The 115,343-nt window shown below is 69.8% G+C and carries 99 protein-coding genes, 2 tRNA genes and 2 pseudogenes (2 of these 103 only partly in view); 20 read left to right on the top strand and 83 right to left on the bottom strand.

The features are described 5' to 3' along the window. The 7 genes from HUS56_RS17395 to rpsB form a co-directional block, all read right to left on the bottom strand. Window positions 1–136, bottom strand: the 5' end (the start) of a protein-coding gene (locus HUS56_RS17395; RefSeq protein WP_254431483.1) for a lytic transglycosylase domain-containing protein. The gene continues 407 nt to the left of window position 1, outside the view; only the first 136 of its 543 coding nucleotides appear in the window; its start codon is at window positions 134–136; its stop codon lies beyond the left edge, outside the window. A gap of 166 nt (window positions 137–302) precedes the next feature. Next, entirely contained in the window at window positions 303–857 is a 555-nt protein-coding gene (locus HUS56_RS15315; RefSeq protein WP_173924267.1) for a DivIVA domain-containing protein, read from the bottom strand. 20 nt (window positions 858–877) lie between these two features. Next, window positions 878–1,861, bottom strand: coding sequence for a phosphatidate cytidylyltransferase (locus tag HUS56_RS15320; RefSeq protein WP_173924268.1), 984 nt, complete (start codon window positions 1,859–1,861; stop codon window positions 878–880). Window positions 1,862–1,870: 9 nt separating this feature from the next. After that, window positions 1,871–2,425: a ribosome recycling factor gene (gene frr / locus HUS56_RS15325; protein WP_173924269.1), complete on the bottom strand. Its 555-nt coding sequence runs from the start codon at window positions 2,423–2,425 to the stop codon at window positions 1,871–1,873. Window positions 2,426–2,479: 54 nt separating this feature from the next. Beyond that, window positions 2,480–3,214, bottom strand: a complete 735-nt coding sequence (pyrH, locus tag HUS56_RS15330; protein WP_173924270.1) for a UMP kinase — start codon at window positions 3,212–3,214, stop codon at window positions 2,480–2,482. 167 nt (window positions 3,215–3,381) lie between these two features. Further along, the gene (gene tsf / locus HUS56_RS15335; protein WP_173924271.1) at window positions 3,382–4,212 is read right to left on the bottom strand and encodes a translation elongation factor Ts; all 831 of its coding nucleotides are present in this window, start codon (window positions 4,210–4,212) and stop codon (window positions 3,382–3,384) included. A gap of 41 nt (window positions 4,213–4,253) precedes the next feature. Beyond that, window positions 4,254–5,219 (bottom strand): 30S ribosomal protein S2, encoded by a 966-nt coding sequence (rpsB, locus tag HUS56_RS15340; protein ID WP_173924272.1) that lies wholly within the window; start codon window positions 5,217–5,219, stop codon window positions 4,254–4,256. 293 nt (window positions 5,220–5,512) lie between these two features. On the opposite strand from rpsB, the gene HUS56_RS15345 reads away from it, so the two are divergent. Next, entirely contained in the window at window positions 5,513–6,103 is a 591-nt protein-coding gene (locus HUS56_RS15345; RefSeq protein WP_173924273.1) for a murein hydrolase activator EnvC, read from the top strand. 2 nt (window positions 6,104–6,105) lie between these two features. Here HUS56_RS15345 and HUS56_RS15350 read toward each other — a convergent pair whose 3' ends face one another. The 10 genes from HUS56_RS15350 to HUS56_RS15395 form a co-directional block, all read right to left on the bottom strand. Continuing rightward, window positions 6,106–7,023, bottom strand: a complete 918-nt coding sequence (locus HUS56_RS15350; RefSeq protein WP_173924274.1) for a tyrosine recombinase XerC — start codon at window positions 7,021–7,023, stop codon at window positions 6,106–6,108. Window positions 7,024–7,088: 65 nt separating this feature from the next. Next, complete coding sequence (locus HUS56_RS15355) at window positions 7,089–8,003, bottom strand: phosphodiesterase (RefSeq protein ID WP_173924275.1); 915 nt, start codon at window positions 8,001–8,003, stop codon at window positions 7,089–7,091. 41 nt (window positions 8,004–8,044) lie between these two features. After that, complete coding sequence (gene dprA, locus HUS56_RS15360) at window positions 8,045–9,268, bottom strand: DNA-processing protein DprA (RefSeq protein WP_173924276.1); 1,224 nt, start codon at window positions 9,266–9,268, stop codon at window positions 8,045–8,047. Beyond that, the gene (locus HUS56_RS15365) at window positions 9,265–10,809 is read right to left on the bottom strand and encodes a YifB family Mg chelatase-like AAA ATPase (RefSeq protein WP_173924277.1); all 1,545 of its coding nucleotides are present in this window, start codon (window positions 10,807–10,809) and stop codon (window positions 9,265–9,267) included. Before HUS56_RS15365 ends, dprA begins: the two co-directional genes overlap by 4 nt. Next, a complete protein-coding gene (locus HUS56_RS15370) occupies window positions 10,809–11,165 on the bottom strand; it encodes a YraN family protein (RefSeq protein ID WP_173924278.1) in 357 nt (118 codons plus the stop codon). Before HUS56_RS15370 ends, HUS56_RS15365 begins: the two co-directional genes overlap by 1 nt. Before the next feature lie 133 nt (window positions 11,166–11,298). Continuing rightward, entirely contained in the window at window positions 11,299–11,622 is a 324-nt protein-coding gene (locus HUS56_RS15375) for a DUF2469 family protein (RefSeq protein ID WP_130352672.1), read from the bottom strand. A gap of 6 nt (window positions 11,623–11,628) precedes the next feature. Next, window positions 11,629–12,312 carry a ribonuclease HII gene (locus tag HUS56_RS15380; RefSeq protein ID WP_173924626.1) on the bottom strand — a complete coding sequence of 228 codons (684 nt, stop codon included), beginning with the start codon at window positions 12,310–12,312 and terminating at the stop codon, window positions 11,629–11,631. A gap of 2 nt (window positions 12,313–12,314) precedes the next feature. Next, a complete protein-coding gene (gene lepB, locus HUS56_RS15385; protein WP_173924279.1) occupies window positions 12,315–13,049 on the bottom strand; it encodes a signal peptidase I in 735 nt (244 codons plus the stop codon). A 100-nt stretch (window positions 13,050–13,149) separates the two neighbouring features. Beyond that, window positions 13,150–13,497 (bottom strand): 50S ribosomal protein L19, encoded by a 348-nt coding sequence (rplS, locus tag HUS56_RS15390; RefSeq protein WP_173924280.1) that lies wholly within the window; start codon window positions 13,495–13,497, stop codon window positions 13,150–13,152. Window positions 13,498–13,685: 188 nt separating this feature from the next. Continuing rightward, entirely contained in the window at window positions 13,686–14,210 is a 525-nt protein-coding gene (locus tag HUS56_RS15395; protein WP_173924281.1) for a hypothetical protein, read from the bottom strand. A gap of 86 nt (window positions 14,211–14,296) precedes the next feature. Here HUS56_RS15395 and map point away from each other — a divergent pair, with 86 nt between their 5' ends. Beyond that, window positions 14,297–15,064 (top strand): type I methionyl aminopeptidase, encoded by a 768-nt coding sequence (gene map / locus HUS56_RS15400; protein ID WP_173924282.1) that lies wholly within the window; start codon window positions 14,297–14,299, stop codon window positions 15,062–15,064. Window positions 15,065–15,118: 54 nt separating this feature from the next. On the opposite strand, the gene trmD is transcribed toward map, so the two are convergent. Genes trmD through rpsP form a run of 4 tightly spaced genes read right to left on the bottom strand, consistent with a single transcriptional unit; the run spans window position 15,119 to window position 17,114 of the window. Next, complete coding sequence (trmD, locus tag HUS56_RS15405) at window positions 15,119–15,808, bottom strand: tRNA (guanosine(37)-N1)-methyltransferase TrmD (RefSeq protein ID WP_173924283.1); 690 nt, start codon at window positions 15,806–15,808, stop codon at window positions 15,119–15,121. Window positions 15,809–15,816: 8 nt separating this feature from the next. Continuing rightward, complete coding sequence (rimM, locus tag HUS56_RS15410) at window positions 15,817–16,470, bottom strand: ribosome maturation factor RimM (protein WP_173924284.1); 654 nt, start codon at window positions 16,468–16,470, stop codon at window positions 15,817–15,819. Further along, window positions 16,427–16,663: an RNA-binding protein gene (locus tag HUS56_RS15415; protein WP_173924285.1), complete on the bottom strand. Its 237-nt coding sequence runs from the start codon at window positions 16,661–16,663 to the stop codon at window positions 16,427–16,429. The genes rimM and HUS56_RS15415 overlap by 44 nt, the downstream gene beginning before the upstream one ends. Window positions 16,664–16,667: 4 nt before the next feature. Beyond that, window positions 16,668–17,114, bottom strand: a complete 447-nt coding sequence (gene rpsP, locus HUS56_RS15420) for a 30S ribosomal protein S16 (RefSeq protein WP_173924286.1) — start codon at window positions 17,112–17,114, stop codon at window positions 16,668–16,670. A 295-nt stretch (window positions 17,115–17,409) separates the two neighbouring features. On the opposite strand from rpsP, the gene HUS56_RS15425 reads away from it, so the two are divergent. Continuing rightward, window positions 17,410–18,579 (top strand): glutamate--cysteine ligase, encoded by a 1,170-nt coding sequence (locus tag HUS56_RS15425; protein WP_173924287.1) that lies wholly within the window; start codon window positions 17,410–17,412, stop codon window positions 18,577–18,579. 63 nt (window positions 18,580–18,642) lie between these two features. On the opposite strand, the gene HUS56_RS15430 is transcribed toward HUS56_RS15425, so the two are convergent. Both HUS56_RS15430 and HUS56_RS15435 read right to left on the bottom strand, forming a co-directional pair. After that, window positions 18,643–20,076 carry a GH1 family beta-glucosidase gene (locus HUS56_RS15430; RefSeq protein ID WP_173924288.1) on the bottom strand — a complete coding sequence of 478 codons (1,434 nt, stop codon included), beginning with the start codon at window positions 20,074–20,076 and terminating at the stop codon, window positions 18,643–18,645. A gap of 72 nt (window positions 20,077–20,148) precedes the next feature. After that, window positions 20,149–21,171: a peptidoglycan bridge formation glycyltransferase FemA/FemB family protein gene (locus HUS56_RS15435; protein WP_173924289.1), complete on the bottom strand. Its 1,023-nt coding sequence runs from the start codon at window positions 21,169–21,171 to the stop codon at window positions 20,149–20,151. Window positions 21,172–21,345: 174 nt separating this feature from the next. On the opposite strand from HUS56_RS15435, the gene HUS56_RS15440 reads away from it, so the two are divergent. From HUS56_RS15440 to HUS56_RS15450, 3 genes are read left to right on the top strand one after another with little or no spacing between them, the layout of a single operon-like run. After that, complete coding sequence (locus HUS56_RS15440; protein WP_173924290.1) at window positions 21,346–22,158, top strand: spermidine synthase; 813 nt, start codon at window positions 21,346–21,348, stop codon at window positions 22,156–22,158. A 2-nt stretch (window positions 22,159–22,160) separates the two neighbouring features. Beyond that, the gene (locus HUS56_RS15445; RefSeq protein WP_173924291.1) at window positions 22,161–24,065 is read left to right on the top strand and encodes an LVIVD repeat-containing protein; all 1,905 of its coding nucleotides are present in this window, start codon (window positions 22,161–22,163) and stop codon (window positions 24,063–24,065) included. Window positions 24,066–24,069: 4 nt separating this feature from the next. Then, window positions 24,070–24,744 (top strand): DUF305 domain-containing protein, encoded by a 675-nt coding sequence (locus HUS56_RS15450; RefSeq protein WP_173924292.1) that lies wholly within the window; start codon window positions 24,070–24,072, stop codon window positions 24,742–24,744. A 332-nt stretch (window positions 24,745–25,076) separates the two neighbouring features. Here the strand turns inward: HUS56_RS15450 and ffh are convergent, their stop codons facing one another. The 4 genes from ffh to ftsY all read right to left on the bottom strand — a co-directional run bounded on the left by ffh (window position 25,077) and on the right by ftsY (window position 28,758). Beyond that, window positions 25,077–26,660, bottom strand: a complete 1,584-nt coding sequence (gene ffh, locus HUS56_RS15455) for a signal recognition particle protein (protein WP_173924293.1) — start codon at window positions 26,658–26,660, stop codon at window positions 25,077–25,079. Window positions 26,661–26,776: 116 nt separating this feature from the next. After that, complete coding sequence (locus HUS56_RS15460) at window positions 26,777–27,364, bottom strand: VOC family protein (protein ID WP_173924294.1); 588 nt, start codon at window positions 27,362–27,364, stop codon at window positions 26,777–26,779. Between the two features lie 15 nt (window positions 27,365–27,379). Further along, complete coding sequence (locus HUS56_RS15465; protein WP_173924295.1) at window positions 27,380–27,868, bottom strand: DUF2004 domain-containing protein; 489 nt, start codon at window positions 27,866–27,868, stop codon at window positions 27,380–27,382. A gap of 14 nt (window positions 27,869–27,882) precedes the next feature. Then, the gene (gene ftsY, locus HUS56_RS15470) at window positions 27,883–28,758 is read right to left on the bottom strand and encodes a signal recognition particle-docking protein FtsY (RefSeq protein ID WP_173924296.1); all 876 of its coding nucleotides are present in this window, start codon (window positions 28,756–28,758) and stop codon (window positions 27,883–27,885) included. Between the two features lie 123 nt (window positions 28,759–28,881). Here ftsY and HUS56_RS15475 point away from each other — a divergent pair, with 123 nt between their 5' ends. Together HUS56_RS15475 and HUS56_RS15480 are read left to right on the top strand one after the other, a co-directional pair. Next, on the top strand, window positions 28,882–29,850 hold the full coding sequence (locus tag HUS56_RS15475) for a TIGR03885 family FMN-dependent LLM class oxidoreductase (protein WP_173924297.1): 969 nt from the start codon (window positions 28,882–28,884) through the stop codon (window positions 29,848–29,850). Then, on the top strand, window positions 29,847–31,511 hold the full coding sequence (locus tag HUS56_RS15480) for an alpha-amylase family protein (RefSeq protein ID WP_173924298.1): 1,665 nt from the start codon (window positions 29,847–29,849) through the stop codon (window positions 31,509–31,511). The genes HUS56_RS15475 and HUS56_RS15480 overlap by 4 nt, the downstream gene beginning before the upstream one ends. Before the next feature lie 37 nt (window positions 31,512–31,548). On the opposite strand, the gene smc is transcribed toward HUS56_RS15480, so the two are convergent. Then, complete coding sequence (smc, locus tag HUS56_RS15485; protein WP_173924299.1) at window positions 31,549–35,067, bottom strand: chromosome segregation protein SMC; 3,519 nt, start codon at window positions 35,065–35,067, stop codon at window positions 31,549–31,551. Between the two features lie 165 nt (window positions 35,068–35,232). On the opposite strand from smc, the gene HUS56_RS15490 reads away from it, so the two are divergent. Beyond that, complete coding sequence (locus HUS56_RS15490) at window positions 35,233–36,369, top strand: GNAT family N-acetyltransferase (protein WP_173924300.1); 1,137 nt, start codon at window positions 35,233–35,235, stop codon at window positions 36,367–36,369. On the opposite strand, the gene mutM is transcribed toward HUS56_RS15490, so the two are convergent. From mutM to HUS56_RS15540, 10 genes are all read right to left on the bottom strand, one after another. After that, window positions 36,251–37,228, bottom strand: a complete 978-nt coding sequence (gene mutM / locus HUS56_RS15495; protein WP_173924301.1) for a bifunctional DNA-formamidopyrimidine glycosylase/DNA-(apurinic or apyrimidinic site) lyase — start codon at window positions 37,226–37,228, stop codon at window positions 36,251–36,253. The two genes, HUS56_RS15490 and mutM, sit on opposite strands and share 119 nt — an antisense overlap. Before the next feature lies 1 nt (window position 37,229). Continuing rightward, window positions 37,230–37,901: a ribonuclease III gene (rnc, locus tag HUS56_RS15500; RefSeq protein ID WP_173924627.1), complete on the bottom strand. Its 672-nt coding sequence runs from the start codon at window positions 37,899–37,901 to the stop codon at window positions 37,230–37,232. Window positions 37,902–37,983: 82 nt separating this feature from the next. After that, entirely contained in the window at window positions 37,984–38,187 is a 204-nt protein-coding gene (gene rpmF / locus HUS56_RS15505; protein WP_055857210.1) for a 50S ribosomal protein L32, read from the bottom strand. A 9-nt stretch (window positions 38,188–38,196) separates the two neighbouring features. Further along, window positions 38,197–38,763 (bottom strand): DUF177 domain-containing protein, encoded by a 567-nt coding sequence (locus HUS56_RS15510; RefSeq protein ID WP_254431484.1) that lies wholly within the window; start codon window positions 38,761–38,763, stop codon window positions 38,197–38,199. Between the two features lie 11 nt (window positions 38,764–38,774). Beyond that, complete coding sequence (locus HUS56_RS15515; protein ID WP_173924302.1) at window positions 38,775–41,108, bottom strand: DUF3488 and transglutaminase-like domain-containing protein; 2,334 nt, start codon at window positions 41,106–41,108, stop codon at window positions 38,775–38,777. Continuing rightward, on the bottom strand, window positions 41,098–42,477 hold the full coding sequence (locus HUS56_RS15520; protein ID WP_173924303.1) for a DUF58 domain-containing protein: 1,380 nt from the start codon (window positions 42,475–42,477) through the stop codon (window positions 41,098–41,100). The genes HUS56_RS15515 and HUS56_RS15520 overlap by 11 nt, the downstream gene beginning before the upstream one ends. Before the next feature lies 1 nt (window position 42,478). Further along, window positions 42,479–43,513, bottom strand: a complete 1,035-nt coding sequence (locus tag HUS56_RS15525; RefSeq protein ID WP_371808317.1) for an AAA family ATPase — start codon at window positions 43,511–43,513, stop codon at window positions 42,479–42,481. After that, window positions 43,510–44,001 carry a pantetheine-phosphate adenylyltransferase gene (coaD, locus tag HUS56_RS15530; protein ID WP_173924304.1) on the bottom strand — a complete coding sequence of 164 codons (492 nt, stop codon included), beginning with the start codon at window positions 43,999–44,001 and terminating at the stop codon, window positions 43,510–43,512. Before coaD ends, HUS56_RS15525 begins: the two co-directional genes overlap by 4 nt. 52 nt (window positions 44,002–44,053) lie before the next feature. Then, on the bottom strand, window positions 44,054–46,255 hold the full coding sequence (locus HUS56_RS15535; protein WP_173924305.1) for an ATP-dependent DNA helicase RecG: 2,202 nt from the start codon (window positions 46,253–46,255) through the stop codon (window positions 44,054–44,056). After that, the gene (locus tag HUS56_RS15540; protein ID WP_173924306.1) at window positions 46,252–46,998 is read right to left on the bottom strand and encodes a tetratricopeptide repeat protein; all 747 of its coding nucleotides are present in this window, start codon (window positions 46,996–46,998) and stop codon (window positions 46,252–46,254) included. Before HUS56_RS15540 ends, HUS56_RS15535 begins: the two co-directional genes overlap by 4 nt. 129 nt (window positions 46,999–47,127) lie before the next feature. Between HUS56_RS15540 and rsmD the strand changes: the two genes are divergently transcribed. After that, a complete protein-coding gene (gene rsmD / locus HUS56_RS15545) occupies window positions 47,128–47,724 on the top strand; it encodes a 16S rRNA (guanine(966)-N(2))-methyltransferase RsmD (RefSeq protein WP_173924307.1) in 597 nt (198 codons plus the stop codon). On the opposite strand, the gene thiL is transcribed toward rsmD, so the two are convergent. Beyond that, window positions 47,694–48,692, bottom strand: coding sequence for a thiamine-phosphate kinase (gene thiL / locus HUS56_RS15550; RefSeq protein WP_173924308.1), 999 nt, complete (start codon window positions 48,690–48,692; stop codon window positions 47,694–47,696). The two genes, rsmD and thiL, sit on opposite strands and share 31 nt — an antisense overlap. A 24-nt stretch (window positions 48,693–48,716) precedes the next feature. Here thiL and HUS56_RS15555 point away from each other — a divergent pair, with 24 nt between their 5' ends. After that, the gene (locus HUS56_RS15555) at window positions 48,717–49,226 is read left to right on the top strand and encodes a DUF3515 family protein (protein WP_173924309.1); all 510 of its coding nucleotides are present in this window, start codon (window positions 48,717–48,719) and stop codon (window positions 49,224–49,226) included. 15 nt (window positions 49,227–49,241) lie between these two features. Here the strand turns inward: HUS56_RS15555 and HUS56_RS15560 are convergent, their stop codons facing one another. The 17 genes from HUS56_RS15560 to HUS56_RS15640 all read right to left on the bottom strand — a co-directional run bounded on the left by HUS56_RS15560 (window position 49,242) and on the right by HUS56_RS15640 (window position 72,439). Then, a complete protein-coding gene (locus HUS56_RS15560) occupies window positions 49,242–50,357 on the bottom strand; it encodes a D-alanine--D-alanine ligase family protein (protein WP_173924310.1) in 1,116 nt (371 codons plus the stop codon). Continuing rightward, window positions 50,257–51,348: an NAD(P)H-dependent glycerol-3-phosphate dehydrogenase gene (locus HUS56_RS15565; protein WP_254431485.1), complete on the bottom strand. Its 1,092-nt coding sequence runs from the start codon at window positions 51,346–51,348 to the stop codon at window positions 50,257–50,259. Before HUS56_RS15565 ends, HUS56_RS15560 begins: the two co-directional genes overlap by 101 nt. 25 nt (window positions 51,349–51,373) lie before the next feature. Continuing rightward, window positions 51,374–52,150 (bottom strand): 1-acyl-sn-glycerol-3-phosphate acyltransferase, encoded by a 777-nt coding sequence (locus HUS56_RS15570; protein WP_254431486.1) that lies wholly within the window; start codon window positions 52,148–52,150, stop codon window positions 51,374–51,376. Between the two features lie 7 nt (window positions 52,151–52,157). Further along, the gene (murA, locus tag HUS56_RS15575) at window positions 52,158–53,528 is read right to left on the bottom strand and encodes a UDP-N-acetylglucosamine 1-carboxyvinyltransferase (RefSeq protein ID WP_173924312.1); all 1,371 of its coding nucleotides are present in this window, start codon (window positions 53,526–53,528) and stop codon (window positions 52,158–52,160) included. After that, a complete protein-coding gene (gene leuD / locus HUS56_RS15580; protein ID WP_173924313.1) occupies window positions 53,525–54,148 on the bottom strand; it encodes a 3-isopropylmalate dehydratase small subunit in 624 nt (207 codons plus the stop codon). The genes murA and leuD overlap by 4 nt, the downstream gene beginning before the upstream one ends. 1 nt (window position 54,149) lies before the next feature. Next, window positions 54,150–55,658 (bottom strand): 3-isopropylmalate dehydratase large subunit, encoded by a 1,509-nt coding sequence (gene leuC, locus HUS56_RS15585; RefSeq protein ID WP_173924314.1) that lies wholly within the window; start codon window positions 55,656–55,658, stop codon window positions 54,150–54,152. Window positions 55,659–55,779: 121 nt separating this feature from the next. Further along, window positions 55,780–56,355, bottom strand: coding sequence for an FHA domain-containing protein (locus HUS56_RS15590; protein WP_173924315.1), 576 nt, complete (start codon window positions 56,353–56,355; stop codon window positions 55,780–55,782). Window positions 56,356–56,364: 9 nt separating this feature from the next. After that, on the bottom strand, window positions 56,365–58,701 hold the full coding sequence (locus HUS56_RS15595) for a transglutaminase domain-containing protein (protein WP_173924316.1): 2,337 nt from the start codon (window positions 58,699–58,701) through the stop codon (window positions 56,365–56,367). Beyond that, window positions 58,698–60,011 (bottom strand): DUF58 domain-containing protein, encoded by a 1,314-nt coding sequence (locus tag HUS56_RS15600; RefSeq protein ID WP_173924317.1) that lies wholly within the window; start codon window positions 60,009–60,011, stop codon window positions 58,698–58,700. The genes HUS56_RS15595 and HUS56_RS15600 overlap by 4 nt, the downstream gene beginning before the upstream one ends. Further along, window positions 60,008–60,976, bottom strand: coding sequence for a MoxR family ATPase (locus tag HUS56_RS15605; protein ID WP_173924318.1), 969 nt, complete (start codon window positions 60,974–60,976; stop codon window positions 60,008–60,010). Before HUS56_RS15605 ends, HUS56_RS15600 begins: the two co-directional genes overlap by 4 nt. A gap of 70 nt (window positions 60,977–61,046) precedes the next feature. Continuing rightward, window positions 61,047–66,377 (bottom strand): Ig-like domain-containing protein, encoded by a 5,331-nt coding sequence (locus tag HUS56_RS15610; protein WP_173924319.1) that lies wholly within the window; start codon window positions 66,375–66,377, stop codon window positions 61,047–61,049. 157 nt (window positions 66,378–66,534) lie between these two features. Then, the gene (locus tag HUS56_RS15615; protein ID WP_173924631.1) at window positions 66,535–67,236 is read right to left on the bottom strand and encodes a hypothetical protein; all 702 of its coding nucleotides are present in this window, start codon (window positions 67,234–67,236) and stop codon (window positions 66,535–66,537) included. Next, a complete protein-coding gene (locus HUS56_RS15620; RefSeq protein WP_173924320.1) occupies window positions 67,233–68,900 on the bottom strand; it encodes a serine/threonine-protein kinase in 1,668 nt (555 codons plus the stop codon). Before HUS56_RS15620 ends, HUS56_RS15615 begins: the two co-directional genes overlap by 4 nt. Next, window positions 68,900–70,045 (bottom strand): FHA domain-containing protein, encoded by a 1,146-nt coding sequence (locus tag HUS56_RS15625; RefSeq protein ID WP_173924321.1) that lies wholly within the window; start codon window positions 70,043–70,045, stop codon window positions 68,900–68,902. The genes HUS56_RS15620 and HUS56_RS15625 overlap by 1 nt, the downstream gene beginning before the upstream one ends. Continuing rightward, the gene (locus HUS56_RS15630) at window positions 70,026–70,919 is read right to left on the bottom strand and encodes a PP2C family serine/threonine-protein phosphatase (protein ID WP_254431487.1); all 894 of its coding nucleotides are present in this window, start codon (window positions 70,917–70,919) and stop codon (window positions 70,026–70,028) included. The genes HUS56_RS15625 and HUS56_RS15630 overlap by 20 nt, the downstream gene beginning before the upstream one ends. A 125-nt stretch (window positions 70,920–71,044) precedes the next feature. After that, entirely contained in the window at window positions 71,045–72,085 is a 1,041-nt protein-coding gene (locus HUS56_RS15635) for a TerC/Alx family metal homeostasis membrane protein (protein ID WP_173924322.1), read from the bottom strand. 281 nt (window positions 72,086–72,366) lie between these two features. Continuing rightward, a tRNA-Glu gene (locus tag HUS56_RS15640) sits at window positions 72,367–72,439 on the bottom strand. A gap of 157 nt (window positions 72,440–72,596) precedes the next feature. Here HUS56_RS15640 and HUS56_RS15645 point away from each other — a divergent pair. Next, window positions 72,597–72,923 carry a hypothetical protein gene (locus HUS56_RS15645; RefSeq protein ID WP_173924323.1) on the top strand — a complete coding sequence of 109 codons (327 nt, stop codon included), beginning with the start codon at window positions 72,597–72,599 and terminating at the stop codon, window positions 72,921–72,923. A 20-nt stretch (window positions 72,924–72,943) separates the two neighbouring features. On the opposite strand, the gene HUS56_RS15650 is transcribed toward HUS56_RS15645, so the two are convergent. After that, complete coding sequence (locus HUS56_RS15650) at window positions 72,944–73,846, bottom strand: diacylglycerol kinase family protein (RefSeq protein ID WP_173924324.1); 903 nt, start codon at window positions 73,844–73,846, stop codon at window positions 72,944–72,946. Between the two features lie 62 nt (window positions 73,847–73,908). Here HUS56_RS15650 and HUS56_RS15655 point away from each other — a divergent pair, with 62 nt between their 5' ends. After that, on the top strand, window positions 73,909–74,547 hold the full coding sequence (locus tag HUS56_RS15655) for an MBL fold metallo-hydrolase (protein WP_173924325.1): 639 nt from the start codon (window positions 73,909–73,911) through the stop codon (window positions 74,545–74,547). Between the two features lie 57 nt (window positions 74,548–74,604). On the opposite strand, the gene HUS56_RS15660 is transcribed toward HUS56_RS15655, so the two are convergent. From HUS56_RS15660 to HUS56_RS15675, 4 genes are all read right to left on the bottom strand, one after another. Further along, on the bottom strand, window positions 74,605–77,097 hold the full coding sequence (locus HUS56_RS15660) for a transglycosylase domain-containing protein (RefSeq protein WP_173924326.1): 2,493 nt from the start codon (window positions 77,095–77,097) through the stop codon (window positions 74,605–74,607). Window positions 77,098–77,225: 128 nt separating this feature from the next. Further along, window positions 77,226–78,068 carry a class II glutamine amidotransferase gene (locus HUS56_RS15665; RefSeq protein WP_173924327.1) on the bottom strand — a complete coding sequence of 281 codons (843 nt, stop codon included), beginning with the start codon at window positions 78,066–78,068 and terminating at the stop codon, window positions 77,226–77,228. Between the two features lie 326 nt (window positions 78,069–78,394). Next, a complete protein-coding gene (locus HUS56_RS15670) occupies window positions 78,395–80,611 on the bottom strand; it encodes a hypothetical protein (RefSeq protein ID WP_173924328.1) in 2,217 nt (738 codons plus the stop codon). 131 nt (window positions 80,612–80,742) lie between these two features. Next, on the bottom strand, window positions 80,743–81,522 hold the full coding sequence (locus HUS56_RS15675) for an IclR family transcriptional regulator (RefSeq protein WP_254431488.1): 780 nt from the start codon (window positions 81,520–81,522) through the stop codon (window positions 80,743–80,745). Window positions 81,523–81,728: 206 nt separating this feature from the next. Between HUS56_RS15675 and HUS56_RS15680 the strand changes: the two genes are divergently transcribed. Further along, on the top strand, window positions 81,729–82,043 hold the full coding sequence (locus tag HUS56_RS15680; RefSeq protein WP_217424033.1) for a hypothetical protein: 315 nt from the start codon (window positions 81,729–81,731) through the stop codon (window positions 82,041–82,043). Window positions 82,044–82,052: 9 nt separating this feature from the next. On the opposite strand, the gene HUS56_RS15685 is transcribed toward HUS56_RS15680, so the two are convergent. Then, complete coding sequence (locus HUS56_RS15685; RefSeq protein WP_173924330.1) at window positions 82,053–82,553, bottom strand: hypothetical protein; 501 nt, start codon at window positions 82,551–82,553, stop codon at window positions 82,053–82,055. Window positions 82,554–82,917: 364 nt separating this feature from the next. On the opposite strand from HUS56_RS15685, the gene HUS56_RS15690 reads away from it, so the two are divergent. Then, a complete protein-coding gene (locus HUS56_RS15690) occupies window positions 82,918–84,222 on the top strand; it encodes a Fic family protein (protein ID WP_173924331.1) in 1,305 nt (434 codons plus the stop codon). A 100-nt stretch (window positions 84,223–84,322) separates the two neighbouring features. Here HUS56_RS15690 and HUS56_RS17505 read toward each other — a convergent pair. The 4 genes and pseudogenes from HUS56_RS17505 to HUS56_RS15705 form a co-directional block, all read right to left on the bottom strand. Next, window positions 84,323–84,448: pseudogene (locus HUS56_RS17505) on the bottom strand (helix-turn-helix domain-containing protein); the annotation flags it as partial. 237 nt (window positions 84,449–84,685) lie between these two features. Further along, window positions 84,686–84,760, bottom strand: a tRNA-Gln gene (locus HUS56_RS15695). A gap of 216 nt (window positions 84,761–84,976) precedes the next feature. Continuing rightward, a complete protein-coding gene (gene gltX / locus HUS56_RS15700) occupies window positions 84,977–86,503 on the bottom strand; it encodes a glutamate--tRNA ligase (protein ID WP_173924332.1) in 1,527 nt (508 codons plus the stop codon). 100 nt (window positions 86,504–86,603) lie between these two features. Beyond that, entirely contained in the window at window positions 86,604–87,581 is a 978-nt protein-coding gene (locus HUS56_RS15705) for a LysR family transcriptional regulator (RefSeq protein WP_173924333.1), read from the bottom strand. A gap of 81 nt (window positions 87,582–87,662) precedes the next feature. Here HUS56_RS15705 and HUS56_RS15710 point away from each other — a divergent pair, with 81 nt between their 5' ends. Then, window positions 87,663–88,694, top strand: a complete 1,032-nt coding sequence (locus HUS56_RS15710; RefSeq protein WP_173924334.1) for an aminotransferase class V-fold PLP-dependent enzyme — start codon at window positions 87,663–87,665, stop codon at window positions 88,692–88,694. A 2-nt stretch (window positions 88,695–88,696) separates the two neighbouring features. Here the strand turns inward: HUS56_RS15710 and HUS56_RS15715 are convergent, their stop codons facing one another. Beyond that, window positions 88,697–89,470 (bottom strand): fumarylacetoacetate hydrolase family protein, encoded by a 774-nt coding sequence (locus HUS56_RS15715; RefSeq protein WP_173924335.1) that lies wholly within the window; start codon window positions 89,468–89,470, stop codon window positions 88,697–88,699. 127 nt (window positions 89,471–89,597) lie between these two features. On the opposite strand from HUS56_RS15715, the gene HUS56_RS15720 reads away from it, so the two are divergent. Then, the gene (locus HUS56_RS15720; RefSeq protein WP_217424034.1) at window positions 89,598–90,647 is read left to right on the top strand and encodes an alpha/beta fold hydrolase; all 1,050 of its coding nucleotides are present in this window, start codon (window positions 89,598–89,600) and stop codon (window positions 90,645–90,647) included. A 66-nt stretch (window positions 90,648–90,713) separates the two neighbouring features. On the opposite strand, the gene HUS56_RS15725 is transcribed toward HUS56_RS15720, so the two are convergent. After that, a complete protein-coding gene (locus HUS56_RS15725) occupies window positions 90,714–91,832 on the bottom strand; it encodes a branched-chain amino acid aminotransferase (RefSeq protein ID WP_173924336.1) in 1,119 nt (372 codons plus the stop codon). A 20-nt stretch (window positions 91,833–91,852) separates the two neighbouring features. Further along, window positions 91,853–92,926 (bottom strand): 3-isopropylmalate dehydrogenase, encoded by a 1,074-nt coding sequence (locus tag HUS56_RS15730; protein WP_173924337.1) that lies wholly within the window; start codon window positions 92,924–92,926, stop codon window positions 91,853–91,855. A gap of 121 nt (window positions 92,927–93,047) precedes the next feature. Between HUS56_RS15730 and HUS56_RS15735 the strand changes: the two genes are divergently transcribed. Beyond that, on the top strand, window positions 93,048–93,311 hold the full coding sequence (locus HUS56_RS15735) for a DUF6458 family protein (protein WP_173924338.1): 264 nt from the start codon (window positions 93,048–93,050) through the stop codon (window positions 93,309–93,311). 79 nt (window positions 93,312–93,390) lie between these two features. Here the strand turns inward: HUS56_RS15735 and serA are convergent, their stop codons facing one another. From serA to HUS56_RS15755, 4 genes are all read right to left on the bottom strand, one after another. Then, window positions 93,391–94,983, bottom strand: coding sequence for a phosphoglycerate dehydrogenase (serA, locus tag HUS56_RS15740; protein ID WP_173924339.1), 1,593 nt, complete (start codon window positions 94,981–94,983; stop codon window positions 93,391–93,393). A 157-nt stretch (window positions 94,984–95,140) separates the two neighbouring features. Then, the gene (locus HUS56_RS15745; RefSeq protein WP_173924340.1) at window positions 95,141–95,566 is read right to left on the bottom strand and encodes a hypothetical protein; all 426 of its coding nucleotides are present in this window, start codon (window positions 95,564–95,566) and stop codon (window positions 95,141–95,143) included. Between the two features lies 1 nt (window position 95,567). After that, the gene (locus tag HUS56_RS15750) at window positions 95,568–96,041 is read right to left on the bottom strand and encodes a DNA polymerase III subunit gamma/tau (RefSeq protein ID WP_173924341.1); all 474 of its coding nucleotides are present in this window, start codon (window positions 96,039–96,041) and stop codon (window positions 95,568–95,570) included. Between the two features lie 9 nt (window positions 96,042–96,050). After that, the gene (locus HUS56_RS15755) at window positions 96,051–96,812 is read right to left on the bottom strand and encodes a copper homeostasis protein CutC (RefSeq protein WP_173924342.1); all 762 of its coding nucleotides are present in this window, start codon (window positions 96,810–96,812) and stop codon (window positions 96,051–96,053) included. A gap of 72 nt (window positions 96,813–96,884) precedes the next feature. On the opposite strand from HUS56_RS15755, the gene merB reads away from it, so the two are divergent. Continuing rightward, window positions 96,885–97,559 (top strand): organomercurial lyase, encoded by a 675-nt coding sequence (gene merB, locus HUS56_RS15760; protein ID WP_173924343.1) that lies wholly within the window; start codon window positions 96,885–96,887, stop codon window positions 97,557–97,559. Between the two features lie 7 nt (window positions 97,560–97,566). Here the strand turns inward: merB and HUS56_RS15765 are convergent, their stop codons facing one another. Further along, complete coding sequence (locus tag HUS56_RS15765) at window positions 97,567–97,710, bottom strand: hypothetical protein (RefSeq protein ID WP_173924344.1); 144 nt, start codon at window positions 97,708–97,710, stop codon at window positions 97,567–97,569. A gap of 93 nt (window positions 97,711–97,803) precedes the next feature. Here HUS56_RS15765 and HUS56_RS15770 point away from each other — a divergent pair, with 93 nt between their 5' ends. Continuing rightward, entirely contained in the window at window positions 97,804–102,033 is a 4,230-nt protein-coding gene (locus tag HUS56_RS15770; protein ID WP_173924345.1) for a BTAD domain-containing putative transcriptional regulator, read from the top strand. 84 nt (window positions 102,034–102,117) lie between these two features. Here HUS56_RS15770 and HUS56_RS15775 read toward each other — a convergent pair whose 3' ends face one another. The 9 genes and pseudogenes from HUS56_RS15775 to HUS56_RS15815 form a co-directional block, all read right to left on the bottom strand. Then, on the bottom strand, window positions 102,118–102,408 hold the full coding sequence (locus HUS56_RS15775; RefSeq protein ID WP_173924346.1) for a hypothetical protein: 291 nt from the start codon (window positions 102,406–102,408) through the stop codon (window positions 102,118–102,120). Window positions 102,409–102,620: 212 nt separating this feature from the next. Beyond that, a pseudogene (gene ilvC / locus HUS56_RS15780) lies at window positions 102,621–103,640 on the bottom strand (ketol-acid reductoisomerase); the annotation flags it as partial. Between the two features lie 86 nt (window positions 103,641–103,726). After that, window positions 103,727–104,236, bottom strand: a complete 510-nt coding sequence (gene ilvN / locus HUS56_RS15785) for an acetolactate synthase small subunit (protein WP_173924347.1) — start codon at window positions 104,234–104,236, stop codon at window positions 103,727–103,729. 1 nt (window position 104,237) lies between these two features. Then, window positions 104,238–106,043, bottom strand: coding sequence for an acetolactate synthase large subunit (locus HUS56_RS15790; protein ID WP_173924348.1), 1,806 nt, complete (start codon window positions 106,041–106,043; stop codon window positions 104,238–104,240). 47 nt (window positions 106,044–106,090) lie between these two features. Beyond that, window positions 106,091–107,785 (bottom strand): dihydroxy-acid dehydratase, encoded by a 1,695-nt coding sequence (ilvD, locus tag HUS56_RS15795; protein WP_173924349.1) that lies wholly within the window; start codon window positions 107,783–107,785, stop codon window positions 106,091–106,093. 9 nt (window positions 107,786–107,794) lie between these two features. Beyond that, a complete protein-coding gene (locus HUS56_RS15800) occupies window positions 107,795–110,044 on the bottom strand; it encodes a bifunctional alpha,alpha-trehalose-phosphate synthase (UDP-forming)/trehalose-phosphatase (protein WP_173924350.1) in 2,250 nt (749 codons plus the stop codon). Between the two features lie 107 nt (window positions 110,045–110,151). Then, window positions 110,152–112,107, bottom strand: coding sequence for a YhgE/Pip family protein (locus HUS56_RS15805; protein ID WP_173924351.1), 1,956 nt, complete (start codon window positions 112,105–112,107; stop codon window positions 110,152–110,154). Continuing rightward, window positions 112,104–114,992 carry an MMPL family transporter gene (locus HUS56_RS15810; RefSeq protein ID WP_173924352.1) on the bottom strand — a complete coding sequence of 963 codons (2,889 nt, stop codon included), beginning with the start codon at window positions 114,990–114,992 and terminating at the stop codon, window positions 112,104–112,106. Before HUS56_RS15810 ends, HUS56_RS15805 begins: the two co-directional genes overlap by 4 nt. 7 nt (window positions 114,993–114,999) lie before the next feature. Next, a protein-coding gene (locus HUS56_RS15815; RefSeq protein ID WP_254431489.1) for a TetR/AcrR family transcriptional regulator crosses the window boundary here: on the bottom strand, window positions 115,000–115,343 show its 3' portion. Its footprint extends 262 nt past the window's final position; the window shows 344 of its 606 coding nt (coding positions 263–606); its start codon lies off the right edge, out of view; its stop codon occupies window positions 115,000–115,002.

The following is a 115,343-nucleotide window of genomic DNA, read 5'->3' on the forward strand; positions in this document are numbered from 1 at the left end:
CGTCGATCGTGTAGTCGCCGTCGACGTCGAGGGCCTGCACCTCGGCACCGCCGAATCGATCACGATCGAGCGCGAAGTCGGACGACGCGGTCGCACCAGAGAACGGGTCGACGACATTCACGAGCAGGAAGCTCACCGATGCAGAGAAGGCGAAGACGACGGTCGCGGCCTGCTTGACTCGACCCGGCCGGCGCTGAGTGGATGAACGTGGCCTCACGGACCCGATGGCCTCTTCGACGTCCGCATGCCTGCCCACAATTCGTCGAGTGTATCGGAGCCCGGAGCTCGGGTGGAACCGCGGCTCACCGTACGGCGAGCATGACGTCGACGACGGCGTCGAGCACGAGATCGACCTGGGATTCGCGATACCCACCACGCTGCGTCGTGAACACGACGGTACGCACGTCGTCGATGGAGATCGGCCATCCGTCGCGGAAATAGCGCGTGAGCTTGTCGGCGAAGCGATCGACCTCGCGCACGCGGTATCCGATGGCCAACGGGCTGACCCGGTCGAATCGCTCACCCTCGGGCCGTGCCAGGCGATTGGAGACCACCTGCGCGGTCGTGCGCGCCTCGGCCAACCAGGCCTCAGTGCCGTGCAGGCGGGCGGCGACCTGGCGCTCCTCGGCCGCGAACGCGTCTTCGAGCCGCTCGAGCGCGGCATCGACATGGGCGGTGGAGTATCCACCCTTCTGCATGGCGAACGCCGTGCGGCGAATCTGCTCCGACGTCAGCTTCCCGTCTCCGGGAAGCGCCGTGCCGTCGTACGCGCGCCGGGCGAGTTGAAGGAACTCCTCCACCTGGGCGACGTTGTATCCGAGCTGGGGCTTACGGGCGCGAGGGAAGGTCGAGTCCACGGCTCCATTATCTCGGACGGTCACCCGAACAGTCGGAAGGCCACGAACGCGACCGCGGCCGAGGGCAGGATGGAGTCGAGCCGATCGAGGAAGCCGCCATGGCCCGGCAGCCACGAGCTCATGTCCTTGATGCCCAGATCGCGCTTGATGAGGGACTCCGTCAGGTCGCCGAGGGTGGCCGTGAGGAAGATCGCGGCACCGAAGAGCAGCCCGAACCACCACGTGTTGCCCAGCATGAGGATCGACAGCAGCACGCCGGCGACGAGGCTCGCCGCCGCTCCTCCGGCGAACCCCTCCCACGTCTTCTTGGGGCTGATCACGGGTGCCATGGGGTGCTTGCCGAACATGAGGCCGAACGCGTAGGCCCCCACATCTGCAGCCACCGCGATGATGATGAACGCGAGCGTCCACCACTGGCCTCCGTCGGCCGCCGTCAGCACGACGGCGAACGTCGCGAGGAAGGTGACGTACCCCTGGACGAACGCGCCCGCGGCCAGATCGCGCACCAGACCCGACCCCGTACGTCGTCGCGCCCGCACGGCCTGCTCGACGAGCCGCCAGCCGCTCACCACGAGGATGCCGCAGAGCACCGCGAGCAGCTGCGCGCCGGCTCCGCCGTAGTACGCGAGCGGCACGGCGAGCACCGCGACCGCCACGGTCGGAATCGGGGGAACGAGGAAGTCGCCCTTGCGCAGCGCCTGCGTGAGCTCGTAGCTGGCGAAGCCGGCCAGCACGATGACGAAGAGCATGAAGAGCTCTTTGATGACGAGAAGGCTCAGCAGCAGCACGCCGCCGAACGCCAGGCCGATGAGGATGGCCAGGATCAGGTTGCGACCCGTGCGCGCCTTGATCTTCTCCTGGGCCTGATCGAACTGCGCCTTCGACGCCTCGAACTGGCGCTCGAGCTCGGCCTTGCGGGCGTTCACCTGTGCGCGGAACTCGTCGCGCGATGACCGATTGTGCGCGCCGGCGTCCGACTGATCCTGTTTGGGGACGCCCGACATGTTGTGCCCCTAGACCTCGAGGAGTTCGGCTTCCTTGCGCTTCAGCGCCTCGTCGATGGAATCGACGTTGGATTTCGTGATGTGCTCGAGCTCCTTCTCGGCCCGCGCCACCTCGTCGTCGCCCACCTCGCCCTTGAGGCCATCGAGGTCGTCTTTCGCCCTGCGGCGGATGTTCCGCACGGAGACTCTCGCATCTTCGGCCTTCGATCGCACGATCTTCACGTACTCCTTGCGACGCTCTTCGGTGAGCTCGGGAAGGGTGACGCGGATGATGTTGCCGTCGTTGGTCGGGTTGGCCCCGAGGTTCGGGGTGTCGCGGATCGCCTGCTCGATGTCCTTCAGCGCGCTCTTGTCATACGGCGTGACGACGAGCGTGCGGGCCTCGGGATTCTGCAGTGAGGCGAGCTGCGCGAGCGGCGTCGGCGTGCCGTAGTAGCTGACCATGATCTTCTGGAAGAGCTGTGGATTGGCGCGACCGGTGCGCACGGTGGCGAAGTCGTCTTTGGCGACCTCGACCGCCTTGTGCATGCGTGCGGTGGCATCGGACAGTACATCCGCGATCACGGGGACTCCTTCTGGTTCGCTGCTCGGGACAGTCTATCGAGTGGATGCCGGGACCTATCGAGTGGACGCCGGGACGCCGTTGCTCACGATCGTGCCCAGCTCGGCGCCGAGGATCGCCGCGGTGACGTTGCCCTCGGGTTCCATGCCGAACACCTGCATGGGCATTCCGTTGTCCATGCAGAGGCTGAACGCGGTCGAGTCGACCACCTTGAGGCCGCGCTGCAGCGCCTCCTGGTAGCTGATGCGGTCGATCTTCAGGGCATCGGGATTCGTTCGGGGGTCGTCGGAGTACACGCCGTCGACCCCGTTCTTCGCGACGAGCACGACGTCGGCGTCGATCTCGAGCGCGCGCTGCGCGGCGACCGTGTCGGTGGAGAAGTACGGGAGGCCGGCCCCCGCGCCGAAGATGACCACGCGACCCTTTTCGAGGTGACGCTCAGCACGTCGCGGGATGTACGGCTCGGCCACCTGCGTCATCGAGATGGCCGATTGCACTCGCGTCTCGGCGCCGGCCTGCTCGAGGAAGTCCTGCAGCGCCAGCGAGTTCATCACCGTGCCGAGCATGCCCATGTAGTCGGCTCGCCCGCGATCCATGCCCCGCTGCGACAGCTCGGCTCCCCGGAAGAAGTTGCCGCCGCCGACGACGATCGCCACTTCGACATCGCGGGCGGCATCCGCGATCTCCCGAGCGAGCGTGCTGACGACGTCGGGGTTGACCCCCAGGGCTCCACCGCCGAACGCCTCGCCCGACAGCTTGAGCATGACCCGTCTCCGCCTGTGCTGCGTCATCCGCGTCCGTCCCTTCGTCCCCGTGTCAAAACTAGTGGTTCACCGGCTCCGGCGCAGTGCCGGTCGGGATGTCGCGCGGTGACGCCGGTGCCGGGCCCGCCCTTGCGGCATCCGCGCATGGAAAAGGGAGTCCGGACCGCCACCGCGATCCGGACTCCCTGCGACACTCAGGCGCCGACCTTGAAGCGAGCGAAGTCGCTCACGGTGACACCGGCGTCGGCCAGAACCTTGCCGACCGAGACCTTGTCGTCCTTCGCGTACGGCTGCTCGAGCAGCGCGACCTGCTTGAAGTACGCGCCGAGGCGCCCCTCGATGATCTTGGGAAGAGCGGCCTCGGGCTTGCCTTCCTCGCGGGTGATCTGCTCGACGATCGCGCGCTCCTTCTCGACCGCTTCGGCCGGCACGTCCTCGCGAGCGAGGTACTCGGGGTTCGCGAACGAGATGTGCTGCGCCACCGAGCGAGCGGTGTCTGCGTCGCCACCGGAGTAGCCGAGCACGACGCCGACCTGGGGAGGCAGGTCCTTCGAGGTCTTGTGCAGGTAGATCGAGAACTGCTCGCCCTTGACGAGGCGGATGCGTCGGAGCTCGACCTTCTCGCCGAGGATCGCGGCCTCCTCGTTGATCACGTCGGCGACGTTCTTGCCGTCGGCCGGCGCTGCGAGCGCGGCTTCGACCGAGTCGGCGCGCGCCGCGGCGGTGGCTGCGAGCACTCGGTCGGCGAGCGCGACGAACTTGTCACCCTTGGCGACGAAGTCGGTCTCGCAGGCGAGCTCGATCAGGGTGGCGGTGCCGTCGCCGTTGTCGACGGCGGCGACGAGGCCCTCGGCGGTGGAGCGGTCGGCACGCTTGGCGTTGCCCTTCGCACCCTTCAGGCGGAGGAGCTCGACCGCCTTCTCCATGTCGCCGTCGGCCTCGACGAGGGCGTTCTTCGTGTCGACCATGCCGGTGCCGAGGCGCTCGCGCAGGGTCTTGACGTCTTCGAGAGTGAAGTTGGCCATTGTGGGAAGTCTCCTGGACTCGTGGTCGTGCGTGGAGGGTCTTACTTGGACTCGGCAGCAGCCTCGGCGTCGCTTGCGGCAGGGGTCTCCGCCGCAACAGCAGCCTCGGCGTCGGCCTCCGATTCGGTCGCAGCCTCTGCCGTCGTGTCGGCTGAGACGGCCTCGATGACCTCGGCGACCTCTTCGGTCTCGGCGGTGGCCGTGTCGACCTTGGCGGTCTCGGGCGACGACTGCTCGGGCGTCTGCGCCTGGAGGAGCTCCTGCTCCCACTCGGCGAGCGGCTCGACGGCCGACACGTTGCCCTCGGCTTCGGGCTTCTGGTGGCGCTCGATGAGACCCTCGGCGGCGGCGTCGGCGATGATGCGGGTGAGCAGGCTGACGGAACGGATCGCGTCGTCGTTGCCCGGAATGGGGTACTGCACCTCGTCGGGGTCGCAGTTCGTGTCGAGGATGCCGATGACGGGGATACCGAGCTTCTTCGCCTCGTCGATGGCGAGGTGCTCCTTCTTGGTGTCGACCACCCACAGGGCCGACGGCGTCTTCGACAGGTTGCGGATGCCGCCGAGCGACTTGTGCAGCTTGTCGAGCTCGCGCTTCTTGATGAGCAGCTCCTTCTTGGTGAAGCCGCTGGTGGTGCCCTCGAAGTCGAGCTCCTCGAGCTCCTTCATGCGAGCGAGTCGCTTGGAGACCGTGGCGAAGTTGGTGAGGAGGCCTCCGAGCCAACGCTGGTTGACGTAGGGCTGGCCGACGCGCGTCGCCTGCTCGGCGATCGACTCCTGGGCCTGCTTCTTCGTGCCGACGAAGAGGATGGTGCCGCCGTGCGCGACGGTCTCCTTCACGAAGTCGTACGCCTTGTCGATGTAGGCGAGCGACTGCTGCAGGTCGATGATGTAGATGCCGGAACGCTCGGTGAAGATGAAGCGCTTCATCTTGGGGTTCCAGCGGCGGGTCTGGTGCCCGAAGTGCACGCCGCTGTCGAGCAGCTGGCGAATGGTGACGACGGCCATGAGCCGTACTCCTTCTGTTCTCAGTTGTCGCTCGCGCCGGCGGCGCGGAGCCCTGGTGCCCGGCGCGGCTCCGCCCGCTTGCGAGAGCGGGACTGAACGGAGTCGTCGGCCGAATGGGCACGCGTAGTCGCCCCGGGCAGGCCGAGGCGCTCTCGACACTCTACCATCACCCGCCATGCCGCTCGTCGCGCGCTGGGCGCACTCGTCCTCCCCTGCGGGTACGGCGGCGGCCGCACAGCACCGTTTCGTCGATACGAACGAGCGGATGCCGCGTGGGAGCGAGCATCGGCATCATGACGACGTCTCCCACCACCACCGTCGCGCGTGCGCGCTCGGGCCGCCGGCGGCACCTCGCAGCGGCATCCCGAGTGCTCGCTGCTGTCGTCGTGGCGCTGGTCACGATCGGCTCCGAGGCGACCGGTGCCGTCGCGGTATCGGCGCGGCCATGGAATGAACCGTCGCACGGCGACCACGACCCGCAGTGGAGCTGGCCGGTGCCGGCGCCCATCAGAGTGGTCGATCCATTTCGCGCGCCGCCCACGCCGTATGCGGCCGGTCATCGGGGCATCGACCTCCGCATCGAGCCCGGGGCCGTGGTGGTCGCCGCGGCACCGGGCACGGTCTCGTACGCCGGGCAGGTGGCCGGTCGCGGCGTCGTCGCGATCGATCACGGCGGAGGCGTGGTCAGCGCCATCGAACCCGTCGAGGCATCGGTCGCGCAGGGAGCGCCGGTCGCGGCCGGCGATGCGATCGCCGTGGTCGGGTCGGGAGGACATTGCGACGCACGGTGCGTGCACTTCGGAGTACGCGTCGACGGCGAGTACGTGTCCCCGTTCCTGTTCCTCGGTGGACTGCCGCGCGCCGTGCTCCTGCCGATGAGGTGACGTCAGGCTCGTGGGTGGGCGGTCCGGTAGCTCTCCTTGAGCCGTTCGGCCGAGACGTGCGTGTAGATCTGCGTCGTGCCGAGGCTGGCGTGGCCGAGGAACTCCTGCACGGTCCGCAGGTCGGCTCCCCCGTCGAGCAGGTGGGTCGCCGCGCTGTGCCGCAGTGCATGCGGTCCGCCCGGCCCCGTGCCCGGAATCGTCGAGAGCATGCCGGCGACCTGCCGGTGCACGCTGCGGACCCCCAAGCGGGTCCCCCGGACGCCCAGGAAGACAGCCGGGGTCGGGGCAGGAGCTTCGAGCGCCTCCAGGATCGCCGGGCGCGCCACGTCCAAGTACCGGTCGAGGGCACGGGCGGCTGGGGCACCGTACGGAACGACACGCTCCTTGGCCCCCTTGCCGGTCACCCGCACCGTACGGCGGCGCCGATCCACATCGGGAAGGTCGAGGCCCACGAGCTCCGAGACCCGCAGCGCCGACGCGTAGAGCAGTTCGGCGATGGCGGCGTCCCTGATCGCGACGGGATCGTCCGTCGCGGCTCGTGCGTGCATGGCTGTCAGTGCCTCGGCAAGCGCTGCCGCTCCGACGACGCGGGGCAGCGTTCGCTGGGCTCGCGGCGCCTTCAATCGTGCGCCGGGGTCGACCGAGGTGAGGCCACGCCGCCGCATCCAGGCGGTCCACCCCCGGGCGGATGCCGCACGGCGGGCGATGCTCGTGCGCGCGAGCCCGCGCTCGGTGGCGGCCCACAACCAGTCGCGAAGCAACGAGAGGTCGATGCCTCCCGGTTCCTCCACGCCCCGGTCGGCGGCGAAGCGCACGAGGTCGACGAGGTCGGCCCGGTACGCGGCCACCGTGTGCTCCGAGTAGCCGCGCTCCGCGCGCACGTGCACGAGGTAGTCGTCGAGCAACCGGTCGAGATCCACCTCTCAAGCCTGCCCCTCTGGGTGGCGATCGCTTCGATGGCGGGCCCGCGAGCCGCGCGCTCGGCTCAGGTGAGCGGCGGCCGCTTGCGCGAGAACCGGTCGAGCCGCTCGTCGGGGGTCAGCGCCTCGACCTCGGCCAGGAACTGCTCGCCGAAGCTCGTCACGACCGGAAATGGTCCGAGCGGCACGACCGAGGTGACGATGTCGTCGTCGTAGAGGTGCACGAGCGTGAAGGAGCGCCCTCCGTCGATACCGACGAGCTCGCGCGGGGAAGCCGAGAGGTCCATGGTGTAGGCGAGCGCCCCGGCGACCGACACGGGGATGCCCGCGAACCTGCCGTTCGTGGCATAGTGCAGGTGGCCGCCGAGGATCAGCCGCACCCCGCGGCCTCGGACGACCTCGGCGAACGCCTCCTGCCCGCGGAGCTCGAGGACGTCCATGAGCGCGAGCGGGGTGGCGATCGGTGCGTGATGCATCGCGATGACGGTGCCGTCGGGCGCCGGCTCCGCCAGAACGGCGTCGAGCCAAGCGAGCGAGGACGCATCGAGTTCGCCGTGGTGGTAGCCGGGCACGCTCGTGTCGAGGACGACGATCCGGAGACCCCCCACGTCGACCGCCCGATGCACCGGTCCGTCACCCGGAACGGTTTCATCGAGGAGCCCGGCGCGAAACGTCTCCCGCTCGTCATGGTTGCCCATGACCCAGACCAACTCGGCCCCTGTCGCAACGACCAGCGGCTCGAAGGCCTCCCGCACCAGCCGGTATGCATCGAGCTCTCCGAGATCAGTGATGTCTCCGGTCACCACGATCGCATCGAGGCGCTGACCGAGCCGTTCGAGCTGCGCGACTGCGCGGTGGAGCGCTGAGACGGTGTCTGCGACACCCCCGAGTGGTGCGCCACCCGCGAGCAGATGGGTGTCGCTCACGTGTGCCATCACCTGCTTGGCCGCCGGATACCTGCCGAGCTGCAATCCCTCCATCGGACCTCCTCGGGAGTCAGCCTATGGGGCCCCCGGGATCGTCAGCCTCCCTGGGGTGCTTGTCGCGATGATCGCCGCCGCGTCCATCCGTCGGGATGTCGCACCGCCGCACCGCTCAGCTCGAGCATGCCGAGCGCCGCCATCACCTCGTGCACCGACATGCCCGTGCGTCGCACCAGGTCCTCGATTCCGCGGGGGCTCCGGGTGCTCAGCGCGTCGGTGATGCGCAGCACATCGGGCGCGGGCTCGCTCGTACCGGTATCGGCGGCGACGCGACTCCCACCGGCAAGCTCGGCCATCTGGTCGGCGTCGACAACGCAGACGGCGTTGAACTCGCGCAGCAGCCGGTGGCACCCGGCCGATGCGGGACTGGTGACCGGACCCGGTACCGCGCCGAGCGGCCTGCCGAGCTGTGCCGCGTGTCCCGCAGTGTTGAGCGAGCCCGAGCGCATGCCTGCTTCGAGCACGACGGTCGCGTCGGCGGATGCGGCGATCAAGCGATTCCGCTGGAGGAAACGCCACTTCGTCGGCGCCGTTCCGCACGGCACCTCGGACATCACGGCGCCGGTGTCGACGATGCGGGAGAGCAGCGACTCGTGTCCGAGCGGATAGAACCGATCGACGCCGCCCGCGAGGAACGCGACCGTCGTGCCGTTGCTCGCCAGCGCGGCGCGGTGCGCCATGCCGTCGATCCCGTACGCGCCGCCCGAGACGATCGTGAACCCACGATCGACGAGTCCGGCGGATGCCTCCATGGCGACGTGCTCCCCGTACCCCGTGGCGGCTCGCGCGCCGACGAGGGCGATCGAAGGCTCGTCACCGGCCAACGCGTCGGGACGGCCCCGGACCCAGAGCCCGATGGGCGCGTGAACACCGAGTTCGTCGAACTGGGCCGGCCACGCCGCATCGCCCGGCACCACGAGAGCGGCACTCACCCGCGCCCCCTGCGCGATCGATCGAAGGAACGCCGAGTGATCGAGGCGCGGCAGCCATCGCTCGAGGCCGCTGCGAGCCTCCCGCTCGTCGAGCGCTCCCCCGGCCTCGGCGACCGCGTCGGAGAGAGCTCGACCACTGACGCGCTCGAGCAGCATCTCGGCGGCGCCGGCGGCACCGAGGGCGTCGATGAGGCGTCCGAGCACTCCGTCTCCGGGCTCGGCCAGGTGACCCAGCACGGCCCGTGCGAAGGCGTCGAGATCGAGCGGGCCACGGTGCACGGCCTCGAACTCGACGGCGGAGTGCCGCGCCGACCGTTCCAGGACGTTCATTGCGTGATCCCCTTCCGGAACAGCAGGGCCCGCCCGACGTGTCCGGCACCGGGCGCGGTCGCGCCATCGAGGTCGGCGATCGTCCAGGCGGTCTTCAACACGCGGTCGTAGCCGCGCATGGTGATCCCGCCGCGCTCGAGGGCGCGGTCGAGCGCGGCCGTTGCGCGGCCGCCAGGATGCAGGCGACCGGCTCCACGCAGCCACGGGCCGGGCATCTCGGCGTTCGTACGCCACGGCGTGCCGCGCAGCCGTTCCAACGCCACTGCCCGTGCCTCGACGACACGCGTTCGTGCTTCGGCGCTCGACAGGCCGGGGCGCTCGTCGGCGACGCGGAGCGCAGCAGCGGTGATGCGGGGCACGGGAACCTGCAGGTCGATGCGATCCAGCAGCGGACCCGAGATCCGGGCGAGGTAGCGTCGACGCATCACCGGCGTGCACGTGCAGCTCGAGTCCTTGACACCGGCGTTGCCGCACGGACATGGATTCGCGGCGATCACGAGCTGGAATCGCGCCGGGAACGAGGCGACGGCGTTCGCGCGATGGATGGCGATGGTCCCGGATTCGAGCGGCTGGCGAAGCACGTCGAGCACCGAGGACGGGAACTCGGGAGCCTCGTCGAGGAAGAGCACCCCGTGCGTCGCCCGCACCGCAGCGCCGGGACGGATGACCCGGCTACCACCACCCACCATCGCCGCAGCGGAGGCGGTGTGGTGCGGCGCTTCGAATGGCGGCCGCTGCGACAGGTCGCCGCCGACCGGGAGACCGGACAGCGACCGGATCGAAGCGACCTCGAGCGCGGCATCGGCATCGAGATCGGGCAGGATGCCGGGCAGCCGCGACGCGAGCATCGTCTTTCCGGCGCCGGGTGGCCCGAGCATGAAGAGATGGTGTCCGCCGGCGGCCGCGGTGAGCAGCGCCTCGACCGCCTCGTGGTTTCCCGCGACATCCGCGAGGTCGCCCACGGCGGCCGGAAGAGTGCCGTCGGACTGCACGAGCGCCGGCACGGGCTCGACCGGACACTCGTCGAAGCGCCCTCCGTGCCGGATGGCGGCCTCGAGGAGCGATGCGACCCCGATCACCTCGATGCCGGGCACGAGCGCGGCCTCGACGGCGTTCGCCTCGGGCACCATCACGGTGTCGTGGCCGGCGCGAGCGGCGGCGAGAACCGCTGGCAGGATGCCGTGGATGGGACGCAGGCGGCCATCGAGCCCGAGTTCGCCGAGGTGCACCACCCTGTCGACCGAGTCGACCGAGACGTCACCGGATGCCGCGAGGCACGCGAGCGCGATGGCGAGGTCGAACCCGGAACCGTGCTTCGGCAGCGCCGCAGGCGACAGGTTGACGGTGAGCTTGCGGTTGGGCAGCGGACAGCCCGCGTTCATCGCCGCGGACCGCACCCGCTCACGCGCCTCGCCGAGTGCCGCGTCGGGGAGGCCGATGATCACGAATCCCGGCAGCTGCGACGACAGGTCGGCCTCGACCTCGACGATCGAGCCGGCGAGGCCGAGCAGCGCGACGGATCGGGTGCGTGCGACCGACATCAGCTGATCCCCTCGAGGTGCTCGATGAGCGCCGGCGCCTCGGTCGGAGCGAGCACAGCGATCGCGTCGATGCGGATGCGCGCCACCGCGGCATCCGTCGCCTCGCACCAGGCGACCGCGAGACGTCGCAAGCGGGCGAGCTTGATGGGGGTGATCGCCTCGAACGGATGACCGAAGTCATGCGACGTGCGCGTCTTCACCTCGACGAAGACCGTGTCGCGTCCGTCGGTCGCGACGATGTCGATCTCGCCGAGCCGGCACCGCCAGTTGCGGTCGAGCACCGTCATGCCGCGATCGACCAGGTGGTCGACCGCGAGCTGTTCGCCGCGTCGACCGAGTTCCGCATTGTGGGCCACCAGCACCACCTCCACGACCAGCGTGGCGGCGCGTCAACCCGGGGAACCGGCGGACCCGGTCGAGGTCACACGGACGACACCAGCACTTCGATGTGGAGGACGAGTGCGACGCCCTTCGGAGGACGCCAAGCGCCTACTCGTCGAGCGCCAGCTCCTTCGGCAGCTCGAACTCCCGGGTCGCGAGCTCCTCGACGTTCACGTCCTTGAAGGTGAGCACGCGCACGGACTTCACGAAACGGTCGGCACGGTAGACGTCCCACACCCAGACGTCCTTCATGTTCAGCTCGAAGTAGAAGTCGTGCTCGGTGTCGCGTCGAACGAGCTCGACCTCGTTCGCGAGATAGAAGCGCCGCTCCGTTTCGACCACGTACTGGAACTGCGACACGATGTCGCGATACTCCCGGTACAGGGCCAGCTCGACCTCGCGGTCGTAGTCTTCGAACTCGTCCTCATCCATCGGCATTCATCCTACGCCGAGGTCGAAGAGGGCCGGCGCCTCGGGCGGGCGCTCGTGCAGCCACGTCGTGCGGTGCAAGGCGCTCGGCCCGTGCTCGTCGATCGCGGCGAAGTGGGCGGGGGTGGAGTAGCCCTTGTTCTCGTCCCATGCGTAGAGCGGCGTCTCGTCGTGGGCGCGACGCATCCCGCTGTCGCGGTGCACCTTGGCGATGACGGATGCCGCCGCGACCGACGCGCAGTCGCGGTCGGCCTTGATACGGGTCGTGACCCTGGCACGACGCTCGATCGACGGGCTCAGCCAGTCGTAGTTGCCGTCGAGGAGCAGGGGTGCGTCATCGACCGCCACCCCGGCGGCGACCAGGGCGGCGAACGCGCGTGCCCCCGCGAGTCCGAGGCAGGCCATGATGCCGAGCTCGTCGATCTCGGCGGCCGACGCCTCACCCACCGCCCAGGCGCGCACCCACGACGCGGCGCGCGGTGCCACCGCCTCGCGTCTGGGTTCGGGCAGGAGCTTCGAGTCGCGCAGGCCGGCCGGCATCCGCTTCACCGTCGGATCGATGACCACCATCCCGACGCTCACCGGCCCGGCGAGCGCGCCGCGACCGACCTCGTCGCAGGCCAGCACGATGGGGGCGCCCGCGGCGAACAGCTCGCGTTCGGCCCGCAGCGTCGGCACCGGCACCGGCGTCATCATCAGCCGGAACCCTGCTCGACGCCCTCGAAGACCTCGGGGTAGTTGCCGAGCCATGACCAGTGGCTGACCGGCCAGCTGACGACGAACGCCCGCCCGACGACGTTCTCGATCGGCACGAACCCCTTGAGCGGGGTCTGGCCGTTGTACCGCGAGTCCTTCGAGTTGTAGCGGTTGTCGCCCATGACCCAGAGCGAGTCCTCGGGAACCGTCTGGTCGAAGTCGTCTTGGGAGACCTTCGACTCGCCGGGCGGCAGGGCGACGTACGGCTCATCGAGCGGCACACCGTTGACGCTCATCTGGCCGAGCGCGTTGCAGCAGACGACGTGGTCGCCGGGCAGCCCGATCACCCGCTTCACGAGGTGGTCGTTGGAGTCGGGGGCGGAGAGGCCGACGAAGGCGAAGAACCAGTCGGCGGCAGCGGCGATGGGTGGCAGAGGAGTCTCTTCACGGGCGGGAAGCCATCCGCCCGGGTCCTTGAACACCACCACGTCGCCGCGCTCGATCGGGGCGACCTCGGGCACCAGCTGGTTGACGATGATGCGATCGTCGAGCAGGAGGGTCTGTTCCATCGACGATGACGGGATGAAGAACGACCGGATCAGGAAGGTCTTGATGAGGAACGAGACCAGCACCGCGACCGCGAAGATGACCAGCAGGTCGCGCAGGAAGAGGAGCACACCTCGTTTCCTGCGTACTGATGCCGAGCTCTCGCGGTCGGCCCGCGTGAACTTCATTTCTTCTGTCATTTAACCGCCCGAGCTCCCCACCCAGTGTACGGGTGAGGAGCTCGGTGAAATGACGCTCGGCGCGCGACACGGAGGTCGCTGCGAGGGATCAGCTCTCGCGCTTCTCCTTGATCTTCGCCTTCTTGCCGCGGAGCTTGCGCAGGTAGTACAGCTTCGCGCGACGGACGTCGCCGCGCGTGACGACCTCGATGTGGTCGATGATCGGGGAGTGCACCGGGAACTTGCGCTCGACTCCCACCTGGAAGCTCACCTTGCGAACGGTGAAGGTCTCGCGAACCCCTTCTCCGGAGCGGCCGATGACGACGCCCTGGAAGACCTGGATACGCGAACGGTTGCCTTCGACGATGTTGACGTGCACCTTCACGGTGTCGCCCGGGCGGAAGTCGGGGATGTCCGACCTCAGGCTCGCGGCGTCGACGTGGTCGAGGATGTGCATGATGGTTCGCTCTCTGCGCCCGCCACCGGTCGAACGCGGATCATGGATGGGAAGTGTCTGGTGCCGCCTGCGCGATCACTCGCGCTGCGCGCGCTCCCCGGAGGCAGAGCCAAGCGGCGGCACAATCGTCCATTGTGCCACGTCGGGCACCCCTCCGCCAAAGCGGACGACGGATGCGGCGCCCCCGGCTACTTCGTCTCGTCGCGCTGCTCGCGCACGATGATGACGTCGTCGCCGCCGAACGGCGAACCGCGCCCGGGCGTACCGCCGGCGGCATCGGGCGGGATCGATGCACCGGCCTGCTGGGCCGCAAGGCGCTCGAACTCCGTCATGGTCGCCTGCATGCGCCGGGCGCCGTCGGAGATCAGCTGCCAGATGCCGATCCAGAACGAGGCGATCGCGAGGAGGATCGCCAGCACGCCGAACAGGGTCGCGCTCGCCCCGTAGAAGCCCGTGGCGATGATCGCGAGATGCCAGGCCCCGATGACCCCGACGTCGGTCCACGAGGCTGCGCGCTGCGAGCGGACGGTCGGCCTGATCCAGACGATGAGTGCGACGACCGCGAGCGCGATGAAGGCGACCGGCACGGCGACGACGAGACCGAGCGTGCCCCATCCGCCGCCGCCGAAGATCGCCCAGCCGATGCCGAGCCAGATGGGCAGCACCACGGCGGCCGCGGTCAGCCATGTGAGGAACCCCCGCCGGATGAGCATGTCGACAGCGTAACGCCGCCGCCTGCGGGCCTGCCGAGTGTTCACTCAGGGCGGACCCGACACAATGGAGGGCGGAGAGGATGAGCGTGATCGAACTGAGGACCACTGCGGAGATCGAGCAGATGCGGCCGGCCGGCCGATTCGTGGCGAGCGTGCTGGAGGCGACGTCGAAGGCGGCCGCGGTGGGCGTGAACCTCCTGGAGCTCGACGCCCTGGCGCACGAGATGATCCGCGAAGCCGGCGCTGAGAGCTGCTACATCGACTACCACCCCTCCTTCGGAGCGAGCCCGTTCGGCAAGGTCATCTGCACGTCGGTGAACGACGCGGTGCTGCACGGCCTCCCCCACGACTACCGCCTCCGCGACGGCGACCTGCTGAGCCTCGACTTCGCGGCCGCCGTCGACGGCTGGGTGGCCGACTCGGCGATCTCCGTCGTGGTGGGCACGCCGCGCGACGAGGACCTGCGGCTCATCGACACCACGCGCCGCGCCCTCGACGCCGGCATCGCCGCGGCGACGCCCGGCAACCGCATCGGCGACATCTCGCGTGCGATCGCCGAGGTCGCCAAGGCCGAGGGCTACTCGATCAACACCGATTTCGGCGGCCACGGGGTCGGCCGCACCATGCACGGCGATCCGCATGTGCCCAACAACGGGCGGCCGGGCCGGGGACTCCCGCTCAAGCCGGGACTCGTCGTCGCGATCGAGCCGTGGTTCCTGCAGACGACCGACCGCATCTTCACGGATCCCGACGGATGGACGCTTCGCAGCATCGACGGATCCCGCGGAGCGCACTCCGAGCACACGATCGCGATCACCGAAGGCGACCCGATCGTGCTCACCCAGCGCGGCTGATCCGCACGTCGGGCGCGTGAAGACGCCGTCGACGATGGATGCCGCAGCAGGTCCTCAGTCGCCGAGCAGCTCGGGCCGCACTCGCCGCGTCCGCTCCACCTGCTGCTCGTGCCGCCAGGCGGCGACGGCGCCGTGGTTCCCCGAGAGCAGCACGGGCGGCACCTCGAGCCCCCGCCAGGACGCCGGCTTCGTGTAGCTCGGGTACTCGAGGAGCCCGTCTTCGTGCGACTCCTCGACGAGGCTCTCAGGATTGCCGACCACCCCGGGCACCAATCGCCCGGCGGCCTCGATCATGGCCATGACGGCGACCTCGCCGCCGTTCAGCACGTAGTCGCCGAGGCTGATGAGCCGCACGCGCATCCGCTGCGCATAGTGGTCGACGACCCGCTGGTCGATGCCCTCGTAGCGCCCGCAGGCGAAGACGAGGTGATCCTCGCCCGCGAGCTCGCGGGCGATCGCCTGGGTGAACGGCTCTCCGGCGGGCGACGGCACGACGAGCAGGGCATCGGATGCCTCGTCGCCCACGATCGCGTCGAGCGCTTCGCCCCAGGGCTCGGGCTTCATGACCATGCCGGCACCGCCACCGTACGGGGTGTCGTCGACCGTGCGGTGGCGGTCGTGGGTGTGCTCGCGAAGGTCGTGGGTCCGAACGTCGATGAGCCCCGACTGGCGCGCCTTGCCGAGCAACGACAGGTCGAGCACGTCGAAGAACGACGGGAAGATCGTGACGATGTCGATCCGCATGGAACGCCCTACTCGGCCGCCGTGCCGCCGGTGCCGGTTGGCCCGGGCTCATCGTCGGGGTCGGCCGACGCGGGCTCCTCGGGGAGCTCCTCGAAGAGGCCGGCGGGTGGCGTCACCGTGATGGTGCCGGCCTCGATGTCGACCTCGGGCACGATCTTCGACACGAACGGCACCATGATGTCGCGACCACCCGACCTGACGACGAGCAGGTCTTGGGCGGGGAGGTGATCGACATGGGCCACCTCCCCGATCCGCTCACCGTCGCGCACGACGGCGAGGCCTACGAGCTGGTGGTCGTACCACGCGTCGGGCTCGGGCGCCTCTTGCTCGACGTGCTCGACCCAGAGGATCGCCTTCACGAGGCTCTCGGCGGCGGTGCGGTCGTCGACGCCCTCGAAGAATCCGACGGGATGCCCGTTGTACCACCTGAGCTCACGCAACGTCACGTGCTTGCCGTGCCACGGGGAGGACTCGGGTACCTGAAGTGAGAACTCGGCGCCGGGAACGAATCGCCGCTCGGGATCGTCGGTGTACAGCTCGAGCTTGATGGCGCCCTTCAGGCCATGGGCCTTGGTGAGGCGACCGACCCTCAGTTGCGTTCGAGGTGCGTCGGCCACGTCAGTCGTCGGTGTCGACCACGTCGACGCGAACGCGACGCCCATCGGCGAGGGCCGAGACGAGCGTGCGCAGCGCCTTCGCCGTGCGACCGGCACGACCGATGACGCGACCGAGGTCCTCGGGGTTCACGTGAACCTCGAGGACCTCGCCGCGTGCGCTCGCCGCGGCGACGACCTTCACGTCGTCAGGGTGATCGACGATCCCCTTGACGAGGTGCTCGAGGGCGGACTGGAGCAATGCCCTACGCCTCGTCGGTCGAGGACTCGGCCGGCGTCTCATCGGCCGGCGCCTCGGCGGGTGCCTCGTCGGCGGGGGTTTCGTCGGCCTTCGCGGGCTTCTCGGCCTTGGGCTTCAGCACCGGCTTCTTCTTGTCGTCGGCCTGGAAGGCGGCCTTCGGCTCGGCGACCTGCACGGTTGAGACCGCGTTCTTGTCGCCCTTGAACCTGCCCCAGTCGCCGGTGAGCTTGAGGATGGCCGTGACCTGCTCGGTCGGCTGCGCACCGACGGAGAGCCAGTACTGGGCGCGGTCGGAGTCGACCTCGATGACCGACGGGTTCTCGGTGGGGTGGTACTTGCCGATCTCCTCGATCACGCGACCATCGCGCTTGGTGCGCGAGTCGGCGACGACGATGCGGTAGTAGGGCGCACGGATCTTGCCGAGGCGCTTGAGACGGATCTTGACAGCCACAATTCTCCTGAAAAATGTTGTGAGGTAAGCGAACTGACAGCCGTGAGCGTGGGGTGCACACTCGGCGGAAGCTCAAAGGGGCTCTGCGCGCCGGATAGAGGGTCGGGCGGTACAGAACTCGACGAACTATTCTTGCAGACTTCCCGTTCCCCCGCGAATCCGCCGGAGCAGCCGGCGTCCCGCCGGCGTCCCGCTCCCGTGGCGGGGGAATGGCGATTCGCCGCACGATCCGCCCGTTCGTCGTGCCAAGATGAGCGGCAGGCGCGGCATCCGACTGTGGCGAGGGGGTTCGGGCATGCAGATCGAATTCGCCCGTTCGGCGCGATCCACCGTCGGCCTCGAATGGGAGGTCGCCATCGTCGACCGCGAAACGGGCGAGCTCGCGCCGATCGCCGACCGCGTGCTCGAGATCCTCGATGCGCGCAGCGAGGGCGGGCGGCATCCGTGGATCACGTCGGAGCTGCTCACCAACACCGTCGAACTCGTGAGCGGTGTGCATGAGCGCGTGTCGGGGGCGGTGGCCGACCTCGAGGGCCAGCTCGCCGAGGTCCGAGCCGTGATCGACGAGCTCGGCGAGTACGAGCTCGTGTGCAGCGGGTCGCATCCGTACAGCCAGTGGTACGACCAGCACCTCACCGACAAGCCGCGGTACCACAAGCTCATCGACCGCACGCGGTGGTGGGGACGCAACATGATGATCTGGGGCATCCACGTGCACGTGGGCATCGAGGATCGCGACAAGGCGCTTCCGATCCTCGACGGCCTCATGGCGTTCGTTCCGCACCTGCAGGCACTGAGCGCGTCGAGCCCGTTCTGGGCGGGCGTCGAGACGGGCTACGCATCGAACCGGGCGCTCATGTTCCAGCAGCTGCCGACCGCGGGGCTGCCGTTCCCCCTCCCCGACTGGTCGGCCTACGAGCGCTACGTCGACGACCTCGTGCGCACGGGCGTCATCGAGGACCACACCGAGGTTCGGTGGGACATCCGCCCATCACCCCGATGGGGCACCGTCGAGGTCCGCGTGTGCGACGGCGTGTCCACCGCGAACGAGATCGCCGCGATCGGCGCACTCGTGCAGTGCCTCGTCGACTGGATGAGCGAGCGCCTCGACGCGGGCGAGAAGCTCACGGTGCTGCAGCCGTGGTACGTCCGTGAGAACAAGTGGCGCGCCGCCCGGTACGGTCTCGACGCCGAGATCATCACGGATGTCGCAGGTACCGAACGCCTCGTCTCCGACGACCTCCGCGACCTGCTCACGACGCTCGTGCCGGTCGCCGAGCGCCTCGGGTGCCAGGCGGAGCTGCAACTGGTTCGCGACACGCTCGACCACGGCGCCAGCTACCAGCGGCAGCTGCGGGCTGCGGCAGCCGCGGGGGGCGATCTCACGGCCGTCGTCGCCCATCTGGCACGCGAGCTTCGCGACGGTGTCGCCCCGTCGACGGATGCCGCGGTGGAGGGCTCGTAGCGCCCGGCCGCGTCGGGCGGGCATCGCCGGCGGAGCACGCATCGGGGCGGGAAGTGCCGGACCTCAGCCGGGGATCGCGCGGGTGCGGATCAGCTCGGCGTACCACTTCGCGCTGTCCTTGGGGAGGCGCTCGAAGGTGTCGTAGTCGACGCGCACGATGCCGAAGCGCTTCGAGTAGCCGTATCCCCACTCGAAGTTGTCCATGAGCGACCACACCTGGTAGCCGCGCAGGTCGACGCCGCGCGCCATGGCGCGATGCGCGGCGGTGAAGTGACGGCGCAGGTAGTCGATGCGATCGTCGTCGTGCACCGCGGGGCCGTCGGCACCGTCGGTGACGACATCGTCGAAGGCCGCACCGTTCTCGGTGACCATGAGGGGCAGGTCGGGATACGCATCGTGCAGGGCGAAGAGCAGGTCCTCGAGACCCGAGGGGTCGATGTGCCAGCCCATCGCGGTGTACGGCCCGGGTTGCTGGAGGAACTCGACGTGCTCCGAACCGGGCCACGGCGTGCCGCCCATGTCCTTGTGCCCGTCGGCCCTGACCCGCGGCGACACGCCGTCCCACATCTCGACGGTGACGGGCGTGTAGTAGTTCACCCCGAGCAGGTCGATCGGCTGGCGGATGAGCTCGGTGTCGCCCGGCTTCACGAAGGACCAGTCCGTGACTGTCCGCGTGTCGGCGATCACGTCGGCCGGGTACTCGCCCTCGAGCAGCGGACCGAGGAACACGCGGTTCGCGAGCCCGTCGATGCGGCGGGCGGCCTCGGCGCCGGTCGGCCCCGACGGCCGGATGACGTGCAGGTTCAACGTGATCGAGTAGCCCGGGTCGTTCGTCACGACCTCACGGAGCGCCGCGATCGCCAGGCCGTGCGCCAGGTTCAGGTGGTGCACGGCGGCGAGCGCCTTCGCGCCATCCATGAGTCCGGGAGCGTGGGCGCCCGAACCGTAGCCGAGGTACGCGCTGCACCACGGCTCGTTCAGCGTCGTCCACACCGTGACGCGATCGCCGAGCCGCTCGCCCACGATCCGGGCGTAGTCGGCGAACGCCTCGGCGGTCGCCCGATTCGTCCATCCGCCCTCGTCCTCCAGCGCCTGCGGGAGGTCCCAGTGGTAGAGCGTGGCGATCGGCCGGATGCCGCGGGCGATGAGCCCGTCGACGAGCCGCTCGTAGAACGCGAGCCCCGCCTCGTTCGCCGGGCCGCGGCCCGTCGCCTGGATGCGCGGCCACGCGATCGAGAACCGGTAGGCCTCCAGCCCGAGCTCGGCCATGAGGTCGAGGTCCTCCTCGAGCCGGTGGTAGTGGTCGCAGGCGCGGTCGCCGTTGTCGTCGTTCCAGATCTTGCCGGGTGTGTGGCTGAACGTGTCCCAGATCGACGGGCCTCGCCCGTCCTCGTGCACGGCCCCCTCGATCTGGTACGCCGCCGTCGCCGATCCGAGCAGGAAGTCGTCGGGGAAGGTCAGCCCCGAATCGCGGTAGTCGGCGGAGCCGGTCGTCATCGTGGTGCTCCAGTCGTCGCGGAGGAACGGCTCGCTGCCGCTCGCATCACTGTAACCGGGACCGCGGCCCGTTCAGTACCAGTAGTCGCCGGTGCGCCGCCGGTAGTCCTCGATGAAGGCGCTCTCGCCGCGGCGCCAGTCCTCGCCGATCGGCTCGTGCGAGAGGTGGAACGCCGGCATGTACTCGAGCACGTCGCGCGCGAAGGCGCTCTTGAAGGTGAGGATGCCCTGGCCCGGGGCATCCGGTTCCGATGGCGGGGGCACGTGGCCCAGCTCGTACCGGTCGATGCCGGATGCCGCCAGGTCTCGCATGACCTGCCACTGCAGGTAGCGCGACGCCATGAGGTGCGGCCGGTCCCGGCGCGAACCGCCGTCCTTGTACCAGGCGTTGCGGCCGTAGCGCACGACGAACGCCCCGGCGATCACCAGGTCCTCGTGCCACGCGAGGTACAGCCGGCCACGGCCGTCGTCGTCGAACGTCTTCCACAGGGAGTCGAGGTAGTCGGGCTCCCGGAAGAAGGCGCCCGATCTGTCGGCAGTCTCGCGCACGAGCTCGAGCATCCGCTGCTCGTTCTCGGCATCGAGCTCGGCACGGTCCACGAAGACGCCGTTCCGCTCGGCGACGCGGATCTCGTTCCGTGCCCGCTTCTTCATGGCGGCGAAGACGGCCTCCTCACCGGCTGACGTGTCGACGACCACGGTGTACCGGTACTGCGACGATCGGGTCGGCAGCCATCCGGCTGCGGTGAACGCGGCGACGAGGGCCTCATCACGAGGTTGGTGCACCTCGATCTTGGTCGCGAACGCCGTTCCACGGTCTGCCCGGAGCCGTTCGGTGAGCGGCCCGATGTCCTCGGGTGCGAGTCCGCTGACCCGCGGCAGGTGCGTCAGCGTGCCGAACCCTTCGGCGCGGCGTTCGAAGGCGAGCACCGGGTAGTCGCGTCCGGTCCCGAGGTCGCGGCGCGAGACATCCCACGCGCCACCGGTGCGCACCGTCTGCCAGGTGCTGGACTGCATGAAGTGGGGACACGTGTGCGCGGCGAGGACACGATCGTCCCACGCGACCGAAACATGGTCGGACTGAACCGCGTGCACCCTGCCTCCATCTCCCCGGAGCACTCCGCGGGGTTCACGCCCCGCCACCGGATTCCGCGGCCCCTTGGCGCACATCATAGACAGGTCGGCCGGGCCGGACGCGATCCGCGCAGGACGGATCGATGTGATCGCGCCTGTCGTCACGTACCGCGGCGGCCACTTAGGGTTGGACGCATGGGCGAACCACGACTCGAACTCGAGGGCGAGCGAGTGCAGGCACGACTCCTTCCCGAGCGCGGCACGCACGGCGGATACTCACTGGTCATCAACGGCACGACCCAGTCGCACGTGAATCCCGTCGATCCGCTCGACCTGCAGCTCGAGTACGCACGCCTCGTCGCCGCCGTGATCGACGGATGCCGCGACACGGGCGTGCCGGTTCGCGTGCTCCACCTCGGGGCCGGCGCCCTCACCATCCCGCGGTACGTGGGTGCGACGCGGCCGGGTTCGGTGCAGCATGTCGTGGAACTGCACCGCGAGCTGCTCGACTTCGTGCTCGAGGTGCTTCCGCTCGACGACGACGTCGAGCTCACGGTCGAGTTCGACGACGGCCGCGCAGCGGTGCAACGAGCCGCGCGCACGGCGGGCGGCTACGACCTCGCGATCGTCGACGTCTTCTCGGGAAGCATCTCGCCCCGCCACATGTCCACGGTGGAGTTCTTCACCGAGCTCCGGCAGCTGCTGACGCCCGATGGCCTGATCGTGGTGAACACCCTCGCCACCGCCGACCTCGACATGAGTCGCGAGGTCATCGCCACGCTGCGTTCCCTGCACCCCGAGGTGCTCGCACTGGCCTCGCCGGCGGTGCTGGCCGGCACCAGCCTCGGCAACGTCGTGATCGCCGCCGCGCCGAAGCCGATCGCGAGCGATCGCATCCATAGCCGCGCCGACACCGGCCCCCGGACCATCGACCTGCTCGAGCGCGAGGAGCTCAGCCGGTTCGTCGCCGGTGCACCCGTTCGCCACGACGGCGACGACGTGGGGTGAGGATGGGTGCCGGTCGCCTCCGCCGCCGAGCACGCTCGGCCGCGATCGGCGCACTGGTCCTGGCGGCGGCCGTCGCTCTGCTCACGACGCCCGCCGATGAACGGGCGGTTGCGGCATCCGACGATCGCCAGCCCTCGATCGGACCGGGTCTCGAGTGGGTGGCGCATCGCGACAACCCGTTCCGGCAGGGCGACGACCCCGACTTCATCAATTCCGACCTGGCATTCACCGGGGACTACCTGGTGCAGGGCAACTTCGCCGGGTTCTCGATCTGGGACATCGCCGATCCCGCAGCTCCCGAGCTCGTGAACGCGGTGTCGTGCCCGGGCGGCCAGGGCGACGTCAGCGCCGTCGGCGGCCTCGTGTTCTTCTCGGTCGACGAGACGATGTCCGACGACTCGTGCGAGGCGGCACGTGTTCCCGAGACCGAACCCAACTGGGAGGGCCTGCGCATCTTCGACATCAGCGACCCGACGGCTCCCCGCTACGCGGCCGCGGTGCGCACGCGATGCGGGTCGCACACGCACACGGTCGTGCCCGACCCGGCGAGCTCCGAGCGGGTGTTCGTATACATGAACGCGTACAGCCGCGGGGCATCCCTCAACTGCACCGGGCGCAACCCGCTGCAGATCATCGAGGTGCCGCTGGCAGCACCCGAGGACGCGTACGTCGCGGGGGAACTCGACCTCTTCGACGACGAGACCGCGTTCGGGGCAGAAGACCGGGTTCCCGGTGGGGCCGAGACGAAGACGACGACCGGATGCCACGACATCACCGCGTACCCGGCGAAGCAGCTCGCCGTTGCGGCGTGCCGCGGCGACGGACTGCTGCTCTCGATCGCCGACCCGCTCGCCCCGGCCGTGCTGGCGCACGTCCGCGACCCGGCGGTCGCGTTCTGGCACTCGGGCATCTTCGACAACGAGGCGACGCGCGTCGTCTTCCAGGACGAACTCGGCGACGGCTTCATCAACACGTGCTCGCCGGCGTTCGGCGCCGATCGGGGCAGCGACGGCGCGTGGCTGATCGGCGACGGCGGACTCACCAAGGTCGGCACGTTCAAGCTGCCGCGCACGCAGTCCGACCTGGAGAAGTGCGTCGCCCATTCGGGTGGGCTCATCCCGGTGCCGGATCGGTTCATCATCTCGCAGGGCTGGCTCGAGGGCGGCGTCTCGATCATCGACTTCACCGATCCCGCCGCACCCATCGAACTGACCTGGTTCGACCGGCCCGACTACGGGTACTCCATGGACTTCACCGCCGGCATCTGGTCGGTGTATCCGTACCGCGGCTACCTCTATGCGAGCGACATGTACGAGGGGCTCGAGGTGCTGCGCCTCACCGATCCGCTCTTCGCGGACGCCGCACGATACGACGACGCGGGACTCAACCCGCAGACGCAACCCGAGTACTCCTGGGTGTGGCGTGAGGCGCCGGTGGTCCCGAGCGCCGCCGCTGAACGAGCACCGCTCGAGACGCTCGCCGTCGAGCCCGCCACGGTCGAGCCATCTCCGAGCGCGGTGGTCACGGTCTCGCTGCCGGCCGGGTCGCTCACGCCAGGCGAGACCACCGACGTGTGGTGGATGCCGACGCAGACCGTCTTGGCGACGCTGACGGCGAGCGCCGACGGCTCGCTCCCGCCGACGGAGGTCACGCTGCCCGGCGCGCTCGAGCCCGGGACCTACGACCTCGTGGTGCGCGGCGACGCCTCGGCGCCCAGCATCGCCCTGGCCGCGGTCGAGGTGTCCCAGCCGTCGCCGTCGCCGCAGGCCGCCGAGAACGGTGGTGGCGTGGACTGGCCCTGGTGGCTCATCGTGATCGTCCTCGTGCTGGTCGGCGGGGCGACCGCGGTCGTGATCGCCCGACGTCGTGTGGTGCTCGCCCGTCGCCGTCGCCGGGCGGGGACCTGAGGACATGAGCGAGCGTCGGATGCCGCGTGGGGCCCGCTCGATCGCGGGCGTCGCACTCGTTGCCGTCCTCGCCGCGTGCACCCTCTCGGGGTGCACGACGGGCGAGGTGGACCAGCCGACGGCGTCGTTCGTGACTCCGTCGCCGCCGGGCGACAGCACGGCGGCCGCCTCGGACGGTGCCGCGGCATCCGATTCCGCGGGTGCCGAGCCGGGTGCCACCGCCGCCGACGTGGAGTTCATCGCCGCGATGATCGAGCATCACCTGCAGGCGGTCGAACTCGCCGAGCTCGCACCCGGCAGGGTTTCCGACCCCGAACTGGCCGAGTTCGCCGACCGGATCGCCGTCGTTCAGGCGGCCGAGGCCGACGCCATGCGCGCCTGGCTCGACAAGCGCCGATCGCGCGACCGTGCGAACGGAGCGCACGACCACGGGGTGATGGCGGGCGAGATCAGCCGTTCGACGTTCGACCGTGCGGCGACGCTCTCGGGACCCGCGTTCGACGAACTGTTCATCGCCGCGATGGTGCCCCACCACCGCGGCGCCCTCGAGATGGCCGAGGAGCGGCTGGCCGAGCATGGCGACTCGACCGTCGCCCGCTGGGCGCGGGCGATCGCCACCTCGCAGTCGCTCGAGATCGACCGGCTCCTCGAAATCGAGGCGCGGCTGCGCGGAGGCTGAGCCCGCCCGGTCGTCGCAGCCGGACGCGTCTCGAGACGAGGCACCCGATCTCGATACGGGACGCGCCTCGCGCGGCCCTACTCGATCACCGTTCATACGGGACGCGCTCCGCCCGACCGGTCGTCGAGGAGCGCCCGGCGCAGCCGGACGTGTATCGAGACGGGGCACCCGATCTCGATACGGGACGCGCTGCGCGCGGCCCTACTCGATCACCGTTCATACGGGACGCGCTGCGCGCGGCCCTACTCGATCACCGTTCATACGGGACGCGCTGCGCGCGGCCCTACTCGATCACCGTTCATACGGGACGCGCTCCGCGCGGCCCTCCTCGATCAGCGGCCCAGGAACTTCTGCAGGGCCGCGAGCTCCTCCTCGCTCGGCGCGCCCTTGCCGCCCCCGCCACCGAGGCCGAAGCCCGATCCCGCGGGCGCCGCGCTCTGGCCGGCGGGCGTGACACCGGCCGCGATCGCCGCGTTCTCGGCGGCGCGCTTCGCCGGGTTGCCGGAGCGCGACCCCGACGGCTTCTTCTTGCCCTTCGCACCCTGGCGCTTGCCGCCGCCGTAGCCCCCGCCACCAGGGACGGGCCCCATGCCGGGAATCTGGGGAACCCCGCCGCGGGCCACGGTCTTCATCATCTTGGCGGCCTGCTCGAACCGGCTCACGAGCTGGTTCACGTCGGTCACGGTCATGCCCGAGCCCTTCGCGATGCGAAGGCGCCGGGAGCCGTTGAGGAGCTTGGGGTTGCGTCGCTCGGCGGGGGTCATCGACTGGATGATCGCCTCGGTGCGCACGATCTCGCGCTCGTCGAAGTTCTCGAGCTGCTGCTTCATGCCGCCTGCACCGGGCAGCATGCCGAGCATCTTCTTGATCGAGCCGGCACCGCGGAGCTGCTGCATCTGCGCGAGGAAGTCCTCGAGCGTGAACTGCTCGCTCGCGAGCTTCTCGGCGACCTTCAGCGCCTCCTCTTCGTCGAACGCCTGCTGGGCCTGCTCGATGAGGGTGAGGATGTCGCCGAGGTCGAGGATGCGGCTCGCCATGCGGTCGGGGTGGAACGGCTCGAAGTCGTCGAGCCCCTCGCCGGTCGACGCGAAGATGATCGGGCGGCCGGTGACGGATGCGACGCTGAGGGCGGCACCGCCGCGGGCGTCGCCGTCGAGCTTCGAGAGCACGACGCCGGTGAAGTCGACGCCCTCCTGGAAGGCCTTCGCGGTCGTGACGGCGTCCTGGCCGATCATCGCATCGATGACGAAGAGCACCTCGTCGGGGTTCGTCGCCTTCCGGATGTTCGCCGCCTGCTTCATGAGCTCGGCGTCCACGCCGAGCCGGCCGGCGGTGTCGATGATGACGACGTCGTGCTGCTGACGTTGCGCAGTCGCGACCGCGTCCTTCGCGACGCGCACGGGATCGCCCACGCCGTTGCCGGGCTCGGGCGCGAACACCGGCACGCCGGCCTGGCCGCCGACCACCTGGAGCTGGTTCACCGCATTGGGACGCTGGAGGTCGGCGGCCACGAGCATCGGCGTGTGGCCGTCTTTCACGAGCCACTTCGCGAGCTTGCCGGCGAGCGTCGTCTTTCCGGCACCCTGGAGACCGGCGAGCATGATGACGGTCGGCGGGTTCTTCGCGAACTGCAGCCGGCGCTGCTCACCGCCGAGGATGCCGATGAGCTCGTCGTTGACGATCTGCACGACCTGCTGCGCCGGGTTCAGCGCCTTGTTGACCTCGTCGCCGAGCGCACGCTCGCGCACGTGCGACGTGAACTGCTTGACGACATCGAGCGAGACATCGGCGTCGAGCAGGGCACGACGGATCTCGCGAACTGTGCCGTCGACGTCGGCCGCCGACAGCTTGCCCTTGGTGCGGAGGTTCTTGAAGGTCTCGGCGAGGCGGTCAGACAGGTTTCCGAAGGTAGCCATGATGCCCCGAGTTTACCTGCCCGCCGGGCCCCGCCCGGCGGGCGTCGCACCGCCGATCGCCGCCACGCCGCCGATCCGCTGATGCCGGGTCGCAGCGCGGCGGCTCGTCGGTCGGGTCAGCGAGGGAGCGGGTTCGGGCCCGTAGCCGTGACCAGCCGCTGCGGAACCCAACCCTGCACATGCTGGATGCCGTCGAACGTGCCGCCCTGCAGTTCGATCACTTCGCGCAGCGGGCGGCGGTGGAACTTCACGTGGGTGAAGTCCTCGAACAGGATGTAGTACGGCTCATTCCACTGGTTCTGGAACTGCTGGCCGGTCAGCGCCTCGCGGTGCCGGCGCGAGAACGCGTCGACCTCCTCGCCGACGACCACGCCGAAGTGCTCCATCCCCATCTTGTAGACGCGCTGGTGGACGGGCGGGATGAGCTCGATGAGCGGGATGCTCTGGCCGTCGAGGACGCGGAGCGGCTCGGCGAGCAGGATCATGGACATCGGCCGCCCGTTCCACACGCCCTCCGTGTTGGCGACGGCATGGCGTTCGAGCAGGGTCCGCACGTGGACGTACTGGTCCCACTCCGGCACCCGGAACGCGAGGTGGCCCAGCTCGTACGGCGAGATGTCGATTCCCCGCGCGAGCAGGCGATCGCGCTGCTGCGCGGTGAAGCCCCGGTAGTCTCCGATGATGTCGGCGACCGGATCGGCCATGGCGATCCTCCTCTGCTACCCCTCGAAACGCACGTCGACGATCTCGCGACCCGTGTCGATCTCGGCGACGAGCCGTTCGTCGGTGTCCTCGGGCGCCAGCGCGTACTCGAATTCGGCGAAGGGCTCGCCGTCGCCGTCGGCCTCGGGGCGAAGGTCGACGCGGACGAGCGACAGGGAACGCAGCGCATCCACCTGGCGGTCGCCCGAGTCGCGTCCGATGGCCGCCTCGACCTCATCAGCCTGTTCGAGATCGGGGTCGAGCAGCACGTCCAGGAATCGCACGACGGGCGTGCCCCGCGTGTCGAGCTGACTGACGAACGCCGCCCGCAGTTCGTCGTCGACGAGCTCCAGCTCGCCGACCAGCACCGCTGCGGCGTCGAGCGCGGCGTTCGACGCCACCTCGCCCTCGGCCTCGAGGACGACTTCGACCCGCTGGTCGCCGTACTCGATCATCTCCGACCAGTAGTCGCCGACGATCCCGAAGTAGTCGTGCTCCGTTGCCATGGTGCCTCCCGCGATCAGCCGACGAGCTTCTGCGCGAACACGTGCGGAGTGAAGCCGGTGAGGTCGCCGATCTTCTCGCCTTGGCCGATCAGCTTGATGGGCAGCCCCGTCTTCTCCTGCACGGCGAGCACGAACCCACCCTTCGCGCTGCCGTCGAGCTTCGTGAGCACGAGGCCGGTCACGCCCCCGTGCTGGATGAACGCCTCGGCCTGCGCGAGGCCGTTCTGGCCGGTGGTCGCGTCGAGCACGAGCAGCACCTCGCTGATCGGAGCCTGCTTCTCGACGACGCGCTTGATCTTGCCGAGTTCGTCCATGAGGCCGCCCTTGGTGTGCAGCCGGCCCGCCGTGTCGATGATCACGATCTCGGTGCCGTCCTGCTTGGCCTTCTGGACGGTCTGGAATGCGACGGATGCCGGGTCCTGGCCTTCGCGGTCGGGACGGACGATCCCCACGCCGGCACGTTCGGCCCAGGTCGCGAGCTGGTCGACTGCGGCGGCGCGGAACGTGTCGGCGGCGCCGACCAGGACGCTGCGGTTGAACGTACGAAGGAATCTGGCGAACTTGCCGATCGTGGTGGTCTTGCCGACGCCGTTGACGCCGACGACGAGCACGACCGCCGGCCGCTCGGTGAGCTTCAGCGTGGAGTCGTACTTCGCGAGCCGCTCTTCGACGATCTCACGGAGCATCCGCTGCACGTCTCGGGGATCCGTCGTGCGGTAGCGCTCGACCTGCGCCTTGATGGTGTCGACGATCTCTTCCGTCACCGCGGGACCGAAGTCGGCGCGGATCAGCGCGGACTCGAGGTCGTCCCACGTGTCGTCGTCGATCGTCTTCGCCCCGAAGACGCCCCGGAGGGCCGCCCCGAGCGACCAGGATGCGCGTTCTGCCATAGGACCAGCCTATGGTCCCCGTCATGGCATCGGGGGCGAGTACACCGGATGGCGAGCGGCCTGCAAGGGGTTGCCCGCCACCACACCGCCACGGAAGCCTCGTCGATGACGGAAGGAGTGCGAATGACGATCGTGGGATTCCACGCCTCGCACGAACAACTCCCCCCGAGCCGCCTCCTCGACGCGGTGAAGCGCGCCGAGCAGGCGGGGTTCGACGCCGCGATGTGCAGCGACCACTACGAACCATGGAGCGTGCGCCAGGGCCACTCGGGCTATGCCTGGAGTTGGCTCGCCGCCGCGCTCGAAGCCACTGGGTTCTCGCTCGGCGTCGTCACGGCACCCGGCCAGCGCTACCATCCCGCGGTGGCGGCGCAGAAGCTCGCACCGCTCGCCGAGATGTACCCCGGTCGGTTCTGGGCCGCCATCGGGAGCGGCGAGGCCATCAACGAGCACATCGCCGGAGAGCCCTGGCCCGACAAGGACGAGCGCGACGCCCGGCTCGCGGCGACCGTCGACGTCATCCGCCGGCTGCTGGCCGGTGAGGAGGTCTCGACCGACGGGCCGATCCGCGTCGACCGCGCACGCGTCTGGAGTCTCCCCAAGACCCCGCCGCCCCTGTTCGCCGCCGCCGTGAGCACGGAGACGGCTCGCGAGGTCGCGCCGTGGGCCGACGGCGTCATCACGATCGACCAGCCGACCGACGCGCTGCGCGAGTTCATGGACGCCTATCGCGACGCAGGCGGGCGCGGACCGATCTGCGTGCAGGTGCACCTCAGCTGGGCGCCGACCGACGAGGAGGCGGTCGCGATCGCCCACGACCAGTGGCGCCAGAGCCTCGTGCCCGCGAACCTCTCGTGGGAGCTCGATCGTCCACAGGACTTCGACGAGCGCACGGCCGACGTCACGCCCGAACAGGTCGCCGAGACGCTGCTGTGCTCCTCCGACACCGGGGCGCACCTGGACCATCTCGCCGGCATCGCCGCCGTCGGCGTCGATCGCATCTACCTGCACCACGTCGGCACCGAGCAGGACGCGTTCATCGACACGTTCGGCGAACGAGTGCTGCCCGAGCTCAGAGAGGCGGGCCGATGAAGATCACGGATCGCAGCGACCTCTGGTGGAAGACCGCCGTGGTCTACTGCCTCGACGTCGAGACCTACATGGACTGGAACGACGACGGTTCGGGCGACTTCGAAGGACTCGCGCACCGGCTCGACCACCTCTCGGAGCTCGGGGTCACCGTCATCTGGCTCATGCCCTTCCAGCCGACGCCCGACCGCGACGACGGCTACGACATCATCGACTTCACGAACGTCGACCCGCGCCTGGGTGAGCTCGGCGACGTCGTGGAGTTCATCCGCACCGCGCGTGACCGCGGCATGCGGGTGATCATCGACTTCGTCATGAACCACACCTCCGACCGGCATCCCTGGTTCAAGTCCGCCAGGCGGAGCCGCACGGCGCCCTACCGCGACTACTACGTGTGGAGCGATGTCGAGCCGCCGAACTCGAAGAACCAGGTGTTCCCGGGCGAGGAGGAGAGCGTCTGGGAGTTCGACGAGCGAACGGGCCAGTACTTCCTGCACAGCTTCTATCACCACCAGCCCGACCTCAACATCGCGAATCCCGAGGTCCGCGATCAGATCGCGAAGACGATCGGCTTCTGGTTGCAGCTCGGCGTATCGGGGTTCCGCGTCGACGCAGTGCCGTTCCTCATCGAGCCGCCCGAGGGTGTCGAGATCGGCGACCCGCACGAGTTCCTCCGCGACATCCGCCGCTTCCTGCAGCGCAGGTCGAGCGAAGCCGTGCTCCTCGGCGAGGTGAACCTGCCGTACGAGCAGCAGCTCGACTACTTCGGTCGCGAGGGCGACCCGGCGGAACTGACCATGCAGTTCGACTTCGAGGCGATGCAGCGCATGTACCTGTCGCTTGCGCGCGAGGACGCGCGACCGCTCGCCGAGACGCTTGCGCGGCGGCCCGCGATCGCGCCCGAGTCTCAGTGGGTGAACTTCGTGCGCAACCACGACGAGCTCACCCTCGACAAGCTCTCAGAGGCCGAGCGGCAGGAGGTCTTCGACGCGTTCGCGCCCGAGGAATGGATGCGGGTGTACGGTCGTGGCATCGTGCGGCGGCTGCCCCCGATGCTCGAGGGCGACCCCCGACGCATCCGCATGGTCTACAGCCTGTTGTTCTCGCTGCCCGGAACTCCGGTGCTCTTCTACGGGGAGGAGATCGGCATGGGCGAGAACAAGGAGCAAACCGGGCGGCAGACGGTCCGCACGCCCATGCAGTGGACCGGAGGGCCGAACGGCGGGTTCTCGCGCGCACCCGCACGCAAGCTCGTCGCGACGCCGCCGGCCGACGGCTACGCACCCGAGCACGTGAACGTCGAGGCGCAGCGGCACGACCCCGACTCGCTCCTCGGCGTCGTCCGGGACTTCGCCGCCGTGTATCGCAGCTCGCCCGAGATCGGATGGGGACGTTTCGAGCTGCTCGAGCACGATCAGGCCGCCGTGCTCGCGCATCGCATCACCGCCGACGTGGGCAGCTTCGTCGCCGCGCACAACTTCGCTCCGCGACCCACGATCGTGCCCCTCGATCTCGGCCCGGTCGCGCCCGGCACGCTGCTGTCCGACCTCTTCACGGTCGAGGAGTTCGAGGTCGAGGAGAGCGGGAGGATCGACGTGCATCTCGACGCGTACGGCTACCGCTGGTTCCGCGTCGTGGACCCGGGCGACCGGCGTATCACCTGAGTCGCACCCGGTCCGCGGGATCGAAGCGGCACCCGACTCAGCTGGCTTTCGCCTCGCGCTCCTCGCGCACGCGCTGGCCCACGACGGCCGAGACGCCGTCGTGCCGCATGGACACGCCGTAGAGCGCGTCGGCGATCTCCATCGTGCGCTTCTGGTGGGTGATCACGATGAGCTGGCTCGAGTCGCGGAGGTCCTCGAAGGTCGTCAGCAACCGCCCGAGGTTCGCGTCGTCGAGGGCCGCCTCCACCTCGTCGAGGATGTAGAACGGGCTCGGGCGCGCCTTGAAGATCGCGAGGAGCAGGGCGACCGCGGCCAACGACCGCTCGCCGCCCGACAGGAGCGACAGCCGCTCGATCCGCTTGCCCGCCGGCTTGACCGACACCTCGATGCCGGTGGTGAGCAGGTCGTCGGGGTCGGTCAGCGCGATGCTGCCGCTGCCACCAGGGAAGAGCACCGGGAAGACCTCGGCGAACGCGGCACGCGTATCCTCGAAGGCCGCCCGGAAGATCGACTCCATCTTCCCGTCGATCTCCTCGATGATCGTGAGGAGGTCGCGGCGCGTGTTCGACAGGTCGGTGAGCTGTTCTGTGAGGAACTGGTGCCGCTGCTCCAGGGCGGCGAACTCCTCGAGTGCCAGCGGGTTGACCCGCCCGAGCTGGGCGAGCTTGCGCTCGGCGGCGGCGAGCCGACGCTGCTGCTCCTCACGCTGGAAGGGACGAGGCTCAGCGTCGTCGGTGTCGGCCGGGACCTCGACGTCGGGGCCGTACTCGGCGATGAGCACCGACTCCGTGAGCCCGAGCTCGGATTCGGCCCGTTCGACGAGGCCGGCGACGTGGAGCTTCTTCTCGTAGATGCGCAGCTCGAGCCCGTGCACGTCCTCGGTGCCCGACTGCAGCCGTTCGCGCACGCCTGCTTCCTCGCGGCGAATCCGGTGGAGCTCCTCGTTGCGGCTGGCGCGTTGCTCTTCGGCGCCAGCGAGCGCGACTCGGGCCTCCGCCACGGATGCGTCGACCGACGCGAGCGCGGCGGGCAGCGCCTCGGCGACCCGGGTGGCTGCCTCGAGCTGGGCCCGACGCACGACCGCCCGGCGGGCGGCATCCGCAGCGGCCTGCTGTTCGGCCTCGAACTGCCGTTCCATGGCCCGAACGCGGGCATCCTCGGCGCGCACCCGCTCCTTCGCCGTCTCGAGCCGGAGTCGCGCCTCGACCTCGGCCTCACGGGATGCCTCGAGCCGGGCGACGGCGACGTCGCGGGCCGCCGTCTCGAGCGCCGGGCGGGGAACGGCCCGCGCGGCCTCGAGCGCTGCTCTCGCCTCGTCGGCCGCTCGTTCCGCCTCGACGGCGCGCTCCTTCGCGCTGGCGACCGCCTGCGCGAGTCGCTCCGATTCCGCGTCGGCCGCCTCGGCCTGCACCCTCGCCCGGTTCAACCGCTCGGTGCGCTGGGCGAGCTGCGCGTCGAACTCGCGCAACGCGGTGAGCGCCTGCTTGGCCTGCGTCTTCGACCGCTCGAGGGTGGCGCGCTGCTCACCGAGGTCATGGCGCCGGCGTTCGATCTCGGCGCGCACCTCCTGGAGTCGTGATGCCGCGGCATCCCGCTCGGCGATGAGCTCGATGCGGCTCTGCTTGCGTCCGGACCCGCCGCGGAGCACGTACCGGCCCACCAGGGTGCCGTCCTTGGTGATGACGGTCACGGGTGCGGCCATCGTCTCGAGCGCCGTAGCGGCGGCCTTGGCGGCCGAGAGGTCGTCGGCGATGAGCACGTCGTCGAGGAGACCGAGCACTCCGGGGGGTGCGGTGACCACATCGGATGCCGCGGTCAGCCCCTCGATGGCGGTTGCCCGAGCGCCGTTCGGAGCCGCGTCGGCGATCGCGAGGGCGACTCGGCCGAGCTCGCCCCGGTCGGCGTGATCGAGCGCCCGATACCCGGCGGCCCGGTCGTCGACGAGCACGGCATCGGCGAGTGATCCCAGCGCAGCCGAGATCGCAGGCTCGTATCCGGGTTCGACCTGGAGGGACTCGGCCAGCAGCCCTCGAACGCCATCGACATGCGCTGCGACGAGGGCGGCCGAGCCGTCCTTCTGGTCGAGGGCGAGCGAGAGGGCCTGCGTGCGAGCCGTCAGTGCGCCGTGCTCACGTTCGCTGGCGTGCAGCTCGTCGCGGATCCGCTCGATCTCGGCCTCCGCTTCGAACACCGCCGCCTGCGCCAGCTCGTACGCCTCGTCGAGGTCGGTCTCGTCGGCGTCACCACGCTCGGCGTCGGACTCCGCCTCGGCCAGCGCAGCGGCGGCCGCGGCACGCCGTTCTGCGGCGGCGTCGAGCGCATTGCCGTGGCGCAGCACCTCGCCGCGCACGGCGGCGAGCTTGGACGCGGCCGTATCCACGTGCCCCGCCAACCTCGACACCTCCAGGTCGTACGCCGTCACCCGGGCGCTCTGAGCCGTGATGCCCTCGTCGACCCGATCGAGCTCGGCGCGTGCGGCCGTCGTCGCGGCCATGGCGTCGTCGAGCGCGGATGCCGCCTCGTCAACGCGGGCAGCGAGGTCGACGAGGGCAGCGGCCGCCTCGTCGATCATCGACCGCGTGACACTGGGGGCCGCCTGCGCGGGCTGCGCCTCGGCGCTGAGCAGCGCGATGCGCTGTCGGACGAGCGCGTCGAGCGATCGCAGTCGATCCTGCGCCGACCCCAGCGCGTGCGTCACCCCCCTGGCCGCATCGACGTCGTCGCCGAGGGAACTCGCCTCGAGGCGCTCGACGCGTGCCTGGTGCTGCTCGAGTTCCAGCTGGAGCACCTGACGCTCGGTGTGCCGCTCCTGCTCGCTGCGGCCGTGCTCGTCGAGGGCTCGGCGTAGTCCGACGACCTCATCGGCCAGCAGGCGGGCGCGTGCGTCGCGGACCACCGCGGCGATGGTCGCGGCCTCTCGGGCGACCTCGGCCTGACGACCGAGCGGCTTCAGCTGGCGCCGGATCTCACCGGCGAGATCGGAGAGCCTCGTGAGGTTGGCCTGCATCGCGTCGAGCTTGCGGAACGTCTTCTCCTTGCGCCGACGATGCTTCAGGATGCCGGCCGCCTCCTCGATGAATCCGCGGCGGTCTTCGGGACTCGCGTGCAGCACCGCGTCGAGCTGTCCCTGCCCGACGATCACGTGCATCTCGCGGCCGAGTCCGGTGTCGCTGAGGAGCTCCTGCACGTCGAGGAGGCGGCACGTCTCGCCGTTGATCGCGTACTCGCTCGTCCCGTTGCGGAAGAGCGTGCGCGAGATCGTCACCTCGCTGTACTCGATCGGCAGAGCGCCGTCGGAGTTGTCGATCGTGAGGCTCACCTCGGCTCGGCCGAGCGGTCCGCGCGTCGCCGTGCCGGCGAAGATGACGTCCTCCATCTTGCCGCCGCGAAGCGTCTTGGCTCCCTGCTCCCCCATGACCCAGGCCAGTGCGTCGACGACGTTCGACTTGCCGGAGCCGTTCGGACCGACGATGCAGGTGACACCCGGCTCGAAGGCGAACGTCGTCGGCTGCGCGAAGGACTTGAAGCCCTTCAGCGTCAGGCTCTTGAGGTACATGATCCCCCGGGTTCGGCTCGATGGTGCGGATGCCTCGGAGAAGCGTACCCGAGTCGTCGTGCCGCGCCCGGCCGCGCGCGCCGTCCACCGCCGATCCGTCCTTGCCGCCGATATCGCGGTCGCGTTAGTCTGGGCGGCTGCGTCGACGTCGCGACGGGAGGGTTCATGAGCGTCGACATCCGTCCGATCCACCTCCCCGAGCACGTCGGCGCGACCGATGACGGTGAGCTGGCCGCCTACGCGGCGCTCATCCGGCGGCTCGACGCCGAGGCACTCGGCACCGGAGACCTGACCCGCCGGCCCCGAGAGATCCTCCAGGACCTGCGCCGGAACGCGTTCACCAGGTACACCGCGATCGGCGCGTTCGACGGGGGTCGGCTGGTCGGCGTCGTCGAGGTGCAATGGGAGCTCGACGCCGACGCCGCCACGGCGTACATCGACGTGCTGGGAGTCGAGCGCGACCGACGGCGCGAGGGCATCGGCTCGCGGTTGCTCGCCGCCGCCGAGGAGGCGGCACGAGCGGCCGGGCACCCCACCACCGTGCTCTCGGCCGACCACGCCATCGATGCCGACGATGCGGGCGGGCCGCGGCTCCGCGCCCCACAGGGCGACGCCGGCATCGCGGCCGACGCGCCGGCCGCACGATTCGCGCTCGCGCACGGCTATGCGCTCGGCCAGGTGTACCGGGTGAGCGCCATGGACGTCGCCGGGCGCGGCGACGAGTTCCGACGGCGGCTCGACGCCGCGCTCGAGCAGGCTTCCGACGACTACCGCCTGGTCGCCTGGCGAGACGCCGCTCCCGACGAGCTCCTCGACTCGCTGGCCGTCGCCCACGAGCGCATGTCGACCGACCCGCCGGCCGGGGCGATCGCGTGGGGGCGCGAGCGGTGGGATGCGTCGCGCATCCGCGACGGCGAGCGCCGCGCCCGCGATGTGGGACGGACGCACCTCAACGTCGCGGCGGTGGCGCCCGACGGCGAGGTCGCCGGCTTCACCGAACTGTCGCTCCTGCCCGACTCGCCCGCCGTCGAGCAGTGGGACACCATCGTCCTCGCGCCCCACCGGGGCCGCCGCCTCGGCATGCGCTTGAAGCTCGCCAACCTCGTCGCACTCGCCGAGGCGGATGCGTCCCGGAATCGCATCTACACGTGGAACGCCGACGAGAACGAGCACATGCTCGCGATCAACGTGGCGCTTGGGTTCCGTGCGTTCGCCCTGGAGTCGACGTGGCAGCGACCCCGACCAGTCGCGGCATCCGGAGCCGCTGGCAGCGCGGGCACCGGTGCGACGACCGATTCATGAACGCCTCGCGCACGATCGGCGTGCCGCAGCGCGCGCACGGCCGGCCGGCGCGCCCGTAGGCGTTGAGCGAGTGCGCGAAGTAGCCCGACGCGCCGTTGACGTTGACGTACTGCTCATCGAAGCTCGTGCCGCCCTCGGCCAGCGCCCGGTCGAGCACCTCCCTGACCGCTGCGAGCAGCTCTCGGGCCCGGCGGCGCGAAAGGGAGGACGCCGGTTGCTCCGCGTGCAGCCGCACGGCCCAGAGCGCTTCGTCGGCGTAGATGTTGCCGATGCCGCTGACGAGGTTCTGATCGAGGAGGACGCGCTTCACCCCCGACCTGCGCATGGCGATGGCGTCAAGGAAGCGTCGATCGGAGAATGCGGGATCCAACGGGTCGCGCCCGATGTGGGCGACCTGCACGGGGATCGACCGCGCCCACGCACCGGTGACGCCGCCCGAGAACCCCGCGATCTCACCGTCGACGGTGGGGATGAGCCGATCGACGGCGAGCGACCCGAACGTGCGCTGGTCGACGAAGTCGACGCGAAGTTCGCCGTGCGAGGGATGCTCGAGGTGCAGGCGCACCCGGGCGTGCCGGTCGTCGCCGGGGTGGTCGGGCGAGCGCAGCAGCATCTGACCGCTCATGCCGAGGTGGCCGACGATGGCACGTTCGGCGCCGATCGGCAGCCACAGGAACTTGCCACGACGCACCGCGGCTTCGATGCGGGCGCCCGTGACGAGGACCTCGAAATCGCCGGATGCCGCCTCGTGCCGGGTCAGGGCGCGGTCGTCGAGCACGTCGACGGCCGTCACCCGCGCGCCACTCACCGCGGGCGCGAGCCCGGCTCGGACGACCTCGACCTCGGGAAGCTCGGGCATGTCAGCGGGAGTTCAGCGTGGTCCACGCCTCGAGCGCGGCGGCCATCTCGGCCTGCTTCTTGCTCGAACCGTCACCCGACGCCTGCACGAGGTCGCCGACCGAGACCGTGGCGACGAAGTGCTTGTTGTGGTCGGGGCCGCTCTCGGTGACGGTGTAGATCGGCGCGGGCGCGCTGCGGCGGGCCGCGATCTCCTGGAGGCTCGTCTTCGGGTCCATGGCGGCCCCGAACCGCTCGGGGTCGCGCATGAGCGGCGTGATGAGCCGGAGCACGAACTCGGTGGCCGCCTCACCGCCCGCGTCGAGGTACACCGCGCCGATGATGGCTTCGACCGTGTCGGCGAGGATCGACGGCTTGTCGGCGCCGCCCGTCATCGTCTCGCCACGCCCGAGGCGGATGTGCGGACCGAGCCCGATCGATCGGCCGATCTCGGCGAGTGCGGCACTCGAGACGAGGCTGGCCCGTCGCTTCGCGAGCTCACCCTCGTCGAGTTCGGGGTGGTCGCGGAACAGCTTGACGGTGACGGCCTGACCGAGGATCGAGTCGCCGAGGAACTCGAGGCGCTCGTTGGTGGGGATGCCGCCGTTCTCGTACGCGAACGACCGGTGCGTGAGCGCGAGCTGCAGCAGCGAGGGGTCCACCTCGACCTGCAGGGTGCGTTGCAGGTCGAGCAGCGCGTGGCGCTGATGGGCCGGAGGTTCGGCTGCCTTGCGTGCCGTTCGCGTCACGACCGGTCGAATGCGAGGTGCGTTCCGACTAGACGTCGGCGACCTTGCGGCCCTTGTACTCGAGGAAGAGCGGCGTGCCCGCGGAGTCCTCGACGACCTTCGCGCGGTGCGGGAGGCTGTAGGTCACCTTGCCGTTCTCGACCGTCTTGACGAGCGTGGGGGCCTCGGCCTTCCACTGCGAACGGCGCGCGTGGGTGTTGGCGCGTGACTTCTTCCGCTTGGGAACAGCCATGACTCTCTCTCAATCTCTCTGCTGGGAGGCCTCGGATGCGACATCCGTGCCCTGGTCTTCGGAAGCCGTGAACTCGGCGAGCGCGGCCCACCTCGGGTCGCGCGGCTGCTCACGCGTGACGAGCTCCGGATGATCGGCCAGTCGGAGCCCGGTCACGGGGTCGAGACCCGGGCAATCCGGCCGGCACACCGGCTGGAACGGCAGTGACAACACCACCGCATCTCGGATGAGCGGTTCAAGATCCACGTGGTCGTCTTGAACCTCATACTCGAAAGCTTCCCCAGAATGATACGCGAAAAGCTCCTGGAACTCGACTTGGACCGGCAGGGCGATGTCGATGAGGCAGCGGCCGCACTCCCCCTCGGCCACCGCGTCGACGTCGGCCGTGACGAGGATGCCCTCGTGCACCGACTCGAGGCGAACGTCGAGATCGAGCTCGGAGCCGTCCTTCACGGACACGAGCCCCTCGCCCATCTGCTCGCCGACCTGGGTCACGAGGCGCTGCTCGCGCATGTCACCCGGGCGGTTGACGAGGTCGCGAACGTTCATGCGGAACGGCGATTGCTGGTTGGCCACGATCGACGATTCTACGCCCGGATCGCGGCACGATCGCCGATCGCCCTCCGTGCGCGGTCGAACAGCGAACGGGGCATGAGCACCGCGCGCGCCCGGTCGGCTCGGGCGGTGTCGCCGAGCAGCGCGGAGCGAGTCGTTGCGAGGTCGGCCACCATGGCGTCGGGGTCGGTCGACCGAGCCGGCCCACCCGGCCCGTACCGCTCCCGCTCGACGGCGTCGCGAAGCCGGACGAGGGCCTCGCGGCTGCGCGCATCTTCGAAGGCCGGTCGTGCCCGGATCCGCTCGGCGAACTCCCGGGCGGTCTCGGTGTCGCCGGCGCCCGCCCCGAGATCGATCGTCAGTGCGACGAGTTCGTCCCATGCGGCATCCGCCGGCCTGTCTCCTCGTCGGATCCGCCGGATGCGCGTGGCTCGCTGGCCGACGCGCAACACGGCGGGGGTGAGGAGCAGGAGGAGCACGACGACCGTGAGGATGCCGCCGCGAACCCACCACTGGCCCGCGGTCGCGATGGCGCCCTCGCCCTCGCCGGCGAGGCCGCGGTTCGGATCGAGGTCGGGACGCCCGGTCGCGCCGGGAGTCGACGTCGCCCCACCGGGCAGCGGTGGTGCGCCCTCCTCGCCGGCACCCGGGCGAGAGTAGTCGGGCACCGAGCCGCGCCCGGGCGTGGGCTCGAAGGGCACCCATCCCACACCCTGGAAGTACAGCTCGGGCCAGGAGTGCAGATCATGGGAGTCGACCTGCATCCGCTGCACGCCCTCGATGCGCTCCTCGGTGGGCGAGCCCTGCGTGTAGCCGATCGAGATGCGCGCGGGGATCCCCGCCAGCCGGGCCATGACGGCCATCGTGGAGGCGAAGTGCACGCAGTACCCCGCCTTCGTCTCGAGGAACTGCGCGATGACGTCGAAGCCGCCACCGTCGTAGCCCTCCTCCACGGGCGCTTCGGTCGAATAGTCGAAGTCCACGCCGCGCAGGTAGGCCTGGATGGCGACGGCTGCATCGTATGACGACCCCGCGCCCGAGGTCACGGCCTCGGCGGTCTCGGGGATGATGGGCGGCATCTCCTCGGGCAGCGCGAGGAACGGGCTCAGGTCCTCGGACAGCGGGCCATCGGCGTTGCGCAGCTGCGACGGCGTCGGCTCGACCGCGAGACGCGTGAGGTTGTACCGCTGTCCGGCCGTGCTCGTGTCGACGCTCCGAACGGTGAGGGAATCCCGGTCCCAGAACCAGGAGCCTCGGAGTCCCTCGATCCGCGCTGTCGGGTACGGCACCGGCAGCCATGTCGTGCTCACCTCGTCGACGATCACCTCGATGGGATGTTCCGATGTGGCAATCGCCTGTGAGAGCCCCCGTGGCTGCGGCATCGCGTCGACGGTGTTGTCGCCGTCGACCGCCCGGTCCGTCGCACTCCAGACCTCGCCCTCGAATCGATCGAGGGTGAGCAGGGTGAAGTACGGGCGATCGCCGTCGCGGGCGAAGTAGTGGAACGCCGCCTGCGGGTCGGGGCGCCGGAGGTCTCGGCCGAGATCGATGAAGGGGCTCACGCCGCGGCCGAACAGCGTGCTCTGCGACGGAGAGCCGAGCAGGAGGCTGGTCGAGATGCTCGGGGTCGAGGCGGCCAGGATCGAGGCGGCGAGCAGCCCGACTCCGGCCAGACCGAGCGACGCACCCAGCGTTGAGACGATCGGCACGCGCTTGGGCGCGATGACCGTGGCGACACCGCCGCCCTCGTCGCCGGCGGCCAGGCGCGCACGGCGCCGCACGCGGACGTCGACTCGGAGCAGCAGCAGGTACGCCGCTGCCGTCAGCACGAGTGTCGGCAGCTCGGCGCCCGCTTCGATGATGAACCCCGGGATGAGGATGGGCACGAGCGCAGGGGCAGCGGCGAGCGCGGGCATCCGCACCGTCTGCACGAGGATGTCGGTGACGACGGCGAGCCCGCCGACCCCGAGCGCGAGGGCGAATGAGAGCGGCGGAACCGGGATCGCCGGCACGGACTGCTGCTGGATGGTGTTCTGCGCCCCCGTGATGAGGTCGCCGAACAACTCGAACGTGGCCTGGGTGGGGATCGCGAGGGCGATGCTCGTCGCTCCCCCGAAGAACAGCGTCAGCAGCAGGAGGAGCACACCCAGCCCGAGCACCGGGACCAGCGAAGGCGGGGTTCGGATCGCGCGAAGGCCGGTCCCCGAGAACAGTACGCCCGCGGCGATGAAGGCGCAGAGCCACCACCAGCCGCTGCCCGAGATGAGCGGCCCGAGCGCCATCGTCGCGATCACGAGCAGGAGGAACGAGGCAGCGGTGAGCGCCGCCCGCTGCGCCCGGGTGAGCGCCATGGCGTCAGGGTTCATCGCCGCTCACCTCCTCGACGACCTCGATCGGATGTCGCGGCGCGACCGCGGCGTACGAGGTTCCGGTCACCGCCCACGCAGCCGGGATGTCGGCGGGGCGGCGAACGCGCACGACACGCCAGTCGGCATCCTCGAGCCGGTCGAGCACGGGCCGAGAGACGCTGTCGGTCGCGAACACGATCGCGGGTTCGAACGAGGGCCGGAGCGCGACGAGGTTGGTCGCATCGTGCTCGTCGGGATCCACGAGCACTGCGAAACCCGGCCCCCGCGCCTCACGGGCACGGGCGCGGGACTCGGCGACGCCTGCGGCGTCGTCGATTGCCCGCCGGCCCGACTGTCCCGGCGTCTCCAGGCGGGCCAGGTCCTCGAGGAGGATCCGGTCACCGCCCGGCATCCGATAGGCGCCCCCGTAGGCTCCTCCGGGGATGAGGCTCCGCTCGGGATCGGCCACCTGGGTGCAGCGCACGAGGAACCCGTGCTCGAGCAGGTGCGCACCGACGGATGCCGCGAGCTCGACACCGAGCTCGAACGCCGCATTCGCCGCGGTGTCGCCCTCCCATCTCGGTGCGGCCGAACGCGTTCGCGCCGACATCGTGGTGTCGAGCAGGATGCGTGCCTCGGGGTCGCCACGCTGTTCCTCCTCGCGGACCATGAGCTCACCTCGGCGGGCGGTCGCGGCCCAGTTCACCCGGCGAAGCGGGTCTCCGTAGCGGTACTCGCGGGCGATCAGCTCGTCGGAGTTCGGATGCGTGCGCCGCTGCAGGCCGTGCACGACGCCGTCGATCGTCGCGGCCGTGCCGAGCGATGCGTCGAGCGGCGTGACCCGCGGCGTCACGAGGATCTCGTGCGGCGATCCGACGTCGCGGTCGATCCTGGCCAGGCCGAAGGGGTCGAACATGACCACGCGGAGCGGGCCCACCGGGTAGACGCCGCGTCGCGGCATCCGGATCCGGTACTCGAGTCGCACCATGTCGTCGCCGGAGGGCAGCACGCCCTCGTACGGACCCATCGCGGGGAGGATCGCCTCGGGCGGCCCGGTGAGTCCCTCGGGGACGTTGTCGCGCCAGTGCGCGCCGTCGAAGGTGCGACGCCCGCGATTCTTCACGATGAGCGAGACGCGGGTCCACGACCCGGCCGCGACGACGTGCGGCGCGAAGGAGCGCGTCACGGCGAGCCGCGGCGTCCGCAGCCACACGAACACGGCGGCGGCGAGGGGCATCGCGATACCGACGAAGGCGAGGAGCAGGATGTCGCGCAGGTCGAACCACAGCGACACGGCGAGGAGGGCCACGCCCACGACCATGAGCGTCACGCCGCGCCGCGTCAGCCTCGGCCAGGCCGAGACGCGAACGCTGCGCGGGCGGGGCATGTCAGTTCCTTCGTGCGCTGCCGACCGGTACCGGCGTCTCCCCCACGATGCGACGCACGATGGCGTCGATGAGCGGCCCGCTGTCGCGGTCGTGTGCCCCGAGCGCCCGGCTCGTCGGCACGAGCCGATGCGCGAGCACCGGGCCGGCGAGGGCGTCGACGTCGTCGGGAAGCACGAAATCGCGGCCGTGCATCGCCGCATGGGCCTTCGCGGCCCGGATGAGCTGCAGGGTGGCGCGGGGGCTGGCGCCGAGACGCAGCTGCCGATCGTCGCGAGTGGCGCGCGCGAGCTCGACCGCGTACTCCTTCACGGGCTGCGAGGTGAACGCGTGCGAGACGGCGGTGATCATGTCGCGAAGCACGTCGAGGGTCACGACCGGCTCGAGGCGATCGAGCGGGCTCGAGGTCTCGCGGGTCGAGAGCATGGCGATCTCGTCGGCGGGCGAGGGATACCCCATCGAGATGCGCGCCATGAAGCGGTCGCGCTGCGCCTCGGGCAGCGGGTACGTGCCCTCCATCTCGACGGGGTTCTGGGTGGCGACGACCGTGAACGGCTGCTCGAGCACGTAGGTCGTGCCGTCGGCGGTCACCTGGCGCTCCTCCATGCACTCGAGGAGCGCGGACTGCGTCTTCGGACTCGCGCGGTTGATCTCATCGCCGATGACGATGTTCGCGAACACCGGTCCTCGCTTGAACTCGAAGCGGCGGCTCGCCTGGTCGAACACCGAGACGCCCGTGACGTCGCTCGGAAGGAGGTCGGGAGTGAACTGGATACGGCTCACCGTGCTGCCGACCGACCGTGCGAGCGCCTTCGCGAGCATGGTCTTGCCGACGCCCGGCACGTCCTCGATGAGCAGGTGCCCCTCAGCGAGCAGCACCGTGAGTGCGCCCGTGATCGCCTCGCGCTTGCCCGCGATGACCGTCTCGACGTTCTGGACGATGGCCGCCGCACGGGAGCCGACCTCGTCGATGCTCATCCGCAGTCCGACATCGCCGGCGTCGGCGGTGCCGCCCATGGTGACGGCTGCCTCGCTCATGGGGTCATCGCCGACTGCAGGTAGTCCGCCACGACGAGCGGAACGTAGGGTGCGACATCACCGCCGAGCGCGGCCACCTGCCGGACGAGGGAGCTCGACACGTGGGCATTGGCGGGGTCGGGAAGCAGGAACACCGTCTCGACCCCGGCCAGATGGCGGTTCACGATGGCCATGGGCGTCTCGTACGCGACATCCACCTGTGAACGGATGCCCTTCACGAGCACGGATGCCCCGACGTCGGTGCAGTAGTCGACGAGGAGCCCCATGCTCCACGAGGCGACGACGATGCGCCCCTCGATGCCGGCGTCGGCGATGGAGCGCTCGATGAGCGAGACCCGCTGTGCGATCGGCAGGAGCGCGGACTTGTCGGGATTGTGCACGACGACGACGTGCAGCTCGTCGTAGAGCCCCGCTGCCCGCCCGATGACGTCGAGATGGCCGAGCGTGACGGGGTCGAACGATCCTGGGACGACGGCGATCCGGTGCATACGCTCCAGCGTAGTGCGGCGCAAACCACCGCAACACCGGGTGGTGAACTGCTCAGGCCTTGTTCAGGTACCCGCTCGCCTCGGCGTCGAGGCGCCGCACCTCTTCTGCGAGGGCGCCGTGCCGCTCGAGGCCCTCGTCGCCGGCGAGCACCTCTGCGGCGAGTTCTCTCGCATCGGCGATCAGGTCGCCGTCGCGGGCGACCCTGAGCAGCTTCAGCGACGAACGGCCACCCGACTGCGACGCGCCCAGCACGTCGCCCTCCTGCCGCAGCTCGAGGTCGACCCGTGCGAGCTCGAATCCGTCGAGCGTCGCGGCGACCGCCTCGACGCGCTGACGGGCGAGCGAGCCCGACTCGGATGACGTCACGAGCAGGCACAGGCCAGGAACCGCGCCCCGTCCGACCCTGCCGCGCAGCTGGTGCAGCTGCGACACGCCGAAGCGGTCGGCGTCGACGACGACCATGGCGCTCGCGTTGGGCACGTCGACGCCCACCTCGATGACCGTCGTGGCGACGAGCACGTCGATCTCGCCTGCCGCGAAGGCGCGCATCGTGGTGTCTTTCTCCTCGGCGCTCTGACGGCCGTGCAGCTGCGCGATCCGCTTGTCGGCGAACCGGGGGTGCGCCTCGAGTTCGGCGAGCACGGAGGCGACGGATGCCCCGGGCTTGGCGTCGTCGGTGCTGTCGGCCTCGCTCGCCTCGAGCTGCTCGCCGTCGTCTTCGGCCACGCGTGGCTCGATCGCCGGGCAGACGACGAAGCCCTGCCGGCCCTGCTCGACCTCCTCGGCCAGACGCTCCCAGACCCTGGGGCGCCACCCGGGGCGGTCGGCGAGCGGCACGACGAACGACTCGATGCCGGCACGGCCGACGGGAAGCTCGCGGATCGTCGAGACGTCGAGGTCGCCGAAGACCGTCATGGCGACGGTGCGCGGGATCGGCGTGGCCGTGAGCACGAGCACGTGCGGCGGATGCTGGCCCTTCAGTCGCAGCGCCTCGCGCTGCTCGACGCCGAAGCGGTGCTGCTCGTCGACGACCACGAGGCCCAAATCGGCGAACGACACGGTTTCGCCGATGAGGGCGTGCGTGCCGACGACGATGCGCGACTGCCCGGCCGCCGCACGGAGCAGGGCCTTCTTGCGTTCCGCGGCGGGGAGCTGCCCGGTGAGCAGGGTGGGCACGAGCGCTGCGGACAGGTCGGGGCCGAGCATGCGTGCGATCGAGCGCAGGTGCTGCGCGGCGAGCACCTCGGTGGGCGCCAGCAGCGCGGACTGGCCGCCCGAGTCGGCGACGGCGAGCATCGCCCGGAGGGCGACGACCGTCTTGCCCGACCCGACCTCGCCCTGCACGAGGCGGTTCATCGGCACGGGCTGCGCGAGGTCGTCGGCGATCTCGGCACCGACCTCCTGCTGGTCGCCGGTGAGCTCGAACGGCAGCGATGCATCGAACCGGTCGAGCAGACCCCCCGAAGACGGATGCCGCGCGCTCGTCGTGTGGGCGCGCAGCTCGGCGCGCCGCTGGAGCAGCGCCGTCTGGAGTACGAATGCCTCGGTGAACCGGAGGGTGCGACGGCCGGCCTTCCAGTCGGCCGCCGCCTCGGGGCGGTGGATCGCCTCGAGCGCCTCGAGGTGGCCGAGCAACGACCGCCGTTCGCGCACCACCTCAGGCAGGGGGTCGTCGACGGGGCCGAGCCCGTCGAGGAGCAGGGCGATGGAGTTGGCGAGCTGCCAGCTCGCGAGCGAGCCGGTGGCGGGATAGATGGGGATGGGCGACTCGGCCCACCGCTTCGCCGCCGCGGAGTCGGCGTCGAGCGGCGTGGCGTCGTCGAACAGCTGGTAGTCGGGGTGGGCGAGCTGGCGGTTCCCCTTGTAGTCGCCGACCTTGCCCGCGAAGATGCCGCGGCGCCCGGGCCGCAGGTCGTTCTCGCGCCACTTCTGGTTGAAGAAGGTGAGGGTGAGGATGCCGGTGCCGTCGGAGATCTTGGCCTCGAGGATCGAGCCGCGCCGCTGGCGCATGTCGCGAACGCGCACCTCGAGCACCTCGGCGACGATGGTCACGTTCTCGTCGAGCGGAAGACTGGCGAGGGCGGTGAGCTCGCCGCGCATCGCGTAGCGCCTCGGATAGTGGCCGAGCAGCTGGCCCACGGTGCGATAGCCGAACGCGCGCTCGATCGCCTGCGCCGTGCGCCCTCCGAGCGGCCCCGAGAGGCGCGTGTCGAGCGTGAACCGGCCGGCGCCCGGGGCATCCGCTGCCGTCATGGTTCGATCGTAGGCTCCGCCCCCGTCAGCGCCGCGAGCTCCTCCTGCACGTACGGGTCGTCGGGTCGGGCGCGGGCGAGTTCGCGTTGAAGCTCGAGCGCTTCGTCGGTGCGGCCGAGGGTGCGCAGGCATCTCGCCACGGACCAGCGGGCGACGTGCTGCTGCTCGGTCGTGCCGTAGCGGTCGGCCGAGTCGACGGCGAGCTGGAACTCGGCCAGCGCCGCGTCGGGTCGACCGCCGTCGTGCAGCGCCCACCCGAGGTTGTTGTGCAGTGCCACTCCCCAGCGCAGGACTCGCGGGTCACGAGAGCCCGCCAGCACCTCGAAGCCCTCGGCGGCCCACTCCTCCTCGTGCCCGAGATCGTTCAGGGCCAGCATGTGCAGCGCGTCGAGCACGAGGAACGGCGAGCCGGCCAGCGCGCCCTCTCGCACGCCGCGCGTGAGCTCGGGCAGCGCCTCGAGCCGGCGATCGGGGTCTGCGGCGAGGATGCGACCGCGCTCGATCGCGATGCGCGCCCGGACCTCGGCGGCCTCTCGCTCGGGGTCGTCGGACGAGATCGCCTCGGCGGCGGAGTCGAGCACCTCGAACGCCTCCTCCCACCGGTGCTGGATGCCGAGCGCGCGCGCGAGCTGGGTCGCCATCACGGCCCGGACGTGAGCGGTGTGCTCATCGTCGTCGGCTACCTCGCGGAATCGCTCCTCGCTCGCCGCGGGGTCGCTGAAGTCCCACAGCAGGTCGATCATCTGCTGTTCATCCCCCCGGTGTCGGGACGGTTCGGCGGGCGCTTGGTCGTTCGAGTCATCCACCCCTCCATCATGGCAGCGCTGGGCAGCAGGGACGCGCCCGACTGGCACCGATATGCTGCGGGGAGCATGACCCGTATCATCGCCGGCTCCGCCGGCTCCCTCACCCTCGCGGTGCCGCGGTCCGGCACGCGTCCGACGAGCGACCGGGTTCGCGAGGCGATCTTCTCGGCGCTGGAGTCCCGCGACGCGATCGACGGCGCCACGGTGCTCGACCTGTACGCCGGGTCCGGCGCACTCGGGCTCGAGGCGGCGAGCCGGGGCGCCGCCGAGGTCGTCCTCGTCGAGAAGGCGAAGTCCGCCGCCGACGTGTGCCGCCGCAACGCCGACGCCGTGGCGAACGCCGCGCGTGCGGCGGGCGACGGCGTGCGGATCCGGGTCGCGTCCCGGTCGGTGGCGTCGTACCTCGACGAGGCGGCGGCCGGGTTCGATCTCGTGTTCGTCGACCCGCCGTACGAACTGGCCGAGCGGTCCCTCGCGCGCGACCTCGAGCTGCTCGCGCCCCTGCTCAGCACCGACGCGGTGGTCGTCGTCGAACGCAGCTCGCGATCCCCGGAACCGACCTGGCCCGACGGCATCGCTCGCGACCGTCGCCGCGACTACGGCGAGACGACGCTCTGGTGGGCGTCTGCCGCTCAGCCCGACCGGCCGTCCCAGCCGGAGTAGGCGTCCCATCCGTCGGCGCCGGCGATGACGCCGTCGACGAGCACGGCGCCGGGTTCGTCGACCACCCGCCCGACGACCTCGAACGGCATCGGGACCTCGGCGCCGGCCGGGAACGTGGCGAGCAGGCCGTGGTCCTCGGCGCCGGCCAATGCCAGCCTCGGATCATCGCCGAGCGCCGAGGCGGCGAAGTCGATGCCGACGCCGCTGGCCTCCGCGATGCGTCGCGCGTCACGGGCGAGGCCGTCGGAGACGTCGAGCATCGCCGTGGCGCCCGCGAGCGCCGCGGCAATGCCCGCTCCCACGGGCGGCTCGGGTGCCAGCTGCGCCCGCACGAGCTCGGGATGCCGGGCCCGCACCTGCTGGGCGCGCGCGGGGTCGGGCTCGCCGGCGGCATCGGTGCCCCCGTCGAACAGCAGGGCGAGCCCGCGTGCCGCATCACCGCGTGCACCGGCGTGCGCGACGACGTCGCCGATGCGCGCACCCGACCTGAGGACCGGGGCCCGACCCTCGAGGTCGCCGAAGGCCGTGACCGCGATCGTGAACACGCTCGAGGCCGACAGGTCGCCCCCCACGACCCCCGCGCCGGGAGCGAGTGCGGCCAGTCCCTCCCGGAGGCCGTCGGCGACGCCCTCGAGCACCGACACGGGGCTCGTCGGCGGTGCGGCGATCGACACGACCAGGGCCGTCGGGCGAGCGCCCATGGCGGCGACATCCGTCAGGTTCGTGGCGGCCGCCTTCCAGCCGAGCTCGTAGGGGGTCGACCACGCCAGCCGGAAGTCGGGGCCGTGCACGAGCAGGTCGCAGGTCACGACGAATCTCCCGTCGGCAGCGGCGACCACCGCCGCATCGTCGCCGGGGCCGAGCAGCGCTGCGTCGCCCGAACGGAGCCGTGGAAGGATGCGGGCGAGCACTGCGCTCTCGCCGAGGTCCGCGATGCTGGCGGTGCTCGGCGGCTCGGCGCGTTCCATGGCACTCACGGTAGCCTGATCGGGATGTCCCACCCAGCCGCCCCCCGGCCGCGTCGTGCCCTTCGACGGGTCGCCTTCGCCCTCTCCCTTTCCGTGGCAGCCTCGGCCCTCCTCGCCGGCTGCAGCCAGCCCGTGACCTTCGATCCGGCTCCGGCGGCCAGCGATCCCGATTGCGCCGCGGTCGTCGTGCGACTGCCCGACTCCGTGGCGGGGCTCCCCGAGCGCGAGACGAACGCGCAGGGCACCGGGGCGTGGGGGCAACCGGCATCCGTGCTGCTTCGCTGCGGCGTCGAGCCGCCCGGCCCGACGACCGAGCGATGCGTGAGCGTCGATGGCATCGACTGGATCATCGACGAGTCGGATGCCCCGACCTATCTGTTCACGACGTACGGCCGCACGCCCGCGGTCGAGGTGGTCGTCGACAACGACGTCGTGTCGGGAACAACCGCGATCACCGATCTCTCGCGCGCGGTGGCGGCCATACCGGCCGAGGGTGGATGCGTCGCCGTCGACGACGCACCGGCCATCGGTTGACCGCTCGAGGCGCCGCTACCGAGCGCCTCTCGCGTACCCCACCTCGATGAGCTCGGTGATGAGCTCGGGGTACTCGAGCCCCGAGTTGAGCCAGCACGTGGGGAACATCGAGATGGGCGTGAAGCCCGGCATGGTGTTGACCTCATTGACGACGAAGCCCTCGTCGGTGAAGAAGACGTCGACCCGCGCGAGTCCCTCGCCGCCGATCGCCTCGAACGCTCGCCGAGCGATGCGCTGCAGCTCGAAGAGCTCGCCGTCGCCGAGATCGGCCGGGCACACCAGGTCGACGCCCGGCGCATCCAAGTACTTCGCCTCGAAGTCGTAGAAGTCGCGCCCCGTGACGACCACCTCGCCCGCGACCGACACGCGCACGTCACCGGCGGCGCGGCCCTCGAGCACCGCCACCTCGATCTCGCGGCCGGCGATCGCAGATTCGACCAGGACCGTGCGATCCTCCGCGAACGCGATGTCGAGGGCCGCATCGAGCTCGGACCAGTCGGAGACCTTCGTCACCCCGACCGAGGAGCCCGCTCGAGCGGGCTTCACGAACACCGGGAGACCGAGCGAGCGCGTGCGCCGCTCCCACAGCTCGGGGTCGGCGGCGACCTGCGCCTCGGTGAGCGTGACCCAGGGCGCCACCTCGATGCCGGCTCCCTCGAGCGCGGTCTTCGTCGCGTGCTTGTCCATGCCCACGGCCGACGCGAGCACGCCGTTGCCGACGTACGGCAGTCCGAGGAGTTCGAGCAGCCCCTGCACGGTGCCGTCCTCGCCGAACCGGCCGTGGAGGATGGGGAAGACGACGTCGACGGTTCCGAGCGAACGCGTGCCCGCGGCGGTTCCACTGAGCTCCGTCGACGTGTCCGTCACCGTCAGCTCACGAGTGATCGCGTCGGAAGGCCAGCGCACGCGGGTGCCGTTGTCGATCACCTCGGGGAGGCGCTCGGGGTCGAGGGTGAACCGCTCGGGGTCGTCGGCTTCGAGCACGAAGGCGCCCTCGCGGGTGATCCCGACCGGGATCACGTCGTAGCGGTCACGGTCGATCGCCCGCAGTACTCCTCCCGCCGTCGCGCAGCTGATCGAGTGCTCGCTGGATCGCCCGCCGAACAGCAGAACCACCCTCAGCTTTTCCATTCTTGGTCCTTTCGCCCTTCGGCTCGTCGTCGGTGGTGAGATGGGGCGCGATGTCCTTCGGCGCGAGCGTACCGGCCAGCACCTGCCTGACCTGCTCGACGATCGGCATCTCGACCCCCTTTGCCCGGGCGAGCTCGAGGATCGGGCCCACCGACGCGAGCCCCTCGGTCGTCTGCTGCATCTGATTGACGACATCCGCCAGGCGGTATCCCTGGCCGAGCAGCCGCCCCGCCGTGTTGTTGCGCGACAGCGGGGACTGGCTCGTCGCGATGAGGTCGCCGAGACCTGCCAGGCCCGACAGCGTCTCGGGGTGTGCCCCGTAGGCCACGGCGAAGTCGGTCATCTCGACGAGGCCGCGGGTGATGATCGACGCCTTCGTGTTCTCGCCGTAGCCGGCACCATCGACGATGCCGATCGCGACGGCGATGAGGTTCTTCAGGACGCCGCCGAACTCGGTGCCGATCACATCGGTGTTCACGAACGAGTGGAAGTAGCGGTTGCGCGCGAGCAGGGCCACGGCCTGGGCGGTGTCGAAGCTCGACGATGAGACGACCGCCGCCGTCGGCTGCTCCTTCGCGATCTCGAGCGCGAGGTTGGGCCCCGAGATGACCGCGATCTGCGACGGATCGATGGGCAGCACCTCGGCGACGACCTCGCTCATGCGCCGGCCCGTGGACTTCTCGACGCCCTTCATCAGCGACACGACCTTGGCCTCGGCGTTGATGTGCGGCGCCGCGACCTTCAGGTTGTCGCGGAGCGTCTGGCTGGGCACCGACACGTACACCTGCTCGGCACCGGCGAGCGCGAGGTCGAGACGGCTCGTCGCGCGCAGGCCGATGGGAAGGTTCACGCCCGGCAGGTAGTCGCTGTTGCGCTTGGCCTCCTGGATCTCGCGGGCGAGCTCGGGTCGCCGCGCCCAGATCATGACGTCGGCGCCGCCGTCGGCGAGGATCTTCGCGAACGTCGTGCCCCAACTGCCCGCCCCGAGCACGGCGACACGCGCTCCGTGGGGCCTCCTAGCCTTCAAGGCGACCCGTCTCCTTCTGCCCGTGCGCGGTGGGATCCCACCGCTCGGCCGGGGCGGGCTCATCGCGGAGCTCGGCGAGCAGTGCTGCGATGGCGTCCATGAGGTCGCCGGTCGCCTTGAGCAGCATCGACTGGTCGAGCGGCTTGCCGCGGTAGGCACTCAGGTCGAGCGGCTCGCCGATGATGACGTCGATCGTCTTGCGAGGGAAGAGGCTGATCTTCTTGCCGTACCGCGGCAGGAGCGCCTGCGTGCCCCAGTGGGCGGCGGGGACGATCGGGATGTCGCGCTCCAGCGCGATTCGCACCGCACCCGTCTTGCCGCGCATGGGCCAGAGCTCGGGGTCGCGGGTGAGCGAGCCCTCGGGGTACACAATCACCATGCGACCCTTCTCGACGAGCTCCTCGGCGGCCTTGAGTGCCGCATGGCCCTGGCTGCCGGCGCGCTCGACGGGGATCTGCCCCGACCTGTGCAGGAACCATGCGAGCACGGGGTTCTTGAACAGGGAGGCCTTGGCCAGGAAGCGCGGTGCGCGCCCGAGCTTCCAGCTCGCGGCGCCCATGACGACCGGGTCGATCTCGCTGTGGTGGTTCGGCGCGAGGATGAAGGCGCCGGTCTGCGGCATCCGCTCGGGGTGGTGGAACCGGAACCGCACCACGAGGTTGAAGATCGGCAGGATCAGGACCGCGAGGAGCCAGAAGAACGAGGGTCGGCGGGTCTCCGAACGCGGCTTTCCTGCAGGTTCGGAGGAAGGTTCGTGACGGGGCACTCGCCCATTATCCTTCGAGTTGGAAGTCCGCCCCGAGGAGCTCGAGCTTCGTGATGAAGTTCTCGTATCCGCGCGCGATGATGCCCACGTTCGAGACGGTCGACCGGCCGTCGGCGGTGAGCGCCGCGATGAGGTGGCTGAAGCCTCCGCGCAGGTCGGGGACCTCGATGTCGGCGCCGATGAGCTTCGAGGGCCCCGAGATGACGGCGGAGTGCTGGAAGTTGCGCTGACCGAAGCGGCAGGCGCCGGCCCCGAGGCACTCCTTGTGCACGTCGATCGACGCACCCATCTCGACGAGCGCGTCGACGAACCCGAATCGCTGCTCGTACACCGTCTCGTGCACGATCGAGACGCCGTGCGCCTTCGTGAGTGCGACGACGAGCGGCTGCTGCCAGTCGGTCATGAATCCCGGGTGCACATCGGTCTCGATGATCACGGGCTTGAGCTCGCCCCCGGGGTGGTAGAACCGGATGCCCTCCTCCTCGATCTCGAACGCGCCGCCGACCTTGCGGAACACGTTGAGGAACGTCAGCATCTCGGCCTGGCGCGCACCGCCGACGAAGACGTCGCCCTCGGTGGCGAGCGCCGCGGCGGCCCAGCTCGCCGCCTCGTTGCGGTCGAAGAGCGCGCGGTGGGTGTAGCCGTCGAGCTTCGCGACACCCTCGATGCGGATGACGCGGTCGGTATCGACCGTGATGATCGCGCCCATCTTCTGCAGGATGTTGATGAGGTCCATGATCTCGGGCTCGATCGCCGCGCCCGAGAGCTCGGTGATGCCGTCGGCCAGCACCGCGGTGAGCAGCACCTGCTCGGTGGCGCCGACACTCGGGTACGGCAGCGAGACCTTGGCGCCGTGCAGCCCGTTCGGGGCCGACATGCGGATGCCGCTCGGAAGCTTCTCGATGATCGCCCCGAAGTTGCGCAGCACCTCGAGGTGGTAGTCGATGGGACGGTCGCCGATGCGGCATCCGCCGAGGTCGGGGATGAAGGCCTCGCCGAGGCGGTGCAGGAGCGGCCCGCAGAACAGGATGGGGATCCGGCTCGAGCCCGCGTGCGCGTCGATGTCGGCCATGTGCGCCGATTCCACCGCGGACGGGTCGAGGATGAGCTCGCCCTCGTCGACGCCGTGCGTGACACTCACGCCGTGCACCTCGAGCAGGCCACGCACGATGCGGACGTCGCTGATGTTCGGCACGTTCTTGAGCACGCTCGGTGTGTCACCGAGGATCGCGGCGACCATCGCCTTGGTGACGAGGTTCTTCGCGCCTTTCAGCTCGATGCGTCCGCGCAGCGGCTTGCCGCCGTTGATGGTGATCTGGTCGACGTTGAGTCCGACGGCCGTCGCGTGGTTCTTGGCATCCTGCCCGAGTGTGTTCACAGAGCTCCTGTTGTTCCTGCCGGCTCCGGGATGGGGAGCGTTTTCGGCCGCCAAGCCTCGCGTTGTGACTCGAACTCGGCGATGGACTCCTCATCCCGCAGGGTGAGCCCGATGTCGTCGAGCCCTTCGAGAAGCCTCCACCGAGTGTAGTCGTCGATGTCGAACGGCACCGTGAGCGCGCCCGCGCTCACCGTACGCTCAACCAGATCGACGGTGACGGGTATTCCCGGGTCGGTCTCGACGATCTCCCACAGCCGCTCCACGTCCTCGTATGCGACCTGCGCCGCGAGGAGCCCCTGCTTGCCGGAGTTGCCCCGGAAGATGTCGCCGAAGCGGGAGCTGATGACGACGTCGAACCCGTAGTCGCGCAGGGCCCACACCGCGTGCTCGCGGCTCGACCCGGTGCCGAAGTCGGGACCGGCGATGAGGATCTTCGCGCCGGCGTACTCGTCGCGGTTGAGGACGAACTCGGGGTCCTTGCGCCACTCGTGGAAGAGCGCGTCGTCGAAGCCGGTCTTGGTGACCCGCTTCAGGAACACCGCGGGAATGATCTGGTCGGTGTCGACGTTCGAGCGGCGCAGCGGAACGGCGACGCCGGTGACGGAGCTGAACTTCTCCATGTCAGCGAACCCCCTCGGTGGTCGAGTCGGCCGGAACGGCCGTATCGAGACCATGCTCCAGGTCGGAGGGACTCGACAGCGTGCCGCGCACCGCGGTCGCCGCAGCGACGAGCGGCGAGACGAGGTGCGTGCGACCCCCCTTGCCCTGCCGGCCCTCGAAGTTGCGGTTCGAGGTCGACGCGCAGCGCTCACCCGGCGCCAGTTGGTCGGGGTTCATGCCGAGGCACATCGAGCAGCCCGCGAAGCGCCACTCGGCGCCGAACTCCTCGAAGACCTTGTCGAGGCCCTCGGCCTCGGCCTCGAGACGCACGCGCGCCGAGCCGGGCACGACCATGACGCGCACGCCGTCGGCCTTCCTCCGGCCCTTGATGATCGAGGCGAAGGCCCGCAGGTCTTCGATGCGGCTGTTCGTGCAGGAGCCCATGAAGACGGCGTCGACCGGGATCTCCTTCAGCCTCGTGCCCGGCTCGAGCGCCATGTACTCGAGTGCGCGCTCGGCGGCCGCGCGCTCGTGCTGATCGGCGATCGACGCGGGATCGGGCACGGAGTCGGACAGCGAGACGCCCTGCCCCGGGTTGGTGCCCCAGGTGACGAACGGTTCGAGCGTGTCGGCGTCGATGTCGACCTCTGCGTCGAAGACCGCGCCGTCGTCGGTGGCGAGTGTGCGCCAGTATTCGAGCGCGGCATCCCAGTCGGCGCCCTTCGGCGCATGCGGGCGGCCCTGCAGGTAGGCGAACGTCGTCTCGTCGGGCGCGACCATGCCGGCGCGGGCACCCGCCTCGATCGACATGTTGCAGATGGTCATGCGGCCGTCCATCGACAGCGAGCGGATGGCGCTGCCGCGGTACTCGAGCACGTAGCCCTGGCCGCCGCCGGTGCCGATCTTCGCGATGACCGCGAGGATGATGTCCTTCGCGGTGACGCCGGGACGCAGGGTGCCCTCGACGTTGATCGCCATGGTCTTGAACGGCTTCAGCGGCAGGGTCTGCGTCGCGAGCACGTGCTCGACCTCGCTCGTGCCGATGCCGAACGCCATGGCGCCGAACGCGCCGTGCGTGGACGTGTGCGAATCGCCGCAGACCACGGTGATGCCGGGCTGGGTGAGTCCGAGCTGCGGACCGACGACGTGCACGATGCCCTGTTCGACGTCGCCGAGCGAGTGCAGTCGGATGCCGAATTCGGCCGCGTTGCGGCGGAGGGTCTCGATCTGCGTGCGACTCGTGGGGTCGGCGATCGGACGGTCGATCGCGAGCGTGGGCGTGTTGTGGTCCTCGGTCGCGATCGTGAGATCGGGGCGGCGAACGGGTCGACCCGCCATTCGGAGACCGTCGAAGGCCTGCGGGCTCGTGACCTCGTGCACGAGGTGCAGGTCGATGTAGATCAGGTCGGGCGTGCCGTTCTCGCCCTTCTTCACGAGGTGCGCTTCCCAGACCTTCTCGGCCAGGGTGCGGGGCCGCGCGTGCGACGTCGGACCGTCGGGCGTACTGCTGTTCGCGGATGCTGCGTTCATGTCTTCGCTTCCTTGGAATTCGTGGTCGACCGACGACGGACTCCGCGACGGGATCGGCCTAGAACGAGGCCCCGTCGCGGCAGCGAAGAAGGAGGAGTCGCGGCGCACGCACCCATCCAGATTACACGGTGTCGAGCGGCACTCGATCCACGAGCAGGGCGAACTCGCCGAGCAGCAGGGTGGCTCCACCGGGCACCGACGTGCGAAGACCGGGCTCGAGCCGGCTCGATCGGCCGTCGGATGCCTCGACGGTGATGCCGTTCGTGGAGTGCAGGTCGGTCACCACGAGTTCGTCGGCGACGACCTCGACGAGCGCGTGCGTCTTCGACACGGATCGCGCCGGATCGGTCAGCGCGACCGGGGCGGCTCCGACCGGTGCCGCGTCGGTGGCGGGGTGCCGGCCGAGCACGATCGGGCGCAGCACGAGCACCTCCACGCCGCCGTCGCCACGCAGACGCCACGCCCCCGGCACGGGCTGCGTCGTCGGTGCCTCGATGCGGGTCTCACCGGTGGGCGGCGCGTCCGACGCCGCCGACCCGGGCGGCGTGCTCGGCGCGGGCGCCGGAACGGCCCCGGGCGGCGGCGGGAAGGACGGCAGCACGCGGGGCGGCGCATCCCGAGCCGTGCGATCGGGCGCCTCTGACGGCGCCTCGGGGATCAGTCCCGGCGGCGGGACGATGAAGTCGGGCTCGGCCACCCGACCACTCTAGCGACGGCTCCGGACGCGGTAGCGGCTGACGAAGCGGCGCACCCGACCCGCGGCAGCGGCCACGGCGGCGGTCGCGGCATCCGCGGTCTTCCAGCGATCCTCCACCACCTCGGCTGACACGTCGGCGCCGCCGAACACGTCGCGGTCGATGGTCGCGGCCAACGTGGTGAGCCGAACGGGCTGCACCGGCGTCGCCGACGATTCCGTCGACGTCGAGGACGCCGGCGTGGCCACTCCCGTCACGACGAGGCCCTGCTCGAACTGCTGCTGCTCGAGGGCTCGTGCCGCCTGCCGTCGGGTGCCGCGAGCCGGGGGTTCGAACCCGAGCTCGGCATACCGGTCGACGAGCTCATCCCATGCCCCTGCGGCCCGTCGATCGCCGGCGCCCGTGCCGCGCCGCCGTCGACGTCGCCGGCGCTTGACGAGCGCCACGAACGCCATGGGCAGGAACACGATGGCCGCGGGGATCCCGAGCGACGCGAGCGCGACCCACACCCAGGCCGGAATCTGGAACGGGCGGTCGCGGTCGTCGTCGTCGGTGTCGTCGATCTCGACGGTCGTGAGCAGTTCGTCCTCGACGTGCTCGGCACGTGGTGGCTGGCGCACCTGGGGCTGCGGCTCCGACTTCGGTTTGGGGGTCTGCTCCTGCGGCACGTCGACCTGGTCGGGAGTCGGCCGGAAGGCGATCCAGCCGACGTCCTCGAACGGCACCTCCACCCAGGCGGTGACGTCAGCGCCCACGACTTCGATCTCGTCGGCGTCGTCGGCGATCTCGGGCGCGAACCCCATCACCACGCGCGCCGGGTGGCCCAGGTGCCGCGCCATCAGGGCCATCGCCGCGGCATACTGCTCCTCGTCGCCGACCATCTGCGACCGCGTGAAGAGCTCGATGAGGCGGTCGGCACCGTGGCCTGCTCGCGACGGCACCGAATCGCTCGCCAGGCCATGGCTCAGGAACCCCCCGGCCTTCAGTCCCCGCTCGATCGCGCGGAGTTGCTCGATGGGCGTCGCCGCTTCGCCGGCATACTCCTCGGCCTTGGCCGCAACCACGTCGGGCACGTTCTCGACCGGCGGCATCGGGACTCGGGCGACCGGCACGTCGACGAGGTCCTCGAGATCGGGTTCCCGCTGGATGCGTGCCTCCACGCGATACCTCGCGTCGGCTCCGACGCCGCTCGTGAGCACCGCGGTGCCGGCCGCAGCGTTGTACCGCAGGTCTCCCGCCTGTGCACTGCTCGCCTCATCGAGCAGCTCGAGCATGGAGCCGTACCCGATCGTGGGCAGCCACACGTCTGCGTACGCCCCGCCCGACACCTCGATCTCACGACTGCTGCCGAGGCTCGCGAGCGGCGGTTCGGGAAGGGTCGACCCGACGATGGCGTAGCCGCCGTCGTCGGCGTCTTCGGGACCGGCGACGGTCCACAGGCGGCCGGTGTACGCGTCCATGGTCGCGAGCCTGATGACGTCGCCGGGCTCCAGGCCGGAGACCCGGAACAGCGGCTCCTCGGCCAGGTCCTTCGTGTACGTCCGGAACCCGGCCAGCGGGCTCGGGAACTCGAGCGGGTCGAACGGTGGCACGATCTGCTCGCGCAGCACGAAGCGATCGGGCGATGCGGGCGCGACCGCGAGACCGGCCGCAGCGCCGACGACCACCGCGCCGGCGACGATCGCGGCCGAGCCGGTGAGCTTGCGCCGCCGCAGGCGGGCCGCGCCGTCGACGGACGCCTCGACCGTCGTGCCGCGGCGCCAGGCGAGCCAGACGAGCGCGATCGCTGCGAACGCCACCCCTCGTACGCCGGCGAGGAACGCCTCCTCGGTGCCGAGGAGGATCCCCGACACGTAGAGGAGCACGGGGCCCGCGAGCACGACCGCCGAGCGCAGCGGCGTGCGCTTCGCCGCGATCCAACGCAGCAGCAGCATCGTGCCGATCATCGACACGAGCCATGCTGCGAAGTACGGAACGGCAGCGACGTAGTACGGAGCCTCGACTGGCGCCGCGATGGTGAGGATGTCCGCCCACCCGAAGACCGCACCGACCGCGAGTCCAGCGAGCGATTGGAGGCTCGGCAGGATGACGAACAGGGCGGCATCCGGCATCGTGAACGGCGTGCCGAGCAGGAAGTAGGCGGCAAGGCCGAGGAGCACGGTGGTCAGCACACCGAGCCCCCACGCGGTTCCGGCGACCGCGGCAAGCGTGCCGACGACGATGCCGGCGATGGCGGCCAGCATGAAGTTCAGGTCGCCGAAGCTCGTCTCATAGCCGGCGATGCCGAGCAGCGAGAGCACCGCGAGCACCGCGAGGTCGCTCCACGCCGAGCGGGGGAAGCGGGTCACGGGCGCACCCTCCGCACGAGTCGGGACAGCTCGTCGAGCGAGCCGACGGTGACCACGGTCGAGTCGGCGATGCGCGAGATCCGGGAAGCGGCACCCACCTGCGCGCGGAATGCGAGCACCTGGGTGTCGGCGCCGAAGACCGTCTCGACGGCCCGGAACTCCGAGAGGGGGGCGAGCGAGCCTCCCACGACGATGACGACGCTCGGGGTGGGGACGCGCTTGGATGCCTCGCGCACGAGGTCGCGGATGGAGAGGCCATCGGCCTCGACCGGCTCGATGCGGCTCGTGTCGTCGAGCAGCGCGGTCGCGGTGGCGGTTCGCAGGCGCAGTCGATCGGTGACGGTCGCAAGCCGCGTCGCGTCCCGGATGACCTGCACGCCGATGGATGCGAGCACCGAGACGGCGAGCTCGAACTCGTCGTCGGAGGCGTAGTGGGCGCTCGCGGTCGACTGCACGAGCAGGAGCTGCGAGCGCCGGGTCTCCTCGTACTGCCGGACCATGAGCTGACCGGTGCGGGCCGAGGTGCGCCAGTGCACGTTCCGCAGTGCGTCGCCGGGTTCGTAGGCGCGGAGGGCGTGGAACGAGATGTCGTTGTTCGTGATGGTCTTGGTGGCCTCGCCCTCGAGGTCGCGCACGAGTCCGGCGGCCGACGGTTGGAGTCGCGCGGTGATCGGGTGGACGAAGAGCTCGACGGGGTCGGTCCAGCGCACCTCCCGCCGCAGCAGGCCGAGCTGGTCGCCTCGCACCGACACCGCGGGTCCGGCCACGATGACCGCGCGTCGGTTCGTCGGAACGGCGAACAGCTCCTCGTGCTCCCGGCCCGCCTCGAGGGCGGGGACGACGAACTCCGCAACGCCCGCGCCCACCGGGAGTTCGAGGCGCGAGGGCACCGACGGCGAGTCGCCGGCGTTCTCGACGAGGAGCCGACCGAACGCGCGCTCCCCGGCGACGACCCGTGCAGGCTGGAGTTCGATGGCCACCCGGTAGTGCATGCGCCCGAAGATGAACGGGATCGAGACGAGGATGGCACCCACGAGCGTCGCGCCGAGGAAGGCGAACTCGATCCAGCCGAACGCCCACGCGAGCGCGAGCGAGACGAACGCGGCGAGCAGCACGAGCCACCCCACGCGGGAGACCACCCCGGTCACCGGGGCGACGATCCGTGCGAGGCGGGCGCCGCCTTCCCGGAGCCGACGCCCGGTGGAGCGACCGGATGCCGCGACGGAGCGCACGACGGAACGAATCGCGATGCGCGTCTGCGAGGGTCTGCGGGAGGGTGTCGTCGCAGGCGCGCCGGTCTCGGACGTCATGCCGCCCGGTACGCGGGCGGTGCCACGTCGATGAGCGCGCGCGAGACGATATCTTCGGCGGTGACGCCGGAGAACTCGGACTCGGGATCGACGATGATGCGATGGGCGAGGACGGGCACGGCGAGGTCGCGCACGTCGTCGGGCGTCACGTACGACCGCCCGTGGGCGATCGCCCAGGTCTTCACCGTTCGTGCGAGCGCGAGCGCGCCGCGCATGCTCACCCCGAGCGCGGAATCGCCGTGCTCGCGGGTCGCCGACACGATCTCGTTGAGATACGACAGCCCCGCGGCATCCACGTGCACTTCCGAGGCGAGCTGGGCCATCGTCGTGACCGAGCTCGAGGCGATGATCGGCGCGACCTTCGACGCGCGGGCGCGGTTCGCCGAATCGAGCAGCAGCGTCACCGCCGTGTCGTGGTCTGGGTACCCGAGCGACGTCTTGATAAGGAACCGGTCGAGCTGCGCCTCGGGCAGCGAGTAGGTGCCGGCCTGCTCCACCGGGTTCTGAGTCGCGATGACCATGAACGGCGAGCCCACCTCGTAGCTCTGGCCGTCGACGGTGACCCGCCCCTCCTCCATGACCTCGAGGAGCGCCGACTGCGTCTTCGGGCTCGCCCGGTTGATCTCGTCGGCGAGCACGATCGACGCGAAGATCGGCCCGCGGTGGAACTCGAATCGCCCCTTGCCCTGGTCGTAGATCGTCACGCCCGTGACATCCGAGGGCAGCAGGTCGGGCGTGAACTGGATGCGGGAGTTCGTGCCGTCGAGCGTGTTGGCGAGCGCCTTGGCGAGCACGGTCTTGCCGGTGCCGGGGAAGTCCTCGAGCAGCACGTGCCCGTCGGAGAGCAGTGCCGTGAGCACGAGCTCGATGACGTCGCGCTTGCCGAGGATCGCGCGGTCGACGTTGTCGACGAGCTTCGAGAAGGCGTCCTGGAACCAGAGCGCCTGTTCTTGTGTCACTGCCATGATCGGGTCTCCATCGTTTCGAGTTCGTTCACAAGCGGATGCCAGGCGAGTGGCCGTGGCGTCGGCCCGCTCAACTGCATTGGCCGGGCGCAAGGTTGTTCCACTGGGCGCCGGAGATGATGTTCGTGCGCGAGATGCTCGACGGTCCGTCGATAGCAACCCAGATCTGGGCCTCGTGCCGGATGCCCAGCCAGTTCTGCAGTCGCTGGCTCCCGTCGCCGCCGATGCTGAACGTCTCTCGGTAGAACGCGCTCGAGTCGCCGTCGAGCGACGTGTACATCGTGTGGCCGCCACTGCTGAAGTTCTGGTACCGGACCACGACGGCGTGCCCACCACCGCTCGCGGTTCCCTTGCAGATCCGGGCGGAGGGTTGCGGCGGCGGCTGGTTCTGCACGCCGACGGTGTCGGAACTGATGGGGCCGGGTGCGCCGCTACCGTTGTTGACAGCGCGCACGTCGACCCGATGCGAGCCCGCGCCCACGCCGGCGAACGACGTGGATCGCCCGTCGACGTTCTTCCAACCGCCGCCGTCGATGCGCGCCTGGTAGGTGACGCCACCACCTCCGGTCTCGCTCGGAGCGTTCCACGACACGTCGACGCGGGTGGGCGCGTAGCCCGCGGCGGACGCCTGCACGCCCCTGGGCTCGCTCGGGGTTCCGTACGGCGTCCGCGACGCGGAGCGCGCCGACCACTCTCCCCAGCCGATTCCGTTGTGCGCCCGAACGGCGAAGGTGTAGGCCGTTCCGTTCGTGAGTCCGCCGATCCCCTGGTTCGTGCCGGCTGCCGTCGCGGGGAAGTCCCGGATCGCCCCGTTGACGTCGACCTGGTACGCGTCGATCTGGGAATTGTTGTTCGCCGGCGCCGTCCACCTGATGGTCACGGTCCGATCCCCGGAACCCTGGATGCTCGGCGGCGCCGGCCGATCGGGCTCGTCGCGCACCGTGACGATGATGCGTCCCTGCACCTCCCGGGCGGGATCACGCGTACCATCCTGGATGCGGTAGATCACGCTCAGCGTGCCGGTGAAACCGGACCCAGTGCGCACCGTCACGTCGGATGCCGTGAAGCTCGCGGATGCGGCGGTCCCGACATCCGCCTGGTCGATCCTCGCGTCGACCACGCGAAGCGGGCTGTCTGGCGCGAAGGGGTTGAAGTCGTTCGCGAGCACAGCGACCGTTCGGGAGTCGCTGCGCTGCAGCTCGACGGCGTCGTCGTTCGCCCTCGGCAGTGCCCGAGTCGATGACACGACGCTCACGTCGACGTACCCGGGCACCGTGAACTCGTTGAACCTCACGTCGAAGGTGATCCTCGCGCTGGTTCCCGGTTGCACGCCGAGCGGCGAAGACACCCGCAGGATCGAACCCTCGACGATCTGCGCCTGGATGTCGGCCGACGCGCCGCCGAGGTTCGAGTAGGTGATCCGCTCGATGTTGTCGGGGTTGGGCTGATCGCTCGAGGCGCGCAGGTCGACGTCGAGCGGCCCCTCGCCGGCCTCGATGGTCTCGCTGCGCGGCGTGAAGGTCGGCGGGGTGTCGTTGAAGTCGGGATCGCCGACGGTGATGGGGATGGTGAGGATCGCGGTCCGCCCGATCGGGTCGGTGGCGCTCTTGCCGTCGGTCACCTCGAAGGTGAGGGATGCCGCGCCGCGGTAGTCCTGCGCGGGCACGAACTGCAGCGCCGTGCCGCTCACCATCGCCGCCTCGCGCGCGTTGGTCGCCGATGCCGAGAGGATCAGCGCCGGATTGCCGGACGGCACGACGACGAGGTCGTCGACGTTCCAGCTGATCCGGCCGTTCATGGGCACGATGACCTCGCCGATGTCGGCGAGGTACGGCGCGGGGAACTTCGCCTTCTCCTCGGCCGCGAGCTCCTCGGGCGTCTTCGGCCGCTGCGTCTCCTCGACGGTGTCATCGCCCGAGGGCACGGCCGGAACGATCACGAACGCCATCGCCGAGAGGTCGTCGATGTCGTTCGTCAGGCGGTAGGCGACCGCGAAACGCTCGCGGCCGGGCGTGACCTCGATGCTGCCGTCGGGTGCCACCTCGGCTCGCCCGGCGTTGGGGCCCTCGACGCTCACCACCAGGTCTTCGACGAGCCCGCCCGGATTCGTGGCATCGGCGAGCGGCGTGACCGTCACCGGCTCGCCGTCGACCACCTGCTCTGGCTCGATCACCTGGTCTTCGGCCGTTGGTGGATCGATGACGGCGTCGTTCGTGACGGCCACTTGGAGGAACGCGGTGTCGGCGCCGCCGTGGCCGTTCGAGATCTCGTAGCGGATCGTGTACGCCGCCTCCTGCTCGGGTGCCATGACGACGATGCGTCGTCGATCCCGGATCTCGGCCTCGATTCCCTCGTCGACGTCGGGGAGGTCGACGACGCTGAGGCTGAATCCGCTGGGATCGGAGTCGTTCAGCAGCACCTCGACCGATGCGGTGCGTCCGGGCCTCATCTCGATCGTGTCGTCGACCGCGGTGGGCGGCAGCTGCACGACGGGCCGCGGGATCACGCCGATGCGTATCGTGCCCTCGGCCGTGGCCCCGAGCGTGTCGCGCAGCTCGTAGGTGAACGAGTCGGTGCCCGCGGAGCCGGAGAAGGCCTCGTACGTCAGCGAGGTGCTCGTGCGCTCGATCACGCGACCGAGGTTGGGCGGCGCCGAGATGCCGGTGAGGGTCACGGAGTCGCCGTCGGGGTCGAGCTGGTCGAGCGGGATGTCGATCTTCACGGCCGAGCCCGCGAAGGTGCGCGACGTGAGCGGGGTCGGCAGCGGTGCGCGGTTCTCCCCGGCATCCTTCGCGACCACGGTGAAGCTCACCGTGGCACGAGCCGACTGCTCGTAGTCGTCGGCGACCGTGTAGACGACCGAGTACACGCCGGCGCTCTCGGGCGCCTGGAATCGCACGGCATCGTCGTCGACGAAGGCGAGTCCGTCGGGCGTGCTGAGGTCGGCCAGCTCGGGCAGCACGTGGATCTGCGCGGCATCGGGGTGGTAGTCGTTCTCGAGTACGGGAACGGTCACGATGTCGCCGGCCCGCACGATCGCGCCGTCGTCGACGGCGACGGGCGGCTGGTGCTTCACGAGCGGGGGAACCGGCACGACGGTGACCGTCGCCGTCGAGGAGTTCACGCCGTCGGACACCGTGTAGCTGAACTGCAGTTGCCGGTCGAGCGCCTGCGACGCCGTGACCCGCGTGACGGTGTTCGTGAGGATCTCGACCGACACCAGTCCCTCGGTGGCCGAGTCGTCGATCGACTGCACCGCGAGCACGCGACCCGACGGCGACACGTCGTTGGCGAGCACGGGCACCGTCAGGGGCTCGCCCGGCCGGAGGTACGCCGTGTCCTTCACGGCGATGGGCGGCGGTGCCTCGGCGGGTTGCTCCACGACCTGCACCCGCAGCAGGCCTTTGCTCACCGACGCACCAGCGCCGAGGTTGTACAGCAGGACGTACTCCCCCGCGACATTGCTCGAGAACGCGATCGTGCCCCGCTCGACGTTGGGCGTGATCGTGGCGTTCTCGGGGATCTCGTCGACGCCGAGCAGCTCGAGGCCGGCGCCCGAGGGCGACAGGTCGTTCGCGAGCGGCTCGATGAGCTCGGTCTCGCCGAGGAACACCTGCGCGAAGTCGGGTGTGCCGATGGGGTTCAGCGTTCCGGTCGGTTTCACGTCGACCACGAGTGTTCCCGAGGCGGTCGCCCGGCCGTCGGAGACCGTGAACTGCACCTCCTTCTGGCCGAGCTCGGCCGAGCGGTGCTCGAAGGTCACGTACCCGTCGGGGCTCGAACGCACGGCGTCGCCGCCGGTCGGCGACGCGTTCACCAGGTAGAGGTCGTCGCCATCCGGGTCGTTCCAGTCGCCGAGCACGTTGTACGAGAGCTGCTGCCCCTGCTCGACGCTGATGGCGCCCGAGCGCATCGAGGTCGGGGCGGCGTTCTCGCTCTCGGGCACGACACGGACGTTGACGGATGCCTCGGCCACGCCGCCGCGGCCGTCGTCGACCGAGTACCGGAAGGAGACGGTGCCGGCGGCACCCTCGGCGGGCGAGAACTGCAGCGCCCTGCCGCCGTCGATGAGCTCGAGCCGACCCGCCGCATCCGAGATCTCGGTCGTTCCGGCCACCGTCAGCACATCGCCGTCGGGATCGGTGTCGTTCTCGAGCACCTCGAGGATCGTCGTGCGTCCGGGGCGCACGCCGTAGTCGTCGTCGCGTGCCACCGGCGGCCGGTTCACGTCGGTGCGCTCGGCGAGCGTGTCCTCGAAGGTCTGCTGGGAGCTCTTCTCGTCGCCCTCCAGCTCGTCGCTCTCTTCGGGAGGCGTGACCTCCTCCCAGTTGTCGACCAGGCGCAGGTCGGAGTCGACGAGCCACGAGTTGCCGTTCGTCAGGTTGTTCAGCACGATCACGTCGCGGTTGACGCGGAACTCGAGGTGCGAGCCGGCGGTGGGCTGCTCGATCGAGACGGCCCTCGGCTCCTCGCCGTCGCAGACGGCCAGGTAGCTCCCGGTCGGTGCCCAGGCACCGTGGATGCATTCGCCGAGCCGCACCGGGGCCGCGACCTCGTCACCCGAGGTCGCCGCGGCATCCGCCCCGTTCTCGATGAGGCGCGCCTCACCGCCGTCGAGCGGCGCGTCGATCAGGCCCGATCCCGTCGCGAGCACGACGCGGTCACGCTCGGGACCCGACTGCTGGAGCCGCAGGGCCGGCTCGGGCAGCTCGATCGCGCGCCCGTCGACGATGATCGCGTCGGCCCCGACATCGAAGACGACGGCGCGTTCGCCGACCGCCGCGAGCTGGTGTCGACCGAGCGACGGCAATTCGGATTTCTCGGGGTCGTCGCCGTCGCGCCGCAGGGTGATGAGCTCGCCATCGCCGGGCGACGTGGCGAAGACGGTGCCGTCGGCGCTGACGGCCACCTGCGCCCGGTCATCGAGCTCGGCGACGGGTTCGCTGCCGCGGAAGTCGAACGACAACTCGCCGCCCGCCGGCACGCGCCAGAGCTCGCCCTTCGGTGACAGCACCGCGAGGATGTCGCCGCCGTAGGCGACCTTCGACGCCGGCGGCACGTCGATCCGCTGCACGAGGGTCGTGAACGACGGATCGATGCGCTCGAGCGAGCCGACGCTCGGGTCGAACAGGAACGCGTCGTCGCCGTTCTGGAAGACGTCGATCTCGTTCGTCGCGGTCGCCACGGCCGCGTCCAGTTCCTCGATCTGGCGGTTGAGGCGCCCGGCCAGCAGCTCCTCGGCGTTGGTGACCCAGACCTCCCGGGCGCGCAGGTCGGGATCGGTGACCGGGAACCCCTGGTGCAGCACCGCGATTCCGAGCGGCACGCCGACGAGCACCGCCAGCGCGGTCGCCGACGCGACCTGCTTGCGACCACGCGCCCAGGACGTGAAGGTACCCACGCTCAACTCCCCAGGACGAAATCGCTCGATCGCACGCAATGGAAATCCGACCGCTCGGCGGTCGGACGGCTTTCACGCTAACACGCGATCCGATGCCCTCGAAATGGGCACATCTCCCCATCACGATGCGTCGCCGTGCCGCGTCGTCCCGTGCGCCTCAGCCCTCGTCGCCCGCGTCACCGTCGAGCAGCGACAGGTCGTCGACGCTCACGAGACGGGTGGCGACCGCGTACTCGACGAGCCTCGCCCGCCGATTGGTCGCGAGCTTTCCACGGCCTCCACGCAGTCCGTCGACGCCGATCTTGTCGAGCTTCTCGCACACGTTGTCGAGCTTGCGGTTGAACGTCGTCATGCTCCAACCGAGGCGTGCCGCCGCTTCGGCTGAAGTGGGCACCGTGGCCCTTCCGGCCGCAGGGGCACGCAGCAGGTGCTCGGAAAGCGCGACGACGAGCTGACGCTGGGTCTTGGTGAGTGTCACGGGCAGGATCGTGGTGCCGCCGTCATCGGGCCGAGCGGTGAGCGACGTGTTGTAGAAGTCCTCCTCGGCATGCACCGTGAAGTCGTAGGTCGTCGACCCGGCGCTGAACATGACATGCACCGTCTGGAACACCAGCGGGAGCTTGGCACCGGGCGCCACCCAGGCCTGCACGCTCCCCGTGGCATCCGACACCGTGGCAGACAGCAGTTGCCCGACGTTCGAGAGCCACCAGAGCCCGAACTCCGACGAGAGAGTGAGGAAGGTGCGGTGCAGGTACGGATTGTCGTCGATCGTGAGGTCGGACTCGCGACCGATCGTGAACGGCTCGCCCGCCTCGACGGTGTACCACTCGCCGCAGAACTCGACGCGCAGCGGCCTCATGGCGTGCACCCCGTCACCGGCTCCGAGGTCTTGCTGCCTCGCTGCACCTGCACGTCGATGCAGACCCGCTCCCCTGCGGTCACCCCGGGGATGACGATCTCGGGACCCTCGGCCACTTCGATCGAGCCCGAGCCGTCGGCACGCTGCCACCGGTAGCGGTCGCCGTCCTCGGCGGCGTCGTGTGAAACGGGGAAGGCGACGGTCGTGCCGTCGGCCGACCGCACGCCCGCCTCGACCACCGGCATCGGGACGGTGGCCGCGATGATGGCGTCCTCGCCGGCCGGAGCAGGCGTCGGTTCGGGCGAGCCCTGTTGGAGCGTCCCGGAGAGCGCGACGGCGATGCCGACGGAGGCGACCACGACGACGGATGCCGCGACGCCGACGATCGCGCCGACCCGGGAGCGTCGGGCGGGCACCGCGGCCCGTGCGGCATCCGCATCGGCCAGCCCCGCCTCCGCCGCGGGAGGGGCGGTGCGCGCGGCGGCACGTGCCACGGTCTGGTCGACCGGGTCCGCCGACGGGTGCGCAGCCGACGGTGCTCGGAGCACGGTGCCCTCGTCGACGGAGCGGGGCGCCGCCATCGGCTGCGCGGCGATCGGCATCGGCGTGCGGGCACGCGTCGCGTCCTGGTCGCTCGCTGCGGGAGCGGTTCGCGGCTGGGCGTCGACCGAGCGCACCGCGCGGGCGCGGGTCGCGTCGTCATCGTCATCGTCATCGTCATCGGCGAACGTGTCGCGACCGGTCTCGAGGTTCGGGACCTCGATCGTCGTGGCGGCGTATCCGAGCTCGAGTTCGACCCGCTGGAGTGCTCGTGCGAACTCGATCGCACTGGGATACCGGTCTTCCCGTCGCGTCGCCATGCCCTTGGCGAGCACGGCGGCGAGGCTGCGCGGCACGTCGGAGCGATCCATCGGCGTGACCGCGCCACGCTCGATGCGTCCGATCAGGTCGAGGGACCCGTTGGGTCGTCCGGGGATCTCGAACGGCGTCCGCCCGGCGAGCAGCGTGTGCACGGTCGCCGCGAGCGAGAACACATCGCTGCGCTGATCGGGCTTCGGGTCGTCCTCGAACATCTCGGGCGGCGACCAGGGCACGCTCATGCCCACCGCCGACTGCCCCGACGAGGTGGACGAGGCGTCGGGCGGCTCGGTCATCGTGTGCACCGGCAGCTCGCCCTCGAGGTTCGACGAGATGCCGAAGTCGGTGAGCGCGGGCCATCCGTAGTCGTTCGTGAGCACGTTGGCCGGCTTGATGTCGCGGTGCAGGATGCCGGCGGCGTGCGCCGTGGCGACGGCGCCGGCGAGCCGGATGCCGGTACGAAGTGCGTCCTCGACGACGAAGCGCTCACGCTTGTACTGCTCGGCGAGGCTGGGCCCGGAGCAGTACTCCATCACGAAATACGGTCGTCCATCGGTCGAGACGTCGGCGTGGAAGATCGTGACGATGAACGGGTGCGCCGAGAGCTGCGCCATGAGATTCGCCTCGGCGACGAACTGGGCCCGCGTGTCGCGCCCGAGCTCCTCGGTGAGCAGCACCTTCACGGCGACCTTGCGTCGCGGCAGTCGCTGCTCGTAGAGGAACACGTCGGCGAAGCCCCCCGACCCCAGCAGGCGGACTGGAGTGTACCCGGGCAGCTCGGGAGGACTCGAAGGAGCTCGGCGCATCAGGCCCCGACCACCTGGAGGGTGCAACCACCGCCGAGGTCGACGACGGTTCCGGTGAGCACCGGCGTCGGTTCGCCGGCGCGCAGCTTGACCGGCGCCCTGCCGGGCGCGACCACGTGGGTGCCGTTGCGGGAGTGCAGGTCGGTCACGACCACGGTGTCGCCCTCGAGGGTGATCCGCAGGTGATTGCGCGAGATGTCGGGATCGTCGCCGCCGACGGTGACCAGCCGGGGAAGGCGGCCACCCGACACCTGGCTCACGCTCGGCGCGCGGCCGAGGACGATCTCATGGCCGATCGGCTCCAAGGACCCGTCGGGCATCCTGAGGCTCGATCGGGGCGCCAGGGCGGCCGGCGAAGCGGCGAGCCCGATCGACGGGGATGCACCGGAGGAGCGGGCCGCTCGCTCTTCGCGGAGTCGTCGGAGGTCGATGCTCGCCACCGTCAGGCCGTCGTGGTCGCCCTCGAGCAGCGACATCGCCGCCCCGGCGTCGGTCGCCGGGCGCACGGTGGCCGACGAGATCGCGATCGTGTCCTCGACGGCCACCATCGTCTGCTCGGCGGCCCTCGACGACGGCGCCACCAGCGGTGCGGATGCCTCGACGGGCACGGGTGCCGCGATCGGCGCCGACCTCGGCAGGGGCCCATCGGGAACGGATGCCTCCAACGGCATGCGTCGGTCGGACCCTTCGGCCGACACCGCTTCGGTTCGGGTCGAGATCACCGCGCGCGCCGGCACGATGGCCTCTGCGACCGGGAGGTCGCCCGATCGCGGCGCGCCCCCCGCGTCATCCGCGGCGTCGGGTGCCTCGACGCGGAGCTCGCCGGATTCGACGAGGCGCTCGGTCCACGTGGCGATGCCCGAACCCGAGATCGCGGATCCGTCGGCGCGAACGACCAGGTCGCCGCGCACGACCACCCGCGCCGAGCCGTCGTCGCCATCGCGCACGACCAGGGCGAACGGCGGTGTCGCCGCCAGTCCGCCTGCGGTCAGCCGGTCGAGCACGCGCGACGTGGGGTCGTCGTCCGTCAGCTCGGGCCACAGCGCAGCCAGCTCGGGCGCCGCCGCGGCCGGCGCCAGCAGCACGACCCCGCCGCGCACGGCGGCGAGCCATCGTGCCGCGTGGTCAGGCTGATAGGTCGCCATGCTCTGCTCCTCCTCCGTCTCGCGGTGTGGTGTCCTCCTCCGCCCGCGACAGCCCGCCGGGGCGGTCGCGCGTCGTTTGGTCATCGTCGGACGATCCGAGGTCGGACTCGACGACGATGACCGTCACGTTGTCGCGTCCACCGTGTTCGAGGGCGGCGTCGACGAGTTCACCCGCGAGTCCTGCGGCGTGCCCGGTGTCACCGGCCAGGATGGCCGCGAGCCGGACGTCGTCGACCTCCTTCGAGAGTCCGTCGGAGCAGATGAGGAAGACCTGTCGACCTGTGGCGGGGATGAGCCAGATGTCGGGATCGACGACCTCATCGGCGCCGATGGCGCGCGTGATCACGTTGCGCTCAGGGTGTCGCTCGGCCTCGTCGGGGAGGATGAGCCCGGCATCCACGAGCTCCTGCACGGCGGAGTGGTCGACACTCAGCTGCTCGAGCGTGCGCCCGTCCCAGGAGTACACGCGGGAGTCGCCGATGTTGAACACCATCCAGTGGAATCCGGCACCATCACCCGCGTCGACGAGCGCGACCCCTGCGAGCGTGGTGCCGGCGACCGCCGTGCCCTCCTCGCCTTCACCGCTCAATGCCCGCACGGCCTCGTTCGAGGTGTGAATGGCGTCGAGCACCTGCTCGGGCGTCGACGGCCGGCCGGCCTCGAGGTGGCGTCGGAACGTCTCGACGACCGCGTTGCTCGCCGCGTCGCCGCGCGCGTGTCCGCCCATGCCGTCTGCCACGAGGAACACCGGTGCCTCGGCCAGGAACGCGTCCTCGTTCACCTGTCGCGCGCGCCCGACGTCGGTCTGGGCGCTGTGCGCGATCACGGCCGAGCCGCGAGGGAGGGCGACGACGTCTTCGCCATCAATCGACACGGTTCTCCTCGCTGCAGCTCGTCTCGGGCTCGGGGCGCGCGCCACCGCGGGCGCCGCCGTTCCACGCTAGCAAGTCAGGGGCCACGCCGAGGACCGCTGCCGAGCGAGCACCCCGCGGCATCCGGTCAGCGATCGCGAGGCGCGTCCTCGGTGAAGTGGGGCACCTCCTCGAGGAGCTTGACGCCCCGACGGTTCGAGTCGACCCGCGCCTTGATGACGCTCGCGACCGTCGCGACGGCCATCGCGGCGACGATCACGCCGAGCGAGGTCCACGTCGAGATCTCGGGCGCCCACTCGATCGGCTCGCCGCCGTTGAGGAACGGCAGCTCGTTCACGTGCAGGGCGTGCAGCACGAGCTTCACGCCGATGAAGGCCAGGATGAACGCGATGCCGTACTTGAGGTACTCGAGTCGCTCGAGCAGGCCGCCGAGGAGGAAGTACAGCTGGCGAAGTCCCATGAGCGCGAACACGTTGGCGGTGAAGACGATGAAGGCACTCTGCGTGATGCCGAAGATCGCGGGGATGGAATCGAGTGCGAAGAGCAGGTCGGTGGTGCCGATCGCGATGAAGACGATCAGGATCGGCGTGAACATGCGGGTGCCGTCGACCGTGGTCCTCAACTTGATGCCGTCGTAATCGTCGGAGATGCGCACCCGCTTGCGCAGCAACCGCACCACGAGGCCTTCGGACGATTCCGCGTTCTCCTCGCGGTGCAGGAAGGCCTGCTGGATCGCGGTCCAGATCAGCCAGGCGCCGAAGATGTAGAAGATCCAGCTGAAGTTCTCGATGAGCTGCGCGCCGAGCAGGATGAAGATGCCCCTGAAGAGCAGCGCGAGCAGGATGCCCACCATGAGCACCTCCTGCTGCATCTTCTTCGGCACGGCGAAGCGCGCCATGATGATGACGAACACGAAGAGGTTGTCGATCGAGAGGCTGTACTCGGTCAGCCATCCGGCGATGAACTGGCCCGCGTACTCGCCGCCCGCGAACACCAGCATCAGCACGGCGAAGATGAGCGCGAGCACGACGTAGAACACGACCCAGAGGGTCGACTCCCGGAACGACGGGATGTGCGGACGTTTGATGACGAGCAGCAGGTCGGCGAGGAGGATGAGCGACAGGACGACGAGCGATCCGACTTCGAACCAGAGTGGGAGGTCGAGCAAGAGGTTGGCCTTCCGGTGAGCAGCGGGTAGTGCGGAGCCCGAAAGTCTCTCCCGGCCGCGCCCTCCGACGTGCCGCCACGACCGGAGCGACGTACTCGGCGCTCGTATTGACGATCATGGACCGGAGCGTTCGCTCCGCGGGATACTCCCCTTCGCTGCGGCGAGTCTAACTGATGCGTCTGGCCGACGGATGCGTCTGGCGTTCGAACGGGTGAATGTCCCCGGAACGACGAATGCCCTCGCGGAAGCGAAGGCATTCGGTGCTGTCGGATGTCACGGAGTGACCCCAGCGGGATTTGAACCCGCGCTGCCGCCGTGAGAGGGCGGTGTCCTAGGCCGCTAAACGATGGGGCCGAATCGACAACTTGAAGAGTATGGCATAGGCAGGGCCCTCCCGCCAAATCGTACCGCAGGGGGCATCCTTCGACCGTGTACTGCCGGAACCCGCCCTGTTCGGGCGGTGTTCCGCAAGCCCCTGGCGGCGCGGGAGTGCGTCACCCATCCTGTGGTCATGGTGCGACAGGACCCGACGCGGATGCGGAATCAGCCGGCGCTGACGACGTCGAGTGGCCGGAGTTGGCTGATCGTCGGAGGTATCGCCACCGTGCTCATCACGGGCACGATGGTCGCGCTGTGGTGGAGGCTCGGATCGACGGCCGCCCTCGTCGGGGCGATCGTCACGGTGGTGCTCTTCGGTGCCATGGTCGTCGTGCGATTCACCGTCGAGCATCGACGTCGGCGGCTGGGGCTGCTGGCCGTGATCTTCCTGGCACAGGTGCTCTTCGCGCTCGTCGTCGTGCTCATGATCGCGCTGTTCCCACCGATTCCGGCAGCCTGACGCGCACGACGGGTGCGCGCTCACACGAACACCGAAAGCGCCCCCGGCGTGACTTCGACCTCGATCGGAAGGATGCCGACGCGCTCGCCATCGGCGTAGGCGACGATGTCCTCGGCCTCGATCAGGATGCGGCGCCCACGCGCGAACTCCACGGCCGGGTGGTCCGTGTGCGATCCCGAGAACACCTTCGGGAAGACGGCGACCAGTCCCGCGCGCGACAGCGGATGCACGATGAAGACATCGAGCAGGCCGTCGTCCAGCACGGCGTGCGGGACGATCCGCATGCCGCCTCCGAGTGACGCGTTGTTCGCGACCGACACGAGCATCGCGCGCTGCACGCGGCGCACACCGTCGATCGTGATCGTGTACGTGCGAGGCCGGAAGGTCGCGAGTTCGCGCACCAAGGCGAGCGTGTATCGGCTCGGTCCGCGTGGCCGCGTCATCCGATTGGCTCGCTCGTTCACGACCGCGTCGAAGCCCGTCGACACGACGCAGGCGAACCAGGTGCGAAGCGTCCCGTGTCGGATGACCCCGGCATCGATCACCCGGGGCGGCCTCGCCAGCGCATCGACCAGCGCATCGGTGGCGGCGGCGGGGTCGTCGAACGGAAGACCCAGGCCTCGTGCGAGATCGTTGCCGGTGCCGGTCGCGACGATCCCGAGCGGCACGCCGGTCTCGGCGACGAGGTTCACGCCGAGCGACACCATCCCGTCGCCGCCCACCACCACGAGCCCGTCGGTGCCCTGCGCGAACGCCGACTCCGTCTCGCGCCGGAGCAGCTCGAGGTTCGCCTCTCGAAGCATCGCGACGTCATGCCCCTCCTGGAGCAGCCGCTCCACGACGGCGGGCCCGACGGCACGATTGCGACCGAACGAGGCAGCCGGATTCACGGCGACGAGCAGGCGCCTCGGACCACGTGACATGGTGCGATTCTGGCAGGGGGGCGGGCTTGCGCGACGACGGCCGCCCGGTGTTGGCTCGAACCATGCGACTCACCAAGCTCGAGCACGCCGCGTTCGTCGTCGACGCCTCCGGCGACAAGCTCTATGTCGACCCGGGCAAGTTCACGACCCCCATCACCGAGTCCGCCGGCGCGATCGCGGTCGTCATCACGCACAAGCACGACGACCACTGGACGCCCGATCAACTCGGTCGCATCCGCGACGCGAATCCGGGCGTGCGCTTCTTCGGCCCGGCAGGGGTCGCCGAGGCGGCATCGGGCTTCCCGATCGAGGTCGTCGAGCCCGGCGACGAGGTGACCGTCGGCCCGTTCCGGCTCCGCTTCTTCGGTGGCACGCACGCCCAGATCCACCCGTCGATCCCCATCATCGACAACGTCGGCGTGCTCGTGAACGACGCGCTCTTCTACGGTGGCGACTCGTTCCAACTGCCCGACGGCGTCGCGGTCCAGGTACTCGCGGCGCCGGCGGCGGCGCCGTGGATGAAGCTCAGCGAATCGATGGACTTCGTGCAGGCCATTGCGCCGCAACGAGCGTTCCCGACGCACGAGATGCTGCTCTCGCAGGCCGGCAAGACCCTCTCGAACACGCGGCTCGCGTGGGCGACCGAGCAGGGCGGAGGCGAGTTCGTCGCGCTGGAGCCGGGCGACACCCTCGACATCTGACGAGGTCGGGCCGGTCTCGCGGTCGGCCGGACAGTCGGGCTCGATGCCGGCCTGACGCTATCCCGGTGGCCCGTCGGCGAACGGCCAGCCCGGAGCGAAGTCGGGGAACGGCGGCATACCGGGATCTGGTTGCGGCTCGAGCACGTCGGGGTCAGTCCCCGGGACGCCCGCGTCGGGCACATCCCCCGGCACCCCGGGCACGGCTTCATCGGGTACCGCCTCGTCGGGCACGGCCTCCTCCGGCGCGATCGCTGCCGGCTCCGTGTCGCCGTTCTCCTCGATCTCGTCGTCGGGGGTCGGTGCCGGCTCCCCCTGCCGCGGCGCGACCGGTCCCATGCCGGCGGTGCTGAACTCCCAACCGCCGTACTTCGCGTTGGCGACCGACATCACGATCGGCCACATCCGGTGCCGTGCGGTCGCCGCCTGTCCGCTGTCGAAGGAGATCGCGCGCTGGTTCGCCGAACCGTTGACGCTCACGACGGCCGCGGCCGTGGCGACGGTCTTGCTGGCGCCGACCATCCAGGTGTCCTTCGCACCGTCGGTCGTGCCGGTCTTTCCGATCAGGGGCACCCGCGGCTCCGTCGCGCCCCACGACGCGGTCGCCGTGCCGCCCGTCATGACCGCCTGAAGGCCCGTGTGCATGGCCGCCGCGACCTCGGGCGAGACCGCCTGCGTGCAGGTCGACTTCGGCACCTCGATATCCTCGCCGTCCCGGCCGATGATGCGGTCGATGGCGATGGGCGTGCAGGCCACGCCGTCATTGGCGATCCCGGCGAAGGCGACCGCCATGCTGAGGGGCGCGACCTCGTTCGTCCCGATCACCGACGAGGGGCCTTGCACGAGCGGATTCCCGTCGGCACGATGCATCCCGAACGCCTCGGCCGTCTTGCGGATGCCGCAGAGGTCGAGCTGCTTGGCCATGCCGATGAAGCCGGTGTTGATCGATCCGACGGTCGACTCCATCGCGCTGTAGTTCGCGCCCGACTCGCCCGCATCGTTCTTCGGGTTCCAGTCACCGGCGTAGTGCGGGCCTTCGCAGCTGTCCCGGAACACGCCCCAGTTGCTCTTCGGCCTGGAGTCCACCCGCTCCCCGAGGCCGTGCCCCTCGTTCAGCCACTGCGCCAGCGTGAACACCTTGTAGGACGATCCAGGCTGGAATCCGCTCGAGCCACCGTACGCGTAGTCGGTGTTGTAGTTGATGCTCGTGTATTCGGGCCCGAGCGCGAGCACGGCCGGATCCTGGCTGTAGATGCGGTTCTGCGCCATCGCGAGGACGCGCCCGGTGCCCACCTGCACGCTCGAGATGACCGCGCCGAGGTCCCAGCCCGGGAAAGTCGCCGGCACGTTCTCGGCGATGGCGCGCTCTGCGGCCGCCTGCAGGTCGAGGTCGAGCGTCGTGTACACGTCGTACCCGCCGCGGCGGAAGTTCATCATGCGGGTCTGGGCGTCTTCGCCGAAGGCCGGGTCGTGCTGCAGCACGTTCTTCACGTAGTCGCAGAAGTACGCGCTGCCGTACGCGGTCTGGCACCCTGTGCTCGGCTCAGTGATGACCGGCTGCACGGGTGTGTCGATCGCCTCCTGGTATTCCGCTTCGGTGATGCGCTTCTCCTCCAGCATGCTGGTGAGGATGTAGTTGCGCCGGCCGGTGTTCTCGGCGTAGCCGTTCGCCACGCCGTTCGTCTCGCTGTCGGGCTTGTCGAGCTGGAACTTGGCCGGGTTGTTCACGATCGCCATCAGTGAGGCCGCCTGCGCCAGCGTGAGGTTCGCCGCGGTGGTGCTGTAGTAGTAGTTGGCGGCCGCCTCGATGCCGTAGACGGTGCCGCCGAACCCGGCGATGTTCAGGTAGCCCAGCAGGATCTCGTCTTTCGTATAGCGCTTCTCGACGCCGATCGCGAGGCGCATCTCCTTGAGCTTTCGGTCGATGGTGGTCTCGGTGACCTTGTCGTAGCAGCCGAGCCGCTCCTGCTCGACGAGCGCGAACCGCTCATCACCCGTGAGGGCGATCGCCTCCTCCTCCGACATCCCCTCGAAGGCGGTGACGCTCGCCTCCCGCTCGCATTCCTGCACGCGCACGTTCTTCACATACTGCTGCGCGATCGACGACCCGCCCTGCGTCTGGCGCCCGGTCGCCGTGGTGAGCGCTGCGCGGATCGTGCCCTGCAGGTCGATGCCGCCGTGATCGTAGAAGCGGGGATCCTCCCCCGCGACCGCGGCATCCTTCACATACTGGTTGATCGACTCCCAGCCGACCTCGACGCGGTTCTGGTCGTAGAACGACGCGAGCAGCACCGGTGTGCCGTCAGCAGCGGTCGCGTAGATGTTGCTCTTCTCCGAGAGTTCCCCGATCTCGAGGTACCCCGGCAGGTTCTCGAACATGCCGATGGTTCCGGATGCCGCGAGCCCGACGGTCGCGAGTGCGGGCGTGACTCCCACGGTGACGAGCGTCGCGGCGGCTGCGCTGGCGGCGAGCAGGCCCACGAAACCGCCGATCACGCCGATGGCGGTCCGCGTCTCCGCGAAGTCGCGGTTCCGCTTGTTCCGACCGACCATGGACTCACCCCCTTGAGCCCGCGCCTCCGCGGATGGAAAGAGCCCGGGTCAGCGGGCTCTCGACTGCTGCGTCGAATTCAATGGAACATCAGCCGGGACCGGATGTCCAGCCCTCCCGCGCGCTGTCGCTACGCCGCCTCGGCGAGGAACGGCTCGTGATGGTACTCGCCCGCGTCGAGCACGGCGACGGTCGACTCGGGCACCTCGACGAACGCACCCGGCAGGTCGTTGAGCGGCTCGGAGACCACGACCCTCGCCTTCCGTCCGAACAGCTTCAGTCGATCCTCGTCGGGGTACATCTGCCGGAGGGTGTCGATATCGACGGAGTGGAACAGCGACCGCGATCGGCCCTCGGTGGAGTAGCGGAACGCCCAGATCGTCGCACCGTCGGAGATCGCCATGGTGCCCTGCATCGGGAAGGCGATGCCCTGCTCGTGTCCTACGGACTCGATGAGCCTCACCGACTTCTTGATCGCGGCGATGGGGTCGTCTCGCAGGCCGAACGTGAGGGCCAGGTGGAAGATGACCTCGGAGTCGGTGGTGCCCTTGATGTGCGGGTACAGCGACGGGTCCACCGCGAAGACGAGGTCGCGCTTCATCTTCATGAATCCGGTGAGGAAGCCGTTGTGCATGAACAACCAGTTCTCGTACCGGAACGGATGGCAGTTCGTCTGCTGGATGGGCGGGCCGCCGGCGGCACGCACGTGGCTGAAGAACAGGGGGCTCTCGATCGCTCGCGTCAGCTCGCGAAGGTTCTCGTCGTTCCACGCGGGCTCCGTGCTGTGGAACACCGCGGGGATCGTTCCCGCCACCGAGCCGCTCGGATACCACCCGAATCCGAACCCGTCGCCATTCACGGTCTCCGCCCCGAGAGGCGAGTTCAGCGCCTGCTTCACGATCGAATGCTGTGCATCGAGGACCACTGTCGCGGGTTGCAGGGGTTCTCCGGAGTAGGCGAGCCAGCGGCACATGGCGTCATCTCTCCTTGCCTCCCGGCCGCGGCACCCGGCCACCAGGACGCCGCTGCTCGCGCCACATGGTAAGCGGGAGCGTGACGGACGGGCGTGGAATCGTGCCGATCGTTCATGGCCCAGTTCTGGGGACTTCGGGGTGGCCGACCGCTCGCTAGCATATGGGGCACCGCGGGCGGGCTCGTGCCCATCCCGCCGAACCGCGGTCCCGATCCCAACACCCAAGGGAACGAGTGGCCCCGACTTCCTTCTTCCGGGTCGGGGCCTCTCGCTTGGGCGCGCCGATGGGGGGCGGCCTGGACCGACCCCCCACCGCTCCGAGCTGATCAGCTCGCGTCTGCGAGCGCCTCGAGCGCCTGCACGACGTTCGAGTCGGCCGGCAGGCCCGACTTGCGAGCTGCGTTGTCGAGCTGTGCGACCACCGCGCGGCTGGCCGCCGAGCCGCCGGCGAGCTTCTCGGCCTGATCGACGTGCTTGCGCACCTCGGCGAGGGTCGAGCCGGCAAGGCTGCCGTCGCGCTCGGCCTCGTCGACGTGCCTGCGGACCACCTCGAAGCTCGGCCCCTGGAGCACATCGAACAACGTGATCGCGATCTCGCGGTTCTCCGCCTGCCGTTCCGCAGTGTTCGGGTTGGTGCTCGCCGTCACGCCGAACAGGTGCCAGTTCAGCGGGTCCATGGCCCACGACACCTGGTTGAGATGACTGTACGGCGCGTCCGTCGTTCCGAAGAGCAGCCCCTCACCGCCGGCGAACGGACCGCCCTTGCCGAGGCCGGCGGGCAGCCCCTGGGCCGTCGAGATCGGAGTGCCCTTCGTCCACTGCGACACCCAGTACAGGTACTCGGTGAGGCCGTCCCAGCCGGAATCCGGGATCGTCACCTCGAACGCTCCCGGCGTTCCCGTCACGGTGAACCAGTCGAGCGGAAGCCCCGCCCAGTTCGCCGCTCGGTTCGAATCCTGCTGGCGGAGGAAGGTGTCGAGCGCGGACTTCGCTTCGACTGCGGTGCTGACCGCCGAGACGTCCACCAAGTTGGGCCGGTAGGACTTGTTCTCGTTCAGCGTCAGCTCGAGCGAGGTCTCCATCATGTCGAGCAGAGTGCGCTTCACGACGTCGGGGGTGAGTCCGAGCTCGTAGGTGTAGTCATCGCCCTTCTGCGCCAGGACCGCAGCGCTCAGGTACTGCCACTCCGCAAGCGCTGCCGGGTTGTTCCGGCCACTCGTGATACCGGTCTCGGCCGCGTAGACACCGTCCTTGATCTTCTGACGCGTCGGGTTATACATCCACTCGGCCAGATGGTCGGCCCTGAACGAGTCGATGATCGGGGCGCTGGAGAACGTGGCGAAGACGTCGTCGCCCACGGCCGGGTCGTCAGAGTATTCGCCGTCGGCCTCGGTCAGGCCGAGCGCACCGATCTGCGCGAGGGAGTCGAAGTAGTCGGAGCTGTTGCCACTTGCCGCAACGGTGGTGGTGAGTCCGCCGCCGCCGCTCATGCCGTGGATGATGACCCGCTCGGGGTCGCCCGGCAGGCCACCGTAGACCTGGTTGTACTTCAGGAATCGGATCGCGGCCTTCGTGTCGGTCATGGTGGCCGGCGAGTGACCCAGGTACTGGCCGTTGACCGGAGCGTCGTTCATGCTGCGAGCGCCGTACGACACCAGGATCATGCCCCGGTCGAGCACCTCGCCGAGGACGTTCGGGTTGTTGTTGCCACCGCCCTGCACGGTGTTGAACGCCAGGTTGCCGGTGGCATACGTTCCGCCATCGACGATGGTCGCGGCGAAGTTGTTCGAGGTCCAGCCGCCGTTGTTGGTGCGGAAGTACGTGGGGCTGTCGGGCCGCACGTTCTCGGGCACGTAGATGCTCATCTTCTGCTTGGGGCTGTTGGGCGTCGCCGCGTACCAGCCCCAGTAGTGCGTCAACGAGAAGTGCTGGCCGTCGAGCGTGACGGTGATCGTTCGCTTCCCGGTGTCCGATGACGCCGTGACGGCTCCGGAGCTGGTCTCCGTGAACGTTCCACCCTCGTAGGAGGTCACGTCCCACCACGCTCCGGCCACGGGCGCAACGTCGACGGGGTCGGACGGGCCGGCCTCGGCGAGGATCGAATCCATCCACTCGTAGGCCTCGGCGGTGCTCACGTTCTCCGAGTGGGGAAGGTTCATCACGAGCGTGAAGTTCACGTCATCGATCTTGTTCGCGGCCTTCAGGTTCTGCAGGTTCGCGTACAGGATCGCCTCGGGCGCAAGGGTCACGCCGTCGTCGGGCACCCCGTTGCGCACGTACCAGTAATCCGCCGGGTCAACCCCCGTGTCATCCGTGCCTCTCGCCACATCCGCCAGATACACGTTCGGTGTCGCCATCTTGCCCTGCTGCTCGAGCAGGTCGTAGGTGTCGGATGCCGCGTACTCCGCCCACGCGTCCAACACATGCGGCTTCAAGAAGACGAACTCGTCTCCTTCTGTCGCAGCCGTCGCGACCGTCGCCGACGACGCGACCATCGCCGCGGCGACGACCGCCGCCGCGGCCGGATATCTCATCAAGCGCATAGCTACTCCTCATTGAGTGGTACCGGAGGTGACCGAGCGATTGTCACCACCTTTGGCGACAACCTATCCGGAGCCTTCCGGCCGTATTTCGTACTTTCGCAGCCAGTGAGAATCTGGCACGGCACGCGGCGTCAACGGTCGAACTGCTCTCTCAGCACTGCGTGGAGTTTCTGCGCCGTGGCGAGCACCATCGGGCTGAGTTCGCGCTCGCGAAACCTCGTCACTTCGGTCACGACGCCGATGGCAGCAGCAGGGAGGTGAGCCACCCGGTCGAACGCGACGGCGACCGACGCCGTTCCGAGCGTCATCTCCTCGCGGACGACCGCGTAGCCTCGCGCGCGAGCCCTCTCGAGATCTCGAATGAGGTCGCTCCCGTTCGTCAGGGAGTGCTGGGTCTCCTTGACGAGTCCTGCACGGATGTACTCCGAGAGCCACTCGCGGTCCTGCGCCGCGAGCAGCGCCTTGCCCACCCCGGTCGTGTGCAGGGGGAAGGCGCCCCCGATCCTCGTGAGTGTCGCTGCCGAGGACACGCTGACCACCCGAGCGATGTAGAGCACGCGCGCAGTCCTGGGCGTCCACCCATCGACCACCGCCAGCTGGATGTTCTCGCCGGTCGCCTCGTACAGGCGGAGCATGTGCGGCAGCGCAGTTTCCCGCAGCTCGAGCAGGGCGGGATTCAGCTCTCCGACCTTCCACAGCTTGAGCCCGACCGCGTATCGCTGGGGCGGGACCTTCTCCACGTACCCTGCCGTGAGCAACTTCGCCAGGAGTCGATGGACCGAGGAGACGGCGAGTCCGGTTCGCTGTGCGATCTCGGCCGCGGAGAGGACGGGTTCGTCAGCCGTGAAGCAATCGAGCACATCGAACGCCCGCTCGAGCACCCCGGCACGCGCGTTCGGCTTCGCTGTCACTCCACTCCCCCACCATGTCTGCTGACGACGTGGCAGACAGGCTAGGCATGCACCGCCCATCCGTTCAAACGGGGTTCCGACGAACGGAAACCGAATCGAGGTCGAGCATCCTCCCCAGGACTTCGGTCCCGCGCGGTGGCGCGAATCCGACGGGACTTGGCAGTTCCGGCCGTGCTCTCGGCCCGTCCACAGCCGAGGCTGGACTCATGGATGCGAACATCGTTGTGCGGATGTGGCGTGGCGCTGTGCGCTCGGAGGATCGGCACGCTTACGTCGACTACATCGAGCAGACCGGAATGCAGGAGTACCGGAAGACCCCGGGCAACATCGATGCGTGGATGCTCACCAGGGAGCTCCCCGGCGCGATCACCGAGATCGTGACCGTCTCGCGCTGGCAGAGCCTCGAGGCGATCAAGGGCTTCGCCGGTGACGACATCGAGCGTGCCGTGTTCTACCCGGAAGACGATCGATACCTCGTCGAGCGAGATACCATTGTGCGGCACTACTCCCAGGTCGGATGAAGCGGAAACTCAACTCAGCTCATCGCAGATGTCCCTCGTGCGACCGGACGAACCCGTGATCGTGAAGACCTCGTCGACGTCGACGTCGTAGGTCACTTGGCCGACATGGAGCGTGGTCGAAGGGCCGGCCGGGACGTCGGTCGGGAACAGGATCAGCACATTGTGTCCCGTGAGTCTGACCGTCAAGGACCCGTCCGGATGGAACGTCGTGCTGGTCACGGAGCCGTTGCCCTTCAAGGAGACCGTCGCATCGGTGGCGACGTTCGTGAACGTGAGATCAGAGCCACGTCCTGCGGCGAGCGTCCGGACGGTATTCCCGTCGGAATCAGTGAATTCCCTCGTGATCAACGATCCGCCGGAGACTGTGACGCCCAATTCGAAGTCGCAAGCCGCGCCAGCCGGTACGACCAAGTCGAATTCAGCGGCGAATGCCGGGCCCGGTACCGCAACGGATATGAGCGCCGCGGCAACCGCCGCCGTTGCCCACTGAGCTCGATGATGTCCAGCCATGATCGGCCTCCCCAACGTTCTGGGCGCAACTCCAGCTTGGAAGAAGGGTCCTCAGCGGAAGTTGCACCGACTCCCCCGATTGGGAGCAGGATGGCAGTCCGAACTGTGCGCCGCAATGGGCAACGGCAAAAGAGTGCGGGGAAAGGGTATCTCTGCCGCGGAAATGGGGACCACTCACGGACCAGCGGGTACATCATGCTTGGGAGCGTCGACCGCGACAGGTGCGCACCGCGCGGCGCATCACTTCAGCCTGCTCGAGCAGACGGATCCGCTTGAGCGCCTCATGAACCCATGAAGGCTAAAATCAACCTTAGATGCGCTAAGGTTGATTTGATTCGGATTCCGCGCATGCTAGGAGGCCTCGATGCCGACCTTCATCGAACGAGTCTGGGCCCCCGATGACGACGGCCAGCTCGGACGCAGGGATCGCACTCCCGGCCGCTACCGCGCCTTCGTCCCCGACGAACTGGGCGCCGCGCTCCCCCACCTCAGTGAGCGCGCACAGTCGGCAGCCGAGGATTCGCTGGCCGTGCTGGCGCGCGCCGACGAGCGGATCGGGTCCCGCGGCGCCTACTTGAATCACCTGCTGATACGTTCGGAAAGCATCTCGTCATCGTGGATCGAGGGCAACCGCATCAGCCCGAAGCGGCTGGCGATCGCCGAGGCGCTCAGCGCGGGCACTCGGGTCGCACTCGACGTGATCGGCAACGTGCGCGCCACCGAAGCCGCCATCGCCGCGCTCGCAGACCGCTCCCGACCCATCACAGTGCTTGACATCGAGAGCCTGCAGCACGCCATCGAGCCGACGCTCGAGCCCGGGTTGCGGACCGAGCAGAACTGGGTCGGTGGTCCTGGCTGGAGCCCGCTGCGAGCCGAGTTCATCCCACCGCCCGAAACCGAAGTGCCGCGGCTGGTCGCCGACCTCGCACGTTTCGTGACTGAGACCACCGGCAACCCGGTCGTCCGGGCCGCGATCGCCCACGCCCAGTTCGAGACGATCCACCCATTCATCGACGGCAACGGCCGCACCGGCCGTGCACTCATCCACACGGTGCTGCACCGGGCGGACGCACTGCGCAACATCCTCATCCCGATCAGCACGGTCTTCGCCGGCGACACCAGCGCCTACATCGCCGGCCTCACCGCATTCCGCGCCGACCCACCACAACTCGATGACTGGGTCATCGCGTTCGCTCAGGCGACCGAGCGCGCGGCCGGCAACGCCGTCCGGCTCTCCGCGGACCTGGCCGTGCTCGATGAACGCACCCGTGAGGACCTGGTCGCCTACCGCCGATCACAGGGCCACAGCCCGGCCGTCCCGCGACGCGGCGCCGTGATCCTCCGCATCCTCGACGGGCTCGCCACCGACCCCGTCCTGACCGTCGAGTCAGCCGCCCGCACGCACGGCGTCTCGAAGACCGCAGCACACAAGGCCCTCGTCGAACTGGCCGAGGCCGGCGTCCTCGGCCGCACCAAGGATCAGCGCGGACGGCTCATCTGCTGGACCGCGGACCGGCACCTCGCGCTCGTCGCCCTCACCGAGCGCAGCAACCGCGTCGGCGCCGGGGACACGACCGGCGGCAGGCCGAAGCAGGGACCGCCGCTGCCAGAGCTCGGCCAGTTCGGTCGGTTGCAGACGACCCAGCACGACGGACGCAGCCTCGCATGACGGACGGAGCCCCGGCCTGTGCTCCCGGTGCCGCCTCACGTCGATCCTGCCAAGCCCGCCCGTCGGGATCCGCGGCCTCGCCACGACATCGCTCCTTCGCCCAGGCGAGGACGTCCTCGACGTCGTACCGGACATGGCGCCCGAGCTTCATGTACGGCGAGCCGGACCCGATAAGTCGCCAGTCCTCGAGCGCCCGCTTCGGCAGCTGCAGCAGCTCGGCGAGCTCGTGCTGGGTAAGAAAGCCCGGACCGGCTGTGTGATCTCGTTCATACCGGAGAGGTGCGCGTGCCGTCCCGCGAGCAGCCCGTCGATCTCGGGATCGGTCCGTGGCGACCGGATGAGCAGCACGCCGGAAGCACCGGGAATCGGGTTTCTGGTGTCGTTTCTGGAAATTCGACCCGAAACGGGCACCAGAACGAGCATGGGCAAGGGGTGACTTTGCCGCGGAATCCTGCGCCTAGATTGGCTGGGGTACCTGGACTCGAACCAAGAACAACTGAACCAGAATCAGCCGTGTTGCCAATTACACCATACCCCAATGGCCATGAGCCGAAGCCCCGGGCCGACATGCAACTCTAGCCTACGCGGCGCAGCCCGACCAAACTGAGCAGCGGTCCAGGGGGCTCGATACGCGTCGCCTTCGGCGGCGCTACTCGACCACCGGGTGCGTCGCCTTCGGCGGCGCTACTCGACCACCGGGTGGGTCGCCTTCGGCGGCGCTACTCGACCACCGGGTGGGTCGCCTTCGGCGGCGCTATGCGACGGCAGAACCGATGAGCGCCGACAGCCGGTCGATGCGCTCGAGCGAGTCGACCTTGCCGAGGATCTGCATCGACTCGAACAACGGCGGCGACACCCGGCGACCCGAGATCGCCGTACGCACAGGCCCGAAGGCGACGCGCGGCTTCAGGCCGAGCCCGTCCACGAGGGCACCGCGCAGCGCCTCCTCGATCTGTTCGTGCGTCCACGCCTCAGCGGGCAGCCGGTCGAGTGCCTCTCGCGCCGCGCTGAGCACGTCGGAGGCGTCGGCGGGTAGGGCGCCGAGGGCCGCTTCGTCGAACTCGAGGCCGGCGGCATCCGTGAACAGGAAGCCGAGCATTCCGGGCGCCTCGCCGAGCAGATTGATGCGCTCCTGCACGAGCGGTGCCGCCTGGGTCAGCACGGCCTCCTGGGCGGGGGTGATCGGCGTCTCGACGGCTCCAGCGGCCTGGAGGTATGGCACTGTGCGCGCGGCGAAGTCGGCCACATCGAGCTGGCGGATGTGGTCGCCGTTGATCGCCTCGGCCTTCTTCAGGTCGAAGCGTGCCGGGTTCGGGTTGACGTGCGTGACATCGAACGCGGCGACCAGCTCGTCGCGACTGAACACGTCGCGGTCGGCGGAGAACCCCCAGCCGAGCAGCGCCAGGTAGTTGACGAGGCCCTCGGGAATGAAGCCCCGATCGCGGTGGTGGAAGAGGTTCGACTCGGGGTCGCGCTTGGAGAGCTTCTTGTTCCCCTCCCCCATGACGTACGGCAGGTGCCCGAACCGCGGGATGAACGTGGTCAGCCCGATGTCGATGAGCGCGTGATACAGCGCGATCTGGCGAGGGGTCGACGAGAGCAGGTCTTCGCCACGAAGCACGTGCGTGATGCCCATGATCGCGTCATCGACCGGGTTCACGAACGGATACAGCGGAACGCCATTGGGCCGCACGACGACGAAATCGGTGCTCGAGCCGGCGGGGAACGTGATCTCGCCGCGAACGAGATCATCGAAGCCGAGGTCGACGTCGGGCACCCGCATGCGCAGCGCGGGCAGGCGACCGTCGGCACGGAAGGCGGCCTTCTGCTCGTCGGTGAGGTCGCGGTCGTAGTTGTCGTAGCCGAGCTGCTTCGGGCGCCCGGCCGCCTCGTTCCGCGCGTCGATCTCCTCGGCGTTCGAGAAGCTCTCGTACACGTGACCGGCAGCCTTGAGCCGCTCGATCACGTCGGCGTAGATCTCAGACCGCTGCGACTGACGGTACGGCTCGTGCGGGCCTCCCACGCCGATGCCCTCGTCCCACTCGAGGCCGAGCCAGGTGAGCGCGTCGACGATCTGCTCGTAGCTCTCTTCGGTGTCGCGCGCGGCATCCGTGTCCTCGATCCGGAACACGAACGTGCCGCCCGTGTGCCGGGCGTACGCCCAATTGAACAGGGCGGTGCGCACCAGCCCGACGTGCGGGGTACCGGTCGGCGAGGGACAGAAGCGCACGCGGATGTCGCTGCCGGTGGCGGTGCTGAAGGGGTGGGCTGTGTCAGGCATCCCATCAATGCTATCGAGCGGGCGGTCGCGGCCACGGACCGGATGCGAGAACAGGGTGACATGCCGGGCAGGCAGCGGAAACAGGCGCCGCAGCCCTGTTTCAGCGCCGGCGGCCTGCAGGCGTGACGGATGCCGCGACGAGCGATTCGAGCACTCCGATCGCCGCCGCGATCGCGGGGACCCGGTCGCCGCCCCGGGCGGTCACGAGGTGCAGTGATCGAACGTCGGCGCGGGCAGTGGGCCGTGTCACGACGCCCGGATGACGCGGTGACGCGTCCAGTGCGAGGGCCGGCAGCAACGCGACTCCGAGGCCCTGTGCCACCATGCCCTCGACGGCGACGAAGTTGTCGGTCTCGAAGGCGATGCGCGGCGCGAAGCCTGCGACATCCGCCAGTTCGAGCAGGTGTCCTCGGCAGCGGGGGCACCCGGCGATCCAGGGCTCGTCTCCGAGGCTGGAGAGGTCGACGACGTCGGATGCCGCGGCCGGATGCCCCATCGGCAGTACGAGCCGCATCGACTCCTCGCCGAACGCGCGGACGTCGAGACCTCGTGCGCTGGCGCGGTGCGGGTCGTCGCGGTCGCCTGGATAGCTGAACGTGATCGCGAGGTCGGCGCGGTCGGCGCGAACGGCGGCGACGGCCTCGGGCGGTTCTGCCTCGATGTACGTGACGGCGATGCCGGGATGCGCCGCGCCGAGTTCGGCGATCAGGCGGGGCACGATCGTGGCCGATGCCGAGGGGAACGCGACGAGGCGCACCCGGCCCGAGCGGAGCCCGCGGATCTCGGCGAGCTCGCCGGCGGCCGCTTCGAGCGCAGTGGCGACACCGTGCGCGTGCCGTGCGAGCACCCGACCCGACTGGGTGAGGCGGATGCCGCGGCCCACCCGTTCGACGAGCGCGATGCCGGTACGCTCCTCGAAGCGCCGGAGTTGCTGGCTCAGCGCCGGCTGGCTGTAGCCGAGCGCCTCGGCGGCAGCCGTGAGCGAACCGTGCTCGGCGATCTGCCGGACGACCCGGACGGTCTGCAGGTCGAGCGCCACGGCCAAGCGCTCGACCGAGGCGTCGGTCACGACGGCCATGACGCAATCATAACCACGTGTTATGAATGTGATCACACACCTGCGCTTGTCGAATGGATTCCGTCGTTCGAGACTGGGCGCATGAACTCCGTGCGACACCGCTTCGCAGCCGGCCGTGGATATCTCGCGGCGTGCACGCTCGGCCTCCCCGCCGACGTCACCGTGGACGCGCTGCGACGAGACCTCGAGGCATGGGAGGGCGGGGCCTCGAGCGCGATCGAGTACACCGAGGTTCTCGAGCGCGCTCGGGGGCACGCGGCGGCATTGCTCGGCGTCGATGCCTCGCGCGTCGCCACCGGCTCGCAGGTCTCGGTGTTCGCGGGGCTCGCCGCCGCCGCCGCGGCGACGGGCGCCGAGATCGTGTGCGTCGACGGCGACTTCTCGTCGGTCGTGGCACCGTTCCTCGCACGCGGCGACCTGAAGGTGCGGCACGTGCCGGTCGACGCCCTCGCCGATTCGGTCGGGCGCGACACCTGGATGGTGGCGTACTCGCTCGTGCAATCCGCGACGGGCGAGGTCGCGGACGCGGCATCCGTCACCTCGGCCGCCCGCGACGCAGGAGCCCTCACGCTCGTCGACACGACCCAGGCGACGGGCTGGATGCCGACCACCGACCTCGAGGCCGACCTCGTCGTGTGTCACGCCTACAAGTGGCTGTCGGCACCGCGAGGAGCGGCATTCGCGGCATTCTCCGAGCGAGCGCTCGCCGACATCACGCCGCTGACCGCCGGCTGGTACGCCGGCGCGGACCCCTGGGCTTCATGCTACGGCCCCGAGCTGCACCTGGCCGATGACGCGACCCGCTTCGACGTCTCCCCCGCTTGGCACGCGTGGGCCGGCGCAGAGGCCGCGCTCGCGTTCGCCGCGTCGCTCGACGCCGAAGGGGTGCGCGACCATGCACTCGGCCTGGCGAACGCGTTCCGTGCGCGGCTCGGGGACGCGGCATCCGACAGTGCGATCGTCACCTGGGCCGACGCCGACGGTGCCGACCTCGCGTCGCTGACCGCCGCCGGTATCACCGCCTCGGGTCGTGCGGGGCGTGCACGGGTGGCCTTCCACCTCTGGAACGACGAGGAGGACGTCGAGCTCGCGGCGACCGCGCTCGGCCGGTGAGTTCAGCTCGCCGCGCGCACCGGGTTCGCGAGGGTGCCGAGCCCCGAGACCGACACCTCCACAGTGTCGCCGTCGACGAGCGGCCCGACTCCGGCGGGGGTGCCGGTGAGGATGACGTCGCCCGGCAACAGCGTGAACACGCTCGACGCATACGCGATGATCGCGGGGATCGTGTGCACCATGTCGGCCAGCCGCCCCTCCTGCCGGCGCGTGCCGTTGACGCTCGTCTCGATGGTGCCGCCGTCGAGGTCGAGGTCGGTGGCGATCACCGGACCGAGGGGGCAGAACGTGTCGAAGCCCTTGGCACGGGTCCACTGCCCGTCGCGCTTCTGCAGATCACGGGCGGTCACGTCGTTGGCGATCGTGTACCCGAAGATCACATCCGAGGCGCTCGTCTCGGCCACGTTCTTCGCGATGCGCCCGATGACCACCGCCACCTCGCCCTCGTGCTCGACGCGTTCGCTCTGCGGCGGCAGCACGATGGCGTCGCCCGGCCCGATGACCGAGGTGTTGGGCTTCAGGAACAGCAGGGGTTCGGCGGGGGCTTCACCGCCCATCTCTTCTGCGTGCTCGCGATAGTTCTTGCCGACCGCGACGACCTTGGAACGCGGGATCACGGGTGCGAGCAGCTTCGCCTCCCGGAGCGGCACGCGCTCCCCGGTGGGGTCATAGCCGGCGAACATCGGGTCGGACTTGAGGACGACGAGGTCGTGCTCCTCCTCGTCGACGATGCCGAAGGCGATGGTCTCGCCGTGCGAGAAGCGCGCGATCTTCATGCGCTCAGCCTAACCGCGACGCATCCGTGACCAGGGCGGCTTCACTGCCCCGACCTGTCCGTCGGCCCCGACGAGGAGTACCGTGTCGAGCAGGTCGGGCCCGGTCGAGTCCCGACGAGGGGAACGCGTGAACGCGATCCAGACGCGTGATGCAGCTGCACCAGCCGACCGCGGCGAGCGCGGGTGGTGGCCGCTGAACGCCTCGCTCGGCGCGGTCAGGGTCGCGTTGATCGGCCTCTGCACCGCCGCAGCACTGCTCCTGGCCGCGTGCAGCGTCGCTACGCCGACGGCCGGCAGCGCGCCCCCTCGAACGACGACGACGGCGCCCGCGGCGGATCCGACCGACTTCCCCGAGGGCGACGGCGACCGCGCCGGACTGGTCGACATCGGCGACGGTCGCGAGATGTATCTCGAATGCAGCGGAACCGGTGCCCCGACCGTCGTGTTCATCTCGGGCGCCGGCGTCGCCGCCGACAACTGGCGCTACACCGGAGACCCGACCGATGCGTCCGACCCTGCTTCGCCCGCCGAGACTGCGGTCTTCCCCGAGACGGCGGCGTTCACCACGGCCTGCGCCTACGACCGTCCGGGCACCGAGCAGATGGAGGGCGACGCCAGTCGATCGACGGCGGTGCCGCAACCGACGACGAGCCAGGGCGACGCCGCCGACCTCCACGCCATGCTGACCGCTGCGGGAGTTGCCGGGCCCTATGTGCTCGTGGGTCACTCGTGGGGCGGGATGATCGCCGTCACGTTCGCGAGGACGTACCCCGCCGAGGTGGCGGGCCTCGTCCTCGTCGATGCCGGATCGCAGTACCTGCAGAACGCGCTGCCGCCCGACGTCTGGGAACGGTGGATGCGCGACATCGCCGCCGCCGGAGAGCAGAACCCCGATGGGGAGGCGCCCGACTACCCGAAGAGCATCGCCGCGCTCGACGCCACCGCCCCGCTTCCGGCGACCGTCCCGGTCGTCGTGTTGAGCGCCGACCGGCCGTTCGACTACCTCGGGATCGGCGACGCCGACGCGTACTGGGCCAATTGGCTCGACGCGGCGGCCCAGCTCTCGGCGTCGTTCGGTGCGCCGCACGTGACCGCGACGAGCAGCGGGCACTTCGTCGGCAACGAGAATCCGGCGCTCGTCGTCAAGCAGATCTGCTCGATGGTGCCGACCTGCTGAACGAGGAACGAGGGACGCGACCGGTGCGTGCGCTGCGACGCGGGGGCCGCGGCCGGGGCAGGCAGCTCAGGCGTCGAGTCGCGTCATCCAGCCGTGGCGATCCTCGAGGCGGCCGTACTGGATGCCGGTGAGCTCCTCGCGAAGCGAGAGGGCCAGCTCCGACGAAGCCGCACCATTGTGCACGATCTCGAAGTCCTCGGCGAGCAGCCGCCCGATCGGCGTGATCACTGCCGCCGTTCCGCAGGCGAACGCGCCGACGATGCGACCGGATGCCGCACCCTCGCGCCACTCGTCGATGGTCGCCCGGCGGCTCTCGACCGCGTGCCCGCGGTCGCGCGCGAGCTGCAGGACCGAGTCGCGTGTGATGCCCTCGAGGATCGAGTCGGATTCGGGCGTCACGAGCGTTCCGTCGTCGTAGACGAGCACGAGGTTCATGCCGCCCAGCTCCTCGAGGTACTTCCCCTCATCGAGGAACAGCACCTGCTGGCATCCGTGCGAGGCCGCCTCGGCCTGCGGAAGCAGGCTCGACGCGTAGTTGCCGCCCGTCTTGGCCGCACCGGTGCCACCCTTGCCTGCACGAGCGTACTTCGTCGACAGCCAGATCGACACCGGCTGCACGCCACCGTGGAAGTAGGCGCCCGCAGGGCTCGCGATGAGGTAGTACGCGACCTTGTGCGCGGGACGGACGCCCAGGAAGGCCTCCTTCGCGAACATGAACGGGCGCAGGTAGAGGCTCGTCTCGGGGGCGGACGGCACCCAGGCGCCGTCGACGGCGATGAGCTGCTTCAGCGAGTCGATGAAGTACTCGCTCGGCAACTCGGGCAGCGCCAGGCGAGCGGCCGAACGCTGCATGCGAGCCGCGTTCTCGTAGGGGCGGAACGACCAGATCGACCCGTCGGCGTGCCGGTAGGCCTTCAATCCCTCGAAGATCTCTTGTGCGTAGTGCAGCACCGCAGCCGACGGCTCGAGCTGGATCGGCCCGTACGGGGAGACTCGCGGTCGGTGCCATCCGCCCTTCAGCGACCAGCAGAGGTCGACCATGTGGTCGGTGAAGTGGTTGCCGAAGCCCGGATCGGCGAGGATCGCCTCGCGCTCAGCGTCGCTCTTCGCCGACTCGTTGCGGGTGATGGCCCAGGTCAGGCCAGCCTCGGAAGGAGTCTGCAGGGTCAGGTTGGTCGTGGTCATGATGCCTTCCTTCACGCGTGTCAGATGCGCTGGGTCTCGAGTGCCCCGATGCGGGCCACGATCGCATCGCCGACCTCGGAGGGCGTTCGGGTCGTGTCGCCGCGCTCGGCGATGTCGGCCGCGACCGCCCGACGCACGTTCTCGGCCTGCTCGCGGTGACCGAGGTGGTCGAGGAGCAGGGCCACCGAGAGGATCGCGGCGGTCGGGTCGGCGATGCCCTTCCCGGCGATGTCGGGTGCGGAACCGTGGACCGGCTCGAACATGCTCGGGAACCGGCCCTCGGGATTGATGTTGCCCGAGGCCGCAAGTCCGATGCCGCCGCTGATCGCGCCGGCCAGATCGGTGAGGATGTCGCCGAAGAGGTTGTCCGTGACGATGACATCGAATCTAGCAGGGTCGGTGACGAGGAAGATCGTCGCTGCGTCGACGTGCAGGTAATCGACCGTCACATCGGGGTACTCGGCAGCCACCAGGTCGACCGTGCGCTTCCAGAGCGAACCGGCGAAGACGAGCACGTTGGTCTTGTGCACGAGGGTCAGTTTCTTCTTCGGTCGAGCGGATGCCGCGGCGAACGCGTATCGCACGACGCGCTCGACCCCGTACGCAGTGTTCACGGAGACCTCGTTCGCGACCTCGGCGGGCGTGCCGACACGGATGGCGCCGCCGTTGCCGACGTAGGGCCCCTCGGTTCCCTCGCGCACCACGACGAAGTCGACCTCTCCGGGATCGGACAGCGGGCTCGGGACTCCCGGGTACAGCACCGAGGGGCGGAGGTTCACGTAATGGTCGAGCTCGAATCGCAGTTTCAGGAGCAGTCCGCGCTCGATGTTCGCGCCCGCCAGTCGGGGGTCGCCGGGGACACCGCCGACTGCACCGAGGAGGATCGCATCGTGCTGCTTGATGGCGGCCAGGTCATCGTCGGTCAGGACGTCGCCGGTCTCGAGGTAGCGCGCGGCACCAAGCGAGAAGGGTGTCTGCTCGAAGGCGACGCCGATGTCGGCGACGGCCGCGTCGAGCGTCTTGACCGCCTCGGCGACGACCTCGGGACCGATGCCGTCGCCCGGAATCACCGCGAGCCTGACCGTATCTACCATGGATTCTCCTTCGTGCGCCAGCCCTCCCAGCGTACTGTCTGCCCGCCGTAGCCTGATGCCGAGAGCGGCTCTCCGCACTCACTGGACGCGGCCGACCGTGCCGTGCCGGAAGGGAATCCGAATGAGTCTCGGTCTCGGTATCGTGCTCTTCGTCATCGGCGCGATCCTCGCGTTCGCGCTCAACCTCGCCGTCGACTGGATCGACCTCCAGCTGGTCGGCTACATCCTGATGGTCGCGGGCGCGATCGTGATCATCCTGGGCATCGTCCTCCTCGCTCGCCGCCGCCGTTCCGTGTCGACCTCGCACACGAGCGTCGACCCCGCGACCGGCGACCGGGTCGTGCGGAACGAGCACTCCGCCCCCGAGGACCCGACCACGCTCTGAGCGCGGAATCGTGCGAACGGCCGCTCCGGGGCATCCGGGGCGGCCGTTTCGCGTCGAGCGGATGACGCGTCGGTGATGCCTACGACTCGGTGATGTCGATCTCGACGAGGATGTCGGCGTCGATGGCTTCGCGCACGTGCTCCAGCACCGCGGCCGGCACCGGCGAATCGACCGTCAGCACGCTCAGCGCTCCGCCGCCCGCCTCGAGGCGCGCGATCTGCATGCCCGCGATGTTGATGCCCGCCTCACCGAACTCGCGCCCGTAGATCGCGACGATGCCGGGCCGGTCGGTGTACTCCATGATCACGTGCGTCGTCGCGATCGGCACCTCGATCTCGTAGCCGTTGATGCCCACGAGCTTCTCGACCTGCTTCGGACCGGTGAGGGTGCCCGACACCGAGAGCTGGCGCCCGTCGGCGAGGGCGCCGGTGATGGTGATGACGTTCCGATACTCGGGTGACTCGGGATCGGTGATGAGACGGACGGCGATGCCGCGCTGCTCGGCGAGCAGCGGCGCGTTCACATATGACACGGTCTCGCTGACGATGTTGGTGAAGATGCCCTTGAGCGCCGCCAGCTTGTAGACGCTCACATCGAAGTCGACGAGCTCGCCGCGCACCTCGACGTCAACGCTCGTGATCGCGGCATCCGCAAGTCCGGCGAAGAGTTGGCCGAGCTTCTCGACGAGCGAGATGCCGGGTCGCACGTACTCGTCGATGACGCCCCCGGCGACATTCACGGCGTCGGGCACGAGTTCGCCGGCCAGCGCGAGCCGAACCGACTTGGCCACCGAGACGCCGGCCTTCTCCTGCGCCTCATCGGTGGACGCGCCGAGGTGCGGTGTCACGATGACGTTGGGCAGCGACAGCAGCGGCGACTCTCGCGGCGGCTCCGAGACGAAGACGTCGAGACCGGCACCGGCGATCCTGCGCGCGGCGAGCGCGTCGTGCAGCGCCTCCTCGTCGATGAGCCCGCCACGGGCGACGTTCACGATGTACGCCGTCGGCTTCATCTTCGCGAGCTGTTCGGCGCCGATCATGCCCGTGGTCTCGGGGGTCTTCGGCATGTGGATCGTGATGAAGTCGCTGCGCTCGAGGAGTTCGTCGAGGCTCACGGTCTGCACGCCGAGCTGCTGCGCGCGCGCCGCCGTGATGTACGGATCGTAGGCGATGACCTCGGTGCCGAACGCCTGCAGGCGTGCGGCGATGAGCGCGCCGATGCGACCGAGTCCGATGATGCCGATCGTCTTCTCGTACAGCTCGACGCCGGTGTAGTGCGATCGCTTCCACTCCCCCTGCGCCAAGGCTGCGTGCGCCGCCGGGATGTGACGGGCGAGCGCCAGGATGTGACCGACCGTGAGCTCGGCCGCCGAGATGATGTTCGACGTCGGAGCGTTCACGACCATCACGCCGGCCGTCGTGGCCGCCTTGATATCGACGTTGTCGAGGCCGACCCCGGCACGCGCGATGACCTTGAGGCGGGGCGCCGCGGCGATCGCCTCTTCATCGACCTTCGTGGCGGATCGGACGAGGATCGCGTTGGCGTTACCGATCGCCTCGAGCAGGGCCGGACGATCGGTTCCGTCGACGTTGCGGATCTCGAAGTCGGGCCCGAGGGCGTCGACGGTGGCGGGCGAGAGTTCTTCGGCGATCAGCACGACCGGCTTTGTCACGAACGGATTCCTTCAGGGCGATCGGCGCGCACGAGGCAGCGACTTGCGGGTGGGAATGCGCCACACGCCGTCGGGGCGCTACCCGCCCACTCTACTGGAGGGCGCTCGCGGCATCCGTCGTGTGACCGTGCAACGTAACCTGGCCCGCCGCCGGCGATCAGGACGCGTCGGCCGTCGAGAAGTCGATGCCGCCGAGCTCGAAGAACGCCGCGAGATCGAGGGTGAGCGCCTGCACGAGCGCCCATCCGACGAGGAAGAGCGCCGCCTGCGCGAGCGGTCCCCTGCGGTAGCCGAGCCAGAACGCGATGCCGTACACGACCAGCGGCACGACGAGCGCAGCGATGAGCAGGGCGAGGCCGACGCCCGCGAACGAGACTCCGAGGTCACCGACGATGAGCGACATCCCGACCAGGTCTCGCACCGCTTCCCACACGTCGTAGGCGTAGAGGATGCCGAAGATCACCGCGATCGTGACGGCGAGCCACAGCGGCGTGATCGTGCGCGAGTGGGACTGCGTATCCGTGGCCTCGGCCGGCTCGGCCGCCTGGTCGTCGCCGTCGAGCGGCATGGATGCGTCGGTCATCTCACCCTCGCAGCAGGAACGGAACGGGAACGAGCAGGACGGCCCCGGCGATGAGCCACAGCAGGCGAGCACGCCGGTGCTCGGCGAGCAGCCAGAGGACGGCACCGAGCCAGAACGCGGGTGCGAGCACGGCGAGCCAGCGCCCGAGCCCGTACATGAACTGGGCGACCGGATCGGCGAGCTGCGGCGCCGGCCCGATCGCCGTGATGAGCCAGCCGATGGCATACAGCAGGTAGATGCCACCGAGCACGCCGAGGAGCACGAGTTCCGCCGAGCCCGGGCCGGCGGCGGCATCCGCGTCAGTCACGTCATCGCCGTCGGCCGCCGTCGCACCGGATTCCGAGTCGGTAGCGGATGCCGCGGCATCGGGCTGCTCTGATCGAACCGGTTCGCCGACGGCCTTCCACCCCGGCGCGAGCGTGGGGTCGTCATCGCCCTCCCAACGCAGTGCGTCGTCGTCGGGGTCGCGGGTCATGCGACCAGACTAGCGATCCGCGTCTCGGTTCCGGCGGGCCGCCGCGCGGGCGGCTTCGACGGCGGCATGGACAGTCGCGGCATCCGTCATCTCGAAGCCGGCATCGCCACCACCCGGGCCGCTCTGCCCACCCCTCGTGGCCGTGCTTCGCGCCGAGAGATGCACCGCGTCGACGCCGGCCGCAGCGAGCGCCGGGAGGTCATCGACCCGCACCCCGCCACCGGCCATGAGCTCGACCGCACCTGCGAGCTCCTCCGCCATGCGGGCGAGCGTTCCGAGTCCGGCCCGGCAGTCCGGTTCGCCGCCGGATGTCAGCACGCGGCGCACACCCGTCCCGACGAGCGCCACGACGGAACCGACCGGGTCGGCGGCGGCATCGACGACCCGGTGCACCGTCACATCGAGGTGCTCGGCAACGTCGCGGAACCCTGCGATCGCGTCGACGTCGAGGGAACCGGCATCCGTCAACGCCCCAACGACGACGCCATCGGCACCGAGCGTCCGTGCGAGTCGGATGTCGCGCGCGATCGCGTCGAGTTCCTCGGCGTCGTAGACGAAGCCGCCTCCGCGCGGGCGCACGAGAACATGCACGAAGCCAGGGGCGGATGCCGCGGCGGCTTCGACCGCTGACTCGATGAGTCCCGCCGACGGCGTGAGCCCGCCGACGCCGAGCGCCTGGCACAGCTCGACGCGTGCAGCACCCGCCTCGAGTGCGACGCGCACCCCGGCGACGTCTTGGACGGCGATCTCGACGGGAAGGAACCCTGCCACCCCGTCACCCTATCGAGCAGGCGGCAGGGCGGGGCACTGGCTCGGGCGGACGTTCAGGAGGACACTCATGTCATGACCGACCGCAATGAGACCGTGCGCCTCGCGATCTACACCGCCCTCGCCGCAACCGGCCGAATCCCGTCGACCGAGGAGCTCACCGAGCAGACAGGGTTGTCGATCGCAGAGCTCGACGACGCGATGACCGAGCTCGCAGCATCCCGACACCTCGTGTTCGACGGTGACCACGAGATCGTGCTGGCGCACCCCTTCGCAACGCGCAACTTCGCGTTCTCCGTGATGGGCGACCACACCCTGTGGTGGGGCGGATGCGCATGGGACGCGTTCGCAATCCCGAATCTCGTGCCCGATGAGCCGTCGGCGCTCGTCGCGACCACATGCCCGTCGTGCGGCACGGCGCACTCGTGGACTGTGACGCGCGACGGTCCACCGGAAGGCACGCAGATCGCCCACTTCCTGACGCCGATGGCGCACGTCTGGGACGACGTCATCCACACGTGCGAGAACCAGCGGATCTTCTGCGACGACGGATGCCTCGACCGCTGGCTCGCCGAAACGGGCAACGAACGCGGCGCGGTGTTCGACCTCGCGACGCTGTGGCGGCTCGCCTCCCAGTGGTACGCGGGCCGGCTCGATACGCCCTACAAGCGCCGGGAACCGAAGGAAGCCCACGAGTACTTCGCGAGCGTCGGGCTCGTCGGCCCGTTCTGGGGCAACGCGCCCGCCTGAGTTCGTCTCAGCCCCGATGCACCGGGGTGATGATCACGAACTGTGGCAGCACGGGCGCCTCGTCGGCTGGCGCGATCCGGTTCGTGCATGCGGCGAGAGCGAAGACGGATGCCGCGGCGACGACTCGGATCGTTGCGGTCGCGGTGTTCATGCCTCCCACGCTGCGCTGACCGGGTATGCGTCCGGTATGCGCGGTATTCGCACATCATTGACGCGACGCGTCAGGGGGCGAACAATGCGGAGCATGGGCCTGGTTGTCTTCGGCCCGCTCACCCTCGACGGGGCCACGCTCAGCCCGCGGGAGCGCTCAGTGCTCTCGGCGCTGGTGCTTCGCGCCGGGCGTCCTGTCACCACCGATGAGCTCGCCGATGCACTCTGGGGCGACGAACCGCCAGGCACGTGGGCCAAGCAGCTGCAGGCGTCCGTCGGTCGGGTCCGCAGTGCGATCGGTCGCGACGCGATCGAGACCGAGCCCGGTGCGTACGTGTTGCGGGTCGACCCTGACAGCATCGACGTCCAGCGGTTCGAGCAGCATGCGGAATCCGCCCGCCTGCACCTCGAGAACGACCCGGCGCGCGCCCTCGATGCCGCAGAGCGTGCACTCGCGCTCTGGCGCGGCAGCCCATATGCCGACCTTGCGTCCTGGCCACCCGCGCTCGGCGAGTCGGAGCGCCTCGACGAGTTGCGGATGGAGCTCGAGGAGCTGCGGGTGGACGCGCACCTGAAGCTCGGAGAGCACACGGCCTCCGTCGCCGACGCGGAACGACTGGTCCGGGAAGCCCCCCTGCGCGAACGGCGTTGGGTCCTGCTCGCTACCGCCCTGTATCGCAGCGGGCGTCAGGCCGACGCGTTGGCGGCCGTCCGCGCTGCCAGGGAGCGACTCGCAGACGAGCTCGGGGCCGAACCGGGCGCCGAACTCGCCGAGCTCGAGCTCGGCATCCTCCGGCACGATGATTCGCTGGACCTCATCGACGCGCCGGTCACTCCGAGCTCCGCCTGCCCCTATCGAGGCCTGCAGCCGTTCGGCGTCGAGGACGAGGACATCTTCTTCGGCAGGAGCACCGACATCGGGGCGGCGCTGACGAGGCTCTCGGGGTCGCGGTTCCTTGCGATCGCGGGCGCGTCCGGGAGCGGCAAGTCCTCGCTCGTGCGCGCGGGCGTCGTACCGGCCCTGCAGCGCCTCGGCGATCGCGTGACCATCCTCACGCCAGAGCTCCACCTCGATGTCCGGATCCGCGACGCAGTATGGGGAGCCGGACACGCCGACGTGGTGATCGTCGACCAGTTCGAGGAGGTGTTCCACGCCGGCGAGGCCGACGTCGACGCCGCCGCACGCGCGATCTTCGACACGGTGTCGCGGGGCACCATCATCGTGCTCGTGGTGCGCTCGGACTTCCTCGATGACTGCGCTGAGCACCCCGACCTCGCCCCCCTCGTCGCCGAGGGCGTCCACCTCGTCGGCCCGATGTCACCCGACGCACTGCGGGAGGCCATCGAGGAGCCGGCGCACCGTGCCGGGCTCCGACTCGAACCCGGACTGGTCGAGCTCATCCTGCGGGATGCGGTCGGCGAGGCCGGCGCCCTGCCGCACCTGTCCCACGCGCTCGTCGAGACCTGGCTCCGGCGCGAGGGGGCGACCATGACGGTCGCCGGATACGAGGCATCGGGCGGAATCTCAGGCGCGATCGCGCAGTCTGCTGATCGGCTCTACCAGTCGATGAGCACCGAGCAGCGGGAGGTCTGCCGCTCCCTCCTGCTCCGGCTGATGGCGCTCGCACCCGACGGCAGTCCGATACGTCGTCGGGTGTCGTCGAAGCCGCTCCGAACGGATGCCGCGAGAGACGAAGTGCTGACGATGCTCGCCCGGTCGCGGCTCGTCAGCGCCGAAGCCGATTCGGTCGAGGTCGCACACGAGTCCCTGGCGACCGCGTGGCCACGGCTCCAGTCCTGGCTCGCGGAGGACGCCGAGAGCGCACGAATGCTCACGGCCGTCGCGGCGGCGGCGGAAGCATGGAACGCCGCCGACCGACCCGACGACGACCTCTATCGCGGCGTGCGACTGCAAGCGGCGCTGGAGTGGCGCGACGCGTCGCCGAGCGATCTCACCGACGTCGAATCGGCCTTTCTCGACGCGTCGGCCGACCGTGCAACGGCCGAGCAGGAGCAGCTCGCGGAGCGGGCACGACGGGATCGGCGCCAGAACCGGCGACTGCGCGCGCTGCTCGTCGGTGCCGCGGGCCTCATCGTCCTGCTCATCGGTGCCGGATCCGTCGCGGTGGTCTCATCGCGGGAGGCGGGCGCGCAGCGCGACAGCGCGGCGATCGAGGCGCTCGTCGGAACCGCCCTCGCGTTGCGATCGTCGGAGCGCGACGTCTCGGCGCTCCTCGCCGCCGAGGCCTACCGGCGTTGGCCCGACGACCCGCGCACGCGTTCCGGGCTCATGGGTGTGCTCCAGGGAGCGGGTGGATTCCTCGGGAACACGATCATGGCCGACGGCGGGAACACGTACGGAAGCGTGATTCCGGGCACCGGGCAGGTCGTGATCGTCAGCACCGCCGGTGACGCTGCGGTGCGCGACGCGGAGACGGGCGACCTCGTGCGAGAACTCGACCTCGGGTTCGAGCCGGACCCGCCCGAACCCGAACCGCTCGTGGAGGTCAGTGGCGACGGTCGTATGGCGGCGGTCCTCTGGTCCGCGCGCACGCAGCTCCAGGGCCCCACCTGGTACGGGACCTCGACGCAGTCGAAAGTCGTGGTCTTCGACCTCGAGACCGGACGGCGCCTCGTCGGGCCTGAACTGATCCCCGTCGGGACGGGATCACTCGCGGCGAACGCGGACGGTTCGATCATCGCGATCGCCGACGCCCGCGACGGTGCGGTCACCCTCCTCCACACGATGGACGGCAGTATGTCGAGGGTCGCCGACGAGACGACCGTCCCCCTCGATCGGGACTCGTACGCAGCGGCGCTTGCTTTCGACGACCAGGACCGGCTGCTGGTCGGACGCCTCGACGACCGCGTGGATGTGATCGACGCCGCATCGGGGAGCATCACCCACAGCCTCCTGGTGGCTGAGGACTCAGCGCATGTCGCCATGGCTGTCAGTCGCTCAGGGGTCGTCGTCGCCGCCGGTGATCGCCAGCTCATCGCCTTCGATCCCGATGACGGACGCGTGCGGTGGTCGACCGACATCAGCCGACCGTACATGTTCCCGTGCAACTGGCTCGCCGTGGCGGAGTCCGTGCAGCGCGCGTTCTGCGGCAGCCGGTTCGGGAGGATCAGCGCGTACTCGCTGGTCGACGGCACGCTGCTCCCCGAGGAGGAGCTCGGGCCGCTGTACGGAGAAGTCGGCCCGATCGACGTCGTCGACGATGGCGCAACGCTGGTGACGATCAGCGGCAGCCATCCGCTCATCTCGCGCTGGCGACTCGACGGCGTGGGCCTCGGCCGACGGCTGCTCGCATCCGGCCAGATGGTGGTCGGTCCGTACTCGATCGACGGCAGCGCCATCGTCGTGGCGCCGCAGGCGGTCGTCACGAGTACGCCTCCGATCTGGGACGCCGCCGTCGTGCTCGAAACCGCGACCGGAGACGTCGCCTACGGCTTCGGCGAACCGGTCACCGACGTGGTGTGGGCTCGCGGCCGTCTCATCGCCCGGAGCGCGGTGGAGCAGATGTTCCGCTTCATCGACACCCAGACCTGGGACCAGGTCGGGAGGTCGATCTGGACCGTCGAACGCTTCGTCCCGTCGCTCGACGGTGAATACCTGGAGGCGATCCGCACCGACGGACGAATCCAGGCGTTCGATCCCCAGAAGGTCGCAGCGGCCGGCGCCTCCTGGGCCGTTGCGGGATTGGCCGATTGGATCTCGATCTCACCCGACGATCGCCGTATCGCCGTGACTCACCGCGGCGACGAGATGGCGTACGCAGAAGGAGTGGGGTTCTCCACAGCCGAGGACCAGGAGCTCCACGTGTCCATCGCGGACGCCGAGACGGGGAAAGTGCTCTACGACGAGCCCATGAAGGTCAGCGCACACGTGTTGCTCGAGGACGGCGAGCTCATCGGTCTCGAGGACAATCGCATCGGTCGGTACCAGACCGACCCGCTTGCCCGCATCGGAACGGTCGCAGGTGCTGCCGGGGGCACCTTCTCCCCATCCTTGAGCCGCGACGCCCGCACGCTCCTGGTAATGGCTGCCGACGGCACGGCCATGGTGTACGACGCGCCGTCCGGTACGCGGCTCGGCGAACCGCTGCGCACGGACAGCCGCACGCTGGGGGTGGCGGTCCTGCGCCCCGACGGTCGGGAGATGGCCGTGTCGATGCCCTCGGGGGTCATGCTGTGGGACCTGGACCCCGACCACCAGTTCCAGTTCGCCTGCCAGCTCGCGGGCCGGGAACTCACCGAGGACGAATGGAACACCTACCTCGGCGACCTCGGCGATCCGCAGAGCACCTGCGGCTTCGACTAGACGCTCGACGACACGGAAACGGGGCCGGACAACACCGACCCCGTCGTGGAGCGGATAGCGATCACGAGCGGACCGCCGAACGGATCACCGAGGATTGAGCGGGCTCAGATCCTGGTCGACCACCGATGCCGCTGGTGCGGCGGCCGACTCGACCTTGGCCATGTGGGCACGCACGAGCAGCTCACGGAGGTAACGGTCGGCGCCCTCCCGAACGAGCACGCGGTGCATCGCGGGCGTCGTCACCGGTCGAACGATCTGGGCGACATTCGAGTCTGCTTCGGCGGCGCTGGCGGCGTTCGCAGCTCCGATGGTCACCGCGAGCGCGGCAGCGGCCGCGGCGGCGGTGAGGCGGGTTGTGATCGATGTGGTGTTCATGCCTCCACCGTCGCGCGGGGTGGTATGCAGCCGCATCGCGACCGGTATGCGGCAGGTATGTGCTTCGGCAGATACGCGAACGGCGGGGCCGCCCCCAGGCGGCCCCCCCCCTCCGGGGGGGGTCGGTACGCCCCCCGCCTCCCCCGGCGCCCCCCCACCCCCCCCCCCCCGCCTCCCCCGGCGCCCCCCCCCCCCCCCCCCCCCCCCCCGGCCGCCCCCCCCCCCCCCCACCACCCCTCCCCCCCGGCCGTCCCCCCCCAGCGCCTGCGCCCTTCGCGACCGGTCGCCTCGATGGGGTGCCCCTCGCCCTTCGCGCGGAGCTCCAGGAACTCCTTCTGCCCATTGTCTTGGTCGGCGATGAAGCGCTTCGCGAACGTGCCGTCCTGGATGTCGGCGAGCACGGCCTGCATGTTCTCCTTGACGTGCGGGTCGATGACGCGCGGGCCCGACACGTAGTCGCCGTACTCGGCCGTGTCGGAGACCGACCAGCGCTGCTTGGCGATGCCGCCCTCCCACATGAGGTCGACGATGAGCTTGAGCTCGTGCAGTACCTCGAAGTACGCGACCTGCGGCTGGTAACCGGCCTCGGTCAGCGTCTCGAATCCGTACTGGATGAGCTGCGACACGCCGCCGCAGAGCACCGCCTGCTCGCCGAAGAGGTCGGTCTCGGTCTCCTCCGTGAACGTGGTCTTGATGCCGCCCGCTCGCAGGCCGCCGATGGCCTTCGCGTACGAGAGGGCGAGCGGCCAGGCGTTGCCCGAGGCATCCTTCTCGACCGCGACGATCACGGGTACGCCGCGACCCGCCTCGTATTCGCGGCGCACGGTGTGGCCGGGGCCCTTCGGGGCGACCATGATCACGTCCACGCCCTCGGGGGCCTGGATGTAGCCGAAGCGGATGTTGAAGCCGTGCCCGAACACCAGGGTCTTGCCCTCGGCGAGCTGACCCTCGATGGACTCGGCATAGATGTGCCGCTGGTACTGGTCGGGCGCGAGGATCACGATCACGTCGGCCCAGCCCGCGGCATCCGCCACGCTCTTGACCTCGAAGCCCGCCTCCTCGGCCTTCGGCTTCGACTTGGAGTCCTCCTTGAGGCCCACGACCACGTCGACGCCGGAGTCGCGAAGGTTCTGGGCGTGCGCATGGCCCTGCGAGCCGTAGCCGATGACGGCGACCTTCTTGCCCTGGATGAGCTCCAGGTCGGCGTCCTTGTCGTAGTAGATCTCAGCCATGTGCGGTTCTTTCTCCTTGATGCGGTTGGATCCGGGTTTCGAGACGCGTCCGGCTTCGCCGGGCGCTCCTCAACCCGCGGTTCTGGTCAGTTCTTGAAGACGCGCTCGGTGATGGACTTGCCGCCGCGGCCGATCGCGAGCAGGCCCGATTGGGCGATCTCCTTGATGCCGTAGGGTTCGAGCACCTTGAGGAACGCGGTGGTCTTGCCGGAGTCGCCGGTGACCTCGATCACGAGCGCATCGGTCGAGACGTCGACGACGCGCGCCCGGAACAGGTTGACCGCCTCGAGCACCTGCGAGCGGGTGGCGTTGTCGACCCGCACCTTGATGAGCATGTGCTCGCGCTGCACGGCCTGACTGGGGTCGAGCTCGACGATCTTGATGACGTTGACGAGCTTGTTCAGCTGCTTGGTCACCTGCTCGAGCGGAAGGTCCTCGACATCTACCACCACCGTGATGCGGGAGAGCCCGTCGATCTCGGAGTGACCGACGGCGAGCGACTCGATGTTGAATCCGCGTCGCGCGAAGAGTCCGGCGACGCGGGTGAGCAGGCCGGGCTTGTCCTCGACGAGGAGGGAGAGCACGTGGGTCGACATGTCAGTCCTCCTCCTCGCTGAACGCCGGCGAATGGTCTCGCGCGTACTGCACGTAGCTGTTCGATACGCCCTGCGGCACCATCGGCCACACCATGGCGTCGGCCGAGACGACGAAGTCGATGACGACCGGGCGGTCGTTCGTCTCGAGGGCGAGCTTGATCGCCTCGTCGACCTCTTCCTCTTTCGTGACCCGAATGCCGAGCGCCCCGTAGGCCTCGGCAAGGGTCACGAAGTCGGGTACGCGCACGGTGTCGTGCCCGGTGTTCAGGTCGGTGTTCGAGTAGCGGCCGTCGTAGAACAGCGTCTGCCACTGCCGCACCATGCCGAGCGAGGAGTTGTTGATCACCGCGACCTTGATCGGGATGTCGTTCAGCGTGCAGGTCGCGAGCTCCTGGTTCGTCATCTGGAAGCAGCCGTCACCGTCGATCGCCCACACGACTCGCTCGGGCTCGGCGACCTTGGCGCCCATGGCGGCCGGGACCGCGTAGCCCATGGTGCCTGCGCCGCCCGAGTTGAGCCAGGAGTTGGGGCGCTCGTACTTGATGAACTGCGCGGCCCACATCTGGTGCTGGCCGACACCCGCTGCGAAGATCCCCTCGGGACCGGTGAGTTCGCCGATGCGCTGGATCACGTACTGCGGTGCGAGCAGGCCGTCGGACGTCGGCGAGTACCCGAGCGGGAACTCCGAGCGGAGCCCGTCGAGCGTCGCCCACCACTCGTCGAGGTCGGGCGTCGCATCGGCGGCGGCCGCCCGGTACGCGGCCACGAGGTCGACGAGCACGTCTTTGACGTCGCCGACGATGGGCACGTCGGCCGTGCGGATCTTGGAGATCTCGGCGGGGTCGATGTCGACGTGCACGATCTTCGCGTTCGGGGCGAAGAGGGCCGACTTACCCGTGACGCGGTCGTCGAAGCGTGCTCCGAGCGAGACGAGGAGGTCGGCCTCCTGCAGGGCGAGCACCGCCGGGACGGTGCCGTGCATGCCGGGCATGCCGAGGTGCTGACGGTGCGAGTCTGGGAAGGCACCGCGAGCCATGAGCGTCGTCACCACCGGCGCGTTCGTCGCATCGGCGAGTTCGATGAGTTCCTTCGAGGCGCCCGAACGGATGATTCCACCGCCCACGTACAGCACGGGACGCTTCGCCTCGGCGAGCAGTTGGGCCGCCGCGGCGACCTGCTTGCCGTGCGCCTTCGTGATCGGGCGATAGCCCGGAAGCTCGACCTTCGGCGGCCACCGGAACTCGAACGTCGCCTGCTGGGCGTCTTTCGTGATGTCGACGAGCACCGGGCCCGGCCGGCCCGTCGTGGCGATGTGGTACGCGGCAGCCATCGTGGCGGGGATGTCCTCGGCGCGCTTCACGAGGAACGAGTGCTTCGTGATGGGCATGGTGATGCCGACGATGTCGGCCTCCTGGAAGGCATCCGTGCCCATGAGGTTCGAGAACACCTGGCCGGTGATCGCGAGCAGTGGCACTGAGTCCATGTGCGCATCGGCGATGGCCGTGACGAGATTGGTCGCACCGGGACCCGAGGTGGCGATCGCGACGCCGACCCTGCCGCTCGCCGAGGCGTAGCCCTCGGCCGCGTGGCCTGCGCCCTGCTCGTGGCGCACGAGGATGTGGCGGAGCTTGCGGCTGTCGAGCAGCGGGTCGTAGACGGGAAGGATCGCACCGCCGGGCAGCCCGAAGACGTCGGTGATGCCGAGCATCTCGAGGGAGCGGACGACCGCCTCGGCACCGGTGATCTGCACGGGTGCACCGGGCGGTGCAGGGGCGGGCGAAGGCACGGGAGTCGATTCCGTGGTCATTCGATTCCTGTTCTGATGGACGGTGGGAGTGCGGGAGAGCGCAGCACTCAGCCGGTCGTGGCGCCTTCGGCGGCGGAACGCACGAGCTTCGAGTACTTCGCGAGGACGCCACGGGTATAGCGCGGAGGAAGCGGAGCCCAGCCTTCACGGCGAGCAGCCAACTCGGCATCATCGACCAGTAGGTCGATGGAACGAGCTGCGATATCGACCCGTATCGGATCACCATCGCGCACGAAGGCGATGGGACCTGCGTCCACCGCTTCGGGTGCTATGTGGCCGATGCACAGGCCGGTTGTGCCGCCTGAGAATCGACCATCCGTCAAGAGTAGTACATCTTTTCCGAGCCCAGCCCCCTTGATGGCCGCCGTGATGGCGAGCATCTCGCGCATGCCGGGCCCGCCTTTCGGACCTTCATATCGGATGACGACGACGTCGCCATGCTTGATCTCCCCGTTCGTGAGCGCGTCCATGGCGGCGCGCTCGCGCTCGAACACGCGGGCCGGTCCTTCGAACGTGGCCGCATCGAAGCCCGCGGTCTTCACCACGGCGCCTTCGGGGGCGAGCGATCCGTGCAGGATCGTCAACCCACCGGTCTCGTGGATCGGGTTGTCGAGAGTACGGAGCACGTCGCCGTCGAGCGGCGGGATCTGCATCTCGGCGAGGTTCTCGGCGAGCGTCTTGCCGGTCACCGTGAGGCACTCGCCGTGCATGAGGCCGGCGTCGAGCAGGGCCTTCATGAGCACGGGCAGGCCGCCACGACGGTCGACGTCGTTCATGACGTACCTGCCGAAGGGCTTCAGGTCGCCGACGTGCGGCACCTTCGAGCCGATGCGGTTGAAGTCGTCGAGCGTGAGGTCGACGTCGGCCTCACGAGCGATGGCCAGGAGGTGCAGCACGATGTTCGTGGAGCCGCCGAGCGCCATGCCCACGGCGATGGCGTTCTCGAAGGCCTCTTTGGTGAGGATTCGACGTGCGGTGATGCCCCGCTCGAGGAGGTTGACGACCGCCTCCCCCGAGCGATGCGCGTAGTAGTCGCGACGGCGATCGGCAGCGGCCGGCGACGCGGACCCGGGCAGCGAGAGACCGAGCGCCTCGGCGACCGAGGCCATCGTGTTCGCGGTGTACATGCCGCCGCAGGCGCCCTCGCCCGGGGCGAACGCGCACTCGATGGTCTTGGCGTCGGCCTCGCTCATCGTGCCGGCCTTCACCCCGCCGACCGCCTCGAACGAGTCGATGATCGTGATGTCCTTCTCGGTGCCGTCGGAGAGGCGGACCCACCCTGGCGCGATCGAGCCGGCGTAGAGGAAGACCGAGGCCAGGTCGAGGCGAGCCGCCGCCATGAGCATGCCAGGGATCGACTTGTCGCAGCCGGCGAGCAGCACCGAGCCGTCGAGTCGCTCGGCCTCCATGACGACCTCGACCGAGTCGGCGATGACCTCGCGCGAGACGAGCGAGAAGTGCATGCCCTCGTGCCCCATCGAGATGCCGTCTGAGACCGAGACCGTGCCGAACTGCAGCGGGTAGCCGCCACCGGCATGCACGCCCTCCTTCGCGGCCTGCGCGAGGCGGCCGAGGGAGAGGTTGCACGGCGTGATCTCGTTCCACGAACTCGCGATGCCGATCTGCGGCTTGTCCCAGTCGGCATCGCCCATGCCGACGGCGCGGAGCATTCCACGGCTGGTCATGGCCTCGATGCCGTCGGTGACGGTACGGCTACGCGGTTTGGGATCGAACTCGGGCATGCATCGAGTCTATGGCCAGCGCGAGGGGGCTCCCCGCGCGGCGTCGCGGGCATCGGCCAGCAGTTCGAGCATCTCGGCGACGTCCTCGGGGCTGCGCACGCGGAAGGTCGCGATGGACTTGCCCTGACCCACCTTGACGCCGATGTCCTCGGCGTCGAGCGCGGCGAACGCATCCTCGTCGGTCACGTCATCGCCGACGTAGATCGTCGCGGTGGCGCCGACGTGCTGCCGGAGGCGCGTGAGGGACTCGCCCTTGTCGCTCGATCGAACGGCGAACTCGAGCACCGCCTTGCCGGTGCGGACCGTGATGCCGACGAGCTCTCCGGCGACCTTGTCGCGCGCCACCTTCTGGAGGGCGGTACCCGCCTCGGCGTTCAGCTTGCGCGTGTGGAGCGCACGTCCGGCGGGCTTCTCTTCGATCCATGCCCCGTCGGCGGTCGCCGCGACGTCGTCGAGGATCGAGGACAACCGCTCGAGCTTGGCGAGCTCGGCGTCGCGGAGGTCGATGGTGGCGACGCCGGCGTCGAGCTGCAGCTCCACGCCGTGCGATCCGCTGAGCAGTGTTCCGTCGGGCGGGCTGGCGACCTCGTTGAGGCTGTCGAGCGCTCGGCCCGACACGATCGCGACACGGGTGTCTTCGGAGCTGGCCAGCCGTTCGATCGCCCCGCGGGCCCTGATCGTCGCCCGCGCGTCCTCGGGACGGTCGACGAGGGGTGCCAGCGTGCCGTCGAAGTCGAGCGCGACGAGCAGCCGTTCGGTCTCGGCGATGCGGTTGAGAGCGCTGAGCAGCGACTCGGGTACCCCGGGCCGGATGATGCCGGCGCCCGTGAGCGTCTCGAGGAACGTCGCAGACCACTTGGCGACGTCGTTGTCGCGCACCCGCTTGCGGAGGGCGCGCATACGACGGGACCGTTCCCGCTTCGGCATCCGCACCGCTTCGACGAACGCGTCCTTCAGGCCCTCGATGTCATGGGGGTTCACGAGCACCGCCTGCCTGAGCTCATCGGAAGCTCCGGTGAACTCGCTGAGCAGCAGCACGCCGTCGTCGTCGAACCGGCTCGCGACGTACTCCTTGGCGACGAGGTTCATGCCGTCGCGCAGGGCGGTGACGAGCATGACGTCGGCGGCCAGGTAGAGCGCCACCATCTCCTCGCGGGGGTACCCGTGGTGCAGGTAGGCGATCGCCTGGTGCTCGAGCGTCGAGTAGTCGCCGTTGATCCGGCCCACCGCGAGCTCGATCTCGTCGCGGAGCTGCCGGTAGGTCTCGACACGCTCCCTCGACGGGCTCGCCACCTGCACCAGGATCGTGCTCTCCACGTCGAGCCGCCCCTCGTGCAGTAGCTCGCCGAACGCCTTGATCCGGTGCCGGATGCCCTTCGTGTAGTCGAGCCGGTCGACGCCGAGCATGATCGTCTCGGGATTGCCGAGGCTCTCGCGAATCTCGCGTGCACGCTGCTGCACCTCGGGCCGCCGTGCGATCTCCTCGAACCCCGCTGCATCGATCGAGATCGGGAAATGCCGCGCGACCACGCGCCTCGACTCCTCGCGGTCGCCGGGCACCTCGATGACCGTGCCCCGCGTCGGGTGGCCGAACAGCCGCCGTACCGCCCGCGAGAAGTTGCCGGCGTCTGCGGCTCGCTGGAAGCCGATCACGTCGGCGCCGAGCAGGCCGTCGAGCACCTGACGCCGCCAGGGCAGCTGGGAGTAGATGCCGTACGCCGGGAAGGGGATGTGGTTGAAGAACCCGATCACGAGGTCGGGTCGCTTCTCGCGGAGCATTCGAGGCACGAGCTGCAGTTGGTAGTCGTGCACCCAGACGACCGCGCCGTCGGATGCCGCGCGAGCGGCCGCCTCAGCGAAGCGGCGGTTCACCCGCACGTACGCCTCCCACCATTCGCGGTGGAACGACGGCGGGGCGATCACGTCGTGGTAGAGCGGCCAGAGGGTGTCGTTCGAGAACCCCTCGTAGTACTCCTCGAGCTCGGACTCCGAGAGCGGAACCGGGATGATCGAGATGCCGTCGTGCTCGAACGGGTCGAACTCGCGGTCGGCGACGCCGGCCCAACCGATCCACGCGCCGTCGGCCGCCCGCATGACCGGCTCGAGTGCCGTGACCAGTCCGCCGGGCGAGCTCTTCCATTGCGTCTGCCCGTCGGACCCGCTCTCGTAGTCGACGGGAAGACGATTCGAGACGACGATCATGTCGTAGACATGGTCGACGTAGAGCTCGTCGTCGCGGATAGGTTCAGGCGCAGTCATAGTGGCGGATGTCCCTCCTGGCGATCAGATCAGGCTAACAGTCCGCCCTCCCCGCGCCTGGCGCCTTGCGCCATCGCCACGAGCGTGGCATAGCGTCGCCGAGCAGCTCAGCCGAGGGCGGTGGAGGCGAATCCGATCGAGCGGATGCCGCGCCGTCGGCCCACGGCGATCAGCGTGCCGACGACGCCGACGAGGCCGAACAGCGCCACCACGCCCGCCGCCGTCGCAGCGGCTGCGCCGCCGGCGCCCGACACGATGAGCTGCATGCCCTGCACCGCCCAGGTGAGCGGCAGGAGCGGGCTGATCGCCTGGAAGGGGCCGCTCAGCACCTCGACGGGATAGAGGCCACCGGATGCCGCGAGCTGCAGTGCCACGAGCACGAGCGACACGAGCAGGCCGGCGCGCCCGAAGGCGACCGTGAGGAACGCGTGGATCGCCGTGAACGCGAGCGCGAGCAGCGCGGCGAACGCGAAGGGCTGCGGGATGAGCGTCCATGCCACGCCGAGCGCGCCGTGCAGGAGCAGCACCACGGCGACGGCCTGCGCGAGCGCGAGCAGGCCGGCTCGGCCGAGTGAGCGCACGACGAGGCCGCCGGTCGAGGCGGTGCTGCGCAGGGCGTCGCGGTCGAACGGCCGGAACACGAGGAACATCGCCATCGCACCGAGCCAGAGCCCGATGGGTACGAAGAGCATTCCGATCACCTCCCCGATCGATCCGATCTCGTTGTTTCGGGCGGTGGTCGAGGTGACGGGTTCGGCGACGACATCGGCGGTCGTGGCGGCATCGATGTCGGGGAGCACCGACGCCCGTTCCGCACCGGCGGTGAGCCCGTCGGCGAGTGCGTCCGCGCCGCCCGCGAGTTGCGTGGCGCCGCTCGCGGCATCCGCGGCTCCCGTCGACAGCGCATCGAGCCCGCCGGCGAGCTCGCCCACGCCCGACGCGATCCCGTACCCGCCGTCGCGAATGCCGGCCGAGCCCGCCGAGAGCTCCGCAGCGCCGCCCGCGAGCCCCGAGATGCCCGACTGCACGCCGTCGATGCCCGAGCGGGTGGCCGCCGCGAGCGTCTGCCCGCCCGTGACCAGTGCGCCGAGCTGTCCGCGCACTCCGGCGATCGCGCCCGCCGCCTCGGCGATCTGCGGGTACTGTGCAACGAGATCGGGATTCTCGGCGATGAACCCGTCGAGACGGTCGGCGATGGGGCCCACCTGCGTCTCGATGGTGGAGACGCCGGCGCTGATGCCTCCGACGTACTGGTCCCAGCCGTCCGAGAGCCCGTCGAGGCCGGCCGCGCCGGCGTCGAGCTCGGCGAGACCGCCCGCGATGCCATCCACGCCGGAGGTGTACTGGGCCACGCCGTCGGCGTACGCCGATGCGCCACTCGCGGCATCCGTCGCCCCGGACGCGGCCGACGCGACACCGCTCGACAGTTCACCGAGACCGCCGGCGAGCGAGCCGACGCCCGACGAGACCTGCGTCGCTCCGTCGGCGGCGTCGCCGAGCGAGCCGCCGAGCTTCGCGAGGTTGTCGTAGAAGCCCTCGAGGTACTGCGCGGTCAGTTCGCGGCCCAGCGAGGCGGTCATGGCGTCGCCGACGGATTGCGCCACTGATCCCGCGAGGTACCCGTGTGCGTCGTCGGTGCGGATGTCGAGGTTGGCCTTCGTCGGCGAGTCGCCCGAGATCGAGCTGACCGAGGCCGAGAAGTCCGACGGAATCGTGAGCACGGCGTAGGCCTCGCCCGCCTCGAGGAGCTTCGCCGCCTCCTCGTCGTTCGAGATGGTCCAGTCGAATCCGGCCGTGTCGGGGTCGGTGAGCTCGGTGACGAGAAGCCGGCCGGCGAGCACGGGCTGCTCGGTGCCGTCGGGCAGGGCCATCGTGACCATCTCGTCGTTGTTCACGACGACGGCCGGAATCGCCTCGACATTGTCGGTGGCGCCCGCGAAGGCGCCCGAGACGAGTCCCGCCACGGCGAGCGGCACGGCGATGACCGCGGCCACGAGTGCGCCGTAGCGCACGCGGCGCTCGGCGGGGGTGGAACCGAAGAGCCGGGAGAGCTTGGTGCTCATCGGTGGGCCTCCTTCAGGGGCGAGAGGGTTTCGAGGGTGCGGATGCCGCGCGCGGCGAGTTCGGGTGAGGCGTCGGGCTTGACGGCCGACTCGCCCAGCCCGACGATGATCGTCACGTGCCCCGGAACCAGGGCGGCCAGGGCCCGCCACAGATCGACGCTCGACGAGCCCGGATCGTCGTCGAGGTCGAGCACCACCGCGCGAGGGCGCTCGGCCAACGCACCGGCGACCGCAGCGAGAACACGGGCCTCGAGGCCGAGCGACGAGAGCGGGGTGTCGGCGGTGATGCGCGCCCCGTCTGCGCCGGTGCCTGCCGCGTCCGCCGCGCGCTCGACCCAGGTGCGCACGAGCGAGTTCGGCGGAGTGACGCGGTACCACGGCCTCGTCGCGTCGACCCGCCTGGCGATGAGTTCGCCGACGGTGCCGCCGGTCGCGGCATCCCTCGTGATCTCGGCGATCGCGACGCCGCGCATGACGGTGCCGCTCCCCGACGGCAGGGGTACGCCGAGCACCGCGACCCGCCCCGAGACGGGGGCGAGCCGACCGGCCAGCGTCGCCGCCACGACCCTGCGGTCGACGGGCTCGCCCCGGACGGCGAGCACGCCCCCGAACGGGACCTCGACGCTGAGCGGCCCGATCGGGCGCTCGGCGAGGCCGAAACGCGCCGCTTCGACGTTCACCGCAGCCGGGCTTTCGGCGGCCCACTGCTCCTGGGCCAGGTGACCGCGGAGTCCCTCGCCCTCGATGTCGACGTCGGGCAGGCGCTTCTCGAGCCACCCCGGCAGCCACCACGCGGCACGTCCGGCGAGCGCCATCGCCGCGGGCACGAGCGTCATCCGCACGAGGAACGCATCGAAGGCGACCCCGACCGCGAGCGCGAACGCGATGCCCTTGATGACCCCCGACCCCTCGGGCACGAACGCGAAGAAGACGAAGAACATGATGAGCGCGGCGGCGGTCACGACGCGGGCGGCGTGCTGGAAGCCGTGCACGATCGACTTGCGCGCCTCGCCGGTCTTGACGAACTCCTCGCGCATGCCCGACACGAGGAACACCTCGTAGTCCATGGCGAGGCCGAACAGCACCGCCAGGAGCAGGATCGGGAGGAAGCTCAGGATCGGGCCCGGCTGGATGTGCAGCAGGTCGGCGAACCAGCCCCACTGGAAGATCGCGACGGTGGCGCCGATCGCCGCGAACGCCGAGAGCAGGAAGCCCAGTGCCGCCTTCACCGGCACGAAGATCGAGCGGAACACGACGAGCAGCAGGAGGATCGAGAGGCCGACCACGATGAGCGCGAACGGCACGAGCGCGTCGTTCAGCCGGTTCGAGATGTCGATGGTCACGGCCGTATAGCCCGTCACCGCGATCGGGGTGCCGAAGTCCTCTGCGATCGACGGCCCGAGGCTCCGGATGCGTTCGACCACGTCCTTCGTCTCGGGCGAGTCGGGCGCGCTCTCGGGGATGACCTGGATGATCGCGGTGTCGACGGTCTGGTTCGGCAGGCCCTCGCCGACGAACGCGACGTCGTCGAGTTCGGCGATGCGGGCGCCGATGGCGTCGAGGTCTTCGAAGATGTCGGTCGTCTGCGTGATGTCGACCGTGACGATGAGCGGTCCGTTGTAGCCGGGGCCGAAGCCGTTCTCGATCATCTCGTAGGCCTCGCGCTGGGTCGACCCGGCGGGCTCGGACTTGCCGCTCGGCAGGTTCAGGTCGAGGCTGGCGGCCGGGATCGCGGCCGCGCCGAGCAGGCCCACCACGAGCACGACGAACACGACCGGAGCCTTGAGCACGAGGTCGACCCACCTGCGGCCCATGGTGCGCGGGCCGGCGTCGTCGTCGGCGTTGGCACGGCGGTGCGCACGGCTGCCCGGTTTCGGGGTGAGCCGCGCGCGGAGCACGCCGAGGAGCGCCGGCAGGAGCGTCACCGCCCCGACGACGGCGACCAGCACTGCGAAGGCCGCCGCGATGCCCATGACGCTGAGGAACGGGATGCCCACGACGAGCAGTCCGAGCAGGGCGATGATCACCGTGAGCCCTGCGAAGACGACCGCTCCACCCGCGGTGGCCACGGCCTCGGCGGCGCTCTCGGCGGGATCCTGCCCGCGGGCGAGCTGCGTGCGATGCCGAGACAGGATGAACAGCGCGTAGTCGATGCCGACGGCGAGTCCGATCATGACCGCGAGCATCGGCGCGGTGCTCGACACCGGCGCGAAGGCTGCGACCAGCGAGATGCCGCCGAAGGTGGCGCCCACCCCGACGAGTGCGGTGATGAGCGGCATCCCGGCCGAGAGCAGCGACCCGAACGTGATGAGCAGCACGACGCCGGCGAAGAGCACGCCGAAGACCTCGGTGATCGTGAGCCCGAACGTGGTGTCCTGGAACACCTCGCCCCCGAACGCGACCGCGAGTCCGGCGTCGCGGCCGATCTCGCCGGTGGCGGTCACCTGGTCGAGTGAGTCGGCCGTGACCTCCGTCGTGGGACCGTCGAACTGCACCTGGATGTATGCGGTGCGCCCATCGGCCGAGACCTGGTCGCCCGCGTACTCGTCGAACGGGCCGAGTACGTTCGCGACGCCCTCGGCCTTCTCGAGCTCCTGCTCCATGGCCGTGATGGCCGTGCGGGAGGAGTCGGTTTCGACGGATGCCCCGTCGGGCGCTTCGACGACCGCCTTCGCCGACGCCCCCGCCGTCTGCGGGAACACCGCCGCGAGCTGGTCGATCGCGGCCTGGGACTCGGTGCCGGGGATGGCGTAGGACTCCTGGAGCTGGCCACCGAGACCGATCCCGGCGCCGAGGAGCGCGCCGAGCGCGAGCACCCACGCGGCGATGACGTACCAGGCTCGCCGGAACGCGAACCGCCCGATGCGGTGGAGGAAGAGTGCCATCTCGGGCCTAACGGGTCGTGCGGCCGTCGGCCGGGAGGAGCAGTTCGGAGAGCACCGCGATCAGGGCGGCGCGGATGTCAGCGGCGTCGACGACGGTGCGATGCTCCTCGTCGAGGAAGGTGGCGTCGGCGACGAGGGTGTACACGGCGCCGCCGAGCGCGATCCCGAAGCGAAGTCGCTCCCCGAGCGGGGCATCGGCTTCGCACATGGAATCGGCGAGCGCGCGGATGGCCACGATGGCCCGCTCGATGACCGGGATGCCGCGCAGGGACTGCCCCTGGTTCACGAAGGTGTGCACGGCGAGCCGGTGACCGAGGAGGAAGTCGACGAAGCGCTCGATGAACACGGTGC

It is taken from the genome of Agromyces sp. Marseille-P2726, assembly GCF_902809835.1.
GTDB lineage: Bacteria > Actinomycetota > Actinomycetes > Actinomycetales > Microbacteriaceae > Agromyces.

Coding starts and splice junctions, on each gene's coding strand:
- HUS56_RS15320 (WP_173924268.1), bottom strand. CDS start 1,861: ATGTCGGGCGTCCCCAAACAGGATCAGTCGGACGCCGGCGCGCACAAT.
- pyrH (WP_173924270.1), bottom strand. CDS start 3,214: ATGACGCAGCACAGGCGGAGACGGGTCATGCTCAAGCTGTCGGGCGAG.
- tsf (WP_173924271.1), bottom strand. CDS start 4,212: ATGGCCAACTTCACTCTCGAAGACGTCAAGACCCTGCGCGAGCGCCTC.
- rpsB (WP_173924272.1), bottom strand. CDS start 5,219: ATGGCCGTCGTCACCATTCGCCAGCTGCTCGACAGCGGCGTGCACTTC.
- HUS56_RS15345 (WP_173924273.1), top strand. CDS start 5,513: ATGACGACGTCTCCCACCACCACCGTCGCGCGTGCGCGCTCGGGCCGC.
- HUS56_RS15355 (WP_173924275.1), bottom strand. CDS start 8,003: ATGGAGGGATTGCAGCTCGGCAGGTATCCGGCGGCCAAGCAGGTGATG.
- dprA (WP_173924276.1), bottom strand. CDS start 9,268: ATGAACGTCCTGGAACGGTCGGCGCGGCACTCCGCCGTCGAGTTCGAG.
- HUS56_RS15365 (WP_173924277.1), bottom strand. CDS start 10,809: ATGTCGGTCGCACGCACCCGATCCGTCGCGCTGCTCGGCCTCGCCGGC.
- HUS56_RS15375 (WP_130352672.1), bottom strand. CDS start 11,622: ATGGATGAGGACGAGTTCGAAGACTACGACCGCGAGGTCGAGCTGGCC.
- HUS56_RS15380 (WP_173924626.1), bottom strand. CDS start 12,312: ATGACGCCGGTGCCGGTGCCGACGCTGCGGGCCGAACGCGAGCTGTTC.
- lepB (WP_173924279.1), bottom strand. CDS start 13,049: ATGAAGTTCACGCGGGCCGACCGCGAGAGCTCGGCATCAGTACGCAGG.
- rplS (WP_173924280.1), bottom strand. CDS start 13,497: ATGCACATCCTCGACCACGTCGACGCCGCGAGCCTGAGGTCGGACATC.
- HUS56_RS15395 (WP_173924281.1), bottom strand. CDS start 14,210: ATGCTCATCCGGCGGGGGTTCCTCACATGGCTGACCGCGGCCGCCGTG.
- trmD (WP_173924283.1), bottom strand. CDS start 15,808: ATGCGGATCGACATCGTCACGATCTTCCCGTCGTTCTTCGACGTGCTC.
- rimM (WP_173924284.1), bottom strand. CDS start 16,470: ATGGGCGTCGCGTTCGCGTCGACGTGGTCGACACCGACGACTGACGTG.
- HUS56_RS15425 (WP_173924287.1), top strand. CDS start 17,410: ATGCAGATCGAATTCGCCCGTTCGGCGCGATCCACCGTCGGCCTCGAA.
- HUS56_RS15430 (WP_173924288.1), bottom strand. CDS start 20,076: ATGACGACCGGCTCCGCCGACTACCGCGATTCGGGGCTGACCTTCCCC.
- HUS56_RS15440 (WP_173924290.1), top strand. CDS start 21,346: ATGGGCGAACCACGACTCGAACTCGAGGGCGAGCGAGTGCAGGCACGA.
- HUS56_RS15445 (WP_173924291.1), top strand. CDS start 22,161: ATGGGTGCCGGTCGCCTCCGCCGCCGAGCACGCTCGGCCGCGATCGGC.
- HUS56_RS15450 (WP_173924292.1), top strand. CDS start 24,070: ATGAGCGAGCGTCGGATGCCGCGTGGGGCCCGCTCGATCGCGGGCGTC.
- ffh (WP_173924293.1), bottom strand. CDS start 26,660: ATGGCTACCTTCGGAAACCTGTCTGACCGCCTCGCCGAGACCTTCAAG.
- HUS56_RS15460 (WP_173924294.1), bottom strand. CDS start 27,364: ATGGCCGATCCGGTCGCCGACATCATCGGAGACTACCGGGGCTTCACC.
- HUS56_RS15465 (WP_173924295.1), bottom strand. CDS start 27,868: ATGGCAACGGAGCACGACTACTTCGGGATCGTCGGCGACTACTGGTCG.
- ftsY (WP_173924296.1), bottom strand. CDS start 28,758: ATGGCAGAACGCGCATCCTGGTCGCTCGGGGCGGCCCTCCGGGGCGTC.
- HUS56_RS15475 (WP_173924297.1), top strand. CDS start 28,882: ATGACGATCGTGGGATTCCACGCCTCGCACGAACAACTCCCCCCGAGC.
- HUS56_RS15480 (WP_173924298.1), top strand. CDS start 29,847: ATGAAGATCACGGATCGCAGCGACCTCTGGTGGAAGACCGCCGTGGTC.
- smc (WP_173924299.1), bottom strand. CDS start 35,067: ATGTACCTCAAGAGCCTGACGCTGAAGGGCTTCAAGTCCTTCGCGCAG.
- HUS56_RS15490 (WP_173924300.1), top strand. CDS start 35,233: ATGAGCGTCGACATCCGTCCGATCCACCTCCCCGAGCACGTCGGCGCG.
- mutM (WP_173924301.1), bottom strand. CDS start 37,228: ATGCCCGAGCTTCCCGAGGTCGAGGTCGTCCGAGCCGGGCTCGCGCCC.
- rpmF (WP_055857210.1), bottom strand. CDS start 38,187: ATGGCTGTTCCCAAGCGGAAGAAGTCACGCGCCAACACCCACGCGCGC.
- HUS56_RS15515 (WP_173924302.1), bottom strand. CDS start 41,108: ATGAACCCTGACGCCATGGCGCTCACCCGGGCGCAGCGGGCGGCGCTC.
- HUS56_RS15520 (WP_173924303.1), bottom strand. CDS start 42,477: ATGCCCCGCCCGCGCAGCGTTCGCGTCTCGGCCTGGCCGAGGCTGACG.
- HUS56_RS15525 (WP_371808317.1), bottom strand. CDS start 43,513: ATGAGCGAGGCAGCCGTCACCATGGGCGGCACCGCCGACGCCGGCGAT.
- coaD (WP_173924304.1), bottom strand. CDS start 44,001: ATGCACCGGATCGCCGTCGTCCCAGGATCGTTCGACCCCGTCACGCTC.
- HUS56_RS15535 (WP_173924305.1), bottom strand. CDS start 46,255: ATGACGGCAGCGGATGCCCCGGGCGCCGGCCGGTTCACGCTCGACACG.
- HUS56_RS15540 (WP_173924306.1), bottom strand. CDS start 46,998: ATGATCGACCTGCTGTGGGACTTCAGCGACCCCGCGGCGAGCGAGGAG.
- rsmD (WP_173924307.1), top strand. CDS start 47,128: ATGACCCGTATCATCGCCGGCTCCGCCGGCTCCCTCACCCTCGCGGTG.
- thiL (WP_173924308.1), bottom strand. CDS start 48,692: ATGGAACGCGCCGAGCCGCCGAGCACCGCCAGCATCGCGGACCTCGGC.
- HUS56_RS15555 (WP_173924309.1), top strand. CDS start 48,717: ATGTCCCACCCAGCCGCCCCCCGGCCGCGTCGTGCCCTTCGACGGGTC.
- HUS56_RS15560 (WP_173924310.1), bottom strand. CDS start 50,357: ATGGAAAAGCTGAGGGTGGTTCTGCTGTTCGGCGGGCGATCCAGCGAG.
- leuD (WP_173924313.1), bottom strand. CDS start 54,148: ATGGAGAAGTTCAGCTCCGTCACCGGCGTCGCCGTTCCGCTGCGCCGC.
- leuC (WP_173924314.1), bottom strand. CDS start 55,658: ATGAACGCAGCATCCGCGAACAGCAGTACGCCCGACGGTCCGACGTCG.
- HUS56_RS15600 (WP_173924317.1), bottom strand. CDS start 60,011: ATGACGTCCGAGACCGGCGCGCCTGCGACGACACCCTCCCGCAGACCC.
- HUS56_RS15605 (WP_173924318.1), bottom strand. CDS start 60,976: ATGGCAGTGACACAAGAACAGGCGCTCTGGTTCCAGGACGCCTTCTCG.
- HUS56_RS15615 (WP_173924631.1), bottom strand. CDS start 67,236: ATGAGGCCGCTGCGCGTCGAGTTCTGCGGCGAGTGGTACACCGTCGAG.
- HUS56_RS15620 (WP_173924320.1), bottom strand. CDS start 68,900: ATGCGCCGAGCTCCTTCGAGTCCTCCCGAGCTGCCCGGGTACACTCCA.
- HUS56_RS15625 (WP_173924321.1), bottom strand. CDS start 70,045: ATGGCGACCTATCAGCCTGACCACGCGGCACGATGGCTCGCCGCCGTG.
- HUS56_RS15645 (WP_173924323.1), top strand. CDS start 72,597: ATGGTGCGACAGGACCCGACGCGGATGCGGAATCAGCCGGCGCTGACG.
- HUS56_RS15650 (WP_173924324.1), bottom strand. CDS start 73,846: ATGTCACGTGGTCCGAGGCGCCTGCTCGTCGCCGTGAATCCGGCTGCC.
- HUS56_RS15655 (WP_173924325.1), top strand. CDS start 73,909: ATGCGACTCACCAAGCTCGAGCACGCCGCGTTCGTCGTCGACGCCTCC.
- HUS56_RS15660 (WP_173924326.1), bottom strand. CDS start 77,097: ATGGTCGGTCGGAACAAGCGGAACCGCGACTTCGCGGAGACGCGGACC.
- HUS56_RS15665 (WP_173924327.1), bottom strand. CDS start 78,068: ATGTGCCGCTGGCTCGCCTACTCCGGAGAACCCCTGCAACCCGCGACA.
- HUS56_RS15670 (WP_173924328.1), bottom strand. CDS start 80,611: ATGCGCTTGATGAGATATCCGGCCGCGGCGGCGGTCGTCGCCGCGGCG.
- HUS56_RS15680 (WP_217424033.1), top strand. CDS start 81,729: ATGGATGCGAACATCGTTGTGCGGATGTGGCGTGGCGCTGTGCGCTCG.
- HUS56_RS15685 (WP_173924330.1), bottom strand. CDS start 82,553: ATGGCTGGACATCATCGAGCTCAGTGGGCAACGGCGGCGGTTGCCGCG.
- HUS56_RS15690 (WP_173924331.1), top strand. CDS start 82,918: ATGCCGACCTTCATCGAACGAGTCTGGGCCCCCGATGACGACGGCCAG.
- gltX (WP_173924332.1), bottom strand. CDS start 86,503: ATGCCTGACACAGCCCACCCCTTCAGCACCGCCACCGGCAGCGACATC.
- HUS56_RS15705 (WP_173924333.1), bottom strand. CDS start 87,581: ATGGCCGTCGTGACCGACGCCTCGGTCGAGCGCTTGGCCGTGGCGCTC.
- HUS56_RS15710 (WP_173924334.1), top strand. CDS start 87,663: ATGAACTCCGTGCGACACCGCTTCGCAGCCGGCCGTGGATATCTCGCG.
- HUS56_RS15715 (WP_173924335.1), bottom strand. CDS start 89,470: ATGAAGATCGCGCGCTTCTCGCACGGCGAGACCATCGCCTTCGGCATC.
- HUS56_RS15725 (WP_173924336.1), bottom strand. CDS start 91,832: ATGACCACGACCAACCTGACCCTGCAGACTCCTTCCGAGGCTGGCCTG.
- HUS56_RS15730 (WP_173924337.1), bottom strand. CDS start 92,926: ATGGTAGATACGGTCAGGCTCGCGGTGATTCCGGGCGACGGCATCGGT.
- HUS56_RS15735 (WP_173924338.1), top strand. CDS start 93,048: ATGAGTCTCGGTCTCGGTATCGTGCTCTTCGTCATCGGCGCGATCCTC.
- HUS56_RS15745 (WP_173924340.1), bottom strand. CDS start 95,566: ATGACCGACGCATCCATGCCGCTCGACGGCGACGACCAGGCGGCCGAG.
- HUS56_RS15750 (WP_173924341.1), bottom strand. CDS start 96,041: ATGACCCGCGACCCCGACGACGACGCACTGCGTTGGGAGGGCGATGAC.
- merB (WP_173924343.1), top strand. CDS start 96,885: ATGACCGACCGCAATGAGACCGTGCGCCTCGCGATCTACACCGCCCTC.
- HUS56_RS15765 (WP_173924344.1), bottom strand. CDS start 97,710: ATGAACACCGCGACCGCAACGATCCGAGTCGTCGCCGCGGCATCCGTC.
- HUS56_RS15770 (WP_173924345.1), top strand. CDS start 97,804: ATGGGCCTGGTTGTCTTCGGCCCGCTCACCCTCGACGGGGCCACGCTC.
- HUS56_RS15775 (WP_173924346.1), bottom strand. CDS start 102,408: ATGAACACCACATCGATCACAACCCGCCTCACCGCCGCCGCGGCCGCT.
- ilvN (WP_173924347.1), bottom strand. CDS start 104,236: ATGTCGACCCACGTGCTCTCCCTCCTCGTCGAGGACAAGCCCGGCCTG.
- HUS56_RS15790 (WP_173924348.1), bottom strand. CDS start 106,043: ATGACCACGGAATCGACTCCCGTGCCTTCGCCCGCCCCTGCACCGCCC.
- ilvD (WP_173924349.1), bottom strand. CDS start 107,785: ATGCCCGAGTTCGATCCCAAACCGCGTAGCCGTACCGTCACCGACGGC.
- HUS56_RS15800 (WP_173924350.1), bottom strand. CDS start 110,044: ATGACTGCGCCTGAACCTATCCGCGACGACGAGCTCTACGTCGACCAT.
- HUS56_RS15805 (WP_173924351.1), bottom strand. CDS start 112,107: ATGAGCACCAAGCTCTCCCGGCTCTTCGGTTCCACCCCCGCCGAGCGC.
- HUS56_RS15810 (WP_173924352.1), bottom strand. CDS start 114,992: ATGGCACTCTTCCTCCACCGCATCGGGCGGTTCGCGTTCCGGCGAGCC.